The sequence below is a fragment of the Bradyrhizobium sp. SZCCHNR1002 genome (assembly GCF_032381435.1).
Classification (GTDB): Bacteria; Pseudomonadota; Alphaproteobacteria; order Rhizobiales; family Xanthobacteraceae; genus Bradyrhizobium; species Bradyrhizobium aeschynomenes.
The window spans coordinates 1,661,699-1,776,007 of record NZ_JAUHIS010000001.1 but is presented as its reverse complement, the minus strand read 5'-3'; the positions used below and the strand labels follow the sequence as shown (position 1 = coordinate 1,776,007).

104 protein-coding genes and 1 pseudogene (2 of these 105 only partly in view) are annotated in these 114,309 nt (G+C 65.8%); 76 read left to right on the top strand and 29 right to left on the bottom strand.

What is annotated here, in order from left to right:
• A protein-coding gene (locus QX108_RS07910; RefSeq protein ID WP_315779959.1) for a sugar ABC transporter substrate-binding protein crosses the window boundary here: on the bottom strand, window positions 1-383 show its 5' portion. The gene continues 757 nt to the left of window position 1, outside the view; only the first 383 of its 1,140 coding nucleotides appear in the window; the start codon lies at window positions 381-383; its stop codon lies off the left edge, out of view.
• A 484-nt stretch (window positions 384-867) separates the two neighbouring features.
• Between QX108_RS07910 and QX108_RS07905 the strand changes: the two genes are divergently transcribed.
• The 22 genes from QX108_RS07905 (at window position 868) to QX108_RS07800 (ending at window position 28,282) form a co-directional block, all read left to right on the top strand.
• Window positions 868-2,118, top strand: a complete 1,251-nt coding sequence (locus QX108_RS07905; protein WP_172113363.1) for an ABC transporter substrate-binding protein — start codon at window positions 868-870, stop codon at window positions 2,116-2,118.
• 124 nt (window positions 2,119-2,242) lie between these two features.
• Window positions 2,243-3,067 carry an AraC family transcriptional regulator gene (locus QX108_RS07900; protein WP_315779961.1) on the top strand — a complete coding sequence of 275 codons (825 nt, stop codon included), beginning with the start codon at window positions 2,243-2,245 and terminating at the stop codon, window positions 3,065-3,067.
• A gap of 199 nt (window positions 3,068-3,266) precedes the next feature.
• The gene (locus tag QX108_RS07895) at window positions 3,267-4,277 is read left to right on the top strand and encodes a branched-chain amino acid ABC transporter permease (protein WP_172113365.1); all 1,011 of its coding nucleotides are present in this window, start codon (window positions 3,267-3,269) and stop codon (window positions 4,275-4,277) included.
• A gap of 1 nt (window position 4,278) precedes the next feature.
• The gene (locus QX108_RS07890) at window positions 4,279-5,370 is read left to right on the top strand and encodes a branched-chain amino acid ABC transporter permease (protein WP_315779963.1); all 1,092 of its coding nucleotides are present in this window, start codon (window positions 4,279-4,281) and stop codon (window positions 5,368-5,370) included.
• Complete coding sequence (locus QX108_RS07885; protein WP_315779965.1) at window positions 5,363-6,145, top strand: ABC transporter ATP-binding protein; 783 nt, start codon at window positions 5,363-5,365, stop codon at window positions 6,143-6,145. Before QX108_RS07890 ends, QX108_RS07885 begins: the two co-directional genes overlap by 8 nt.
• Window positions 6,138-8,357 (top strand): ABC transporter permease, encoded by a 2,220-nt coding sequence (locus QX108_RS07880; protein ID WP_315779967.1) that lies wholly within the window; start codon window positions 6,138-6,140, stop codon window positions 8,355-8,357. Before QX108_RS07885 ends, QX108_RS07880 begins: the two co-directional genes overlap by 8 nt.
• Before the next feature lie 3 nt (window positions 8,358-8,360).
• Window positions 8,361-9,206, top strand: a complete 846-nt coding sequence (locus tag QX108_RS07875; RefSeq protein ID WP_315779969.1) for a phosphoenolpyruvate hydrolase family protein — start codon at window positions 8,361-8,363, stop codon at window positions 9,204-9,206.
• 75 nt (window positions 9,207-9,281) lie between these two features.
• On the top strand, window positions 9,282-12,179 hold the full coding sequence (locus tag QX108_RS07870) for a flotillin family protein (protein WP_315779971.1): 2,898 nt from the start codon (window positions 9,282-9,284) through the stop codon (window positions 12,177-12,179).
• A 6-nt stretch (window positions 12,180-12,185) separates the two neighbouring features.
• Complete coding sequence (locus QX108_RS07865) at window positions 12,186-12,623, top strand: SRPBCC family protein (protein ID WP_172113371.1); 438 nt, start codon at window positions 12,186-12,188, stop codon at window positions 12,621-12,623.
• Window positions 12,624-12,626: 3 nt separating this feature from the next.
• Entirely contained in the window at window positions 12,627-13,070 is a 444-nt protein-coding gene (locus QX108_RS07860) for an SRPBCC family protein (RefSeq protein WP_315720840.1), read from the top strand.
• Window positions 13,071-13,084: 14 nt separating this feature from the next.
• Window positions 13,085-13,906, top strand: a complete 822-nt coding sequence (locus QX108_RS07855; RefSeq protein ID WP_315780563.1) for an FAD binding domain-containing protein — start codon at window positions 13,085-13,087, stop codon at window positions 13,904-13,906.
• Window positions 13,907-13,909: 3 nt separating this feature from the next.
• Complete coding sequence (locus QX108_RS07850; RefSeq protein ID WP_315779973.1) at window positions 13,910-14,389, top strand: (2Fe-2S)-binding protein; 480 nt, start codon at window positions 13,910-13,912, stop codon at window positions 14,387-14,389.
• 10 nt (window positions 14,390-14,399) lie between these two features.
• Window positions 14,400-15,968, top strand: coding sequence for a xanthine dehydrogenase family protein molybdopterin-binding subunit (locus QX108_RS07845; protein ID WP_315779975.1), 1,569 nt, complete (start codon window positions 14,400-14,402; stop codon window positions 15,966-15,968).
• 1 nt (window position 15,969) lies between these two features.
• Window positions 15,970-16,992: a xanthine dehydrogenase family protein molybdopterin-binding subunit gene (locus tag QX108_RS07840; RefSeq protein WP_315779977.1), complete on the top strand. Its 1,023-nt coding sequence runs from the start codon at window positions 15,970-15,972 to the stop codon at window positions 16,990-16,992.
• A 6-nt stretch (window positions 16,993-16,998) separates the two neighbouring features.
• Window positions 16,999-17,880 (top strand): MoxR family ATPase, encoded by an 882-nt coding sequence (locus QX108_RS07835; protein ID WP_315720835.1) that lies wholly within the window; start codon window positions 16,999-17,001, stop codon window positions 17,878-17,880.
• Window positions 17,877-18,995 carry a VWA domain-containing protein gene (locus QX108_RS07830; protein WP_315779979.1) on the top strand — a complete coding sequence of 373 codons (1,119 nt, stop codon included), beginning with the start codon at window positions 17,877-17,879 and terminating at the stop codon, window positions 18,993-18,995. Before QX108_RS07835 ends, QX108_RS07830 begins: the two co-directional genes overlap by 4 nt.
• Window positions 18,992-19,879 carry an amidohydrolase family protein gene (locus QX108_RS07825; RefSeq protein ID WP_315779982.1) on the top strand — a complete coding sequence of 296 codons (888 nt, stop codon included), beginning with the start codon at window positions 18,992-18,994 and terminating at the stop codon, window positions 19,877-19,879. Before QX108_RS07830 ends, QX108_RS07825 begins: the two co-directional genes overlap by 4 nt.
• A 39-nt stretch (window positions 19,880-19,918) precedes the next feature.
• Entirely contained in the window at window positions 19,919-20,767 is an 849-nt protein-coding gene (locus QX108_RS07820; protein WP_315720832.1) for an MBL fold metallo-hydrolase, read from the top strand.
• A 9-nt stretch (window positions 20,768-20,776) separates the two neighbouring features.
• A complete protein-coding gene (locus tag QX108_RS07815) occupies window positions 20,777-22,348 on the top strand; it encodes an isochorismatase family protein (protein ID WP_315779984.1) in 1,572 nt (523 codons plus the stop codon).
• A 3-nt stretch (window positions 22,349-22,351) separates the two neighbouring features.
• A complete protein-coding gene (locus QX108_RS07810) occupies window positions 22,352-22,978 on the top strand; it encodes an NAD(P)H-dependent oxidoreductase (protein WP_315779986.1) in 627 nt (208 codons plus the stop codon).
• A gap of 300 nt (window positions 22,979-23,278) precedes the next feature.
• Entirely contained in the window at window positions 23,279-26,914 is a 3,636-nt protein-coding gene (gene putA, locus QX108_RS07805; protein WP_409998482.1) for a trifunctional transcriptional regulator/proline dehydrogenase/L-glutamate gamma-semialdehyde dehydrogenase, read from the top strand.
• 120 nt (window positions 26,915-27,034) lie between these two features.
• Entirely contained in the window at window positions 27,035-28,282 is a 1,248-nt protein-coding gene (locus QX108_RS07800) for an amidohydrolase family protein (RefSeq protein WP_315779990.1), read from the top strand.
• Between the two features lie 41 nt (window positions 28,283-28,323).
• Here the strand turns inward: QX108_RS07800 and QX108_RS07795 are convergent, their stop codons facing one another.
• From QX108_RS07795 to QX108_RS07775, 5 genes are all read right to left on the bottom strand, one after another.
• Window positions 28,324-29,196 carry an ABC transporter ATP-binding protein gene (locus QX108_RS07795; protein ID WP_315779992.1) on the bottom strand — a complete coding sequence of 291 codons (873 nt, stop codon included), beginning with the start codon at window positions 29,194-29,196 and terminating at the stop codon, window positions 28,324-28,326.
• On the bottom strand, window positions 29,193-30,080 hold the full coding sequence (locus QX108_RS07790; RefSeq protein WP_315779994.1) for an ABC transporter permease: 888 nt from the start codon (window positions 30,078-30,080) through the stop codon (window positions 29,193-29,195). The genes QX108_RS07795 and QX108_RS07790 overlap by 4 nt, the downstream gene beginning before the upstream one ends.
• Window positions 30,077-31,492, bottom strand: a complete 1,416-nt coding sequence (locus QX108_RS07785) for an ABC transporter substrate-binding protein (protein WP_315779996.1) — start codon at window positions 31,490-31,492, stop codon at window positions 30,077-30,079. Before QX108_RS07785 ends, QX108_RS07790 begins: the two co-directional genes overlap by 4 nt.
• Before the next feature lie 163 nt (window positions 31,493-31,655).
• Window positions 31,656-32,441, bottom strand: coding sequence for a Crp/Fnr family transcriptional regulator (locus QX108_RS07780; RefSeq protein WP_315779998.1), 786 nt, complete (start codon window positions 32,439-32,441; stop codon window positions 31,656-31,658).
• 72 nt (window positions 32,442-32,513) lie between these two features.
• Complete coding sequence (locus QX108_RS07775) at window positions 32,514-32,807, bottom strand: gamma-butyrobetaine hydroxylase-like domain-containing protein (RefSeq protein ID WP_315720823.1); 294 nt, start codon at window positions 32,805-32,807, stop codon at window positions 32,514-32,516.
• A 254-nt stretch (window positions 32,808-33,061) separates the two neighbouring features.
• Here QX108_RS07775 and QX108_RS07770 point away from each other — a divergent pair, with 254 nt between their 5' ends.
• The 4 genes from QX108_RS07770 (at window position 33,062) to QX108_RS07755 (ending at window position 36,925) form a co-directional block, all read left to right on the top strand.
• Window positions 33,062-33,835, top strand: coding sequence for a ferredoxin--NADP reductase (locus tag QX108_RS07770; protein WP_315720822.1), 774 nt, complete (start codon window positions 33,062-33,064; stop codon window positions 33,833-33,835).
• 112 nt (window positions 33,836-33,947) lie between these two features.
• Window positions 33,948-35,690 (top strand): fumarate reductase/succinate dehydrogenase flavoprotein subunit, encoded by a 1,743-nt coding sequence (locus QX108_RS07765; RefSeq protein ID WP_315780000.1) that lies wholly within the window; start codon window positions 33,948-33,950, stop codon window positions 35,688-35,690.
• A gap of 21 nt (window positions 35,691-35,711) precedes the next feature.
• Complete coding sequence (locus QX108_RS07760) at window positions 35,712-35,945, top strand: ferredoxin family protein (RefSeq protein ID WP_006609939.1); 234 nt, start codon at window positions 35,712-35,714, stop codon at window positions 35,943-35,945.
• 2 nt (window positions 35,946-35,947) lie between these two features.
• The gene (locus QX108_RS07755) at window positions 35,948-36,925 is read left to right on the top strand and encodes a HEAT repeat domain-containing protein (protein ID WP_315720820.1); all 978 of its coding nucleotides are present in this window, start codon (window positions 35,948-35,950) and stop codon (window positions 36,923-36,925) included.
• Window positions 36,926-37,135: 210 nt separating this feature from the next.
• On the opposite strand, the gene QX108_RS07750 is transcribed toward QX108_RS07755, so the two are convergent.
• Entirely contained in the window at window positions 37,136-37,960 is an 825-nt protein-coding gene (locus QX108_RS07750) for an SDR family NAD(P)-dependent oxidoreductase (RefSeq protein WP_315780002.1), read from the bottom strand.
• 21 nt (window positions 37,961-37,981) lie between these two features.
• Window positions 37,982-38,815: a MurR/RpiR family transcriptional regulator gene (locus QX108_RS07745; RefSeq protein ID WP_172113393.1), complete on the bottom strand. Its 834-nt coding sequence runs from the start codon at window positions 38,813-38,815 to the stop codon at window positions 37,982-37,984.
• A gap of 180 nt (window positions 38,816-38,995) precedes the next feature.
• Between QX108_RS07745 and QX108_RS07740 the strand changes: the two genes are divergently transcribed.
• The 7 genes from QX108_RS07740 to QX108_RS07710 all read left to right on the top strand — a co-directional run bounded on the left by QX108_RS07740 (window position 38,996) and on the right by QX108_RS07710 (window position 45,866).
• Window positions 38,996-40,240, top strand: coding sequence for an ABC transporter substrate-binding protein (locus tag QX108_RS07740; protein ID WP_315780004.1), 1,245 nt, complete (start codon window positions 38,996-38,998; stop codon window positions 40,238-40,240).
• A 103-nt stretch (window positions 40,241-40,343) separates the two neighbouring features.
• A complete protein-coding gene (locus tag QX108_RS07735) occupies window positions 40,344-41,264 on the top strand; it encodes a branched-chain amino acid ABC transporter permease (protein WP_172134360.1) in 921 nt (306 codons plus the stop codon).
• A 3-nt stretch (window positions 41,265-41,267) separates the two neighbouring features.
• Complete coding sequence (locus QX108_RS07730) at window positions 41,268-42,311, top strand: branched-chain amino acid ABC transporter permease (protein ID WP_315780006.1); 1,044 nt, start codon at window positions 41,268-41,270, stop codon at window positions 42,309-42,311.
• On the top strand, window positions 42,308-43,051 hold the full coding sequence (locus QX108_RS07725) for an ABC transporter ATP-binding protein (RefSeq protein WP_315780008.1): 744 nt from the start codon (window positions 42,308-42,310) through the stop codon (window positions 43,049-43,051). Before QX108_RS07730 ends, QX108_RS07725 begins: the two co-directional genes overlap by 4 nt.
• A complete protein-coding gene (locus QX108_RS07720; RefSeq protein WP_315780010.1) occupies window positions 43,048-43,749 on the top strand; it encodes an ABC transporter ATP-binding protein in 702 nt (233 codons plus the stop codon). The genes QX108_RS07725 and QX108_RS07720 overlap by 4 nt, the downstream gene beginning before the upstream one ends.
• Window positions 43,750-44,397 carry an ATP-binding cassette domain-containing protein gene (locus QX108_RS07715; RefSeq protein ID WP_315780013.1) on the top strand — a complete coding sequence of 216 codons (648 nt, stop codon included), beginning with the start codon at window positions 43,750-43,752 and terminating at the stop codon, window positions 44,395-44,397. It abuts the gene before it with no gap.
• A gap of 32 nt (window positions 44,398-44,429) precedes the next feature.
• Window positions 44,430-45,866, top strand: coding sequence for an NAD-dependent succinate-semialdehyde dehydrogenase (locus tag QX108_RS07710; protein ID WP_315780015.1), 1,437 nt, complete (start codon window positions 44,430-44,432; stop codon window positions 45,864-45,866).
• A gap of 705 nt (window positions 45,867-46,571) precedes the next feature.
• Here the strand turns inward: QX108_RS07710 and QX108_RS07705 are convergent.
• The 3 genes from QX108_RS07705 to QX108_RS07695 form a co-directional block, all read right to left on the bottom strand.
• Entirely contained in the window at window positions 46,572-46,802 is a 231-nt protein-coding gene (locus QX108_RS07705) for a helix-turn-helix domain-containing protein (protein WP_315780018.1), read from the bottom strand.
• Window positions 46,803-47,266: 464 nt separating this feature from the next.
• Window positions 47,267-48,241 carry a hypothetical protein gene (locus QX108_RS07700; protein WP_315799396.1) on the bottom strand — a complete coding sequence of 325 codons (975 nt, stop codon included), beginning with the start codon at window positions 48,239-48,241 and terminating at the stop codon, window positions 47,267-47,269.
• Between the two features lie 376 nt (window positions 48,242-48,617).
• Window positions 48,618-49,331 carry a hypothetical protein gene (locus QX108_RS07695; RefSeq protein WP_315780022.1) on the bottom strand — a complete coding sequence of 238 codons (714 nt, stop codon included), beginning with the start codon at window positions 49,329-49,331 and terminating at the stop codon, window positions 48,618-48,620.
• Window positions 49,332-50,691: 1,360 nt separating this feature from the next.
• On the opposite strand from QX108_RS07695, the gene QX108_RS07690 reads away from it, so the two are divergent.
• The 3 genes from QX108_RS07690 (at window position 50,692) to QX108_RS07680 (ending at window position 53,722) form a co-directional block, all read left to right on the top strand.
• Window positions 50,692-51,738: a hypothetical protein gene (locus QX108_RS07690; RefSeq protein WP_315780024.1), complete on the top strand. Its 1,047-nt coding sequence runs from the start codon at window positions 50,692-50,694 to the stop codon at window positions 51,736-51,738.
• Between the two features lie 913 nt (window positions 51,739-52,651).
• Window positions 52,652-52,864, top strand: a complete 213-nt coding sequence (locus tag QX108_RS07685) for a DUF1858 domain-containing protein (RefSeq protein WP_315780026.1) — start codon at window positions 52,652-52,654, stop codon at window positions 52,862-52,864.
• Window positions 52,865-52,930: 66 nt separating this feature from the next.
• The gene (locus QX108_RS07680) at window positions 52,931-53,722 is read left to right on the top strand and encodes a Crp/Fnr family transcriptional regulator (protein WP_315780028.1); all 792 of its coding nucleotides are present in this window, start codon (window positions 52,931-52,933) and stop codon (window positions 53,720-53,722) included.
• Here the strand turns inward: QX108_RS07680 and QX108_RS07675 are convergent.
• On the bottom strand, window positions 53,712-54,134 hold the full coding sequence (locus QX108_RS07675; protein WP_315799395.1) for a hypothetical protein: 423 nt from the start codon (window positions 54,132-54,134) through the stop codon (window positions 53,712-53,714). The genes QX108_RS07680 and QX108_RS07675 overlap by 11 nt on opposite strands.
• A gap of 137 nt (window positions 54,135-54,271) precedes the next feature.
• On the opposite strand from QX108_RS07675, the gene QX108_RS07670 reads away from it, so the two are divergent.
• Genes QX108_RS07670 through QX108_RS07630 form a run of 9 tightly spaced genes read left to right on the top strand, consistent with a single transcriptional unit; the run spans window position 54,272 to window position 61,480 of the window.
• Window positions 54,272-54,448 (top strand): hypothetical protein, encoded by a 177-nt coding sequence (locus QX108_RS07670; protein ID WP_315780031.1) that lies wholly within the window; start codon window positions 54,272-54,274, stop codon window positions 54,446-54,448.
• A gap of 59 nt (window positions 54,449-54,507) precedes the next feature.
• A complete protein-coding gene (locus QX108_RS07665; RefSeq protein WP_315780033.1) occupies window positions 54,508-55,098 on the top strand; it encodes a hypothetical protein in 591 nt (196 codons plus the stop codon).
• 3 nt (window positions 55,099-55,101) lie between these two features.
• On the top strand, window positions 55,102-56,823 hold the full coding sequence (locus tag QX108_RS07660) for a cbb3-type cytochrome c oxidase subunit I (protein WP_315780035.1): 1,722 nt from the start codon (window positions 55,102-55,104) through the stop codon (window positions 56,821-56,823).
• Window positions 56,824-56,849: 26 nt separating this feature from the next.
• Window positions 56,850-57,719 (top strand): heme o synthase, encoded by an 870-nt coding sequence (cyoE, locus tag QX108_RS07655; RefSeq protein ID WP_315780037.1) that lies wholly within the window; start codon window positions 56,850-56,852, stop codon window positions 57,717-57,719.
• Window positions 57,716-58,549, top strand: coding sequence for an SCO family protein (locus QX108_RS07650; RefSeq protein ID WP_315780039.1), 834 nt, complete (start codon window positions 57,716-57,718; stop codon window positions 58,547-58,549). Before cyoE ends, QX108_RS07650 begins: the two co-directional genes overlap by 4 nt.
• The gene (locus QX108_RS07645) at window positions 58,546-60,135 is read left to right on the top strand and encodes a cytochrome b N-terminal domain-containing protein (protein ID WP_315780041.1); all 1,590 of its coding nucleotides are present in this window, start codon (window positions 58,546-58,548) and stop codon (window positions 60,133-60,135) included. The genes QX108_RS07650 and QX108_RS07645 overlap by 4 nt, the downstream gene beginning before the upstream one ends.
• On the top strand, window positions 60,132-60,635 hold the full coding sequence (locus QX108_RS07640; RefSeq protein ID WP_315780044.1) for a hypothetical protein: 504 nt from the start codon (window positions 60,132-60,134) through the stop codon (window positions 60,633-60,635). The genes QX108_RS07645 and QX108_RS07640 overlap by 4 nt, the downstream gene beginning before the upstream one ends.
• A 10-nt stretch (window positions 60,636-60,645) precedes the next feature.
• On the top strand, window positions 60,646-61,044 hold the full coding sequence (locus QX108_RS07635; protein ID WP_315780046.1) for a hemerythrin family protein: 399 nt from the start codon (window positions 60,646-60,648) through the stop codon (window positions 61,042-61,044).
• A 46-nt stretch (window positions 61,045-61,090) separates the two neighbouring features.
• Window positions 61,091-61,480, top strand: coding sequence for a c-type cytochrome (locus QX108_RS07630; protein WP_409998481.1), 390 nt, complete (start codon window positions 61,091-61,093; stop codon window positions 61,478-61,480).
• Window positions 61,481-61,505: 25 nt separating this feature from the next.
• On the opposite strand, the gene QX108_RS07625 is transcribed toward QX108_RS07630, so the two are convergent.
• Window positions 61,506-62,510, bottom strand: coding sequence for an FAD:protein FMN transferase (locus tag QX108_RS07625; protein WP_315799394.1), 1,005 nt, complete (start codon window positions 62,508-62,510; stop codon window positions 61,506-61,508).
• Window positions 62,507-64,624: a 4Fe-4S binding protein gene (locus tag QX108_RS07620; protein ID WP_315780049.1), complete on the bottom strand. Its 2,118-nt coding sequence runs from the start codon at window positions 64,622-64,624 to the stop codon at window positions 62,507-62,509. The genes QX108_RS07625 and QX108_RS07620 overlap by 4 nt, the downstream gene beginning before the upstream one ends.
• 131 nt (window positions 64,625-64,755) lie before the next feature.
• On the opposite strand from QX108_RS07620, the gene QX108_RS07615 reads away from it, so the two are divergent.
• The 10 genes from QX108_RS07615 (at window position 64,756) to QX108_RS07570 (ending at window position 74,304) form a co-directional block, all read left to right on the top strand.
• Window positions 64,756-66,537 (top strand): cytochrome D1 domain-containing protein, encoded by a 1,782-nt coding sequence (locus QX108_RS07615; RefSeq protein ID WP_315780051.1) that lies wholly within the window; start codon window positions 64,756-64,758, stop codon window positions 66,535-66,537.
• Window positions 66,538-66,624: 87 nt separating this feature from the next.
• Window positions 66,625-67,404: a uroporphyrinogen-III C-methyltransferase gene (gene cobA / locus QX108_RS07610; RefSeq protein ID WP_315780053.1), complete on the top strand. Its 780-nt coding sequence runs from the start codon at window positions 66,625-66,627 to the stop codon at window positions 67,402-67,404.
• Window positions 67,367-67,705, top strand: a complete 339-nt coding sequence (locus tag QX108_RS07605) for a cytochrome c (protein WP_315780055.1) — start codon at window positions 67,367-67,369, stop codon at window positions 67,703-67,705. Before cobA ends, QX108_RS07605 begins: the two co-directional genes overlap by 38 nt.
• Window positions 67,702-68,877: a cytochrome D1 domain-containing protein gene (locus QX108_RS07600; protein ID WP_315799393.1), complete on the top strand. Its 1,176-nt coding sequence runs from the start codon at window positions 67,702-67,704 to the stop codon at window positions 68,875-68,877. Before QX108_RS07605 ends, QX108_RS07600 begins: the two co-directional genes overlap by 4 nt.
• On the top strand, window positions 68,877-69,857 hold the full coding sequence (locus QX108_RS07595) for an Lrp/AsnC family transcriptional regulator (protein ID WP_315780059.1): 981 nt from the start codon (window positions 68,877-68,879) through the stop codon (window positions 69,855-69,857). Before QX108_RS07600 ends, QX108_RS07595 begins: the two co-directional genes overlap by 1 nt.
• A complete protein-coding gene (locus QX108_RS07590) occupies window positions 69,857-70,309 on the top strand; it encodes an Lrp/AsnC family transcriptional regulator (RefSeq protein ID WP_315780061.1) in 453 nt (150 codons plus the stop codon). The genes QX108_RS07595 and QX108_RS07590 overlap by 1 nt, the downstream gene beginning before the upstream one ends.
• 3 nt (window positions 70,310-70,312) lie before the next feature.
• A complete protein-coding gene (locus tag QX108_RS07585; RefSeq protein ID WP_315780063.1) occupies window positions 70,313-70,789 on the top strand; it encodes an AsnC family transcriptional regulator in 477 nt (158 codons plus the stop codon).
• A gap of 12 nt (window positions 70,790-70,801) precedes the next feature.
• The gene (nirJ, locus tag QX108_RS07580; RefSeq protein WP_315780065.1) at window positions 70,802-72,010 is read left to right on the top strand and encodes a heme d1 biosynthesis radical SAM protein NirJ; all 1,209 of its coding nucleotides are present in this window, start codon (window positions 70,802-70,804) and stop codon (window positions 72,008-72,010) included.
• On the top strand, window positions 71,988-73,544 hold the full coding sequence (locus QX108_RS07575) for a cytochrome D1 domain-containing protein (protein WP_315780067.1): 1,557 nt from the start codon (window positions 71,988-71,990) through the stop codon (window positions 73,542-73,544). The genes nirJ and QX108_RS07575 overlap by 23 nt, the downstream gene beginning before the upstream one ends.
• Window positions 73,528-74,304 (top strand): CbiX/SirB N-terminal domain-containing protein, encoded by a 777-nt coding sequence (locus tag QX108_RS07570; RefSeq protein WP_315780070.1) that lies wholly within the window; start codon window positions 73,528-73,530, stop codon window positions 74,302-74,304. The genes QX108_RS07575 and QX108_RS07570 overlap by 17 nt, the downstream gene beginning before the upstream one ends.
• Before the next feature lie 260 nt (window positions 74,305-74,564).
• Here QX108_RS07570 and QX108_RS07565 read toward each other — a convergent pair whose 3' ends face one another.
• Window positions 74,565-75,515 (bottom strand): LysR substrate-binding domain-containing protein, encoded by a 951-nt coding sequence (locus QX108_RS07565; RefSeq protein WP_315780072.1) that lies wholly within the window; start codon window positions 75,513-75,515, stop codon window positions 74,565-74,567.
• A gap of 161 nt (window positions 75,516-75,676) precedes the next feature.
• On the opposite strand from QX108_RS07565, the gene QX108_RS07560 reads away from it, so the two are divergent.
• The 15 genes and pseudogenes from QX108_RS07560 (at window position 75,677) to dusA (ending at window position 91,737) form a co-directional block, all read left to right on the top strand.
• Window positions 75,677-77,131, top strand: coding sequence for an aldehyde dehydrogenase family protein (locus QX108_RS07560; protein ID WP_315780074.1), 1,455 nt, complete (start codon window positions 75,677-75,679; stop codon window positions 77,129-77,131).
• A 30-nt stretch (window positions 77,132-77,161) separates the two neighbouring features.
• Window positions 77,162-78,952, top strand: a complete 1,791-nt coding sequence (locus QX108_RS07555; protein ID WP_315780076.1) for a thiamine pyrophosphate-binding protein — start codon at window positions 77,162-77,164, stop codon at window positions 78,950-78,952.
• Between the two features lie 35 nt (window positions 78,953-78,987).
• Window positions 78,988-80,226 carry an ABC transporter substrate-binding protein gene (locus QX108_RS07550; RefSeq protein WP_315780078.1) on the top strand — a complete coding sequence of 413 codons (1,239 nt, stop codon included), beginning with the start codon at window positions 78,988-78,990 and terminating at the stop codon, window positions 80,224-80,226.
• Between the two features lie 54 nt (window positions 80,227-80,280).
• Window positions 80,281-81,150 (top strand): branched-chain amino acid ABC transporter permease, encoded by an 870-nt coding sequence (locus QX108_RS07545; RefSeq protein ID WP_315780080.1) that lies wholly within the window; start codon window positions 80,281-80,283, stop codon window positions 81,148-81,150.
• Entirely contained in the window at window positions 81,147-83,720 is a 2,574-nt protein-coding gene (locus tag QX108_RS07540; RefSeq protein WP_315780082.1) for a branched-chain amino acid ABC transporter ATP-binding protein/permease, read from the top strand. The genes QX108_RS07545 and QX108_RS07540 overlap by 4 nt, the downstream gene beginning before the upstream one ends.
• Window positions 83,717-84,553, top strand: a complete 837-nt coding sequence (locus tag QX108_RS07535; RefSeq protein ID WP_315780084.1) for a sugar phosphate isomerase/epimerase family protein — start codon at window positions 83,717-83,719, stop codon at window positions 84,551-84,553. Before QX108_RS07540 ends, QX108_RS07535 begins: the two co-directional genes overlap by 4 nt.
• Window positions 84,550-85,455: an NAD-dependent epimerase/dehydratase family protein gene (locus tag QX108_RS07530; RefSeq protein ID WP_315780086.1), complete on the top strand. Its 906-nt coding sequence runs from the start codon at window positions 84,550-84,552 to the stop codon at window positions 85,453-85,455. The genes QX108_RS07535 and QX108_RS07530 overlap by 4 nt, the downstream gene beginning before the upstream one ends.
• Window positions 85,456-85,474: 19 nt before the next feature.
• Entirely contained in the window at window positions 85,475-85,897 is a 423-nt protein-coding gene (locus tag QX108_RS07525) for a cupin domain-containing protein (protein WP_315780088.1), read from the top strand.
• Window positions 85,898-85,907: 10 nt separating this feature from the next.
• The gene (locus tag QX108_RS07520; protein WP_315780090.1) at window positions 85,908-86,873 is read left to right on the top strand and encodes an NAD(P)-dependent oxidoreductase; all 966 of its coding nucleotides are present in this window, start codon (window positions 85,908-85,910) and stop codon (window positions 86,871-86,873) included.
• Between the two features lie 48 nt (window positions 86,874-86,921).
• A complete protein-coding gene (locus tag QX108_RS07515) occupies window positions 86,922-87,632 on the top strand; it encodes an SDR family oxidoreductase (RefSeq protein ID WP_315780092.1) in 711 nt (236 codons plus the stop codon).
• On the top strand, window positions 87,629-89,332 hold the full coding sequence (locus tag QX108_RS07510) for an FAD-dependent oxidoreductase (protein ID WP_315780094.1): 1,704 nt from the start codon (window positions 87,629-87,631) through the stop codon (window positions 89,330-89,332). The genes QX108_RS07515 and QX108_RS07510 overlap by 4 nt, the downstream gene beginning before the upstream one ends.
• Window positions 89,332-89,550: pseudogene (locus QX108_RS07505) on the top strand (FAD-dependent oxidoreductase); the annotation flags it as partial. The gene QX108_RS07510 and the pseudogene QX108_RS07505, both read left to right, overlap by 1 nt.
• A gap of 94 nt (window positions 89,551-89,644) precedes the next feature.
• The gene (locus QX108_RS07500) at window positions 89,645-90,190 is read left to right on the top strand and encodes an FAD-binding protein (RefSeq protein WP_315780096.1); all 546 of its coding nucleotides are present in this window, start codon (window positions 89,645-89,647) and stop codon (window positions 90,188-90,190) included.
• Window positions 90,174-90,560 (top strand): hypothetical protein, encoded by a 387-nt coding sequence (locus QX108_RS07495; RefSeq protein WP_315780098.1) that lies wholly within the window; start codon window positions 90,174-90,176, stop codon window positions 90,558-90,560. Before QX108_RS07500 ends, QX108_RS07495 begins: the two co-directional genes overlap by 17 nt.
• Before the next feature lie 178 nt (window positions 90,561-90,738).
• Complete coding sequence (gene dusA / locus QX108_RS07490) at window positions 90,739-91,737, top strand: tRNA dihydrouridine(20/20a) synthase DusA (protein WP_315780099.1); 999 nt, start codon at window positions 90,739-90,741, stop codon at window positions 91,735-91,737.
• 110 nt (window positions 91,738-91,847) lie between these two features.
• On the opposite strand, the gene QX108_RS07485 is transcribed toward dusA, so the two are convergent.
• From QX108_RS07485 to QX108_RS07460, 6 genes are all read right to left on the bottom strand, one after another.
• Window positions 91,848-92,384 (bottom strand): TIGR02281 family clan AA aspartic protease, encoded by a 537-nt coding sequence (locus QX108_RS07485; RefSeq protein WP_172113402.1) that lies wholly within the window; start codon window positions 92,382-92,384, stop codon window positions 91,848-91,850.
• 28 nt (window positions 92,385-92,412) lie between these two features.
• Entirely contained in the window at window positions 92,413-92,610 is a 198-nt protein-coding gene (locus QX108_RS07480; protein WP_315780101.1) for a DUF1289 domain-containing protein, read from the bottom strand.
• Window positions 92,611-92,657: 47 nt separating this feature from the next.
• Entirely contained in the window at window positions 92,658-94,256 is a 1,599-nt protein-coding gene (locus QX108_RS07475; RefSeq protein ID WP_315780104.1) for a HAMP domain-containing sensor histidine kinase, read from the bottom strand.
• Between the two features lie 119 nt (window positions 94,257-94,375).
• Complete coding sequence (locus QX108_RS07470; protein WP_315780106.1) at window positions 94,376-95,824, bottom strand: PepSY domain-containing protein; 1,449 nt, start codon at window positions 95,822-95,824, stop codon at window positions 94,376-94,378.
• 6 nt (window positions 95,825-95,830) lie between these two features.
• Entirely contained in the window at window positions 95,831-98,233 is a 2,403-nt protein-coding gene (locus QX108_RS07465; RefSeq protein ID WP_315780108.1) for a TonB-dependent receptor, read from the bottom strand.
• A 344-nt stretch (window positions 98,234-98,577) separates the two neighbouring features.
• The gene (locus tag QX108_RS07460) at window positions 98,578-99,447 is read right to left on the bottom strand and encodes an NAD(P)-dependent oxidoreductase (RefSeq protein WP_172113407.1); all 870 of its coding nucleotides are present in this window, start codon (window positions 99,445-99,447) and stop codon (window positions 98,578-98,580) included.
• A 263-nt stretch (window positions 99,448-99,710) separates the two neighbouring features.
• On the opposite strand from QX108_RS07460, the gene QX108_RS07455 reads away from it, so the two are divergent.
• The 4 genes from QX108_RS07455 to QX108_RS07440 all read left to right on the top strand — a co-directional run bounded on the left by QX108_RS07455 (window position 99,711) and on the right by QX108_RS07440 (window position 103,955).
• Window positions 99,711-100,157, top strand: coding sequence for a VOC family protein (locus tag QX108_RS07455; RefSeq protein ID WP_172113408.1), 447 nt, complete (start codon window positions 99,711-99,713; stop codon window positions 100,155-100,157).
• 132 nt (window positions 100,158-100,289) lie between these two features.
• Window positions 100,290-101,420 carry an Mrp/NBP35 family ATP-binding protein gene (locus tag QX108_RS07450; RefSeq protein WP_315780111.1) on the top strand — a complete coding sequence of 377 codons (1,131 nt, stop codon included), beginning with the start codon at window positions 100,290-100,292 and terminating at the stop codon, window positions 101,418-101,420.
• 176 nt (window positions 101,421-101,596) lie between these two features.
• Window positions 101,597-102,691, top strand: a complete 1,095-nt coding sequence (locus tag QX108_RS07445) for a TRAP transporter substrate-binding protein (protein WP_315780113.1) — start codon at window positions 101,597-101,599, stop codon at window positions 102,689-102,691.
• 175 nt (window positions 102,692-102,866) lie between these two features.
• A complete protein-coding gene (locus tag QX108_RS07440) occupies window positions 102,867-103,955 on the top strand; it encodes a TRAP transporter substrate-binding protein (protein WP_315780115.1) in 1,089 nt (362 codons plus the stop codon).
• 96 nt (window positions 103,956-104,051) lie between these two features.
• Here QX108_RS07440 and QX108_RS07435 read toward each other — a convergent pair whose 3' ends face one another.
• From QX108_RS07435 to QX108_RS07420, 4 genes are all read right to left on the bottom strand, one after another.
• Entirely contained in the window at window positions 104,052-105,728 is a 1,677-nt protein-coding gene (locus QX108_RS07435; RefSeq protein WP_315720758.1) for a TRAP transporter large permease subunit, read from the bottom strand.
• Between the two features lie 24 nt (window positions 105,729-105,752).
• Entirely contained in the window at window positions 105,753-106,334 is a 582-nt protein-coding gene (locus QX108_RS07430) for a TRAP transporter small permease subunit (protein ID WP_315720757.1), read from the bottom strand.
• A 319-nt stretch (window positions 106,335-106,653) separates the two neighbouring features.
• Window positions 106,654-107,544 (bottom strand): cation diffusion facilitator family transporter, encoded by an 891-nt coding sequence (locus tag QX108_RS07425; RefSeq protein WP_315780117.1) that lies wholly within the window; start codon window positions 107,542-107,544, stop codon window positions 106,654-106,656.
• Between the two features lie 225 nt (window positions 107,545-107,769).
• Window positions 107,770-108,039, bottom strand: coding sequence for a hypothetical protein (locus QX108_RS07420; protein WP_315780119.1), 270 nt, complete (start codon window positions 108,037-108,039; stop codon window positions 107,770-107,772).
• Between the two features lie 335 nt (window positions 108,040-108,374).
• Here QX108_RS07420 and QX108_RS07415 point away from each other — a divergent pair, with 335 nt between their 5' ends.
• Window positions 108,375-108,857 (top strand): hypothetical protein, encoded by a 483-nt coding sequence (locus QX108_RS07415; protein ID WP_315780121.1) that lies wholly within the window; start codon window positions 108,375-108,377, stop codon window positions 108,855-108,857.
• On the opposite strand, the gene QX108_RS07410 is transcribed toward QX108_RS07415, so the two are convergent.
• Window positions 108,854-109,165, bottom strand: a complete 312-nt coding sequence (locus QX108_RS07410) for a hypothetical protein (RefSeq protein WP_315780123.1) — start codon at window positions 109,163-109,165, stop codon at window positions 108,854-108,856. The genes QX108_RS07415 and QX108_RS07410 overlap by 4 nt on opposite strands.
• Before the next feature lie 137 nt (window positions 109,166-109,302).
• Between QX108_RS07410 and QX108_RS07405 the strand changes: the two genes are divergently transcribed.
• On the top strand, window positions 109,303-111,180 hold the full coding sequence (locus QX108_RS07405; RefSeq protein WP_315780125.1) for a hypothetical protein: 1,878 nt from the start codon (window positions 109,303-109,305) through the stop codon (window positions 111,178-111,180).
• A gap of 141 nt (window positions 111,181-111,321) precedes the next feature.
• On the opposite strand, the gene QX108_RS07400 is transcribed toward QX108_RS07405, so the two are convergent.
• From QX108_RS07400 to moaA, 3 genes are all read right to left on the bottom strand, one after another.
• Window positions 111,322-113,166 carry a metallophosphoesterase gene (locus tag QX108_RS07400; protein ID WP_315780127.1) on the bottom strand — a complete coding sequence of 615 codons (1,845 nt, stop codon included), beginning with the start codon at window positions 113,164-113,166 and terminating at the stop codon, window positions 111,322-111,324.
• A 122-nt stretch (window positions 113,167-113,288) separates the two neighbouring features.
• A complete protein-coding gene (locus tag QX108_RS07395) occupies window positions 113,289-113,969 on the bottom strand; it encodes a spermidine synthase (RefSeq protein ID WP_315780129.1) in 681 nt (226 codons plus the stop codon).
• Window positions 113,970-113,973: 4 nt separating this feature from the next.
• Window positions 113,974-114,309, bottom strand: partial view of a GTP 3',8-cyclase MoaA gene (moaA, locus tag QX108_RS07390; RefSeq protein WP_315720749.1) — the 3' end only. Its footprint extends 696 nt past the window's final position; 336 of the gene's 1,032 nt are visible here — the last part of the coding sequence; its start codon lies beyond the right edge, outside the window; the stop codon is at window positions 113,974-113,976.

The following is a 114,309-nucleotide window of genomic DNA, read 5'->3' as shown; positions in this document are numbered from 1 at the left end:
ACGATGGCGTCATAGCCGGAATCGATGAAGTTGTTGATCGCCGAGATCTGCGCCGGCACGTCCTCGCCCGTCGAGACGACCTTGAATTCCTTCAGCTTCGCCTTGACCTCGGGCTGCGCCGCATAGGCCTTCGCGGTCTGGATCATCTGGATGCGCCAGGTGTTGGCGATGTAGCCATTCGCAAGCGCGATGCGATAGGGGCCTTTCTTGGCCGGGAATTTGAAGAACTTGGTATCCGCGGTCCAGGGCACCATGCATTCGGGCTCGGCCGCCGGACCCTTGACCATCTCCGGCTCTGCCAGCGCCTTGCCGGCGAACGCCGACAGCAGCACCAGTGATGCACACGTGGCAAGGCATCGCGCCCTGATCGACTTGGACGACATTCGTGACCTCCCCTGTTTTGCAGCGCCAATCATCGACGCATTTGCGAGACGCCTCACTTGTGTGCGGAGGTTGTTCGAGCTTCGCTCGTCATCTCGACGAGCGCAGCGTTACTGACCAATGACAGCGCTGTCAATTAGCGCCCGCCGGCTTCTGAAACGCTGCCGGGTTCGGAGCGCACTGCACAATCGCACTATATACAATGTGTCGACTGCGCTGAACGACGGCCGTGTTGCGGCATGACGAATGGCAGCGCTATCAGCAGGACGCCGCGATTTCTGCGTCGCACCAAGGAAAATGAGACTGCCCGTCAAGGTGGCCGCTCGGCACCCCATCCGAGGCCACGCGCCGTCAGCTAGCCTCCGCAGGTGATGGGGGCTCACCGCTTCCTGCCAGAACTTGGTGAGACCTGCTGCCAACACGGCCAGCAACGACTGGCCGGCACATTCGTGTGCTCCAGCAATGGGCAACAAGGGAGGGAGTTCGATGCACATGCGACGCGTAGGGTTCGCCGTGGTCACGGCGCTTTTGCTGTCCAGTACGGCGTACGCTCAGGACAAGATCAAGGTCGGCGTCACTGCGACGCTCGAGGGCACCTATACGGTGCTCGGCGAGGACGGTATGCGCGGCCATGTCACCGCGCTCAACGTGCTCGGCAAGAAGATCGGCGACAAGGAGCTGGAATTCGTCGTCGCATCGACCGATGCCACGCCCGACTCGGCCGTACGCGCCGTGCGCAAGCTGATCGAGCAGGACAAGGTGCAGATCCTGCTGTCGCCGCTCTCGGGTGACGAGGGCATCGCGGTCAAGAACTTCGCCAAGACGCATCCCGAGCTGACCTTCGTCAATGCCGCCTCCGGCGCGCAGGAGACGACCTACGTCGACCCGGCGCCGAACTTCTTCCGCTTCAACATGGATGGCGCGCAGTGGCAGGTCGGCCTTGGCAAATACGCCTACGAGACCAAGGGGTACCGCAAGATCGCAACCGTCGGCGAGGACTACTCCTTCATCTATACCCAGGTGTTCGGCCTGGCCTTGGAGTTCTGCGGCCTCGGCGGCAAGATTTCCAGCCGGCAATGGGTGCCGCTCGGCACCAAGGACTTCGCGTCCGTGATCGCGGCGCTGCCCGATGACGTCGACGCGATCTATCTCGGCCTGGGCGGCGCCGACGCCGTCAATTTCCTCAACCAGTACCAGCAGGCCGGCGGCAAGGCGCATCTGATGGGCGGCTCGATCATGATCGACCAGACCATCCTGTCGTCGAAAGGCAATGCCAAGAACGCGCTCGTCGGCACTATCGCGGCGTCGGGCCAGGCCGATACGTGGGAGGATCCGCGCTGGCAGAAATTCGTCAAGGCCTATCAGGACTCGTTCCCGCCGGAGAAGCGCTTCCCGAGCCCATCGCTGCTCGCCACCAACTACTACGGCTCGACGATGGCCCTGATCCTGGCGCTGCGTGAGGTCAATGGCGATCTGTCGAACAACCAGGCCAAACTGAAGGCGGCGCTGGCCAAGATCGAGATCGATGCGCCCAACGGCAAGATCAAGCTCGACTCCAACCGCCAGGCGATCGGTACCAACTTCGTGACCGAGGTGGTGGATGACGGCAAGGGCGCCCTGTTCAGCAAGGTCGTGAAGGTGATCCCCGACGTCAACCAGACGCTGGGCTATGACGCGGCGACCTTCGCCAAGATCGGCCTGCCGAGCCGGACCGTGCCTGAATGTAAGAAGTACTGACCAATTATGGTCAGCAGCCAACGCGGCCGGAGCCCGCTCCGGCCGCGTCGTCGCGTCTCTTGCATTCTCCGGGGCAATGATCGACGCTGAAGGACAAACAACAAGACATTTCGGTGAGGAAGTGATGAGTAGGGCGCTCGCCGTCTTTCATGCTCGCTTCGGCCGCGCGACGGTCTATCAGCTCAATCGACCGTTCAACGTGCACGCGCACCGCGAGGGGCATCTGATCTTTCACGTCGGTGGAACGCCGGCCCATATCGACGTCTGCGACCAGCGCCATCTCATGGGCGAGGAGTCCATCGTCGCGGTCAATCCGTGGGAGCCGCACAATTTCGTTCCCAATGACATGGAAAATGGCGCAATCTTCTTCGTGCTCTACGTGAACTCGGAGTGGTTCTCGCCGCCGGCCGCGCGCGAGCAGGGCCTGCGGTTCGGCCGAACCTGCTTTCGCCGCACGGCGGCGCTTGATCGCTGCATTCGCCGCACTGCAGCGCTGGTATGTGGCGCGCCATCCCTGGGCTGCCTCGACGGCGAGTTGCGGCAGCTGATCGACAGCTGCTACGAAGAGAGCTGGCGGATCTCGGACGACCTGCCGGACCGGCCGTGTGCCGAAGTGACGGATTTCCGCGTTCGCAAGTGCATCAAGCTGATGTCGGACAGTCCCTGCGCCGAGATCGAGCTCGATCATATCGCGCGCGAGTCCGGGCTGTCGCGGCCGCATTTCTATCGGTTGTTCCGCAGCCAGACGGGCGTGACGCCGAACCTCTATCTCAACACGCTGCTGATGGAGCGGGCGCTCGACGCCATTGTGGCGACGGAATCGCCGATCGCCGATATCGGCTTCGACCTCGGCTTCTCCTCGCAGAGCGGCTTCACCCGCTTCTTCGCCGGCAATGTCGGCATGGCGCCGACCGACTATCGCCGCGCTGCGAAGGTGCTGCGCTCCTGACGTGCTGCTTCGCACCTTGCGAAAAGAGACTGTCGATCAAATACGCGCGCGCGTCCCCCGCTACACTCGACGGAACGTGATCCGGACAAGGATCCGACGAGGGAGGACGAGCGATGGCCGGCACACCCGGCGATCTTCGGCTGGGTTCGCCCGGCCACTGTGACGACGGAGCTGCCCTCCCGGTCGTGAGGGAGGATCGATGAGCCGCTTCATCGAGCGCCACCCGATCTGGTCCCTCATCATTCTTCTCGGGATCGCGCTCGCGGCCTGGCTGATCTTTGCGGTCTGGCCGCCCGGCCTGGAAGAGGCGATTGGGCGCAAGAAGGTCTTCCTGAGCGCAGTCTTCAACGGCATCACATTGGGCGGCCTCTATTTCCTGGTGGCGAGCGGCTTCACGCTGATCTTCGGGCTGATGCGGAACGTCAATCTCGCACACGGCTCACTCTATCTGTTCGGCGGCTATGTCGGCTACGGCATCTCGTCGGCGACCGGCTCCTGGATCCTCGCCTTCATCGCCGCCTTCATCGTCGTTGCCGTCATCGGTGTCCTGCTTCAGCTGCTGGTGTTTCGCCGCATGGAGGGGCAGGACCTGCGCCAGACCATGGTGACGATCGGGCTCTCCATCGTCTTCGCCGACCTGATGCTGTGGGCATTCGGCGGCGACTTCTATCAGATCCAGACACCGGCCTGGCTGATCGGGCCGATCCAGCTGCCCCTGATGACTGCGATGAAATCGTCGGGCGAGGCGGTGTTCCTGCAATATCCGCTGGTTCGGCTGGTGATCTTCTGCGGCTCGGTCGTCATCGGCATCGCGATGTGGCTTGCGCTCAACCGCACCCGCGTCGGCATGATCGTCCGCGCCGGCGTCGACGATCGCGAGATCCTGGCGGCGACCGGCGTCCAGATCCAGCTCGTGTTCGTGCTGGTGTTTGCGCTCGGCGCCGGTCTCGCGGGCATTGCGGGGGTGGTCGGCGGTACGTTCCAGTCGATCTCGCCCGGCGAGGACACACGATTTCTGCTGGCCTCGCTCGTCGTCGTCATCGTCGGAGGCATGGGATCGATCCCTGGCGCGGCGCTCGGCGCGCTGATCATCGGCCTCGCCGAGCAGCTTGGCTCGGTCTACATCCCGACCTATGCGATCGTCGTGACCTTCCTGATCATGGTTCTGGTGCTGGCGCTGCGGCCCCAGGGCCTGCTGGCGAGGCGATGAGATGTCGCTGATCCAGGAGGCGCGGGCGCGGGACGGGGGGCTCACATCAGGGGGAGCAGCAGCGCGGCCGGCGGCATGGTCGGTGACCGAGCAGCCGTGGGCCTGGGCTGTCGCCGTCTTGCTGCTGATCATGCCGATCATCGCCAACGGCTTCTTCCTGATCGAGATCTTCGGCACGACCCTGATCCTCGGGACGATCGCGCTGAGCCTGATGTTCCTCGCTGGCTATGGCGGCATGGTCAGTCTGATGCAGCTGACCATCGCGGGCTTTGCCGGCTACATGGTCGCCGTGTTCGGCGTCAGCGGCAACGCCAACATCAGCCTGGGCTGGCCGTGGTGGCTGGCGACGCCGATGGCGCTGGTGCTCGCGGTGCTGTTCGGCACGCTTGGCGGCGCGCTCGCGGTGCGCACCGAAGGCATCTACACCATCATGATCACGCTCGCGATCGGCGCGGCCTTCTACTATTTCACGAACCAGAACTGGGCGATCTTCAACGGCCATACCGGCATCAACACGATCGCGACGCCGCACTTCCTCGGCATCGATTGGCGCATGGATGTCGCCTTCTATTACCTGACGCTGGCGGTGGCCGCGCTGTGTTATTTCGCGGTGCTCTATCTGTCTCGCGCGCCGTTCGGCCTGGCGCTGCAGGGCGTGCGCGACAATCCCAGGCGCATGGCGGCGCTGGGCTTCAACGTCAACGCCCACCGCATCGCTGCCTATGCCTTCGCCGCGCTGATCGCGGGAATGGGAGGTGTGCTGCAGGTCTGGAACTACCGGCAGATCTCGCCGGGCTCGGTCGCGGTCGAGCGCTGCATCGACATTCTGATCGTCGCGGTCGTCGGTGGCATCACCCGTCCGGTCGGCCCCTATATCGGCGCCTTCATCTTCGTCATCCTGCGCACCTTTGCGCTGGATTTCCTGGTCAAGGTCGGGCTCGACGGCAACCGCTTCCGTCTGCTGATCGGGCTCGGCTTCCTGGCCATCGTCTTCTGGTCGTCCGACGGCGTCATCGGCCTGTATGAGCGCTGGCGCGAGCGCGGCGAAGGTGGGGAGGCGCGAGCGCGTCCGGGAGGGCACGGCCATGGATAGGGTCGCGGACCGTATCTCGGCGCTCGGCTCGGCTGCAGCGCTCGAGCTCCGCGGCGTGACGCGGATGTTCGGCGCCCTGGCTGCGCTCACCGACATCACGATCACCGTGCGGCCCGGCGAGCGGCGCGCGGTGCTCGGCTCGAACGGTGCCGGCAAGACGACGCTGTTCAACTGCGTCACCGGCGACTTCCTGCCGACATCGGGCACGATCCGCTTCTTCGGCGAGGACATCACCGCATTTCCGCCGTATGAGCGCATCCGCCGCGGTCTGCGCCGGACCTACCAGATCTCCGCCCTGTTTCTCGGCCTGACGGTGCGCGACAACGTCTATCTGGCCTGCCGCGGCGTGTCGCGCGCGCGCTTCTCGATGCTACGTCCGAGTGCCAACGACGCGCTGATGCAGGCGGCCGAGCGCCTGATCGAGGCGGTGCATCTCACAGCCGTGCGCGACCAGCTGGTGTCCGAGCTCGCCCATGGCCAGCAGCGTCAGCTCGAGATTGCGCTGGCGCTCGCGGGCGCGCCGCGCTTCATCCTGTTCGACGAGCCGGCGGCGGGCCTGTCGCCGACCGAGCGGCGCGAGCTGGTCGAGATCCTGACATCGCTGCCGCCGCACATCGGCTACATCATCATCGAGCACGACATGGACGTGGCGCTGCGCGTCGTCGAGAGCGTGACGATGATGCACAACGGCCGCATCTTCAAGGAGGGCGCGCCGCACGAGATCGAGTCCGACCCGGAGGTGCAGGAGCTGTATCTGGGAGGCGGTCATGAATGATCGCAGCCGCTCCGCACCAGCGCTCGAGGTCCGCGGGCTCGACGTCTACTACGGCCATTCGCATGCGCTGCAGGGCGTCGATCTCCGGCTCGACAGCGGTGTGTTCTCGCTGGTCGGCCGCAACGGCATGGGCAAGACCACGCTGTGCAAGGCCATCATGGGTCTGCTGCGCCCGTCCGGAGGCTCCGTGCGGCTGCGCGGCAATGATATCACCGGGCTCAACCCGGCGCGCATCGCACGGCTCGGTGTCGGCTATGTGCCGCAGGGACGGCGTCTGTGGCGCTCCCTGAGCGTCGACGAGCATCTGCGGCTGGCGGCGGGCCTGCGCCGCGGTGCCTGGACCGTCGATCGCGTCTACGAGACGTTTCCGCGGCTCGCCGAGCGGCGCAACAATGGCGGCGGTCAGCTGTCGGGCGGCGAGCAGCAGATGCTCGCGATCTCCCGCGCATTGCTGACCAATCCGCAGCTGCTGATCATGGACGAGCCGACGGAGGGGCTGGCGCCGGTGATCGTCGCCCAGGTCGAGGAGATGCTGATCCGTCTCGGCCAGGACGGCGACATGGCGGTGCTCGTGATCGAGCAGAATATCGGCGTCGCCACCGCGATCTCGCCGCGCGTGGCGATCATGGTTAACGGCCGCATCAACCGCATCATCGACTCTGCGCGGCTCGCCGCCGACCGCGAGCTGCAGCAGCGTCTGCTCGGTGTCGGCCAGCATGCCGGCGACGAGACCGATCTCGGAACGGAGCAGGTCAGGGATGAGCCCGTCGCCCGGCCCGCAGTGCCAGCGGCGCCGAGGTCCGCGCCGGTCAGGGTCTACGTCTCCAATCCCGTGCTGCCGACGCGCTGGTCGCAGCCGGCCCCCATCGCGCTGATCGAGGCCAAGGCGCGCACGCTCTCCACCAGCGTGCCGCGGCTCGACGATGCGGCGCGCCCGGGCCGCGAGCGCATCATGCCGGTCGCGTCGGGGCCGCCGGCCGTGATCGTGGTCGGCACGCTCGACACCAAGGGCGACGAGCTGCGCTTCATCCGCGACATCATTGCTGGCCATGGACTCCGCACCCGCCTGGTCGATGTCTCCACCAGCGGCCGCCACACGGGCTGCGATGTCTCGGCGCAGGAGGTTGCGCTCAATCACCCCCGCGGCGGCTCGGCCGTGTTCGGGCCGGACCGCGGCGCGTCCGTCACCGCGATGGCGGAAGCCTTCTCACGCTGGCTGCGACGGCAGGACAATGTCGTCGGCATCATCTCGGCCGGAGGCTCCGGAGGCACATCGCTGGTCGCTCCGGGCATGCGCGAGCTTGCCGTGGGCGTGCCGAAGCTGATCATCTCCTCTGTCGCCTCGGGCGATGTCGGCGGCTATGTCGGGCCGGCCGACATTGCGATGATGTATTCGGTCACCGACGTGCAAGGCCTCAATTCGATCTCGCGCGCGGTGCTGAGCAACGGTGCCAACGCGCTCGCCGGCATGGTGTCGGCCCGCCAGCAGCAATCGACAGCCGTCGACCGCGCCAGGCAGCAGCGCCCCGCCATCGGCATCACCATGTTCGGCGTCACCACGCCGGCCGTGCAGAAGATGACGGCCGCGCTGCGCGACGACTATGAGTGCCTGGTGTTCCACGCCACCGGCGTCGGTGGCCGGTCGATGGAGAAGCTGGTCGATTCCGGCATGCTCGCCGGCGTGGTCGACCTGACCACGACCGAGGTCTGCGACCTCTTGATGGGCGGTGTCTTTCCGGCGACCGAGGATCGCTTCGGCGCCATCATCCGCAGCCGTGTGCCCTATGTCGGCTCGGTCGGCGCGCTCGACATGGTGAATTTCGGCGCGCCGGACACCATTCCCGAGCGCTATCGCGGGCGCAAGTTTCACGTCCACAATCCGCAGGTCACCTTGATGCGCACCACGGCTGCGGAGAATGCGCAGATGGGACGCTGGATCGGCGAGCGTCTCAACCGCATGGACGGGCCGGTTCGCTTCTTCCTGCCGGAGAAGGGCGTCTCCGCGCTCGATGCGCCGGGCCAGCCGTTCTTCGACCGCGAGGCGGACGAGGCCCTGTTCCGCAGCCTCGAACAGACCGTGCGGCAGACGTCGAACCGGCGTCTGATCCGCGTGCCGCATCATATCAACGACAACGAGTTCGTCGCGACCATCGTCGGCGCCATCAGGCCCATGCTGGGGCGACTGCCGGCGCGGCGCAGACAGGCGAGGTGAGTGATGCCGAGATACGAGCGCGCACCGCTGTTGAAGAAGTTCCGCGACATGGTGCGTCGGGGCGTGCCGATCATCGGCGGCGGCGCCGGCACCGGTCTCTCGGCGAAGTGCGAGGAAGCCGGCGGCATCGACCTGATCGTGATCTACAACTCCGGCCGCTATCGCATGGCCGGGCGTGGCTCGCTGGCCGGGCTGATGGCCTATGGCGATGCCAATGCGATCGTGGTCGAGATGGCCAGCGAGGTGCTGCCGGTGGTCAAGAGCACGCCGGTGCTCGCCGGCGTCAACGGCACCGATCCGTTCCGCGACATGGATGTGTTCCTCGATCAGCTCAAGACGCTCGGCTTCTCCGGCGTGCAGAACTTCCCGACGGTCGGCCTGATCGACGGCACCTTCCGTGCGAACCTCGAGGAGACGGGGATTTCCTACGCGTTGGAAATCGACATGATCGGGCGCGCGCATGACAAGGACCTGCTGACGACGCCTTACGTCTTCAATGAAGCCCAGGCCGCGGGCATGGCGATCGCGGGCGCCGACATCATCGTCTGCCATCTCGGCCTCACCACGGGCGGCTCGATCGGCGCGCAGACGGCGCCGAAGCTCGAGGACTGTCCCGGGCTGATCGACAGCTGGGCGTCCGCCGCGCTCAGCGTCAATCCCGAGATTCTCGTGCTGGCGCATGGCGGCCCGATCGCCGAGCCCGCCGATGCCGACTTCATCATGAAGCATGCGAAGAACTGTCACGGCTTCTACGGCGCATCCTCGATGGAGCGGCTGCCGGTGGAGCGGGCGCTGACGGAGCAGGTGAGGCATTTCAAGGCGATCAGCTCGCGGCCGCGCCGCGTCTGAGACGGCAACACGAAGTCCGGCAGCAACGGCGCCTTGCGCCACGTCTGCCGGACGGGAGACTGAGGGAGGAATGGGATGTCCGGGGTTCTGATCGGTGAGCTGATCCTTTGGCTGATCATCGCGATCATCGTCATCGTGGTCGCCGTCTACATCGTCAACTGGCTGTATCATCGCTCCTCGAAGGAGGTCTCCTTCGTCCGGACCGGCTTCCTCGGCGAGCGCGTCGTGATCAATGGCGGCGCCTTCGTGATGCCTTTCATCCACGACTACACCCCGGTCAACATGAACGTGCTGCCGATGGGCATCACGCGCTCCAAGCAGGACGCCGTGATCACGCGCGACCGGATGCGCATCGACATCGAGGCGGATTTCTACGTCCGCGTGCAGCCGACCCGGGAAGCGGTATCGATCGCGGCCGCGACACTCGGCCGGCGCACCCTCGAACCGGAGAAGCTGCATGCGCTGTTGTCGGGCAAGTTCGTCTCCGCCTTGCGCTCCGTCGCAGCCGAGATGACGATGGAGCAGATGCACGAGCAGCGCGGCGATTATGTCGGACGCGTCAAGGCGGCCGCCGCCGAGGCGCTGGCGCAGAACGGCCTGGAGCTGGAATCGGTCGCGATCACCGATCTCGACCAGACCGATCTCGAATTCTTCAACCCGTCGAACCGGTTCGACGCCGAAGGCCTGACCCGGCTGATGGAGGACATCGAGAGCAAGCGCAAGCTGCGCAATGACATCGAGCAGGACTCGATGATCAAGATCCGTACCCGCAATCTGGAGGCCGAGCGCGAGGCGCTCGAGATCGAGCGGGAGAGCGAGACGGCGCGGTTGGATCAGGAGCGCGACATCGAGATGCGCCGCGCCCTGCAGCGAACGGAGGTGGCGCGCGAGCGGGCACTGCGCGAGACCGAGGCCGAGCAGGCACAGATTGCGGCGCGCGAGGCCATCGAGAAGGCGCGCATCGCCAACGAACTTTCGATCGCGGAAGCTCGGATCGCGGCCGAGCGCGACACGCGCCAGCGCGAGATCGAGCGCACCAGGGCAGTCGAGGAGCGCGAACTGCTGGCGCGCGAGGACATCGAGAAGGCCCGCATCGCCAACCAGCGCGCCATCGATGCTGCGCGCATCGAGTCGGAGCGCGAGGTGCGCCAACGCGACATCGAGCGCACCCGGACCATCGAGGAAGCCGAGATCGCCGCGCGCGAGGCGGTGGAGAAGGCCAGGATCCAGCAGGACCGCGCCGTCTCCGATGCGCGCATCGCCAACGACGAGGAGACGCGACGGCGCGAGATCGAGCGCACCCGCGCCATCGAGCAGGCGGAGATCGCGGCGCGCGAGGCGACCGAGAAGGCGCGGATCGCGCAGACCATGATCGTCAACCTCGAGCGTATCAGCTCCGATGAGCGGACGCGTGCGACCGAGATCGCACAGGTGCGCAATATTCAGGAAGCTGAGATCGAGGCGCAGAAGGCGGTCGAAGCCGCGCGCATTGCGCGCGAGCAGGCGCTGTCGGCGGAGCGCATCGCCGCCGAGCATGCCACGCGCAGGCTGGAGATCGAGCGCAATCAGGGCATCGAGATCGCCGGCATCGCCGCGCGCGAGGCGACGGAAGCCAGCCGCATCGCGCAGGAGGAGCGGGTTCGCGCGCTCGAGATCGCGCGGGTCAGGACGATCGAGGAGGCCGACATCGCCTCGCGGGAGGCGATCGAGGCGGCGCGGATCGCCCAGGAGCAGGCGGTGGCCGAGAAGCGAATCCTCTCGGAGAAGGAGACGCGCAGCCTCGAGATCGCGCGCACGGAAGCTGTCGAGGCGGCCGATCTCAAGCGGCGCGAGGCGGTCGAGCGGCGCCGCATCGAGGTCGAGCTGGCGCTGGAGGCCGAGCGCATCGCCTCGTCGCGTACCCGCGAGGTGCTCAACATCGACCAGAAGAAGGCGATCGAGCTTGCCGACGAGCTCAGGGTGATCGAACTCGCCGCCAAGCGCGCCGAGCGCATCGATGCGGATCGCCTGGTCAAGGAAGCCGAGATCGTCGCCCGCAAGCAGGTCGAGACCGCCGACGTCTCGCGCGAGCAGGCGCTGGAGGCGGTCAGGCTGGAACGCCGCCGGTCGATCGAGCAGCTCGAGGTCGCCCGCGTGCAGTCGCTGCAGGAAGCCGAGATCGCTGCGCGCGAGGAGGTGGAGCGCGCGCGCATCGCGTCCGATCGAGGTCTCGACGAGGCGCGTATCGGGCGGGAGCGCGAGCTGCGCAAGCTCGAAGTGAACCGCGAAAAGGATGTCGAGACGGCGCTGATGGAGAAGGCCATCGCGCTGTACCAGAAGTCGCTGGAGGAATCCGCGGCCAAGGTCTCGGCCGAGGAGGCGCGCACGCGCGCGACCGAGGCGGCGGAGAAGGTGATCACCGCGCGCGAGAGCGAGATCGCCCGCCGCCGCAAGACGGTCGAGGTGCTGCTCGCCGAGAAGCAGGCCGAGGAGACGCGGATCGCGGCCGAGGCCGAGCGGGTCCGCGCGGCGGTCGAGGCCGAGGCACAGCGGCTGCTCAACGAGGCCGAGAACGTTCTGACCGACCAGGCGCGCTACTCGCTGTTCCGGCGCAAGCTGCTCGACCGCATCGAGGGCATCGTGCGCGAAAGCGTCAAGCCGATGGAGAAGATCGAGGGCATCCGCATTCTCCAGGTCGACGGCCTGAACGGGAATGGTGGCAACGGCAATGGCGGTCGCAGCGCCACCGACGAGGTGATCGACTCGGCGCTGCGCTACCGCGTGCAGGCGCCGCTGATCGACTCCATTCTGTCGGACATCGGTGTCGAAGGTGGCAGCCTCGCCAAGATGCCCGGCCTGATCCGTGAGGCCAGGGACATGCAGGGCATCCGCAAGGACACCGCGGCGCGCAAGGATGCAGGCGGCGGAGCCGGCGCGGGCGACGGGAGCCCGCCAGAGCCGCCGGCCGACCGCGGTCCGCGCAAGAAGGGCTGAGGCGCCATGGCAAGGGTCTACGTCTCCACAGTGGTGAGTGCCCGCAATGACCGGGTATGGGCACGCGTCCGCGACTTCAATGGCCTGCCGAACTGGCATCCGGCGATCGCCGAGAGCCGCATCGAGGGCGGTGAACCCGCTGACAAGATCGGCTGCGTCAGGGATTTTCGGCTGCGCAATGGCGACCGCATCCGCGAGAAGCTGCTCGGCCTGTCCGACTACGACATGTTCTGCACCTATTCGATCCTGGAATCGCCGATGGGCGTGTCGAACTACGTCGCGACCTTGCGGCTGACGCCCGTCACCGACGGTGACAGGACGTTCCTGGAATGGACCGCCGAGTTCGACTGCGCGCCGGAGCGCGAGGCCGATCTGGTGGCCTCGATCGGCGGTGGCGTGTTCCAGGGCGGCTTCGATGCGCTGAAGCGCGCGTTCGGAGGCTGAACCGTGCCGCACGTCGTCAAGAGCACCATCATCGACGCGCCCACCACGGCGGTGTGGGATGTGCTGCGCGACTTCAACGGCCATGACCGCTGGCATCCGGCGGTCGCGACGTCCGCAATCGAACGCTCGCAGACGTCCGACAAGATCGGATGTATCAGGCGCTTCCGCCTCAAGGACGGCTCCGAGCTGCGTGAGCAGCTGCTGGCGCTGTCCGATCTGGAGCAGAGCTTCAGCTACTGCCTGCTCGACACGCCGATCCAGCTCTTCAATTACGTCGCCCACGTCCGGCTGCTGCCGGTCACCGATGGTGATCGGACATTCTGGCACTGGGAAAGCCGTTTCACGACGCGGCCCGAGCAGTCAGAGGCGCTCACGCGCATGGTCGCCGAGGACATCTATCAGGCCGGCTTCGAGGCGATTCGATCGCATCTGAAGCAGGCGGCATGAGCGAGGGTGAATCGATGCCGGTGACGGTCAAGACGTTCCAGGCGTTGAGCGAGGCGGCATCCGCGCTGTCGTCCGATCGCGCCACCCGCTATCTCGGCGGCGGCACGCTGGTGATGCGCGATCTGAACGAAGGCGACGTCTCGGTCGCGACGGTCATCCGCGCGACCGACCGCGCTCTGCAAAGCATCGATGCAGCGGGTGCACGCATCCGGATCGGCGCCGGTGTCACCTTTTCCCGCGTGCTTGCCGAACGCGATCTCACCTTCCTGCATCCGGCAGCACGTTCGATCGGCGGGCCTGCGGTGCGCAACATGGGGACCGTGGGCGGCAATCTGTTCGCGCCCGCGCCGTTCGGCGACTTCACGGTGGCGCTGCTGGCGCTCGACGGCATGGTCTCGATGCAGGGCGGCTTCGGTCTGCGGGACATGCCGCTCGAGGAGTTCCTGCAGTCCCGCGATCGTCAAGCCGGTGCGCTGGTCGTCGCCGTGTCCTGTCTCCGGCCGGCGTCGGCCGATGCCTTCCGCTACCGCAAGATCGCCCGCATCAAGCCGAAGGGCGGATCGGTCATCACGCTCGCCGCGCATCTTCCGCAGAGCGGCGGCCGCGTCACCGGCGCCCGCATCGCGCTGGGATCGATGGCGCCGACCGCTGTTCGCGCCAAGGCGGCCGAGCGCGCGCTCGAGGGCCGTCCGCTCGATGCGGGCACGATCAACGCGGCGGCCGCCGCCGCGGCCGAAGGCACGGCGCCCACCGACAATTCGCTCGCGAGCGCCTGGTATCGCCGCGAAGTCGTCGGCGTGCATCTGCGGCGTTTGCTGTCGGGACAGGAGAGCTAGGCCATGGCGAAGACACCGTTGCAGTTCCGGCACAATGGTCGCGACGTCGCGCTGTTCGTCGATGGCGGCACCAATCTGCTGGTGGTGCTGCGCGAGATGCTGGGCGATGTGACGCCGAAGTTCGGCTGCGGGCAGGGGGGCTGTGGCGCCTGCACGGTCCTCATCGATGGCGACGCGCATCTCTCCTGCCTGACACTGGCCGAAGCCGTCGAGGGCCGGGCGGTGGAGACGCTCGACGGCATCAAGAGCGGGCCGAACCTGCATCCTTTGCAGCGCGCGTTCGCCGACGGCTTCGCCGCGCAATGCGGCTATTGCACGCCGGGCATGCTGATGGCGGCCAAGGCGCTGCTCGACCGGACCCCGCAGCCGAGCCGTGAGCAGGTGGTGGAAGCGATCTCCGGCAACATCTGCCGTTGCACCGGCTACGAGCCGATCATCAATGCGGTGCTGGCGGCGGCCGCGTCGCTGCGTCCCAGCGCCTGAGGAGAACGCCATGCTGGAATTGCGCAAGGACATCTTCGCCGACGAGCGTGACGACAATCTCAACGAGGTCGGCAAGGGCACCCAGCGCCAGGACATGCTCGGCCACGTCACGGGCACGTCGACCTATTTCAATGATCACAAGCTGCAGGGCATGCTGCATCTGCGCGTCGTGAGATCCACACAGCCACATGCGCGGCTGCGCCGCATCGACACCAGCGAGGCCGAGCGGAGCGAGGGCGTGCGGCGGATCATCAGGGGCAGCGATGTGCCGCGCAACCTGAACACGCTGCTCAGCCTGATCAATTTCGGCAAGGATGATGAGCCGACGCTGGCCGTCGACAAGGTGCGTTATCGCGGTGAGCCGATCGTCGCCGTCGTTGCCGAGACGCCGCGCGCGGCGGCCGAGGCGGCCGCCAAGGTGCGCGTCGACTACGAGACCTTGCCGGCCGTGTTCGACGTCGAGGAGGCGCTGAAGCCCGGGGCGCCCACGGTGAACGAGACCTATCCGAAGAATACGTTCACCTATCACGAGCGCTACGATCATCAGAAGCTGCGCTTCGGCGACGTCGAGCGTGGCCTTGCCCAAGCCGATCACGTCCTCGAACAGCGCTACCAGATGTCGCCGATCGAGCATGCGCCGGTCGAGACCAACGGCTCGATCGCGGCGCCCGACACCAACGGCCGCTATGTCGTCTACACCTCGACCCAGGCGCTGTTCTTCTCGCTCGACACCTGCGCCAAGATCCTCGATCTGCCGTCGAACACGTTCCACTTCATCGGCGGCACGGTGGGTGGCGGCTTCGGCGGCAAGGTCGATACGCTGACCGAGCCGCTCGCCATCCTCGCCGCGATGCTGACCGGTCGCCCGGTGCGATACGTGCTCGGGCGCGAGGAGGAGATGCAGTTCGGACCGCCGCGCGGCGCCGAGCGCATCTACATCAAGGATGGCGTCATGCGCGACGGCCGGATCGTCGCCCGCCAGATTCGCGGCTATTTCGACTCCGGCGCCTATACGCGGCTGTCGAGCTACGCGGTGGTGAAATGTGCGGCGCATCTGCCGGGTCCCTACACGATCCCGAACGTGCATGGCGACATCTACTGCGTCTACACCAACCGCACGCCGGCCACCGCGATGCGCGGTTTCGGCATCACCGGAATGGACTTCGCGCTCGAATGCCAGATGGACAAGCTCGCGCATCTCATCGGCATGGATCCGATGGAGTTCCGCATCCTCAATGCGTATCGCGACGGCGACATGAAGGCGCATCGCCGCGAGGCCAAGAACACCGCGCTGATCGAATGCGTGCAGGTCGCGGCCGAGAAGGCGAAGTGGCCGATCCGTGAGGAGTTCCGGCGGATGTCGTCGCGCAAGGACGGTGGCGGTGCCCGCGCCGCGGTGCCGTCCACGCCACGTGAGCCGGCGAGCGCGCGGCCTGCGCCGGCGCAGCAGCGCACGAGCTATGACCGCGGGCTTCCGATCTCTCCGTCTTCGGAGCCGCCACCACCACAGAGCCCGGCACCGGCTCCCGCACATGGCGCGACGCGGTTCTCGTCGGTGTTCGGAACGAGGAGGCGCTGAGATGACGAGGCACCGCGGCCGCGGCATGGCGGCGATCAACTATCCCATCGGCATGAATCTCGGCGGCGATCCGAGCCAGGCGCTGGTGCATTCCAACCCCAGCGGCAAGTTCACGGTGGCGCTGTCATCGATCGATCTCGGCCAGGGCATGAAGTCGGTGACGCGTCAGATCTGCGCCGAGACGCTCGGCGTGCCGGTCGAGGACGTCTATGTCGACACGGCGGACTCTGACACCGGGCCGCATTGCATGGGCTCGTTCGCTTCGCGTGGCACCCATCGCGTCGGCAATGCGGTGATGGCCGCGGCCAGGGAGGCGCGCGGCGTGATGATGGAGGCGGCGGCGGAGGAGCTGGAAGTCAACGCTGGGGATCTCGAGACCGACGGTCGCGGCAACATCCACGTCAAGGGCGCGCCGCATCGCTCGATCTCAGTGAAGGACGTCGCCATCGCCGCGCAGTTTCGCCAGGGCAAGACGATCTCGGGACGCGGCATCTTCCTGGTGCCGCTGTCGGACGTCGATCCCGAGACCGGCGAGATGTCGCCGGCCACCTGCTATGCGCATGCCTGCCTCGTCGCCGAGGTGGAGGTCGACGACGAGACCGGCGAGGTCGGCGTGATCCGGATGGACTCTGCCTACGAGCTGGGTCGCGCGCTCAATCCGCGTCTGGTCGAGCAGCAACTGGTCGGCGGCGCCTGGATGGGGATGAGCCACGCGCTCTATGAGACGACGGAGCCTTACTATCCTGATCCGAAGCAGGGGCCCCGTGACTTCGTCGAATATCTGATGCCCGGACCCGGCGACATCTGTCCGCACGACATCGCGGTGCTGGAGCGGCCGGCGCCGGACGGCCCGTTCGGCGGCAAGGGGCCGGGCGAGATGTGCGCGAACCCGGTATTGCCGGCCATCGCGAATGCGATCTTCAGCGCAGTCGGGGTTCGCATCGACGAACTGCCGATCACGCCCGAAAGAGTGCTGCGTGCGATCAAGGCCCAGGGCGGCGCCCGGCCGCAGACGCGGCGGTGAGGCGCGATGGTGGTCCGCAGCAACATCGTCGGCATCGACTCGCCGCAGGCGCTGGAGAAGGCGTTGCGCGCAGCCTATTATCTGGCCGACGACGGGCTCTCCACTGCCGCATATCTCGCGCTTGCGCTCGGCAAGCCGCTGCTGCTCGAAGGCGCGCCGGGCGTCGGCAAGACGGAGGCGGCGAAGGCGATCGCCGCCGTGCTCGGCCGCAAGCTGATCCGACTGCAATGCTATGAGGGCATCGACGCTGCGGCTGCGCTCTACGAGTGGAACTATCCGCGCCAGATGCTGGCGATCCGCCAGGCCGGCGAGGAGAGCATCGACATCTATGGCGAGAGCTTCCTGATCGAGCGGCCGATGCTGGCCTGTCTGCGCGCGCCGGACTCGACCGTCCTTCTGATCGACGAGATCGATCGCGCCGACCAGGAGTTCGAGGCGTTCCTGCTCGAATTCCTCTCGGACTTCCAGATCTCGATCCCCGAGCGCGGCACGGTGCGCGCCGCCGAGCGGCCGATCGTCGTGCTGACCTCGAACCGGACCCGCGATCTTCATGAGGCGTTGCGTCGCCGCTGCGTCTACCATTGGATCGACTATCCGGGGGCCGAACGCGAAGCCCGGATCGTGATGATGCGGGCCTCCAGCGTTGCCGAGGCGACTGCGCGCGCCGTGGTGGCGGCGGTCGCGAAGCTCAGGCGCGAGCCCTTGAGCAAGGCGCCGGGAATTGCGGAGGCGGTCGACTGGGCCGAAGCTGCAACGCTCCTGAACCAGACCGGCGCGCGCTGGCCCGATGCCTTCAAGCGCTCGATTGGCGTGGCGCTGAAGGACGAGGAGGATTTGTCCTTCGTCGCTCCCCGGCTCGATGCGCTGCTCGCGGAGGCGATGACATGAGCGAGCCGCGACTGCCACGAGCGACCGAGATTTTCGTCACCTTCGCCGCGCTGCTGCGGCGGAACGGATTCGCGATCGCGCCCGAGCAGACCACGGCGTTTCTCGCTGCGATCGAATTGCTGGGCCCGTCCAGTCTCGACGACATTCGCCGCGCTGGAGCCGCAACCCTGGCGCCGCCGCCCGAGCGGCTCGCGACCTATCATCTGCTGTTCGACATTCATTTTGGGGTCACTGACGCGGCAGCCCTTAGCGACACCGACCAGCAGGACGACGTCGTGCGGCTGCAGGAGGAGGGCGACGAGGGCGTCGATCCCGACAGCGCCCAGGAGCAGAACGAATCCGGGTTGGCCGCCACGCGGACCGAGGCGCTGGTCGCGCGCCGCCTTGCTGCGGCCACCGGCGGCACTGCCCTGCAGCGCCTCGCGCGTCAGGCCCGGGCAAGGTTGCCGAAGCGGCGCGGACACCGCCGCATGCGGGCGCGGCGCGGCGGCTTCGTCGACCTGCGCAGGACCTTGCGGGAGAGCGTGCGGCGTGACGGCGAGGTGTTGTCGCTGCGGCGCTTGAAGCGCCGGCCGCGGCTGCGCCGCCTGCTGCTGCTGATCGACGTCTCCGGCTCGATGAAGGCTCGCACCGAGGACAACATGCGGCTGGCGCATGTGCTGGTGCAGGCGGTGCCCCAGGCCGAGGTGTTCACACTCGGGACGCGGTTGACCCGCGTGACGCGCCCGTTGCGCCTGAAGCGGCGCGAGCAGGCGCTGCTCGCGGCCTCGCATCTCGTCAGCGACTGGGACGGCGGCACGCGCATCGGCGAGGCACTGCAGGCGTTCCTCGCGGTGCCGCGGTTCTCGACCTATGCGCGCGGCGCCGCGGTGCTGGTGATCTCGGACGGGCTGGAGCGCGGCGATCATCAGGCGCTCCGCGATGCCGTCTGGAAGCTGTCGTTGCGCGCCTGGCGGCTGAGCTGGCTGACGCCACTGGCGACCGCGCCGGGATTCAAGCCACAGACGGAAGCGCTGCAGGCGATTGCGCCTTACGTCGACGACATCGTTCCCGGCGGATCGGACGAGGCGATCGTCGCGCACGTGCTGTCGCTGGCGCAGAGGAGGGCGGCATGAGCGGATATGTCGATGCGCATCATCACATCTGGCGCCAGGCCGACCTGCCTTGGCTCGTCGGTCCGATGCAGCCGCGCATCTTCGGCCCCTATGAGCCGATCCGGCGCGACTATCCGATCGAAGAATTTCTCGGCGACATCGCCGCGAGCGGCGTGACGCAGTCGGTCTACGTCCAGACCAATTGGGCCAAGGACGGCTTCGAGGACGAAGCCGCTTGGGTGCAGCGAACGTCCGATGCACACGGCTTCCCGCACGCGATCGTCGCTTACGCGGACCTCTCGGTCGGGGATGCACGACCGCAGTTCGACCGGCTCGCGCGCTACCCGCTGGTGCGCGGCGTGCGGATGCAGCTGCATTGGCATGAGAACCCGCTGTATCGCTTCGCGGCGTCGTCCGATCTCTGCAGCGATCCGAATATCCGTTCCAACATCGCACGGCTCGCCGACTACGACTGGTCGTTCGATCTGCAGGTGTTCGCGCCGCAGATGGCGGGCGCGGCGGCCCTGGCCGAGAGCTGTCCGTCCGTCACCTTCATCCTGCAGCACGCCGGGATGCTGGAGGATCTTTCGCCTGAAGGACGCGAGCAATGGCGCGCGGGCATGCAGCGGCTCGCCGCCTGCCGCAATGTCGTCAGCAAGCTCTCGGGCCTCGGTACCTTCGTCCGCCGCAACGATCCCGCGCACGTCGCCGACGTCGTTCGCGAGACGACCGCCATGTTCGGTGCCGAGCGCTGCCTGTTCGGCTCGAACTTTCCGATCGAAAAGCTCTGGACGGATTATCGCGCGCTCGTTGCGGCCTACGAGGCAGCGATCGAGGATCTCGATGAGCGCGCACGCACGCAAATCATGGGAGAGACCGCGCGGCGCGTCTATCGGCTCGGCTGACGCCGCTCGCAACGACAACAAAAGCAACAGGGAACGCTCATGGCGCTGGAAATCAAGATTCTCGACTATGGTGATATCGAGCTGGAATCCAGCTTCCTCGTGCTCGGCCGCGACTGCGGCCGTACTCGCCGGGTGCTGACGCTCGGATTCCTGATCCTGGGCGGGCCCTATCCGGTCGTGGTCGACACCGGCTACCGCTCGAACCAGATCATGGAGACGCTGGGCATGCGCGGCCTGCAGTACCATGAGAACATGATCGAGAACCAGTTGGCGCGCCACGGCGTGCGCATGGGCGACGTCCGCTATGTCTGCCACACCCATCTGCACATCGATCATGCCGGCAAGGACGATTTGTTTCCGATGAACACGACGGTCGTGCTGAATCGCCGCGAGCTCGAATACTCCGTCTCCGGCCTGATGCATCCGCAATATCCGGCGCCGGACATCAAGCATTTGATCGACAGGCTGCACACCAAGAGCGCGCTGCGTTTCCTCGATCTGGAGCTGACTGGCCCGGTGGAGCTGATGCCCGGCGTCTATTGCGACGCCGCCAACGCCCACACCGAGGGATCGATGAACGTTCATGTCCACACGGCTGACGGCATCGCCACGATCTGCGGCGACGTGATCTACGACTTCAACGACCAGATCGTGACGCCGTTCAACGAGATCCAGGACGCCGAGCCGCGCACCACCGGCAACCATGGCACCAGCAAGCGCGCCGAGAAGGCGGCGATCAAGAAGCTGCTGTCGAGCTCGCGCTACCTGCTGCCGGTGCACGATCGCCCCGCCAAGATCGAGGGCGGGATGGTGGTCGGGCGACTGCACGACCAGGTGCCGGGCCCCGTCGTGCAGTCGCTGCCGCAGCGGCACTGGTTTCCGGCGTGAGGACGCGTCATGACCCACGTCACCTTGCGCCCTGAATTCGAGAGCCTGATCGATCCCTACGCGCCGGTGGCGCAGGTCGCGACCGGATTCGAATTCACCGAGGGACCGATCTGGCACCCGGCCGAGCAGTTCCTGCTGTTCTCGGACATGCCGGCTGACGTGCGGCGCCGCTGGGATGCGAAGCGAGGCGTCGTCGACATGCGGCGGCCCTCGAACAAGTGCAACGGCATGACCTATGATGCCGAGCTCAATCTCATCGTCTGCGAGCACGCGACGTCGTCGCTGGTGCGCGAGCGGCCCGACGGGCGGCGCGAGATCCTGGCGTCGCATTTTCAGAACCAGGAGCTCAACAGCCCGAATGATGTGTGCGTCCACTCCAGCGGCGCGATCTATTTCTCGGACCCCTGGTATGGCCGCATGCCGGTCTATGGCGTCGAGCGGCCGCGGCAGCTCGGCTTCCAGGGCGTCTACCGCGTGCCGCCGGGGGGCGGAGCGCCGCTTCTGCTGGTCGACCGTTACATGTTCGATCAGCCCAACGGGCTGTGCTTCTCGCCGGACGAGAAGCTGCTCTACGTCAACGACACCGTGCAGGCCGTGATCCGCGTGTTCGACGTCGGCAGCGACGGTACGTTGTCGAATGGCCGCGTCTTCGCCAGCGGCATCCGCTCGGAGCTCGAGCCGGGTGTGCCCGACGGCATGAAATGCGATCAGCGCGGCAATGTCTGGGTCACCGCGCCGGGCGGCGTCTGGGTCTATGCGCCCGGTGGCGAATTGCTCGGCAAGGTGCGCGTGCCGGAGCTGGTCGCCAACCTGGCTTGGGGCGGGCCTGAGTTTCGCACGCTCTATCTCACCGCCACCCATTCGGTCTACGCGATCGCGACCAAGGTCGGTCCGCGCCACGAGCCGTACATGAGTGCGCGGCCCGGCGGCGCCACCACGTCGTCCTCTCCGCAGGCGCCGCAACTGGCAACGGGCGACATGCAGCTCGATCCGCGCCGCTGTGCGATGATCATCCAGGACCTCCAGAACGACGTCATCATGGATGGCGGCGCTTTTGCCGAGTCCGGAGCGCCCGGTCATGCCAAGCAGCAGCGCGTGGTCGACAACGTCCGTCGGCTGGCCGAGGCCGCCCGGGCGCGCGGCGTCGTGATCATCCATGTCTGGTTCGTGGTCGAGCCCGGCGCGCCCGGGGTGACGCTCAACGCCCCGCTGTTCGAGGGGCTGGTCGACAGCAAGGCGATGGTCCGCGGCAGCTGGGGCGCGGCGCCCGTTGCGGGGCTCGAGCCGCGCAGCGGCGACTTCGTCGTCGAGAAGATGCGGATGAGCGCGTGGGAAGGCACGCGGCTGGAGACGATCCTCAAAGCCACCGGACGAGACGTCATCATCAACACCGGCGCCTGGACCAACATGTCGGTCGAGCACACCGCGCGCACCGGCGCCGACAAGGGCTATTTCATGGTGGTGCCGGAGGATTGCTGCTCGACCATGAATGCCGACTGGCACAACGCCTCGATCAACTTCGCCCTGCAGAACGTCTCCGTCGTCACCCGGGCCGATGCCGTGATCAAAGCGCTGGGGTAGGGCATGCCCAAGCTGCTTCATCTCGTCGCCTCGCCGCGTACGGACTCCGAATCCGGCGCTGGCGCGCGCGTCTTTCTCGACCGTTTCAGGCAGGCACGGCCGGGTTGGGACGTCGACGAGATGCATTTGTGGCGCGAGAGCCTGCCCGAATTCGATGGCGAAATCCTGCAGGCGAAATATGCGCGCATGGGCGGGCGTGCCTTCACCGTCAGCCAACGCGAGGCTTTCGCGATCGCCGAGCGCATGGCGGTGCGGCTCGATCTGGCCGAACGCGTCGTGATCTCGACGCCGATGTGGAATTTCGGCATCCCCTACAAGCTCAAGCACTGGCTCGACATCATCAACCAGCCCGGTCTCACCTTTCGCTTCGATCCTGCGCGCGGCTATCTGCCGCTGTTGAAGGACCGTCCGACCCTCGTGATCCTCGCGAGCGGCGGCGACTTCACGACGGGCATGAGCCGCGGGCGATCGGATCTTGCCACGCCCTATCTGCGCGAGGCGCTGCGTTTCATGGGCCTCCGCGATGTCAGGTTCGTCGCCCTTGGGCCGACCAGCGGGCCGTCCGAGCACACGGGCGCGGCGCGAGACAGGGCACATCGGCAACTCGTCGAGCTGGCCTCGCGATTCTGAATGGCGGGTTCGTCGGCGCGCGTCGCGTAGCTCCGACCTGACCCAGTCGGCGATGGCGCACACTGCCGATCGCTGTGGCTCGCGCGTCCGCCGTCAGGTCAGCGTCACCACCTTCGCAATGGAACTCCGGCGTGTCGGGCCACCTGGACGAGCCTGCCGCCGCGGCAAGGGTTTCATCAAGAGGACGCTCCGATCGTCCAGAGCAAGGTCGCTATGCTCGAGGGGCGACGGGATTAGAGGAGCACCGACGGGGCAGTATCCGGTAGAATGAAGACGATCGATTCACTGGAGAACGTCCCCATGCCGTTTGCGCAGTTCGGTGCGCAGCTCCGGGTGCAGAGCGGGCTGCGTGCCGCGATCACCTCGGCCTATCGTCGCGCCGAACCGGAGTGCCTCGGGCCGTTGCTTGAGCTAGCGGCCCTTGCCGAGGCCCCATCGCAGCGGGCTGCCGCCCTGGCGCGTGATCTCGTTCAGCGGCTGCGCGGCAGGACGCGGTCGGGTGGGATCGAAGGCCTCATCCAGGAATATTCGTTGTCGAGCCAGGAGGGCGTCGGGCTCATGTGCCTGGCCGAGGCCTTGCTGCGGATCCCCGACGCGGCGACCCGCGACGCGCTGATCCGCGACAAGATCGCCACCGGCGACTGGCGCGCTCACATCGGGCACAGCCCGTCTCTGCTGGTGAACGCGGCGACCTGGGGTCTGATCGTGACCGGCAGGCTGACGGCTGCCGCCAGCGAGGAAAGTCTGGCGTCTGCGGTGACGCGGCTGATCGCCCGCGGTGGCGAGCCGATCATTCGCAAGGGTGTGACGCTCGCCATGCGGCTGATGGGCGAGCAGTTCGTCGCGGGCCAGACGATCGCGGAGGCGCTGTCGAACGGCCAGCGCTGGGAGGGACACGGCTTCCGCTACTCCTACGACATGCTGGGCGAGGCGGCGACCACGGCGGACGACGCTGCGCGCTACTTCGCCGCCTACGAGACCGCGATCCATGCGATCGGACGGCATTCGGCCGGGCGCGGCATCTATGAAGGGCCCGGCATCTCGATCAAGCTGTCGGCGCTGCATCCGCGCTACAGCCGCATCAAGCGCGACCGGGTGATGGCGGAACTGCTGCCGCGCCTGAAGCAACTGGTAGGGCTCGCCAGGCGGTATGACATCGGTCTCAACATCGACGCCGAAGAGGCCGACCGTCTCGATCTGTCCCTCGATCTGCTCGAAGCGCTCTGCCTCGATCGCGACCTTGCCGGCTGGAACGGCATCGGCTTCGTCGTCCAGGCCTATCAGAAGCGCTGCGCCTTCGTCATCGACTGGCTCGTCGATCTTGCCCGCCGCTCGCAACGTCGATTGATGGTGCGGCTGGTCAAGGGCGCCTATTGGGACAGCGAGATCAAGCGTGCGCAGGTCGACGGCCTGGAGGACTTCCCGGTGTTCACGCGGAAGAGCCACACCGACGTGTCCTATCTCGCCTGCGCGCGCAAGCTGCTGGCGGCACCCGACGCGGTGTTTCCGCAGTTTGCCACCCACAATGCACGAACCCTGGCGTCGATCGTCGAAATGGCGGGGCCGAATTTCTATCGTGGCCAATACGAGTTTCAATGTCTCCACGGCATGGGCGAGCCGCTCTACGAAGAGGTTGTCGGTTCTGACCGCCTCGACCGTCCGTGTCGCATCTACGCGCCGGTGGGATCGCATGAAACACTGCTGGCCTATCTGGTGCGCCGGCTGCTGGAGAATGGCGCGAACACCTCCTTCGTCAATCGCATCGCCGATCCGGCGGTGTCCGTCGACGAACTGATCGCGGACCCGGTGGCGCTCGTGCGCTCCTCGCAGGCTCCGGGTGCACCCCATGACAAGATCCGTCATCCGCGACGGCTGTTCGGCGCCAGGCGACTGAACTCGGCTGGCCTCGATCTGTCCGACGAAGGCGAACTCGCGCGGCTCGGCGAAGCGCTCGCCGAGAGCGGGCGCCTCGCATGGCAAGCCCTGCCGTCGATGGCGGAAGAGCACAAATGCCATCGCCTTGTTCGCAATCCTGCCGACCACGAGGACATCGTCGGCGAGGTCAGGGACGCGAGTCCATCCGACATCGCGGCCGCGCTGGCGCGGGCAGCCGACGCGGCCTCTGCCTGGGCGGCGACGCCCGCGCGTGCGCGCGCGGGATCTCTGCGTGCCGCCGCCGACGCCATGGAGGCGCGCAGCGCCGTTCTCATCGGTCTCATCGTGCGCGAAGCCGGCAAGACCTATGCCAACGCGATCGGCGAAGTCCGAGAGGCCGTCGATTTCCTGCGCTACTATGCGAACGAGATCGAGAACGTCGCGGGGGACGACGCTTGCAACGCGCTCGGGCCCATCGTCTGCATCAGCCCGTGGAATTTTCCGCTCGCGATCTTCACCGGCCAGATCGCGGCGGCGCTCGCGGCCGGCAATCCGGTGCCGGCGAAGCCGGCCGAGGAGACGCCGCTGATCGCCGCCGCGGCGGTCCGCATCCTCCATGAGGCCGGTGTGCCCACGGATGTCCTGCAATTGCTGCCGGGCGACGGCCGCGTCGGCGCGGCGCTGGTCGGCGATCACCGCGTGCAGGGCGTGATGTTCACGGGATCGAGCGACGTCGCGCGGCTGATCCAGAAGCAGCTCGCCGAGCGCCTCACCATCCATGGACAGCCGGTGCCGCTGATCGCGGAGACCGGCGGCCAGAACGCGCTGGTCGTGGATTCCTCGGCGCTCGCCGAGCAGGTCGTCGGCGACGTCATCGCCTCGGCGTTCGACTCCGCCGGCCAGCGCTGCTCGGCGCTGCGCATCCTGTGCCTGCAGGAGGATGTCGCCGATCGCATCCTGTCGATGCTGCGCGGCGCGATGCGCGAGCTGGAACTCGGCAATCCCGCGTCGCTGTCGGTCGATGTCGGCCCTGTGATCAGCGGCGAGGCCCGCGACACGCTCGATGCGCATGTCGCGACGATGCAGGCGCGCGGTCATGCCGTGGAGCGGCTGCCGCTGCCGCCGCCGGCGGCGCATGGCACGTTCGTCGCGCCGACAATCATCGAGATCGCCAGCATCTTCGATGTCGAGCGCGAGGTGTTCGGCCCTGTGCTCCACGTTCTGCGCTACCGTCGCGAGCAACTCGCTGATCTCATCGAAGCGATCAACCTCACCGGCTATGGCCTGACCTTCGGCATCCATTCGCGGATCACGGAGACCATCGCGCGTGCGTCGAGCCGCAGCGCGGCCGGCAACATCTACGTCAACCGCAACGTCATCGGCGCCGTCGTCGGCGTGCAGCCGTTCGGCGGCTCCGGCCTGTCCGGAACGGGGCCGAAGGCCGGCGGCCCGCTGTATCTGCGCCGGCTGTTCGCGACGCCGCCGCGCCAGCGGCTCATGACGTCGCAGCCCGACGCAGTCACGCGCTCTTACCTCGACGGGTTGCGCGCCAGCGGACATGCCGAGGCCGCGCTGGCGTGCGAGGCGCATGGGCCCCAGGTGTTGGCCGGCTTCGAGATCGAGCTGCCAGGTCCCGTCGGCGAGCAGAACATCTATCGCATCACCTCGCGCGGCGCCGTCGCTGCACTGGCGCGAAGCGAGCAGGCGCTGCTGATCCAGATCGGCGTCATTCTGATGACCGGCAACGACGCATTCGTCGAACGCACCAACCCTGCTTGTGCCGTGTTGGGACCGCTCAGCAGCCAGTTGCGCGGCCGCCTGCGGATCGTCGACAGCTGGCGGGCTCTCCGCGATCTGCAGGCTGTGCTCGCCGAAGGCGAAACGGATGAATTGATTGCGCTCGGCCGCGACCTCGCCGCGCGCCCCGGGCCGATCATCCCGCTCGTCACGCCGCGCACCAGCGACGGCTGCTACGATCTCGACCGGCTGGTCACCGAGGTCAGTCTCTCCACCAACACCGCAGCTGCCGGCGGCAATGCCAGCCTGATGTCGATCGGCTGAGAAGACAGGTATGCCGTCCCGGGCTGGCTCGAAGCCGCAGGACAGGATAGGGGAGAACACCGTCATCGTTGGCCCGCTTCGCCCGCTGACGCACGCTTCGCTCCGATCGAGGACACCTTGATGTCGACCATCCTGTTCAAGAACGCCGCTCTGCTCGACCCGCTGCAGCCCGACCTGCTCGAAGGGCGGCACGTCCTGGTCGAAGGCAACCTGATCAAGGAGGTCTCGGACAAGCCACTACAGGCGAGCGCCGACCAGACCATCGATCTCCAGGGCAAGACCCTGATGCCCGGCCTGATCGACCTGCACGTCCATGCGATCGCGGTCGAGCTCAACCTCGCCCAGCAGGTGCAGATGCCGAACGTGCTGGTGACCCTGCGCTCGGCGATTTTGCTGAAGGGCATGCTGCGCCGCGGCTTCACCACGGTGCGCGACGCCGGCGGCGCCGGCTATCCGCTGAAGCAGGCGGTCGACACCGGACTCACCGAAGGCCCGCGGCTGTTCGTCTCCGGCCGTGCGCTCAGCCAGACCGGCGGCCATGGCGACATGCGGGCGCGCACCGATTTCCTCTCCGACAACGCGCCCTGTCCCTGCTGCGTGCGCGTCGGCGCGCTGGCGAGGGTGGCCGACGGCGTCGACGGCGTGCGCAAGGCGGTGCGCGAGGAGTTGCAGATGGGCGCCGACCAGATCAAGATCATGGCGTCAGGCGGGGTGGCGTCGCCGACCGATCCGGTCGGCGCGTTCGGCTATTCCGAGGACGAGATCCGCGCCATCGTTGCCGAGGCGAGGGGACGCGGCACCTATGTGCTGGCGCACGCCTACACGGCCGAGGCGATCGCGCGCGCGGTGCGCTGCGGTGTGCGCACCATCGAGCATGGCAACCTCGTCGACCTGCCGACCGCCCGCCTGATGGCCGAGCACGGCGTCTACGTGATTCCGACGCTCGTCACCTATGAGGCGCTTGCCAATGAGGGCGCGCAGTACGGCCTGCCGCCGGAGAGCGTCGCGAAGATCGCGGACGTGCGCGACGCCGGGTTGCGCTCGCTCGAGATCTATCGCGAAGCCGGCGTGAAGATGGGCTTCGGCAGCGACCTGCTGGGCCCGTCGCAGCGGCTGCAGAGCGACGAGTTTCGCATCCGCGCCGAGATTCTCGGTCCCCGCGAGGCGATCGCCAGCGCCACCGTGATCGGCGCCGAGGTGCTGGGCATGGAAGGCAAGCTCGGCCGCATCGCGCCGGGCGCGATTGCGGATCTTCTCGTCGTCGACGGCAATCCGCTGCGCGACGTGTCTTGCCTGCTCGGCCAGGGCGATCACATCCCGCTGGTGATGAAGGCGGGCAAGATTCATATTGATCGGCGCGACTCCTGAACGGGCCGGTCAGGCGCCGCCTCAGAGAATGAGGCGCTGCCTCAGAGAATGTCGGCGATGGAATGGCCCTGCAGCTCGATGCTGAGGCCCTGCATGCCCAGATCGGTGATCTCGCCGCCCATCGCCTTCAGGCTTTCCTCGCGGATCAGCGACATCAGGCCACGGCGCAGCGCCAGGAACTCGGACGACATCATCATGGCCTGCTGTCGCGGCCGCTCCAGCGGAATCTGGATCTCGGCCTTGATCGAGCCGGGGCGCGCGGTCATGCAGTAGACGCGGTCCGACAGGAAAATCGCCTCGTCGATGTCGTGGGTGACGAACAGCACCGAGATCTTCAGCCGCTGCCACATGTTGGTGAGGATCTGCTGCATGATGATGCGCGTCTGCGCATCGAGCGCGCCGAACGGCTCGTCGAGCAGCAGCACCTTGGGGCCGGTGGCGAGGGCGCGCACGATGCCGACACGCTGCTTCATGCCGCCGGAAAGCCGCTCGGGATAGTGGTTCTCGAACGCCTCGAGGCCCGCGAGCCCCAGCAAGGTGCGCGCCGCGCGTGCGCGCTCGAATTTCGGCATGCCGCGCATCTTCAACCCGAACTCGACGTTCTCGCGCACCGTCTTCCACGGAAATAGCGAGTACTGCTGGAACACCATGCCGCGTTCGGCGCTCGGTCCGGTGACGGCGTTGCCGTCCACCGTGACGATGCCGCAGGTCGGCTTCAGGAAGCCCGCCACGGCATTGAGCAGTGTCGACTTGCCGCAGCCCGAGGGACCGACGATCGAGACGAACTCGCCGGGTGCGACATGGATCTGCGTGTCGGTGACGGCCTCGACGGCGCCATCGATGGTCTCATAGCTCAAGGCGAAGTTGCGGACCTCGATATGGCCTTGTCGGGTCTCCAATGCGGCCTGGCTCATCGTGACCTCCAGGGCATCACCAATTGTCCGGCGGCGCGGATCACGAGGCTCGAGCCGAGCCCGAGCACCCCGATCGCGATCATGCCGAGCGCGATGTCGGCATATTGAACCAGCGAGTACGCCTCCCAGGTGAAGTAGCCGATGCCGAACTGTCCCGAGATCATCTCGGCCGCGATCAGCGACACCCATGCGACGCCCATGCCGACGGTGAGGCCGGTGAAGATGTGCGGCAGCGACGCCGGGAAGTAGACCTCGCGAAAGATCGAGGTCTCGCGCGCGCCGAGGCATTTGGCGGCGCGCACGAGCACGGGATCGACGAGCGTCATGCCGTGCAGGGTATTGACCAGGATCGGGAAGAACGAGCCGAGGAAGGTGATGAAGACGATGCTCTGCTCGTTGGTCGGCCACAGCATGATCGCCATCGGCACCCAGGCGATGGCGGGGATCGGGCGCAGCACCTCCGCGACCGGAAAGACGATCTCGTGCACCAGCTTGAAGCGGCCCATGATCAGACCGAGCGGAACGCCGACCAGTGCAGCCAGCGAGAACCCGATGAAGATCCGGCGGCAGCTGAGCAGGATGTGCATCAGGAATTTCGGATCGTGGATCGCCTTGGTGAAGCTCGCATAGACCGCCAGCGGCGCCGGCACGTTGGTGAACTTCACGAAGAAGACGACGCGGTAGGTCGTCAGCAGATGCCAGGCGATCAGGAACGCGATCAGCGAGGCGGTGCCGATCAGCAAGGCCCGCAGCCGGTCCTGATTGAGCCGGAACCAGCGCGCTGCGCGGGCGGAAAACTCCGGCCGGCTCGGCGGGATGGCGGCGCCAGGCGCGGTGACCGCCGCAGCCCGGTCGGGCGAGGTCATAAGGGCGGGGCTGCTCAAGTCTTGCCTCCCGCCACTGCCAGCTTCACGGCCTCGTCCAGTCCCATCACCTTGCCGCCGATCTTCGCGGCGTAGGCCTCGGCGTCCTTCTTCAGCAGGAACGGCGCGATCTCGCCATTGGCGGCGGCGAAGAAGGCCTGGTCGGCGAACAGCTTGATGCCGCGCGCGGTGTCGAACACATAGGCGACGTTGATCTTCTTGCCCTTGGCCTTGAGGTCGGCATAGGCGCCCAGCGTGCAGGCCGCGCTGCTGAAGGCTGTGATGCCCTCGCCGTCGACCCAGACTTCGCCGGACTTGCGCGGCTCGGTGATCGGCTTGTTGCAGAACTTGTCCTCGCCGGAGACCTCATAGTTCGCGGTGCTGGCGAGCTCCTTGTCGTAGTCGAGCTTGAGCTCGGCATAGGCCTTGCGGATGTAGCTGTCGTCGACCCATTTCTTCGGATCGAACTCCTTCATGCGGCCGAGGCTCTGCAGCACCTTGACGTCGGTCGCCGCGGCATCGACCAGCGCCGGCTTGATCGTCGGATCCGTGGTCATGTTGCCGCCGGGGCCGAGGAAGATGTAGACGACCTCCTTGTTGATCCCGGTCCATTCCTGGATTTTTTCAGCCGCCGCCTTCGGATCCTGGCGCAGCCACTGGTTGGCGGCGATCACCGCCTTGATATAGGCGACGACGACCTCGGGGTATTTCTCGGCGAAGTCGGTGCGGACGACGACGCCGTGGAAGGTCGGCAGGTTGGTCTGGACGCCGTCGTAGATCTTCCGGGCGAAACCGCGGAACGGGAGCAGCTCGGCGAACGGCACGAAGTCGGCGTGGGCGTCGATCTTCTTCTCCTGCAGGTTGGTCGATCCGACCTCGGGCGTCTGGCTCACCAGCTGGAAGAAGTCCGCCGGATAGCCGCCGTCCTGAAGCGCCTTGAGGACCATGCCGTGCGCGGCCGAGCCGAAGGGGACACTGACGAGCTTGCCCTTGAGATCGGAGAGCTCGTAGTACGGCGAGTCCTTGTGAACGACGATGCCGTTGCCGGAGCCGGCGAGATTGTACGCGGCGACCGCGATCAGCCGGCTCTTGCTTTCGGGATTGTTCTCGAAGGTGAAGCCGTTCACGATCAGCGGATAGTCGCCCATCATGCCGAACTGCAGCTTGTTTGCCATCATGCCGTTGGTGACGGGCGGACCGGAGGTGAAGTTCTGCCACTCGATCTCGAACTTGATGTTGGCGTATTTGCCGTCCTTGGGGAGATACTTCTCCAGCAGCTTGAGCTGCCGTACGATGGTGCCGGCGGTGACCGTGTTGGTCGTCGTATCCTGGGTCCCGATTCCGATCGTGACGGTCTCTGCTGCGACAGGCTGCGCCGCGATCAGGGACAGACAGGTGACGGACAGTAAGAGCGCGTGATGGCAGCGGACCATTCTCATCCCCGTTCGGTTGGATGGTTGATGGCGCCATGATGAAGGCGGCGTCCGCGAGCGCAAATCCGGACTTCGGCAGCGGGTGGATTAGTTGCCGTCAAATCCCGGTTGCGTACTCCTTGGGCAATTTCGCACATGACAGCCGCTTGCATGAGCAGGCCGGCTAATCGGCGGCCTGACCGCGCATCTCTTCCAGGAGATCGGGCCGGCAGACCACGATCTGCGAGCGCCGGGTCTGGACGATGCGCTTCTCCTGCATCCGCTTGAGGCTGATCGTCACCCACTGCCGCGTCGCGCCGACCATGTGAGCGATGTCGGCATGGGTGAAGGCCGCGGCGATGACCTTGCCTTCGGGATCGTCGACACCGTAGAGGTCGACCAGATGCAGCAGAAGATGCGCGAGCCGCTCGGTGATCGAACGTGTTCCCAGCATTTGCGCCAGCGCGGAGTAGCACTTCCCCTTGAAGCTCAATCCCTCGATCAGCCCGATTGCGAGATTGGGGATCTCGGCGACCAGCGTTCGCAGCTCCTTGCCTGGCAGCTGAATCACGCTGGCATTGCTGGCGGCGACGCCCGACCATTGATGCACGCCGGTGTCGAACACCTCGGGGCCCCCGACGAAGTTCCCGACATGCCAATAGGCGAGCGTGATCTCACGGCCCTGCGGCGAGGTGTAGAACACCCGGATGCGGCCGCTCTCGACCAGGAAGATGCCGTCGTGCTTTGCGCCCTGGCTGAACAGCGTCTGGCCGCGGTTGAGCACCTTGCGGCGGCCCTGTTTGAGCACCTGCTCACGCTCGCGCAGGCTGAGCCTTTCGATCAGCGACGGTGGGCCGCCGATGGATTGCTGGCTCTCGGTGAGCAGAAGCGACGAGCTGGTCACCGCGCGCGCGGGTGGCAGGGGCGTGGGCACGGCGTCCGCAGCTGATTTGGCCGCCTGCAGCAACATGTCTTGCCTCCGCATTGATCACGCTGATCAGAAGCGGAGCAATGTTCGTGCCATCCGGCGCGGCGCTGCCGTTCAGGCCGCGGCCAGCTCCCGGAGGTATGATGTCGGATAGATGCCGCGATTGTGGCCGTCGGAAAACGCGATGTTCAGCCCGTAGCCGAGATCTCCGACCGCCACGATGGCGATGCCGGGGAACTGCGCCGGGAAGCGGCCGTCGAAGCGGGCGCGCTTGCAATGCGCGCACATGCAGGACAGGCGCAGCCGTTCGGCCGATATCACGGCAGGACCAGCGCCGCTCGTGCTCCGCAGCAGCAACGACGAAAGGTCCGCGCTGACCTCGCTGTCCGCGATTTCAACATCCGTCATGTTGCCTCCTGGTTGTGTCGTGGCCGCTGCCGAGAGGCTAGGCAAACGGAGCGAACCCACCCAGCAACTAATTGCCTCGGTGGTTCGATTCCCCGGCCGGATGCGTCGCCGCCGGACGATCGAGCGGTGGGGCGGAGAAAGTTTGCAACTAATCCACCGGCGTCGCGCGTTCGAAATTGCCGGACCGCGCCGTTTCCGCGAGATCGTGCTCAGCAACCGGAGACAAGGCGCGTGTCGCGCCGCAGGAGACGAGGATGAGCGCTTTTCAGAGCGAGACGGTGTTGTCGGTCCGGCATTGGACCGAGTCGCTGTTCAGCTTCACCGCCACGCGGGATCCCGGCTTCCGCTTCCAGAACGGGCAGTTCGCGATGATCGGGCTCGAGGTCGACGGCCGGCCGCTGATGCGCGCCTACAGCATGGCGAGCGCCAATCATGAGGAGGCGCTGGAATTCTTCAGCATCAAGGTGGCGGATGGACCGCTGACATCGCGGCTGCAGAAGATCAAGGAAGGTGACCGTATCCTGGTCGGGCGCAAGGCGACGGGAACCCTGATCGCGGGCAACCTCATTCCCGGCAGGCGGCTGCTGCTGCTGTCGACCGGAACGGGGCTGGCGCCGTTCGCCAGCCTGATCAAGGATCCCGACATCTACGACACCTATGAGACCATCGTGCTCGCTCATGGCTGCCGCCAGGTCTCGGAGCTCGCCTATGGCGAGCAGCTCGTCGAGGGCCTGCGCGGCCATGAATTCTTCGGCCCGCTGGTCCGGGACCGGCTGCTTTATTATCCGACCGTCACGCGTGAGCCGTTCCGCAACCGCGGCCGCATCACCGACCTGATCGCATCGGGGCAGATGTTCGCCGACATCGACGGGCCCGATCTCGATCTCGGGACCGATCGCGTCATGCTGTGCGGCAGCCCGGCGATGCTGGCCGAACTTCAGGCGATGCTGGAGGAGCGCGGCTTCACCGAGGGCAACCACAGCACGCCGGGCCATTTCGTGGTCGAGAAGGCGTTCGTCGAGCGTTGACCGGCCGGCGTGAAGAAACGCGCTCAGGCGACAACTAATTGCTATCGCCGGGTGCCCCCGCTGAACAAGTCTGATCCGGACCGGTGTGACGCCGGCCAAGCAGGAGCTTAGAATGGCAATGGATGAGATCGTCGACGGCCTCTCGGAGGTGTCCTGCGACGTGCTGGTGATCGGCGGCGGCACGGCCGGCCCGATGGCCGCCCTGAAGGCCAAGATGAAGAATCCCAAGGCGAACGTCGTTCTGCTGGAGAAGGCGAACGTCAAGCGCTCCGGCGCGATCTCGATGGGCATGGACGGCCTGAACAACGCCGTCATCCCCGGCTATGCGACCCCGGAGCAGTACACCAAGGAAATCACGATCGCCAATGACGGCATCGTCGACCAGAAGGCCGTCTATAAATACGCCCAGAGCTGCTACGGCATCATCGAGGAGCTGGACAGCTTCGGCATCCGCTTCCTCAAGAACGAGAACGGCGACTATGCCGTCAAGAAGGTGCACCACATCGGCACCTATGTGCTGCCGATGCCGAACGGCGAGACCGTGAAGAAGGCGCTGTACCGTCAGTTGCGCCGGGCGCGCATCCTGATCTCCAACCGCTACATGGCGACGCGCCTGCTGAAATCGAGCGACGGCCGCGTCGCCGGCGTCGTCAGCGTCAACACGCGCACAGCCGAGATCCTGGTGATCAAGGCCAAGGCCGTGATCCTGTGCATGGGCGCGGCCGGCCGGCTCGGGCTGCCGACCTCGGGCTACATGTTCGGCACCTATGAGAACGCCGCCAATTCCGGCGACGGCTACGCGATGGCCTATCACGCGGGTGCGGCGCTCGCCAATCTCGAATGCTTCCAGATCAATCCGCTGATCAAGGACTACAACGGTCCGGCCTGCGCCTATGTCGCCGGTCCGTTCGGCGCCTACACCGCCAACAACGAGGATCGCCGCTTCATCGAATGCGACTATTGGTCGGGCCAGATGATGCTGGAGTTCTACAACGAGCTTCTGTCGGGCAAAGGGCCGGTGTTCCTGCAGCTCAAGCACCTGCACGACAAGACCATCGAGGAGATCGAGCACACCCTGCACAAGGTCGAGCGGCCCACGCGCGGACTGTTCCAGGAGGGACGTGGCGTCGACTACCGCAAGGAGTCGATCGAGATGCACATCTCCGAGATCGGCTTCTGCTCCGGCCATAGCGCGTCGGGCGTGTTCGTCGACGACAATGCCCGCACGACCGTTCCCGGCCTCTACGCGGCCGGCGACATGGCCAGCGTGCCGCACAACTACATGCTCGGTGCGTTCACCAACGGCTCGTTCGCCGGGCTCGATGCGATGGAGTTCGCCGACAATCATGATTTCGGCGCGGTCGATGCCGGCGAGATCACGCTGGAGCGCGAGCGCGTGATGGCGCCGACCAGGCGCGAGGACGGCATTCCGCCGAACCAGATCGAGTACAAGACGCGCAGACTGGTCAACGACTATCTGCAGCCGCCGAAGGTGACGCGGAAGTACGAGCTCGGCATGCGCCGGCTCGCCGAGGTCCGCGAGGACATGCAGGAGCGCATGATCGCGCGCAACGCGCATGAGCTGCTGCGTGCGCTGGAGGTGCAGTCGATCATGGATTGTGCGGACATGGCCGCCCATGCCTCGCTGTTCCGCGAGGAGAGCCGCTGGGGACTCTATCACTGGCGCACCGACTTTCCGGAGAAGGACAACGAGAACTGGTTCTGCCACACGCTGCTGAGCAAGCGGGACGGTCGCATGACCAGCGAGAAGCGCGCGGTGCAGCCCTATGTCGTGCCGATCGCGGACGACGAGAAGGACCTCTACGACAAGCAGCGCATCCGCGCCAGCGCCTGACGATCAGACGGAGAACGAGACATGCCTCTTGCCACCTATCAGACGTCGGTTCCGGTCGTCGTCGACGACGCCAAATGCATCGCCGACAAGGGCTGCACGGTGTGCGTCGACGTCTGCCCGCTCGACGTGCTCAGGATCAGCGACATGACCGGCAAGGCCTTCATGGCCTATGACGAGTGCTGGTACTGCATGCCCTGCGAGGCGGATTGCCCGACCGGCGCCGTCACCGTCAACATTCCCTATCTGCTGAGGTGATCATGTCGAGCCCGTTCGAATCCTATGACGATCTCGACGACGCCGACGAGCGGCTCGGCGCCGCCGATCCGGCGGAGCGGCGGGTTGCGATCATCGCGTTGGGACATTCCGGCGATCCGGCCGCCGTGGCGCATCTGGCGAAGATGGTCGCCGATCCCGACGCCGGCGTGCGCCAGCAGGTCGCGATGGCGCTCGGCGAGTTCGATGGACCGGAGGCGGCGGAGGCGCTGGTTCAACTGCTCGTCGATCCCGAGCGGATCGTCGCCGCGGCCGCTGCCGACAGCCTGGCCGAGTTCAAGGATCCCGCGTCGGCCGATGCCATCCTGCCGCTCGTGAAGCATGCCCATGCCTTCGTTCGCACGGGCGCGCTGCGCGCGCTGAAGGAGCTGCGGCGCAAGGATACGCTCAAGCCGGCGCTGGAGGCATTGCAGGATCCGGATGCCGCGGTCCGCGTGCAGGCGATCGGCGTCATCGGCTTCCTCAAGCTGGAAGAGTCAATTCCGGCGCTGACGGCGCTGATCGGCGATCCCGACGCGCATGTCCGGCGCGCCGCGGTCAGTGCGCTCGCGTTCTCGCACATGAGGATCGCGGCCGAGACCATCACCAGGGCGCTCGCGGATTCCGACTGGATGGTGCGCGAGATGGCGGCCGAGACGCTCGGCCTCAACGCCAATGGCGCGGTCGCGGCCGATCCGTTGATGGCATGCCTGGCGGATGAATTCTGGCAGGTGCGCCTGAAGGCGATCCGCAGCCTCGGGCGCATGAAGATCGCGCAGGCCGTGCGTCCGATCGGTCATTGCATTACCCACGAGCAGGCCAATCTGCGCAAGGAGGCGGCGGCCGCGCTCGGCGAGATCGCCGCGCCCGATGGCGAGCCATTCCTTGCGCTGGTCGCCAACGATCTCGATCCCGACGTGCGCAAGAACGCGCGATGGGCACTGCATCAGATCGCCGCGAGCAAGGCTCGGGCGGGGTCCTAGCCTTTCCGCGGTCCCATTCTGCGTAAGCAGGCAAGGGCCGCCACGGAGTGCCGTGGCGGTTGGCCTCGAGCAACGCCTGGCTCATTCGTTGGCCGGGCTTAAGAAATCCGAGAAGCCTCACGATTTGTCGTAGTCGACATCGACATTGCCCGCGGATGTCGAATCCAACGGGACGCCATCGTAGGTTAGGGTAGGCGTGCCTCGGTCCTATCAGGCCGGCCAGCACTGAGTGCCGCCATCGATGCGCAGCACTTGACCCGAAACGAATGCTCCCATCGGACCGGCGAAAAATTCGACGACGCGCGCGACCTCGTCGACAGTGGCGATGCGGTCGAGCGTGCCGTTCTCGACCAGACGGTTCGCGTCGACGGCGCGGGTGCCGAGGAAGCGGCCGGTGCGGGTATCGCCGGGCGCGATGCAGTTGACCGTGATGTCGTAAGGACGGAGTTGATCGGCGAGGCAGCGCGTGTAGTGCGTCACGCCCGCCTTCGCCACCGCATAGATCGCGCTGTTGGTGCGGCCCTTGAACGCGGCGACCGAGCCCAGCGTGACGATGCGGCCGCGCCGACGCTCCATCATGCCGCGCGCGACGGCCTGGCAGGTCAGGATCGTCGAAAGCAGGTTGCGGTCCAGCACCGCGCGCACGTCGGCCTCCTTGATGTTGGCGGCGTCGTTCGGGTCGGGTTTGCCGCCGCCGGCCGCGATGTCGCCCCCGGCATTGTGGACGAGAATGTCGATCGGACCGAGGGCCGCCTCGGTTTCCGCGACCACTCTTGAAATGTCGGCGGCCTGGGTGAGGTCGCCCAGCGCGCGTACGGTGCGGGTGCCGAAGGTGTTGCCGATCTCCGCGGCGACGGCGGTCAGCGTGGTGCCCTCGCCGTATTCCGCCGGGCCGTTCTCGCGCATGCCATGGATGGCGACGTCGGCGCCGAGTACGGCCAGCTTCTCCGCAAAGGCGCGGCCCAGTCCGCGTCCCGCGCCCGTCACCAGCGCAACCCGGCCAGTCAGAATCTTCGTCGCCTCATGCGATGCCATGATCTTCTCCATTCACGAATGTCAGTCGACCGCGAGATCGAGGCCGATCGCCAGGGCCTGCACCAGGCACATCGGCGCCACCAGCGTGCGCAGCGCAGGTTCGGGCATATCCTGGATCTCGAACACGACGCTCGCGCCTTCGGCGATGGGGCTCAGAAGGCTGTCGGTGATGGAAATGGTCGGCACGCCGCGCCCGACGAGCTCAGCAAACAGCCGGGCCGTATCGGTATAGTAGTTGCGGAAGCTGATCGCGACCAGCGCATCGTCGCGCGTCGCAGCGTGCGACTGCTCGTGAATGCTGCCGCCGGTGCCGTCGAGCAGGACCACGCGCCGTCCCAGCTTGCGCAGCACGTAGGCGAGGTGGGTTGCGACCGGAAACGAGCCGCCGAGGCCGACCAGGTAGATGTCGCGCGCTTTGGCGAGGATCGCGGTCGCGGCGTCGAGCTCGCGCGCGTGCACGGACTGGCTCAGCGCCGCCAGCGCCGATTGCGCTTCCGAGACGAAGCGCGACAGCACCGCGGCCGGCTGTCGGCCGAGCACTGACTTCTCCTCGCTCTTCATCCGCGCAAGCCGCGCCTTGTAGCTTGGCGCCACCCCGGCGACGAGGCGCGAGCGGAACACCTGCTGCATCTCGGTGAAGCCGCCAAAGCCCAGGGCGTGCGCGAAGCGCACGATGGCAGACGGCGGCACGCCCGAGCGCTGGGCCACCTCTGCGACGGTCCCGAGTGCGACGTCCGTCGGGTGGTCGAGCACGAACTCCGCGATCTGCTGGAGGCGGCCGGAGAGAGTTCTATGGCGCTGCGCGATCGCGCCGCGCAACTCGTCATAGTTCGTGGGGCCGGATGCCTTGTTCATCAATCGAATCTCCAGGTCGGTCCGCTCTCTAACGACATTTTGTCGCGTGGATCAAATATTCCACTTTACACATAAAATGAAATGAATATTCTGACCGCCAACAACAAGACACTTCACGGTCGGGAGGGAACGATGAAGAGGCGTCAGATTTCACGTCGAGGCGTTCTGAAGGGCAGCCTGATGACGGCCGTCATTGGCGGCACCGGCAGTTTCTTTGGCCCATGGCAGGCGAACCATGCCTGGGCGCAGGGCGCGAAGCCGATCAAGCTCGGCCTGACCTGCGATGCCAGCGGCCAGTACGGCAACAGCGGGCAGGATGATTTCCGCGGCATCAAGATGGCCATCGACGAGTTCAACGCCAAAGGCGGCGTGCTCGGTCGTCCGGTCACCTACATCACCGCCGATACCGAGACCACCCCGGCGACCGGCAGCCGTGTTGCCGAACGCTTCATCACCCGCGAGGACTGCACGATCCTCATTGGCGCGCTGCATTCCGGTGTCGCCAACGCGATCACCCAGGTCGCCAGCAAATACGGCGTGATCTACCTCAACACCAACTCCTCGGCGCCAAGCGAGGCCGGCGAGAACTGCTCGCGCGTCAAGTTCGTCTGGGACGGCAACGGCACCAATTTCTCCAAGGCGTCGGTCAAGAACGCGGTCGAGTCCATCGGCAAGAACTGGATGCTGCTGACCAACGACTATGTCTGGGGCCATACGACGTCGGCCGCCACCAAGGCGCAGGTCGAGGGGGCCGGCGGAAAGATCATCGACAATCTGCTGGTGCCGCAGAATACGCGTGACTTCACGGCCTATCTGCTGAAGATCCAGCAGGCCAAGCCGGACGTCGTCGCGACCGCGATCGGGGGCGACGACATCAAGGCGCTGCGCGAGCAGGTGGCGCAGCTCAAGCTCGACGGCAAGCCGGCCTGGATCAACAATCAGCAGGACTGGCCGGACGTCTGGGGCGCGCCGGACAGCTTGTTTGGCGTGTTCGGAACGACTTGGTATCACAAGCTTCCGCTACCGGGCGTCGCCGAGTTCGTCAAGAAGTGGCAGGCCGTCAACAAGGACGGCCCGATTCCGGTGCCCGGCAATGTGTCCTACAACGGCTACATGGCGACGCGCGAATTGCTGCGCGCCATCGAACGCGCCGGTTCGACCAACAACGTCAAGATCATCAAGGAGCTGGAGACCCTCAAGGTCTCCGCGACCGACCGCATGCAGCATTTCGACGCCTACATGGACCCGGCGACCCACCAGATGCAGCAGACGATCTATCTCGCACGGCGCAATGCCAAACCTGCCGACGCCACCGATCTGTACGAGATCATCAGCTGGACGGAGCCGAAATCGGCGGCCGACGATGCGGCGCCTGCCAAATGCAAGCTGATGCCCTATGAGCAGGTGCCGACGGTCGACTCCTGACGGCGGTTCGTCAGGTCGCAGAAGGGCGGCGCGCCGCTCGCGCCGCCGGCCCGGGGCCAAGCGCACCGGGCGGGGACCATGCCAAGTTGCGAGACCACAACCCGTGTTCGACCTTCTTCCGCATCTCGTCAACGGGCTGACGCTCGGCCTGTTGTTCGCGCTGATCGCGCTCGGATTCATGCTCATCGTCGGGCTGATGGAGCAGATCAATCTGGCGCACGGCTCGCTGTTTGCTCTGGGAGCGTATGTCGCCATGCAGCTCACCGGGCCGCGTCCGCCGCTGCCGGCTGATGTCGCCAAAGTGTGGCTCGCGCTGCCGCTCGGCTGGCGCTACGCGGCGGCGCTGCTCGTCGCGCCGCTCGTCGTCAGCCTCGTTGGTATGGTCATCGAAGTCTGCATGCGGCGCACCTACGGCAAGGACCCGCTCTATGGCCTGCTGTTGACGTTCGGCGCGGCGATGGTGATCGAGGAGCTCATCCGCCTCGTCTGGGGCACGCGCGACTATGTCCTGCAGGTGCCGTCCGCCGTCAACGGCGGCTTCCTGTTCGGCGACCTGATCTGGTCGAGCTATCGGTTCTACGCGGCCGGCATTGCGGCGGGGATCATCGGTCTGGTCTGGCTGCTGATCGAGAAGACCTCGTTCGGCGCGACCGTGAAGGCCGGCGCCCATGACAGCGAGATCGTGCGCGCGCTCGGCATCAATCTGGCGCGGCTCAGGTTGCTGGTCTTCGTGTTCGGCACCATGCTCGCTGCGGTGGCGGGCATCATCGTCGCGCCGATCTGGGGCATTCGCCCGCATATGGGCGTCGATGCCGTCATCCCGGCGTTCCTCGTGATCGTGCTCGGCGGCGTCGGAAGCTTCTGGGGCGCCGTCGTGGCCGGCCTGCTGGTTGGGCTGTGCGTCGGTCTTGCCGGAGCCTACGCGTCCGAATGGTCGCTGCTGTCAATGTACATTCTGCTCGTTGCCGTCGTGACGTTCCGTGCGCGCGGCCTCTGGGGCAAGAAAAGTGTTCTTGAGGTGTAGGACATGACCGTGGGTTCGACCACCTCGTCCGATGCGGTGCGCCTCGTCACGCCGACGATGCTGCTGCTCTGGCTCGTGCTTGCAACGGTGCCGCTCTGGATTGCGCGGATCGGGTTGTATCCCTATCTCGGGATCGAGATCCTGATCTGGGCGCTCTATGCGCTGGCCTTCAATCTGGTGCTGGGCACCGCCGGATTGCCGTCGTTCGGGCACGGCGCGTATTTCGGCATCGGCGCCTACGCGTTCGGGATGTGCCAGTTCGATATCGTCGCCAATCTCTGGATCTGCCTCGCCGGCGCCGCGCTCGCCGCAGGGGTCGCCGGAGCGATCGTCGCGCTGTTCATCTCCCATCGCCGCGGTATCTACTACGCCTTCATGACGATCGCTTTCGGTCAGATCTTCTGGACGCTGTCGATCAAGTCGCACCGCATCACCGGCGGCGAGGACGGCCTGCTGAAGATCAGGCGGCTGCCGGCCGATTTCGGCGTGGTGTCGTTCGATCTCACCGACAATGTCGCGTTCTACTATTTCGTGCTCGCCGTCTTCGCGGTCGGCATCGTCGTGCTGTGGCGCCTGGTGCACTCGCCCTACGGCCGCGTGATCGCGGCGATCAAGCAGAACGAGGTCCGCGCCGCCCATCTCGGATACAACGTCTGGCTCTACAAGGCCTCGGTCTTCACGCTGTCGGCCGCGCTGTCCGGCTTTGCCGGCGGACTGTTCGCGATGGCGCAGCTTGCCGCATTCCCGGATGTCATGAGCCTTCATCAGTCCGGCTACGTCGTGATGATGACGCTGGTCGGCGGCGGCCTCGTCAGTTTCTGGGGCCCGGTGATCGGCGTGCTGCTGTTTCTCACCGCACGCGACGTGATCGGCGCGTTCACCAATGCCTGGATGCTCTATTTCGGGCTGTTGTTCATGGCGATCGTGCTGTTCCGCCCCGAGGGCATCGCGGGGGCGATCGCAGCCGCCATGCAGCAGCATTCGTTGAATGCGCTGCGCCGACGCGGCAGCTCCGCCATGCGTCTGTTGTTCGGAGGCGGCCGATGAGCATGATCGAGGCCGCTGGCGTGCATGTCCGCTTCGGCGATCGCGTGGTGCTGGAAAGCGTCGACCTTGCCGTTGCCGAAGGCGAATTCCACGGCGTGATGGGACCGAACGGCGCCGGCAAGACCACCTTCTTCAACGTCCTGACGGGACGCGTGAAGCCTGACCGCGGATCGATCCGGCTCGACGGCGAGGACGTCACCGGCCTGAGCCCGCATCGCATCGCCGCCAAGGGCATTGCCCGCTCGTTCCAGATCATGACGCTGTTCGACGAGTTCTCCGCCCGCGACAATGTCATGATGGGCCTGCCCGCGTTTCGCGCGCGCGGCCTCGACATGATCCGCGCGGCGGCGGGCGACCGCAGCCTCCTCGACCAGGCGTCCGGAGCGCTTGCAGCGGTCGGGCTTGCCGACAAAGGGGACGTTCGCGCCAAGGATCTCTCCTATGGCGATCGTCGCGCGCTGGAGATCGCGGTCGCGCTGGCCCAGGCGCCGCGGGTGCTCTGCCTGGACGAGCCGACCTCCGGCCTCGGCTCCGACGGCGTGCAGCGGCTTGCCGCCCTGGTCGCGCAGCTGAAGGGCAAGCTCACGATCGTCGCCATCGAGCATGACATGGAATTCCTGTTCTCGCTCGCCGACCGCATCTCGGTCATCCATTGGGGGCAGGTGGTGGCGCGCGGTACGCCGCAGGAGTTGCAGCGGAACGAATGGGTCCGCCGTTCGAACCTGGGAAAATTCGCATGATCCTCGAGGTGGACGCGATCGATACCTACTATGGCGAGACCCAGGCGCTGTTCGGCGCCTCGCTCGCGATCGCGCACGCAAAGGTCTTTGCGCTGCTCGGGCCGAACGGCGCCGGCAAGACCACTATGCTCCGCTCGATCCTCGGGCTGACGCGACCGCGGCGCGGCGCAGTCCGGTTCGACGGCCGTGAGGTGACGCGCGAGCCGACCCATGAGATCGCTCGCGCGGGCATCGGCTGGGTGCCCGACGACCGGCGGCTATGTCCAACCCTCTCGGTGGCGCGCAACCTCGCGATTGCGCAGAAGCGCACGCGCTTCCGGCGCTGGACCGTGAAGGAAGCGAGCGAGATCTTCTCGCCGCTCGCCTATCTGATGGAGCGCGACTGCGAAAACCTGTCGGGCGGCGAGATGCAGATGGTGGCGATCGCGCGTGCGCTGGTCGGCTCGCCCGGGCTGGTGCTGTTCGACGAGCCGAGCCAGGGGCTTGCGCCAAAGATCGTCGGTGATGTGCTCGCGACCATCACCCGCATGAAGCAGGAAGGCATCGCCTCGCTGGTGGTCGAGCAGAACGCGGAGATCGCGCTGTCGGTCGCCGACCATGCCGCCGTGCTCGACCGCGGCCGGATCGTCTGGACCGGCGAGGCCGCAGCGCTGCGCGAGGACCGCTTGCTTCGTCAGCGCCTGCTGGGAGTGCATTGAATGTCCGCGCCTCTGCTCGTCCTCGATCGCGTCCGCAAGGTCTACACCAGCGGACGCGTTGTCCGTCGCCCGACCTTCACGCTCGACGCCGATCTGTCGCTGAACGAGCCGGGCATCGTCGGTGTCGTCGGCCCGAACGGGGCAGGCAAGACCACCTTATTCGAGATGATGACGGGCTCGAACGCGCCGACCTCGGGCCGCGTGCTGGTCGGGGGCACCGATATCCATGCCGTCAAATATCGCGAGCGCGACCGGCTCGCGATCCACTATCACCAGTCCTATCAAGTCAGGCGCTTTCGCAAGCGGGTTCCGTCGGTGCTCCTGGCGCGGTCGCCCACGGCGACTCCGCTCGTGCATCTGTTCGACGAGCCGCAGTTCAATCTCCAGGACGGCTATATCGGCTTCATGCTCGACTTCTTCCGCAAGCTCGCGGGCGAGGGCCGGCTGGTGATCCTCTGCATGCATCCGACGGCCTCCTGGCATCTCGACATTCTCGCCGAGATCGCCGGCCGTTTTCTGTTCGTGGCCGGCGGTGGTGTCACCCCGGTGGCGGACTTCCGCTCGCTCGTCGCCGAACCGCGCTTCCGCCTCTACCTCGGACCGGAGATGACGCAGGCGGCGGATACGATCTGTCATGGCGCCGCTTGAAGCCGGCAACACGGAACGACAGGGAGAGTCCATTGGCCTATTCGAACACGCAGCTCTTCATCGGCGGCCGATGGCGGCCCGCCCAATCGGGCAACGTCCTCGATGTCAGAAATCCAGCAACCGAAGAGGTTATCGGCACCGTCGCCCACGCTGGCAAGGCCGACCTCGACGAGGCGCTGGCCGCCGCGGCCGCGGGCTTCAAGCTCTGGCGCAGCGTCGCGCCGTTCGAGCGCTGCCGCATCATGCGCAAGGCCGCCGCGATCATGCGCGAGCGCAATGACGAGATCGCGCCGCTGCTGACGATGGAGCAAGGCAAGACGTTAGCCGAGGCCAAGATGGAGGCGATGGCCGCCGCCGATGTCATCGAATGGTTTGCCGAAGAAGCCAAGCGCGCCTATGGCCGCCTGATCCCGGCGCGCGGTCCCGGCATCTACCAGCTTGCGATGAAGGAGCCGGTCGGTCCAGTCGCGGCGTTCACGCCCTGGAATTTCCCGATCAACCAGGTCGTGCGCAAGCTGTCGGCCGCGCTCGCCGCAGGCTGCTCGATCATCGTCAAGGCGCCGGAGGAGACGCCGGCCTCGCCGGCGCAACTCATCCGGGCGTTCGCGGACGCGGGCGTGCCCGATGGCGTCGTCAATCTCGTCTACGGCGTGCCGTCGGAGATCTCCGAATATCTGATCCCGCACCCGGTGATCCGGAAGATCTCCTTCACCGGCTCCACTCATGTCGGCAAGCAGCTCAACGCGCTCGCCGGCCTGCACATGAAGCGTGCCACCATGGAGCTCGGCGGTCACGCGCCGGCAATCGTGTTCAAGGACGCCGATGTCGCCTCGGCTGCAAAGATCCTGGCGGCGGCGAAGTATCGCAATGCCGGCCAGGTCTGCATCTCGCCGACGCGCATGCTGGTGCAGGACGAGGTATTCAGTGAGTTCGTCGACACATTCGTGGACAGCGCCAAGGCGTTCAAGGTCGGCAACGGCCTCGATCCGGAGTCCAAAATGGGTTCGCTCGCCAACCCGCGCCGTGTTGCTGCGATCGAGGGTATGGTGCAGGACGCGGTTGGCAAGGGAGCCAGGCTGGAGACCGGCGGCCACCGGATCGGCAACAAGGGCTATTTCTATGCCCCCACCGTGGTCAGCGACGTGCCGAAGGAGGCGCGCGCCATGAACGAGGAACCGTTCGGACCCCTGGCGCTGATCTCGCGCTTCTCCACCTTCGATGAAGTGGTCGAGGAGGCCAACCGCCTGCCGTTTGGTCTCGCCTCCTATGCCTTCACCGGCTCGACGAAGACCGCAACTGCGATCGGCGCGGCCGTCGAAGCCGGCATGATGTCGATCAACAGCTTCGGTCTCGCGCTGCCTGAAGTCCCGTTCGGCGGGATCAAGGATTCCGGCTACGGCTCGGAAGGCGGCACCGAGGCGATGGAAGGTTACTTCAATACCAAGTTCATCTCGCAGACTGGCGTATGATCGGAAGCCATTGGCGTGAGGGTATTGCAAGGCCGGCCTTGATCGGATCTCCGCGCCGCGCTTGATGAGGGCGGACTGGGCCGGAGGGGCATGGTGCCGACTTTGCGCTTGCGAGCGGAGATCATTCCCACTAGGTGCCTCCAGGGTTGCCGGTTTCCGCTCCAAGCGGTCCCCGCGTCACGACATTGTGGTACAGGCGGGGGATGGAAATCGGCGAACACAGGCGGAGATCGGATGCCTTCGGTGCGGCACCTAAATGATCTGAAATTACAGAAAAAACAGGGATGGCGGCTTGGCGCTTCTCCGTGGCGCCGATGATGGATTGGACAGAGAGATTTTTGAAATCAAATAGTTAAGTGGAGGGCGTGTGCAAATCCTGTGCACGCATGTTCTACTATTCTTTCGCTTTCGTTCTCACGACATTGCCGCCGACGCTCGCCGAAAACTTTCCCGTCCTGCATTGAAGCTTTGTCGGGATGCTGCTCTTGGCCGTCATGGTGTCACGGGAATGCCGAGTGGCTGGCGGTGTGGACGAACGCCTTGTCCGTCTTGCACATCCGTTTGCGACGGCGAGGGTCGCCGGAGGGGTTGTTGTGCATGAGCGTAGCGCCGCAGCTATCTAGTTGATGTAGTGTCGATCTTCGAAAATCGTCGACCTAGTGGGGACGGGGAGTGGGGACGGTAGGGCGTGACGAAACCTGATCATCAGCCTTGATCAGACTCGGTCACGATCAGTCGTCGAGACGCACGACACGCCACCATGTTTCGCTTCTCCCAGGCATCGAGTTGATCAATCGGATAGAGGACCGCTTTTCCGATTTTGACGAAGGCCGGCCCGACACGCATCGCTCGCCAATTCCGCAGCGTCCCTACGCTTACTGCTCCGCGATAGCGTTCCGAGACTTCCTCCGCAGTCAGATACTTTCGATCTCCCATGCTGTCACTCCAGATCACGATGGGCCCGATCGAGCATTTATGATCCCGGTCAGACATAAAACCCGGATGAATTATGGGTAGTGCGAGGGACGGTGAACGGCGGCGAATAGGCGTGCATTAGGTCGGCGCCGCTGACGTCGGCTATGCATCCGACAGTGACACTCGCTCCGGCGAGTCTTGTTGTCTGGGGCCGGGCCGTAAGCTGCCGTCGATGCACCCGACCGAGAAGGTCCGATGCGGGCGAATTACGGACGTGACAGGGCCGCGCGACCGGGCCGTGAATGGCCTGGAGCCTGCCGACGTGCGGCGCTGCATCAAGTCGGTAACTATCCGAGGTACACCGGCCGTGACGCTAGCTCGTTCGGGACGGCAGCTTGTGACCCTGGCTGTGTGACACGGCCAAGACCCGAAGCTGACCTCGACGCCAACTTGGACTCCCCTGACAACCCGCTCGGTTGATCTCGCTACGAGCGGCGGTGAACCTCGAACGACGCCATCAAGTCAAGGATACGCTGCTGCATCCTCTGCCAATTGGGCACGTCCTCGGGCCGATGACGGAAATAGAAGTGTCGGCCCTTGTTGATGAAGCGGTGCTGACAGGACTTCGGAACAGCCTCGGACGGCGTGCCGCAGCCTATTATCGTGGTGTTGACGCCATGACCGTCATCATAAGCAAGATAGCCATTTCCGACGTACTCCTTGCCGTCCTTGCCATGCGTGATGGTTTTGGTCTTCACGAGACCAAACTCGCTACTTTGCTCGACAATTTCTCCGCCGGGCGGATCTTTCATTAGACTTAGCATCCATTCGGGGTCCCACGTGACGAAGACCGAGTTGCTGTCAAATTCCGCCGGCATCAGACGGCGGTTGAGTGGTCGGAAGTCGGGAGCGGTCGTCGCAAGCAGCAAGCTCGGGCGTGACCCGCCGCTCCACTCTGCTTGCCAGACGGTTGGGATGAGATATGTCTCATCTCCAGAATACCTGATGTAATAGCTGTCCGGCGACACGGGGATCAGTGCCAGCCGCTTACCCACGAAGTCACGCACCTGCAGGCATGTAATCGCCGGCCCCCGACCCTCAATCTGCCCGTTTAATACGCCCGGCTCGAAGGTGCGGCGGAGATACGACCAGTGATATAGGCGCGCTTTGGCGGGTTCGCCGACAACGAGGATCGCGTGGTGCTGCATGTAGAGCGGACCATCGTGCTTGGCCCTCATTCTAAAGATCGACAGGTCGAACCATACGCGTGCGGGCCGGTAGTCGGAGGCCCCGTCAGAAATCTGGATGCAATACGGCTCAGATCCAGCGATCTCTTCAGCGCCATTAGCTACAAGGAGCGATGTCGCCGCGCCTGCGGCGACAAAGAGCAAGGTCACAATCAGAGCCAGACCAACAAGCATTAGTAGCGAAATCAACTCAATCCCCGCCGTGCCACACATTCTATTTCGACCGGCGATATTGGAATTTGCGCGTGGGTCGCAGCAAGCGCCGTTTATCGGAAAGTTCGGCAAATGGCCGGTGGTCGCGTACGGTATTGTACTTGTTCGTCCGCCTCCCAGAGTGAGAAACGTCAGCTTCTGGCCCATGGCTGCCGACTTGCGGCGCTGCGGCAAGTCGCCTGTTATCTGGGGTACACCGGCCATAGCGCCACCCCATTTCGGAGGACAGCCCATGGCCCGACAGAGAAAGGCCGTCAAGGCGATGCCATGTCGGTTATTCGAGGTTGTGCAGAAGAGATTTGCTCGGCATGAGAATTTCAGTCTTTGACCCAAGACGGACCTGGCTGTCCCAGCGCGTTTTCCGCAGAATGCGTGATCAATCCAAATTCGGACCCTCGGCAGTCCCGGGTTGGTTCATCAGAATGGCATCGATGGTCGCTTCGTATTTCGACCATTCCCTTCCCGAGTTTTCGATGCTGATCTTCGGGATATCCAGCTCTGCGTAAAGGCGGTCAGTGAGCTTGCGATAGTGACGGTACAACTCGATGAGCCCGTCAAGGCCACCAAGGTCGTGCCTGACGGCATAGGGCGAGGTCAGCTTCCAGTCGACCTGATATGTCAGCCATGCATCTCCACGCTCGGCAGCAACCGTTCTGATCGCCCGGTCAACGTCATCCTGATTAAAGTAGATCAGGAAGGGTCGTAATGGCTTAATGGCAGCCGCCACCTCATGAATGTAGGCACGAATCAGGGCTGTATCGGCATCAAGCAGGAACAGAGACGTCAGATTGCCATGAAAAAGTTGTCCGTCGACAACCGTGATGCGCTCTGACACTTGAGCCGAATTGACGTACGCCCGCCAGCGTGCGGCGGCTGATTTCGCCAGCTGCATCGCCGGCATGTCCGCCCACGGCACATCCCAATCGAAGCGGATCGGATGTGGACTGACGCCCTCGGTAAGGCCGAGGGCGGCGATGCCGGATCGATTCAATCGATCGGCGATTCGCCGTACGCTCGTTGTCTTTCCGGACCCCATGATCCCTTCGACGATCACAAGTCCGGAGCGGATGCTGCAAACAGAGCGGTTCATACCGAGGCGATGATAGCCTGTCTCATGCGCCGCGACCAGCGAAGCCTCTTCTCCTACTGGCCCATGGCTGCCGTGCCAGGATGTCCGCGCTAACGGTCGCGACCGGAGGTAACCCGGACATAGTGATCCAGCCTGGCTCGATCTTGAGTACCAGCAACCTTAGACGTCCGTAATGGGCTGATTGCGGACGTCGGTCACATGATCGCGACGGTTCGCAATGGGGCACTCGCGTTAAGTTCGGTGCCTCAGATCATTTCCGATCATCAACTAGAAGGCTGACTCCAAGGGAGCTCCGCCTCTTCGTCAGTCGAGCGCCTGTGCTCACAAGAATCAATAAGCGCATGGAGGCCAAGAGCCGGGCCACCGAAGCCCAGTCAAAGGCCGTGAGCCGGCTCCGAGGGCCGCGCGCAGCGCGAGCCTGGACGAAGCTCCGTCGGTCCGGCAGCGGCCTTCCGAGCGCTCATGGCTAGGACTGTCCCAATCTGCGAACCAGTTCGCCAGGCTGCGAATGGTGCCGTTCGGGACGTTGATTTTCCTCGCCCTTCATCTTCGAGCAACTCTACGAGGTCTACTTTGGTGCCATGCTGCTCTGAGTGAACGCAAAGACATACGACCGCCGATTCTTCGCCGCGGAGAGGCGCTCTTATCTTGCCGTCGAACCCGCCCTCTGCTCGCTCCTTTCCAATCCCAGCCTGAACTGCGCTCAGACACCGCGCGGTAGCTACACGAGTAGTGAGTCTCAGACAGTATCTTTGCCGCGGCTCCGGTCAGACCATTGGCATCTGAGCGCAGGGTCTTAGCGATCTATCGACAGAAACCAGAGTGATCGAACTGCATCGGCGATGCTATTCGTCTGGAGATCCGAGATGGAAAGTCGGACTGCCCGCCGGCATCAATTCGACACGGACCGGTCCAACGTCGAGGAAGATCGGTGTTAAAGCCGCGCGCAAGTCGCCAATACGGATGGCTCAGATCGGGTGTCGATCGGCGGCAGTTCGGCAGCAACCGCGCATAGTGGCCGTTAAGCGGAGGGCCATAGCGTGCGACGTCGCGCAATTCGGCCGTTCCGCTCTGACTTCGAAAATGCCACCTTTGCGGGACACCTGCACGCAGGGCAGGGCTCGCGAGGCTTGATCCGCTTTCGCCAAGCGGCGGCAGAAAATCGCCCGCCATCCGCACCGCTACGCGCAGGGCCCCTCCGTATTCTCTCCACGGGGCGAGCAGGAGGGGTGACCGATCCCGGTCTGGGCCGGCAGCTCCCCGTTCCGGCCAAGGAGGTCAGCGTCATCGTTCTGGAGCAGCCGGCCTTTCGCGCGCCTCCGATCTCGCGGGGCCGAGACGCAAGGAGCAACATCTGATCATGACCGAGTCCGTTCCGCCCCATCCATTTGATGATAGGGAGGCGCTGGCTTGGCTGCGCTCCCAGCCCGAGGGACACGTGACGGTCAGCGCCGCTGAGCTCGGACGCCAATGGGGCTGGAATAGGATGCGGACCAGTCGTCGCCTGAAAGCCTGGGAGCGCGCGGGCCTGATCAGCCGTAACGCTGAAGCGATCATTGTAACGGGGACCGTAACACCGACCGTTACGGATGGTACCGCCAGCGTTACGGACGCGGCCGGCGTCGCAGGAATGTCCGTAACGGAGAAAGCCCATGGTTCTCCGACACGCGTCAAGCTCGCTGCTTTGATTGTCGCTCTGGCGTTGGCTTGTGTATCGGCTGCCTTTTCCATCGACGGCTTGACCGCGATCTTTGCCGGAGCCTTCTGGCCTGTCATTATCATGGGCGCCGTGCTGGAGGCCGGAAAGCTCGTGGCGGCGGCCTGGCTGACTGAGCATTGGACGTCTGCGCCGTCCTTCCTGAGGTTCGTCCTGGTCCTGATGATTGGCGTGTTGATGGGCCTGAACGCCGTTGGCGTATTCGGCTTTCTCACCCGCGCTCACCCCGACCATATGGCATCCATAGATCTCGCTCTTGCCGACAAAACCGCAGACGTCGAGGCCCGCCTCGGGATGCAGAGCCGAGTGGTCACCGACATTGACCGGCGCATTGCCCAGATCGACGCGGCCATCGACGAGGCGACGCGCCTTGGCCGGCCGGTCGGTGCGATGACGATTGCTGACCAGAGGCGTCGCGAACGCGCCGACATCGCGGCGGAACGCCAACGTGAGTCTCGGGCTCTCGCTAATCTACAGATCGAAAAAGCCAAGATTGACGCGCAACGCAGGCGTGCCGAGGCCGAGGTCGGAGCGATACGATATCTCGCCGAGCTGATTGGCATACCCGCCACGGACTTCGAGAGAGCGGTCCAGCTGCTCACGCTGGTGCTCGTTGCCGTCCTTGATCCGATGGCTGTGGCGCTGCTGCTCGCTGCCGGAGTTCACAGCAGGCGCGCTGGTTCATTCTGACTTTGCCGTTTCGTCTCTAAGCAAGCTCATTGCGCGGTACGGGTCTTGGCCAAATCGGTGACCAGCAAACCTGCTTCCGCGCAAACTGGCAGCCGAAGGCCAGAAGAATGAAGCAAGGGTTTTCTCACACCCTATGCACCTGTGGTGCTGACGCTTCGCGAGCCGGATGCGGCTATCTCATTGGGGTAAAACAAAAAGATCCTGTTAAGCGGGGGGTACGGAAACAGGATCGAGCGAATACAGCGTGGTCGCGGCCAGATTCATGTGCGGTCGGCCCGAGGCCGCCGCAATTGCGATCGACCGCTGCAGCCAGGGCACCGCCGCTCCATGAGCATGTTCGCGTATGCCCCGCCGAGCAGCCATCTCAAGCGCCGCACTTGCGGTGTGTCGAACTGGCCGGTCTGCCGGTCTGCCGGAATGTCGTGAGCGTATCCTCCAAACGGCCGAGGTGAATCTGTCTGAGGTCGATGAGATAGAGAGCGAGGCCATCCGTGGATGGAGTCCGGCTTGATCCGAAGCGTGCGCTCCAATGCCGTACCGGCTCGGCCGCGATTGCCTCGTCCCGGCCGTACTAGGCAGGCCATCTGGATGCCGCGCATCTGCAGCGCCGCCAGCTCGGTGGCGAGGTCGACATCGTCGGGTTCGGCGGCGACCGCGTTCTGCAGCATCTTTTGCGCCATGCTAGTCCCTCGGGGCGTGCCGAGATCCCGACAGCCCAAGGCGTGAAAGCAGGGAAGCTTTGCGGTTGTCCGGATCATCCGACGCGAAGATAGCAACCAAGAGATAGGGACTGGCGCCTCCGCTGCGCTGCAACGTTCGCGGCCGCGTCCGACAAGCGCGCCGAAGTTGCGCTCCGACAAACAAGCGGATGGCCGAGAATGGTAACGTTTGCCCAACTGAGGACGGGCTTGCGATGGCAATCGAATTCGCGGACTTGGTAGACGACGTGATGCGGTCGTCCCCGCAGACGATCGGCGCATTCCTGGCCTTTAACATGCGTTGCGTGGGATGTCCCATCGCCTGCTTCCACAGCGTGGAGGATGCATGCCGCGAGCACGGCGTCGATCCCCACCGGTTCATGGCGGCGCTGAAGGGCGCCGTCGGCGAAGGCCACGTGCCGAGGTGAGTATCGCCGTCGAGACATGCGGCAAGCCCAAAAAGGGGTGGCCGCGATGCGAGGGGGGAACGTAGCATGACGATGCCGTCACAGGCCGATCTGGAGATCGTGGCGAAAATGCCGGTCTTCCGCGCGCTCGCACCGGACATCCTGCGGACGCTGCTCGCGGAGGCGAGCGTCCTGAATTTCCGTCACGGCAAGACGCTGTTCAGGCAGGGCGAACGGGCCATCGCCGTGTTTGCGATCTTGAGTGGCTGGGTGAAGCTGTACCGGGTGACGCCGACCGGCGACGAGGCGGTGCTCAACGTGCTGACTAGCGACGAGTGTCTGGCCGATGCTGTGACCTTCGCCGGCGGCATCCATGCGGCATCGGCCGGCGTCGTCTCGGCGGCGCGCATCCTGTTCGTACCCGCCGACCACGTCTTGCACTGCGTCCGCCAGACGCCGGCATTGGCCGTAGCGATGATGACGGCCTCGGCGCAGCAACTGCAGAGCCTCTCGCAGCGCGTCGAACAGCTCACGGTGTTCAGCGCGACACAGCGTGTCGCCGATTTCCTCGCCACCCTTGCGCCCTGCGTCAATGGCGCCTGCACCATCGCGCTGCCTTATGATAAGTCGCTGATCGCCGGCTATCTCGGGCTCAAGCCGGAGTCGTTGTCGCGGGTGTTCGCCAAGCTGCGCCGCATCGGTGTCGACGTGCAAGCGTCCAAGGTGCGGATCGAGGATATCGCGCGGCTACGGCGGCTGATACTCTGCGATCGTATCGGACCGCGTGACAGCGAGGCGCGATTGCCCGAATCGCCGCTGCGGCAAAGCCTCGAGGCCAAACCGGTGGGCAGTTCGAGCAGCAGGTCGATCAGGGTGTGAGCAGGGCGCGCAGCAGCGGCATGATCTGGGTGCGCCACGCGGTGTCGCCGAAGCCCTGTGCGAGCACTTGGCGGTCGGCGATCACGAGCCACAGCGGCACGCCGTCGCTGCGCTTGAGCCGGTCCCGATAGGGCCGCAGGTCCTCCGACCAGTTGTCGTCGCTCAGAATCTCGGCGAGATGCGCAGGCCGCACCTCTCGGTATGTGAGACCCGTGAATGCCCCGGAGCCGATCGAGGCGGCATCCTTACTGCTGCGCCAAGTGCGGCAGGGGGCACAGTCGTCGGCGCCGACATAGAGCAACGTCACCTGCTGCCGCGGCGTCGGCGGACGCGGCGCCATGGTCACGAAGCCGAACAGCACCGCACCGGCCAGCGCCAGCAGCGCCGCGCGCTGCGGTGCGCGCGACGGCACTGGCGCGTCGCCTGAAGGACCCGTCATCATGACCGCGATTATTTCGCTCGTTGCGGTGCACTGCCTTAACCGTGGTCAAGGATGTGAGCTGAACGACGAGGCATTTTCGCTGAACGCTCACGACAAGGAATCGTCCGATGGCAACAAGCACCGGCGACGGCGCGCAGCATGACGATCAGGGCATGCGCGTGCCGGCAATGCAGCGCATTCTCGACAATCCATTCTTGTTGTTGTTTCTCGGCGTGACGCTGCCTGCCGTCCTCTACGTCATCTGGGGCGTGATGGAAGTCGCCTCGATCCCCCTCGCGAAATGACGCAGCCACCTGCGTCCGGCCCGTCCGGAGGCAGGCGCACGCATGCAAGGAGAACCGCAATGGCTGTGACACCGCCCGAACGACGCATTTGGTGGAACGAGCCGATCGAAAAGGTCGAGCTGGCCTGGATCGTCGTCGCCTTCCTGTGGGGGCTGTTCATGTTCGTATTCATGATCGCCTGGCACTTCATCGGCCAGCAGAACCTCAGCAAGGAGGCCTATCGCATCGCGCCGTCGGCCTACGAGGAAAAAGTCGAGACATTCGCCAGGAAGTACCAGGTGCGCGAGGAGCAGGGCATTCCGGTGGCCAAGCCGCCGCCGGGCGGCGACGTCTATCTGCTCGGGCGGCTCTGGCAATGGTGGCCGGTCCTCGAGCTGGAGCGCGGCGTCAGCTATCGCATCCATCTGTCGTCGCTCGACTGGCAGCACGGCTTCTCGTTGCAGCCGACCAACATCAACATCCAGGTTCATCCCGGATACGAGCACGTCTTGTCGCTGACGCCGACCGACAGCGGCCAGTTCGGCATTGTCTGCAACGAATTCTGCGGCATCGGCCACCATACCATGACCGGCAAGATCTACGTCGTCGATCAGAAGAAGGCGGAAACCGGATCCAAGGATGCGGGATCGCGGCCGGCTCAGGAGAGATGAATCATGACCGCTGAAACCGTCATCGGCGCGGTGCCCGCCAGGGCCGAATTCCGCACCTGCCAGTATACCGGGTTGAAGGTCGATACCGCCGCGCAAGCTCTCATCAAGGCGAACGCCGTGGCGGCCGTGGTGTTTCTGGCCATCGGGGGCATCATGGGCCTCCTGGTGGCGCTGACGCGCTGGCCGGCCGTGCACCTGCTGCCAGCAGACTGGTTCTACCTGATTCTGACCGGACACGGCGCCAACGTGCTGCTGTTCTGGATCATCTTCTTCGAGATGGCCATCCTGTATTTCGCCTCCGCGATCCTGCTCAATTGCCGGCTGGCGACCCCGAAGCTCGCCTGGCTCGGCTTCATCCTGATGGTGGTCGGCGCGCTGGCGACCAATGTCGCTGTGCTACAGGGCGACTCCAGCGTGATGTTCACCTCTTATCCGCCGATGCAGGCCAAGCCGCACTTCTACCTCGGCATCATCCTGTTCGCGGTCGGCGCGCTGATCGGCTGCGGCATCTTCTTTGCGACGCTGGTGATCGCGCGCGAGGAGCGCACCTATGAAGGCTCGATCCCGCTGGTGACCTTCGGGGCGCTCACGGCCGCGATCATCGCCGTGTTCACGATCGCCTCCGGCGCGATCATCCTGATCCCGACCTGGCTGTGGTCGCTCGGGCTGATCTCCGACATCGATCCCCTGATGTACAAGGTGGTGTGGTGGGCGATGGGTCACTCTTCGCAGCAGATCAACGTCTCGGCCCATGTCTCGCTGTGGTACCTGACGGCGGCGCTGCTGGTCGGCGCCAAGCCGCTGAGCGAGAAGGTCAGCCGCACCGCCTTCCTGATGTACATCCTGTTCCTCCAGCTCGCTTCGGCGCACCATCTGCTGGCGGAGCCGGGACTCGATGCGAGCTGGAAGATCGTCAATACCAGCTACATGATGTATCTGGCGGTGATGGGCTCGATGGTGCACGGACTGACCGTGCCCGGTGCGATCGAGGCGGCACAGCGCCGCAACGGCTATGATCATGGCGCGTTCGAGTGGCTGCGCAAGGCGCCGTGGGGCCATCCGGGGTTCTCCGGCATGTTCCTGTCGCTGGTGTTCTTCGGCTTCATCGGCGGCATCTCCGGCGTCGTGCTCGGCACCGAGCAGCTCAACGTGCTCATGCACAATACGATCTATGTCCCGGGCCATTTCCACGGCACGGTCGTTGCCGGTACCACGCTCGCCTTCATGGCCGCGACCTATCTGGTGCTGCCGTTGATCTTCCAGCGCGAGATCATCTGGCCGAAGCTGGCCCGCCTGCAGCCCTATCTGTTCGGCATCGGGGCGGCCGGCATCTCGCTGTTCATGATGGGCGCCGGCACGCTCGGCGTGGCGCGGCGGCACTGGGACATCACCTTCAGCGACGCCAACCTGTCGTTCGCGTATTCCGCAGGCGCGTTCCTGATGATGGGCCTCAACGGCATCTTCGCGGTCATCGCCGCGCTCGGCGGCGCCCTGTTCGTGCTCATCGTCGTCGGGACGGTGCTGCTCGGTGAGAAGATCGTCGGCGGCCACAAGCTGACATTCCCGCTGTTCGCCGGCGGCGGCGCGGTGGCCTCGCACTACGGCAGCGAGCGGGCGCCCAAGCTGACCGGCACCGTGATCCTGGTCGCGATCTTCTTCGTCTCGTTCGTCCTCTACTACTTCATCAACTGGAAATATCTGTCGGAGCTCTGGCTGTTCCGCTGACGGCCACGACGCGGAGGAGAGACGCGATGCGCGCGGTCACCATGGCGATCTCGCTGCTGAAGTTGAGGATCGGTGTCGCGATTGCCGCGAGCGCGATCGCGGGCGCCGCGGTTGCTCATGGTCCTGCGCCTGGCGGGTGGCAGATCGTGGGCCTGATCATAGCCGTCCTGGGCGCATCGGGCGCGGCCGGGGCGTTCAACCATTACTACGAGCGCGATCTCGACCGCCTGATGCAGCGGACCCGGGCGCGGCCGTTCGCCAGCGGCCTCTTCAAGGCCAGTGCCTGGTGGCCGGTCGGATTCCTGGCGCTGCTCGCGGTGTCTCTTGCGCTGGCATCCTTGTCCGCGGGCCATGTCGCCGCCGGCTATGTGTTCCTCGGCGCGTTCACCTACGGCATCATCTATACGGTGTGGCTGAAGCGGCGCTCGACCTGGAACATCGTCGTCGGCGGACTCGCCGGCAGCTTCGCGGTGCTGGCGGGGGCCGCCGCCGTCGATCCCGCGCCGCAGGTGATTCCGACGGTGCTGGCGGTGGTGCTGTTCCTGTGGACGCCACCGCATTTCTGGAGCCTCGCGGCCGCCAAGGGCGACGACTACGCGCGGGCCTCCGTGCCGATGCTGCCGGTCGTGGTTCCGGCCCGCGCATGGACGCGGGCGATCCTGGGCTACGCCGTTCTGCTGGCGGTAGCGTCCCTAATTCCGGCGTGGTTCGGTGCTGGCCTCATCTACAGCGCCGGCGCCGCATCCGGTGGCGGCTATTTCGTTTGGTGCAGTGTCAGGCTCTACCGCGAGCCGTCCAAGGCCAACGCCATCAGGAATTTCCTGGCCTCACTGCTCCAGTTGTCGTTGCTGGTCGGCGGAGCGCTGCTCTCGAGCGTCGCCGGGATGCTGACATGAGGCGATGGTCCGGCACCGCAGCGCTGCTCGCGGTCGCGCTGGCATTCCTGGTGCCGCCGGCGTCGGCGGCGGAGCGTGACGTGCTGGACCCGGCCAGCGTGATGGCGCAGGGCCGGCAGGCGATCGGCCGGACCGTCGGCGACCATGTTCTGATCGATGTCGCCGGCAAGCCGCTCGCCTTGCGCGACTATCGTGGCAAGCCGCTGGTGATCAGCCTCGTCTATACGTCCTGCAGCTCGGTCTGTCCGGCGACGACGCAGCACATGATCGATGCGGTCACTGAAGCAGGGCGGGTGTTCGGACCCGATCGCTTCGCCGTGCTCACGGTCGGCTTCGATGCGCGCAATGACACGCCGGCGCGTCTCGCGCAATTCGCGGCGACACAGGGAATCAAGCTGCCGAACTGGCGGCTGGCCTCCGGCAGCGCCCCGACGATTGCGGCCTTGCTGGACGATCTCGGATTCAGCTTTCGCGCCGCCGCCGGAGGCTTCGATCATCCGGCGCAGGCCACCATCCTCGATCGCGACGGCAAGGTGTACCGTCACGTCTATGGCGACGAGTTTCCGCTACAGATGTTCATGGAGCCGATGAAGGACGTGGTGTTCGGTACGGCGACGTCGTTCTCGTTCGCCGGCATCGCCGACCGGATCAGGTTCATCTGTACGGCCTACGATCCCGGTCTGCGGCGGTACCGGATCGATTACGGGCTCGTGCTGGGCGGCACGATGGGCGCGCTGTCTCTCGTCGTCATGGCGGGACTGATCGCGCGCGAGTGGCTGCGCTCGGCGCGGCTGAGCGACGCCGGAAAGGGACCGCGAGGAGCGTCGTGAACAGTCTGCTCCGCAGAATTCTTCAACGATCCTTTGCGACGGTCGAATTGCCGTTCGAGCGCCTGTTCGGGGCCGCACTCAATCCGCTGGCGCAGCTTGGCGCGCTCGGGTTCTTCTTCTTCTGGATCGTAGCAATCAGCGGCATCTATCTTTTCATCTTCTTCGACACCGGCATCGAGCGCGCGTATCAGTCGGTCGAGGGCATCACCCGGGATCATTGGCTGCACGCCGGGGTGATGCGCAGTTTTCATCGCTACGCGTCCGACCTCATGGTGGTGACGGCGGTCATGCACCTGCTGCGTGAGTTCGCCTATGACCGCTATCGCGGCGTCCGCTGGTTCTCCTGGTTCACCGGGCTGCCGATCATCTGGCTGCTGTATGCGTCGGGGATCACCGGCTACTGGCTGGTGTGGGACCGGCTGGCGCAATATGTCGCGATCGTGTCGTCGGAGCTGTTGGACTGGCTGCCGATCTTCGGCGAGCCGATCGCCCGCAATTTCGTGTCGACGGGAACGCTGACGAGCCGCTTCTTCTCGCTGATGGTGTTCATGCACGTGGCGGTGCCGCTGTTCCTGCTGTTCATCATGTGGGTGCACATCCTGCGCATCTCACGGCCGAAGGTGAACCCGCCGCGGGCGTTGGCCCTGATGTCGCTGATCGCGCTGCTCATCGTCGCCATCGCCAAACCGGCCACGTCGCAGGGCCAGGCCGATCTCGGCACGGTCCCCGACGGAATCGGAATCGACTGGTTGTACCTGCCGCTCTATCCCCTGAGCAATGTCTGGAGCTATGGGGCGGTCTGGGCCCTCCTCGGCGCGTTCTCGCTGATGGTCGCGCTGATGCCCTGGCTGCCGCCGCTGCGCCGGGCACGCGCGGCGCAGGTCGATCTCGCCCATTGCAATGGTTGCGCGCGCTGTGCCGAAGACTGTCCGTATGAGGCGATCAGGATGGTCGGCCGCAGCGACGGTCTGCCGTTCCCGACGGAGGCGCGGGTCGATCCGTCGCTGTGCGTCGCCTGCGGGATCTGCATGGGCGCATGCCCCTCGTCGACGCCGTTCCGCCGCTCCGAGGAGTTGGTGACCGGGATCGATCTGCCGGACTATTCCCTGAAAATGTTGCGCGAGCGCGTGCTCGATGTCGTGCGCAGCCTTCATGGTCCCGCGCGCGTCGTGGTTCTCGCCTGCGAGCATGGCGGTGCAGGCGATCGTGATGGCGCTGTCGTCCTGCCCTGCGTCGCAATGGCCCCGCCCTCGCTGATCGATTTCATCCTGAGCCGGGATCTCGCCGACGGCGTGCTGGTTGCGGGCTGTGCCGAGAGCGCCTGTTACAATCGGCTCGGAGTCCGATGGACCGAGCAGCGGTTCGCTGCACAGCGCGATCCCTATCTGCGCGCCCGCGTTCCGCGTGAGCGCGTCGCGACGATCTGGGCCTCGTCGGCCTCAGTGGCGCAGGTCGCGGTCGACCTCGAGGCCTTCGCAGATCGGCTGCGGGTGCTGCCGCCGAAACCGCTACGGTCGCCGTTGCCGGTGAGTGCGCCGTCGCGCGCCGAGGCTCGGAAGGACGTCGTGCACGGGAGCGGCACATGAGTGCGGCTATGCGCCATGTTGCCCGATTCCTGGTGGTGCTGGCGGTGATGGCTGGGGCGGCGTGGCTGTCCACTGCGCCGGCGTGGCGAACGCTGCCGGCCGGTTCGGCCGTGCTGCTCCTGACCTTCGTGCATGGCGCCGATCGAAGCGGCGAGTGTCGGCGCCTGACCGCGGAGGAGATCGCCAGGCTGCCGCCGAACATGCGCCGGGTACAGGATTGCCCGCGCGGGCGCCGACCGGTTCAGGTCGAACTCGATGTCGATGGCCGCGCCGTCTACCGGGCCGAGCTCGCCCCGACCGGGATTGCCGGGGACGGCCCGTCTCGTGTCTACCAGCGCTTCGTCTTGGCGTCGGGGAGTCATGATGTCGCGGTGCGCATGCGCGATACGGCGCGGTCGGGCGGCTTCGATCATGAGCGTCACGAGACCGTCGCGATGGCCCCGGGACAACTGCTCGTCGTGGACTACCGGCCCGAGGCCGGTGGCTTCGTGTTCCGGTGAGGAGGGGACCATGAGCCTGTTGCACTGGGAAGCGCGCTACAGTGTCGGCATCGACGCGGTCGACCACGAACACCAGGACCTGATCGCGCTGATCAATCGCCTCTACGACGCCGCGGTCGCGCAGGACGACAGGCAGGCGATGATCGGCTTCTTCGGCGATCTGTTCAGGGCGATCTCCAGCCATTTCGCGCTGGAGGAGCGGCTGATGCGCGAGCGCAACTACGATCATCTGGCGCAGCACAAGGCCGACCATGAGCGGCTGCTCGACGAGATCAGGGACATCATGGACGATGTCGAAGGCGGAGATCGCTTCGATGCTGCCGAGTTGGCCAGGCGGCTCGATGCTTGGTTCTCGCGCCATTTCGAGACCCACGACGCGCGACTGCACCACGCGTTCGGTCCGCACTGATACCGAACAAGAAGTTGTTGATTGCATTCACCCTGGAGACGAAAAGATGATGAAGCGAGTGATCATGATCGGTCTGGCCTGCGCCGCGAGCATCGCAGGCCCTGCACATGCGCAGGACCTTGCAGCAGGCGCGACGTCGTTCAAGAAGTGCGGGCCCTGCCACGATGTCGGGCCGACCGGAAAGAACAAGGTCGGTCCGGTGCTCAATGGCCTCGATGGCCGCAAGTCGGGGACCGTGGCGGGCTATAACTATTCCGATGCCAACAAGGCGTCCGGCGTGACCTGGAACGAGGAGAGTTTCCTCGACTACATCAAGGATCCCAAGGCCAAGATGCCGGGCACGAAGATGACCTTCGCCGGCATCAAGAACGAGGTCGAGGCCAAGGCGCTCTGGGCCTATCTTCAGCAGTACGACGCTGACGGCAAGACGAAATAGCGTAGCGCTGCCGAGGGCCGTGCTTCTAGATGCGCGCCGGCGGCCCCGCGCCGCTGGTCGCGCGCGGCCAGTGATGTTCCTGGCCCGGGGCATCCAGCGCCCAGATCGACGCGTCCGGAAATGCTTGCGAGGCGGCCACGAGTTCTTCGTACGACGCCGCAATGAAGAACGCGGTCGAGAGGGCGTCGGCAATCGCGGCCGAGGGATGGTGCACGGTCATGCGTCGCCAACGCGCCGCGCTGCGACCGGTGCGGGGGTCGAACAGGTGGTGCGCGGCGCCGTGCGCGCCGAGCACGCAGCCGATGCCCTCCGATGTCGCCAGAGCGCCGCCGCCGAGCGCGAGCGGCGCGAATGGGCTTCGGCTGACCAGCCACGGCGATCCGTCGCGTTGCGGCCCCAGCGCTCGCTGCTCGCCGAGATCGACGAGCACATGACCGAAGCCGCGCGCCATGAGCAGCTGGGCGATCCGGTCGGTGACGTAGCCCTGGCCGAGCCCGTTCAACGTCAGGCGCTGACCGTCTCCAAGCCGGATGATGCCGTCGTCCTGGCTTACCCGTCTCCAGTCGACCGCGCTGCGGGCCTGAGCGATGATCTCCTCCGGAGGCAGACCGGCGTCGGGGTAGCGCGTGAACCAGTCGACATGGGCCTCCCACAATGGCTGCACGGTCGGATCGAACAGACCGCGCGTCGCGGCGGCGACCTGCAGCGCAAGTCCGATCGCGCGCCGCAGATCGCCGCTCGGCGTAGCTAGAACCCCGGCGCGGTTGAGGACGCTGAGCTCCGAATCCGATCGAAACAGGCTGAGGGCTCCTTCGAGCCGGTCGATCTCGGACTCGACGAGACGGCAGGTGCTGCGCGCCTCGCGCTCGGCGACGTCGCTGAACAGGATCGTCGCGTCGGCGCCCATGGCAACGCCGTGCCATGCAAAATCAGCGCGGGCGGACCGCGCGACCGGTCCCGCGATCGCAACGCAGGCGGAGGCTGCAAGGATCCTGATGGCGCGCCGTCGGGTGGGTCGAGCTTCCGTCACGACGTTGCTCCCTGGCTCGGCTGCGCTGCTGTCGCCGGCTTGGCCTGCGGCAGCAGCTGACGGCGCTGCGCGCGCTTCTTCAGATGCAGGCAGATGTCCTGATCGAAGTAGTTGGCTTGGCATTTGAGGCAGTAGATGCACTCGTTGGGGTTGATCTGCCCCAGCGGATGAATCGCCTGGACCGTGCAGCGCCGGGCGCAGACGTGGCATTCGCCGCCGCATTCGCGGTAGCGCTTCAACCACTCGAACATGCGGATACGCGCAGGAATCGCCAGCGCCGCGCCGAGCGGGCACAAATAGCGGCAGTAGAAGCGTTCGATGAAAAGCCCGGCGCCGAGCAGGCTGAGCGCATAGACCACGAACGGCCATTCGCGCATCAGCTTCATCGTGATCGTGGTCTTGAACGGCTCGATCTCGGCGACCGTGAACGCGGCCAGGATCGACCGGAAGGAAATGGCGAGGATGGCGACGAAGCCGATATATTTGATCATCCACATCCGTTCGTGCAGTCCGAACGGCAGCTCGATCTGCTTGACGCCGATGCGGCGGGCGAGATGGTTCGAGAGCTCCTGCAGCGAGCCGAATGGGCACAGCCAGCCGCAGAACACGCCGCGTCCCCAGAACAGTATGCTGATGGCGACGAAGCTCCACAGCAGGAACACCAGCGGATCGAGCAGGAACAGTTCCCAGCGGAAGCCCGACAGCAGGGCGTGAACGAAAGTGAGTACGTTCACCACCGAGAGCTGCGCGTTGGCGATCAGGCCGAGGAAGACGAAGGTGAGCAGGAGAAAGCCGGCGCGCAGACGATAGTAGAATTGGCCGTGAGCGGTGACCGTATCCTGGAAGACCAGGATTGCGGCCAGTGCGAGCAACATGGCGCTCAGGATGCCGATCTCGTAGCGGCGGCTCCACCAGATGTCTTGCCACACGGCGGTCGACGCGTGCGCCGATGGGGCCGCCGACGTCGCTGGAGGAGGAGAGGGGGGCGCGATCAGGTAGCGCGCTGGGATGCGATAGTCGACCGACACGACCGCGGGGCCGCTCGATGCCGACGCGCCGAGGTCGAGATCGAGGCGGAAGGGCCGCGTCGGATCGAGGCCGCTGCCGTGCGCGATCCGGAACACCGCGATCTCGCGCAGCTCGGGCGCGCCCGCCGCATGCAGCGACTCCACGGCGGAATGATCGGCGGCCCTGAGGGCGAACGTGCGGCTGCCCTGGACCAGCTCGACCCGCTCGAACGTTCCGGTCTGGCGCCATGCCGTGCCCTTGAAGGAATACAGGCCCGATGCACCGAGCAGGATCAGGTCGTCCTCGGCGCCGATCCTGGCCATCTCGCCCTCATAGCCGCGCTGTCCGAGCAGGCTCTCGCCGATCGGGGGCGGCGTGGCCAGCGCGAGCCACAGGTCGATGAACGGCTTGTCCGGCTCGGCGTCCTGGGTGTGGAGCATCGTTGCGGCTTCGCCGCGCGACACGAGCCGTCGCTGCACGGCGCCTTCCGCGAGCAAGCCCTGCCAGGACAGCCGCCGCAGCGTCTCGCGGTCGAGCCGCGGCGCATCGTGGGGCGACGCGGCACGGCTGCGCAGCACGGCGCGCGCCGAACGCAGGATCGCGTCGCGGATCACGGTCGAGGTGATGGTCGCGCCGGCGACGGCATGCGGCCCGCGCGAGAGGTCATCGGCCGGCTTCAGCGCAGCCCCCGGCCGCACGTCGAAGCCGGCAAAGCCGGCGACATAGGCGGCCAGCGCATCCTTCGGAATTCCGATCACCAGGATCGGCTCCTCATGGGCCACGATCCGTGCACCGGTCACGATGCCGTCGGTGGTCACCGCCGCGACGATGTCGAGCGGACGCCCGGCATAGCCGACCGAGCCTGACACATCGAGCGTCGAGAACGCGTAGCCCAGCACGCGGCCGTCCGATGTTCTCACGTCCGCGGCCGGCGGTGTGCCCTGTGCCGGGGCGACGATCGTCGGCGGCGACGCCGGGAAGAACTGTGCCGCGATCTGAAGGTCCGCAGCGCGCGCCGGTCCCATCATCGCGCCGATCGCGACGGCGATGATGGTCAGGACATGTCGCAATGCAGAAGACACGGTGGCGCCGATGAGCTTTGTCATGCGCGGGATCAGGCCGGCATCGCTTGCATGCGCATTGAGGTAGGTCAAGCACGCGGTTGACGACGGTTAAGGCGCCGCATCACGCAACTGGCATAAGGCTATGATTGATCCATGTGCTGGGAGACGATCGAATGCGCTATCGCGCTTTTCTGCATGCAATGCTGACGGGCGGCGCAGCCGTCCTTGGTGGAGCACTTCTGGGAGCGACCGCGGCCAACGCGCAAGCTCAACCGACGGCGCCGAAGCCGGCGGATGTTCAACAACACAAGACGTCGCCGGGCGGACAGTATCAGCCCAGCCTGGATGTGCTTGGGTCGCAGCCGACCGAGCAGCCGGGCACCAAGCCGGGCGACCCGGTGCTGAGCAAGGCGGAGTTCGATCAGGCAAACCGGATCTATTTCGAACGCTGCGCCGGCTGCCATGGCGTGCTGCGCAAGGGCGCGACCGGCAAGGCCCTGACGCCCGACCTGACCAAGAAGCTCGGCTTCGACTATCTCCGCGACTTCATCACCTATGGTTCGCCGGGCGGCATGCCGAATTGGGGCACGTCTGGCCAGCTTTCGGAGACTGAGGTCGCGCTGATGGCGCGCTATCTGCTCAACGACCCGGCGCAGCCGCCGGAATTCGGCCTCAAGGAGATGAAGGACAGCTGGAAGGTCATCGTTCCGGTTGCGCAGCGGCCGACCAAGCAGCTGAACAAGCTCGACATCGACAACCTGTTCGCGGTGACGCTGCGCGATGCGGGCGAGGTCGCGCTGATCGACGGCACGACCAAGAAGATCGAGTTGATCCTGCAGACCGGCTACGCCGTGCACATCTCGCGCATGTCGGCGTCGGGCCGCTATCTCTACACGGTCGGCCGCGACTCCAAGCTCAACCTGGTCGATCTGTGGATGAACCCGCCGCAGACCGTCGCCGAGCTCAAGATCGGCACCGAGGCCCGCTCGGTCGAAACCTCGAAGTTCAAGGGCTACGAGGACAAGTACGCCATCGCCGGTGCCTATTGGCCGCCGCAATATGTGCTGATGGACGGTGCGACGCTCGAGCCGCTCAAGGTGGTCTCGACCCGCGGCATGACCTACGACACGCAGGAATTCCATCCGGAGCCGCGCGTCGCCTCGATCGTGGCCTCGCACTACAATCCGGAGTTCGTGGTCAACATCAAGGAGACCGGGCAGACCCTGCTGGTCAACTACAAGGACATCAAGAACCTGAAGGTGACCGCGATCGAGGCCGAGCGCTTCCTGCATGATGGCGGCTTCGACAAGACCGGGCGCTATTTCTTCGTGGCGGCGAATGCCCGGCATCGGATAGCGATCATCGACACCAAGGAGGACAAGCTGGTCAAGGTGCTGGAGTCGGGCGGGCAGACGCCGCATCCTGGTCGCGGCGCGAATTTCGAGCATCCGAAGTTCGGGCCGGTCTGGGCCACCAGCCATCTCGGCAACGAGACCATCTCCTTCATCGGCTCCGATCCCGAGAAGCACAAGGACAACGCCTGGAAGGTGGTGCAGACGGTCGACGGTCAGGGCGGCGGGTCGCTGTTCATCAAGACACACCCGAAGTCGGAGAACATTTACGTCGATACGCCGCTGAACACCGACGCCGAAATCTCCTCTTCGGTCGCCGTCTTCAAGATCAAGGACCTCGCCAAGGAGAAGCCTGAATACAAGGTGCTGCCCATCGGCCAATGGTCGGGCATCTCCGAAGGCGCCCGTCGCGTGGTCCAGGGCGAGTTCAACAGGGAGGGCAGCGAGATCTGGTTCTCCGTGTGGAACAACAAGGCGCAGGAATCGGCGATCGTCGTCGTCGACGACAAGACGCTGACGATGAAGACCGTGATCCGCGACAAGCGACTGGTCACGCCGACCGGAAAGTTCAACGTCTTCAACACGCGAAACGACGTCTACTGATCGTTGATGCGAAGCCCGATGGCGCGGCGACGACGTCGCTGCGCCATCGACCTCGGCAGGACTTTGGAAATCGCTGGAGCACGCAGGATGTCGATGGGGAAGGTCTATCTGGTCGGAGCGGGCCCTGGTGATCCCGAGCTTCTGACGGTCAAGGCCGTGCGCGCGATCGCCGCGGCTGATGTCGTTGTCTACGACCGTCTGGTGCCCGACGGCATTCTCGCCACCATCGGCGACGGCGTCGCCCGCATCAATGTCGGCAAGCAGGCCGGCTCGCATCCGGTGCCGCAGGGCGAGATCAACGACATTCTCGTCAAGCTCGGTCGCGCCGGGCGCACCGTGGTCCGCCTGAAGGGCGGCGATCCCTTCATCTTCGGCCGCGGTTCGGAAGAAGCCGCCGAACTCGCTGCCGCCGGCATTCCCTATGAAGTGATTCCGGGCATCACGGCAGCGCAGGGCTGCGCAGCCGCGGCGCGCGTTCCCTTGACCCATCGCGGGCTCGCCACCGGCGTCCGCTATGTGACGGGACATCGCAAGGCGGATGAGGCACTCGATCTCGACTGGGACAGCCTCGCTGATCCGGAGACGACGCTGGTCGTCTACATGGGCCTCGCCAATGTCGAGGAGATCATGCGCAACCTGATCGCTCGCGGGCTGCCCGGATCGTTGCCGGTACTCGCGGTGTGTCAAGGAACGACGGCGCAGGAGCGGCGAATAAGCACGCGCCTGGACGCGCTCGTGGCCGTGATGCGGGAGGCGGCTTTCACCGGACCCGTGTTGTTCATCATCGGCCGGGTCGCCGGCATGGCCTTGCAGCGGAGTGAGCAGAATCATGAGACCAATGTCGGCGCCATCTCGGTCGTGGCCTAGCGCCATCGGCCTGTGGGTCGCGGCGGCGACGGTCGCCTGTGCGGGCGAGGCTTCGCCCGACTCCGCCAAGCTCGCCAATCTGGTGCGGCAGGACTGCGGCTCCTGTCATGGGCTCACCTTGAGGGGAGGGCTCGGCAAGCCGCTGACACCGGATCACCTGCGGGCCTGGAGCAGCGATCAGCTCGTCAGCATAGTATTGGACGGCGTGCCGGGCACGCCGATGCCGCCCTGGCGCCCACTGATCAGCGAAGCGGATGCGCGCTGGATCGTCGCGCGGCTGCAGGAGGGCAATCTGCCATGAGGTTCGGGATGAAGCTGTGGCTTGGGCTGCTCTGCATGATGCCGCTGCTGGCGCAGGCGGCCGAGTTGCGCGGCACCGGCGATCTTGGCGTCGTCATCGAGCGCGCCACCGGCTCGGTGCTGGTCGTCGATACCAGCCGGCGCGGGGCGATCGGCCGTGTCGAAGGGCTCGGCGATCTCTCGCATGCCTCGGTCGTCTTCTCGCCGGACCAGCGCTATGCCTTTGTGTTCGGCCGCGACGGCGGGCTGACCAAGGTCGACCTGCTGACAGCGTCGATCGCGAGGCGTGTCGTGCAGGCCGGCAATGCGATCGGCGGCGCCATCTCCGACGATGGTGCGCTGATCGCGGTGTCGAACTACGAGCCGGGCGGGGTACGCGTGTTCGACGCGACGACGCTCGATCCGGTCACCGACATTCCCGCCACCGGCGCTGATGGCAAGTCGTCGAAGGCGCTCGGTCTCGTCGACCTGCCGGGGCGGCGCTTCGCGTGGTCGCTGTATGACGCCGGCGAGATCTGGATCGCCGATCTCACGGATGCCAAGGCGCCACAGATCACGAAGCTCGCCGGAATCGGCAAGCTGCCCTATGACGGCAACGTCACGCCGGACGGCAGGCACTATCTCGCCGGTCTGTTCGGCGAGGACGGCGTCGTCCACGTCGATACCTGGCAGACGCCGCTCAAGGCCGAGCGCATCCTCAATGGTTACGGCAAGGGCGAGGGGCCGCTGCCGGTCTACAAGATGCCGCATCTCGAAGGCTGGGCCGCCGTCGGCGACCGGCTGCTGCTGCCGGCGATCGGCCATCACGAACTGCTCGCGGTGGATCTGCGCGACTTCAAGCAGGTGGGCCGCATCGCCACGCACGGCCAGCCGGTGTTCGCAGTGGCGCGGCCCGACGGCCGCTACGTCTGGGTCAACTTCGCTCATCCGCGCAACGACACCATCGACATCGTCGACACGCAGTCGCTGCAGGTCGTGCATCGCTTCGCGCCGGGACCGGCCGTGCTGCACATGGAATTTACGCCACGCGGCAACGAGGTCTGGGTCTCGGTGCGCGATGCCGACCGGGTCGACGTGTACGACGCCACGACGTTTGCGAAGAGAGCCGAGATCCCGGCGCAGAAGCCGTCAGGGATTTTCTTCACCGTGCGTGCAACGAGGATTGGACAATGATGCCGAACCCGACCGAGCTCGCCCTGATCGATCGCTGGCAGCACAATTTTCCGCTGGTCGAGCGGCCGTTCGAGGTCGTCGGACGCAGCGCGGCGCTGAACCAGACCGAGACGATCGGCATCTTCCGCGCCATGCATGCGCAGGAGGTGATCTCGCGGATCGGCGCCGTGGTGCGGCCGAACACGGTCGGCGCCTCGACGCTGGCGGCGATGCAGGTGCCTGCGGAGCGGCTCGAGGAGGTCGCCGCGCTGGTAAGCCGGCAGCCGCTGGTCACGCACAATTACGAGCGCACGCACGATCTGAACCTGTGGTTCGTGCTGGCGGGAGCCGGTGCGGATGCGGTTCGCTCTGCGATGCGCAGCATCGCCGCGCAGACCGGGATTGCCGTGCTCGATCTGCCGATGCTGCGCGCCTATCATCTCGGGCTCGGCTTTTCGCTGAGCCGCGAAGCGCCGCAATCGCGTCCGGAGTCCGGCGCGATCGGCTACGCTCCCGCTCCCGCCGATAGCAGGATCCTCGCCGCGATCCAGGACGGCTTGCCGCTGGTCGAGACGCCCTATCGGGCCGTCGCCGACGCGCTCGGCCTCGACGAAGCCTGTGTGATCGGCCGGCTGGAGCATCTGATCGCCGCCGGCGTCGTCACCCGGTTCGGCTGCGTCGTGCGTCATGACAAGCTCGGCTACCGCGCCAATGCAATGGCGGTGTGGGATGTGCCGGACGACATGGTCGATGCCGTCGCCGACGTGCTTGCGCGTCATCCGCGCGTGACCCTGTGCTATCAGCGGCCGCGGCGCCTGCCGCTGTGGCGCTACAATCTGTTCTGCATGGTGCATGCGAAGTCTCGCGATGAGGCCTATGCGGTGCTTGACGATCTCGCGCTGCAGGCCGACACCGGGCTGCTGCCGCACGACGTGCTGTTCTCGACCCGCTGCTTCAAGCAGCGCGGCGCTGTTTTCGCCGAGCTGAAGGAGGCGAGCTGATGAGCGTCGTCGACCCGACCGGACGCGTCATCATCAATGGGCTGCAGGGCGGCTTTCCGCTGACGCCGCGGCCATTCCGCGAGGCCGGCGCCGCGCTCGGGCTGACTGAGGACGAACTGATCGCCGGCGTCGGCGATCTGATCGCGGCGGGGCAGTTGAGTCGGTTCGGCCCGCTGTGGAACGCCGAGGAGCTCGGCGGCGCCGTGTGCCTCGCTGCGATCGCGGTGCCGCCGGACCGGTTCGATGCGGTGGCCGAGCAGGTCAACGCCCATCCCGAGGTCGCGCACAACTACGAGCGGGGTCACGCGCTCAACATGTGGTTCGTGGTCTCCTCCGAGAACCCGGCGCGAATCGCGGCCGTCCTGGCGGAAATCGAGCGTGAGACCGGGTTGAAAGTACACCCGATGCCGAAGCGGCAAGAGTTCTTCGTCGGCTTCCGGGTGGAGGTGTAGTCCATGCTGGATGCCGTCGATCGCAAGCTGATTGCCGCTACGCAAGCCGGCCTGCCCCTGGTGCGCGAGCCTTATCGCGTGCTGGCGGAGGGACTCGGTCTCGATGAAGCGGAGGTGATCGCGCGGTTGCAGGGCCTGCTGGCGCGCGGCGCGATCCGGCGTATCGGCGCGATCCCGAACCATTATGCGCTCGGCTTCACCGCCAATGGCATGTCGGTCTGGGACGTCGCCGACGACGAGGTCGCCGAGATCGGCGTCATGGTCGGGGCGATCGAAGCGGTCACCCATTGCTACGAGCGCCCGCGCCATCTGCCGCTGTGGCCGTACAATCTGTTCGCCATGGTGCATGGCCGCACGCGCGACGAGGTGAGGGCCAAGGTTGCCGAAATCGCCCGCCTGATCGGCCCTGCGGCGCGCGCGCACGAGGTGTTGTTCTCGACCCGGATCCTGAAGAAGACCGGACTTCGCATTGCTGCCTGAGGAGAGCGGGTCATGTTCCGCCTGAGCCAATATCTGCGTGACCTGCATGAGCCGCCGCCCACCGGGCCGGTGCGGCAGCCGCCGGGGCCGGTGGTGATCTGGAACCTGATCCGCCGCTGCAATCTCACCTGCAAGCATTGCTATTCGATCTCGGGCGATGTGGATTTCCCCGGCGAGCTGTCGACCGCCGAGGTCTTCGACGTCATGGACGATCTCAAGGCATTTCGCGTTCCCGTGCTGATCCTGTCCGGCGGCGAGCCCCTGATGCGTCGTGACATCTTCGAGATTTCGCGGCGTGCCAAGGCGATGCGCTTCTATGTCGGCCTGTCCAGCAACGGCACGCTGGTCGACGACACGATGGCCGATCGCATCCGTGACATCGGCTACGACTATGTCGGCATCTCGCTCGACGGCATCGGCGCGACCCACGACCGCTTCCGCCGCAAGGAGGGCGCCTATGAGGACGCGCTCGGCGGGCTGCGGCGCCTGCGCGACCGCGGCATCAAGGTCGGCGTCCGCTTCACCATGACGGAGGACAACGCGGCGGAATTGCCGCTGCTGCTCGATCTGGTCGAGCGCGAAGGCTTTCCGAAATTCTATCTGTCGCATCTGGTCTATGCCGGGCGCGGCAACAAGAACCGCGGCGACGATGCGCTGTGGCAGACGACGCGTGACGCCATGGACATGGTGATCGCGCGGTCCTGGCGATGGGCGCAGGCCGGCAGCGAGATGGAGATCGTCACCGGCAACAACGACGCCGACGCGATCTATCTGCTGCAATGGGTCGCGCGCAACGTGCCGTCCGCTGCCGATGCACTGCGCGCCAAGCTCGTGCGCTGGGGCGGCAATTCCTCCGGGGTCAACGTCGCCAATATCGACAATCTCGGCAACGTGCATCCGGACACGATGTGGTGGCACCACGATCTCGGCAACGTCAAGCAGCGGCCGTTCTCGGCGATCTGGACCGACCTGTCGGACCCGATCATGGCCGGCCTGAAGCGCAAGCCGCGCGCGGTCGGCGGCCGCTGCGGCGCCTGTGCCCATTTCGACATCTGCAATGGCAATACGCGCGTGCGCGCGCAACGCATCACCGGCGATGCCTGGGCCGAGGATCCCGGCTGCTATCTCACCGATGCCGAGATCGGCCTGGCCGTGCCGGTCGACCGCATCAGGACCTCGCTCTATCGCGGAATGAGTCATGAAGCTCCGCTGTCTGCTTGAAGCATTGCTGACCGTTGTCGCGCTGACCGGAGCGGCGCGCGCCGAACCCGATGCGGCAAAGCTGTTCGCCGACCATTGCGCGGAGTGTCACGGAGCCGACCGTCTCGGCCGCCTTGGGCCGGCATTGCTGCCGGAAAATCTCGGCCGCATGATGGGCGCGCGGGCCGGGTCCGTCATCGCCGATGGCCGCGCTGCGACGCAGATGCCGGGCTTTGCCGGCAAGCTTGCCAAGGACGAGATCGCCGCGCTCGCCGCCTATATCTCGACGCCGCTCGCGGAGATTCCCGTCTGGGGCCAGCGGGAGATCGAGGCGAGCCGTGTCGTGCACGCACAGGCGGAGAAACGCGACAGGCCGCGCTTCGATGCCGATCCGATGAACCTGTTCGTGGTGGTCGAGGCCGGGGATCATCATGCCACCATCCTCGACGGCGACCGGTTCGAGCCGCTGACGCGGTTCCAGACCCGCTTCGCGCTGCATGGCGGGCCGAAATTCACGCCGGACGGCCGCTTCGTGTTCTTCATGTCGCGCGACGGCTGGGTCAGCAAATACGATCTGTGGACGCTGACCATGCTGGCGGAGGTGCGCGCGGGGATCAATGCGCGCAACATCGCGATCTCGCGCGATGGCAGGCACATCGCGGTCGCCAACTACCTGCCGCATACGCTGGTGATGCTGTCGACCGACGATCTCGCGGTCGAGAAGATCTTCGACGTCAAGGACAAGCACGGCAAGTCCTCGCGCGTCTCGGCCGTCTACCAAGCGCCGCCGCGCGACAGCTTCATCGCGGCGCTCAAGGATGTCGGCGAGATCTGGGAGATCGCGACTGATCCGAACGCGCCGCCGGTCTATCCCGGCCTGGTCCATTCGCATGAGAAGGGCATGATCGAAGCGCTGCCGTCGTCGCAAGGCCTGTTTGCGCTGCGCCGGATCGAGGTGCCGGAGCCGCTCGACGACTTTTTCTTCGATCCTCCCTATCGCAACCTGATCGGCTCGGCGAGAGAAGGCAGGGCGATCGTCGTCAATCTCACCGTCGGCCGCGACATCAAGCAGCTCGATCTGCCGGGTCTCCCGCATCTCGGCTCGGGCATCTCCTGGACCTGGGAGGGCCGGCGGGTGATGGCGACGCCGCTGTTGAAGGAAGGCAAGATCAGCGTGCTCGACATGCAGGACTGGTCGCAGGTGAAGGTGATCGAGACGCCCGGTCCCGGCTTCTTCATGCGCAGCCACGAGAACACGCCTTACGCCTGGACCGACAGCATAATGGGGACCAGGAAGGACACGCTGTCGATCATCGACAAGCGCAGCCTCGAGGTCGTCCGCAGCATCACGCCGGAGCGGGGCAAGACGGCCGCCCATGTCGAATTCGACAAGAGCGGCCGGCATGCATTGGTTTCGATCTGGGAGGACCAGGGAGCGCTCGTTGTGTACGACGCACAAACCTTCACCGAGGTGAAGCGACTGCCGATGTCGCGTCCCTCCGGCAAGTACAACGTCTGGAACAAGATCAAGTTCTCCGATGGAACCAGTCATTAAGGTCCCGCTTGCAGACACCGCGTTGTTGTTGGCTGCCCATGGTGAGCGGAGGGGAGGTGCTGACAATCTTGGCGTTTGGCGGATCGCGAAGGCGCTTTCCTCGCGACGTTTCTGTGCGGAGATTGGTGTCGGATTCATCTCAGGCGAGCCAGGCATCAATGCGGCGCTGCGCCGCCTGACGGCGCGCCGGGTTGCCGTCTATCCGCTCTTCATGTCATCGGGCTATTTCAGTCGTGACCGCTTGGTCCAACTGCTCGACGAAGCCGACGATGATCGCCGGCGTGAGGTCATCTGCCTGCCGCCGCTCGGCCTGGATCCGGGGCTGCCTGCGTTCGTCACGCAATGTGCACTGCGCATTGCGGAGAGCAATGGCTTCTTCCCCAAGCAATCGGCCGTCATTCTGTTGGCACATGGCTCCCGACGAGGGTCTCAATCCCGTGAAGCGACCGAGCGGATAGCAAAGAAGATCGAACGGAGCTCCATATTCGCAGGGGTCTTCTCTGCGTTCTTGGAGGAGCGGCCGCATCTCGACGAGATCGCAAAGCAAGTGCCCGGTTCGGCAGTTGTCATGGGCATGTTCTCGGGCGAAGGGCTGCATGGCGCGCGAGACGCCCCAAGGCTAGTCGCGGAGTTGACACGTGACGATGTCGTATTCGCCGGTGTGCTCGGCTCCGCTCCGGGGATCGAGCAGTTGATCGCAGGAGCCGTCACCAACGCATTTTCCGACAGGATCTCCGCCATTCCCGACTGGCCACTGTAGTCATCATCGACTTCCTCAGATGGCTACTGCAAGCGAATGTCGGTATCGGTCGTTGCGCCTCCCCGCAACCAAGATGATAGCAACTCTCGCGCGCCACATCAGCACGCGGGAGTCTTGTTTTGAGTTCCCTTGTTCACGGGGCCTCGCCGCGCCTCAACGGTAAACGCCGCCGTGGGTCTCGGCGTTAGCGATGGGCTGCGCCTCGCAACTGCACGGAGTGCAATACCCGTCATCCGTCGATATGCGCGATCGGACGAGGCTCAAGCCGCTGAAGGCGCTGCAGACGCATCCTCGGTCAAGGTCACGCCGCGCCATTGTCCGGAGGTCACCAGCAGCCGTGCCGTGTCCTGAAGCTCCTTCGCGACGGCGGAGGCGGCGGGTGCGAGCAACTCGGGCTTGATCGAATAGATGTAGTTGCGGCGGGTGATGCGTGCGTCCGAGATCGTCAACGCCCGCCATGCACCATTGTGATCGCCGCCAACCTGCAGCGCCGACATCGGCTTGATAGTGGCACCAATGCCCTCGTTGACGCAGCTCATCACCAACGACAGCGAATCGATCTCCGCCACCACATTCGGGGTCAGGCTGCGTCGTTCGAATTCTGCCGCAACGCGCCGGCGCAGGCCATGCGTGCCAGTTGGCAAAATCAGTGGTAGCTTCGCGACTTCGGCCATCGTGATGCTGTTGCGCGCGCGGGACACCAGCGGACTGTCGGAGCGGAGCAGCACGAACAATTCTTCGTCGAGCAGCGGGGTGGCGTCGAGCTTCGACGAGACGTCGTTGTTGAAGAGGATGGCGAGGTCGAGCTGGCCGAGCCGCATCATGTGGGCAAGATGGCCGCTCATGCCCTCGACAACGTTAAGCAGGATGCCGGGATATTTGGCGCGGATGGATTTGGTCAATGGCAGGCCGATCGCCAGAACGGTGGTGGCCGGCAGCCCGACCGAGACCATGCCGCGCATCTCGCTGGTGTCCTGCCTCGCGATCGACAGCGCGTGGTCGAGCTGGCGCAGCATGAAGCGGGCATGGTGATAGAGCGCGAGCCCGTTCTCGGTCGGGGTCACGCCGCGCGAAGATCGTTGCAGCAGGGGCTTGCCGACCTCCTCCTCGAGCTTGGCGATCTGCTGGCTCAGCGCCGGCTGCGCCACGAACAGGCAGCGCGACGCTTTTGACAGGCTGCCGCTCTCGACGATCTGGGCAAAATACCGCAACTGACGAAGATCCATGAGCGTGCGCCGGGGCAGGGACGTGACAGGAGGGGCTGGCCATAGTTCCAGCTTATAGCGACCAATCCAAAACAGTATTTTTGCTAATGTCAAATTCCTTCTAATGGGAGGTCAAGAAGCGCGAAATTCATTGGAGGAGCTTGAGGATGGCGGACGCTGCAGCTCAACGACAGGCATCAGCCGATCTGCCGTCCTGCCAGCTCCTCATCAATGGCCTATGGGCAGACGGCGAGCGGACGGCCGCCGTGTTCGACAAATACCGCCTGCAGCCGGCGATGCTTGCGCAGCTGCCGAGCCGGGAGCAGGTCCGCGCCTGCGTCGCCGCCGCCGAGCAGGCGTTTCAGGCCAACACGCTGACACCGTACGAGCGGGGCGTCATTCTCGACCGTGCCGCAGCCGAGCTCGAGAAGCGCGCCCCCGAGCTGGTTGAAGTGCTGCGTCAGGAGGCGGGTTTTCCGCGCCGTGACGCCGTCGGCGAGCTGCAGCGTTGCGTGGCCACGTTCCGGCTGTCGGCCGAGGAGGCGCGGCGGCTGGCCGGCGAGGTGGTGCCGATGGAAGGCGCCGCGGGCCAGAAGGGCCGCATCGGCTTCACCATTCGCGTGCCGCTCGGCGTGGTCGTCGCCATCACGCCGTTCAACGCGCCGCTGAACACGGTGGCGCACAAGGTGGCGCCCGCGCTCGCCGCTGGCAATGCGCTGATCCTGAAGCCGTCGCTGCACACGCCGATGACCTCCTGCATCATGGCCGAGTGCCTGGTCGCTGCAGGCCTGCCCTCGGGTTTGATGTCGGTGCTGCATGGCGACGGCGAGGTCGCCGACTGGCTCTTGAGCGAGCCGAACGTGAAGTTCTTCGCCTTCACCGGCAGCACCGAGATCGGCCGCATCATCCAGAGCAAGGTCGGGCTGCGCCGCACCCAGATGGAACTCGGCTCGATCTCCCATTGCGTGATCTGTGCGGATGCCGATCTCGACGTGGCGCTGCCCAAGGTGGTCAATGCCAGTTTCCGCAAGGCTGGCCAGGTCTGCACCTCCATCCAGGTGCTGCTGGTGCAGCGGGCGCTGGTCGAGCAGGTCGAGCAGCGGTTGACGAGACTGGTTGCCGAGCTGCCTTATGGCGATCCCGGCGATGACAATACAGTGGTCGGCCCGGTGGTCAGCGAGGCCGCCGCGCAGCGCATCGAGTCCTGGATTGCGCAGGCCGAAGCGAAGGGCGCGCGGCGCTTGGTCGGCGGCACGCGCAAGGGCGCCGTGGTGCCTCCGACGCTGCTCACCCATGTCGACAAGGCGACCCCGCTCGGCTGCCAGGAGGTGTTCGGACCGGTGCTGTGCATCGAGCCGTTCGATCAGTTCGATGACGCGCTCGCCCGCGTCAACGGCACGCCCTATGGTCTTGCCACCGGCATCTTCACCAAACGGCTGGACACGGTTTTGCAGGCCGCCCGGCAACTGCAAGTCGGCGGAGTTCACATCAATGAGACGCCGAGCTCGCGCGTCGACATGATGCCCTATGGTGGCTCCAAGGATTCGGGATTCGGTCGCGAGGGGCCGCACTACGCAATCCGAGAAATGAGCGAGGAACGCATGGTGACGATCCTCGCCTGAGGGGTGGACGTCAGCCGACAAGGATCGATCATGACAAAGATGAAGGGCGGCGAGGTGATCGCCGAATATCTCGTCAAGCAGAAAGTGCCGTTCGTGATCGGCATCTGCGGACACGGCAATGTCGGCATTCTCGATGCGCTCTATCAGGTGCGTGACAAGGTCATGCTGGTGTCGCCGCGCCATGAGCAGTGCGCCGGGCACATGGCCGACGCCTATTTCCGCGTCAAGCACAGCCCCGTCGCGACCCTCACCTCGACCGGCCCGGGCTCGGCCAATTTGGTGATGTCGCTGGCGACCGCGTTGTCGGATTCCTCGACCTTTCTCGCCATCACCGCCAACGTGCCGACCTCGCAGGCCAATCGCGCGCCGTTCCAGGAGCTCTACGCGCATAACCAGGCCGATTTCGCCCAGGTGCTGCGCCCGGTGGTAAAACGTTCGTTCCAGCCGAGTCGCGTCGACATGCTGCCCTTGGCGCTGCGCCAGGCGTTCGACACCATGGTCACGGGCCGGCCGGGCCCGGTCAATCTCGACATTCCCTACAACGTGTTCCAGGAGGAGGCCGACGTCGAACTGCCGGCGCCCTCGCATGTTCACGGCGGCCACCGCCCAAGCGCGAGCGAGGCCGACGTAGCCAAGGCGCTCGACCTGCTGGCGGCCGCCAAGCGACCGGTGTTCTTCATCGGGCAGGGCACGACGTTGTCGGAAGCCGGCCCCGAAATCAGCGCATTGCAGAGCCGCTACGGCATTCCGGTCATCACCTCGCCGAACGGCATGGGTTGCGTGCCGTCGGATGATCCGCTGACGCTCGGCTTCATCGGGCGCAACGGGGCCTATCCGGCCAACCAGGCCGGCCGCTTCGCCGATCTCGTGCTGTGCATCGGTACCCGCTTCGACGATCGCTCGTCGTCGAGCTGGCACCAAGGCTATTCGTGGAATTTCCCGTCGACGAAGTTGCTGCAGGTCGACATCGATCCGGCCGAACTCGGCCGCAACTATCCGCCCACGCTCGGCATCATCGCCGACGCCAAGACCTTTGCCGGACAGCTGCTCGCAGGCCTGGAGCGCCGGACGGATATCAAGCGCGACGATTTTGCCACCTGGCGCGACGAGATCGGCAAATGGAAGGCGGAGTGGGAGGCCTTCGTGCGGCCGAACTTCAGTGTCGATGCCACGCCGATCCGGCCCGAATATGTCGTCGGTGCGTTGCAGGACGTGCTGCCGGACGATGTCATCCTGTCGCTCGATTCCGGCGTGCATCACAACTGGTTCATGCAGTTCTGGAACCCGAAACGGGCTCAGAGCATGATGAACAGCTGGGGCTATTCGTCGATGGGGTTCGGCGTCTGCGGCGTGCTCGGCGCGCAGCTCGCTGCGCCCGACCGGCCCTGCGTCGCCGTGGTCGGCGATGGCGGCTTCATGATGGCGCCCTACGTCGTGGCGACCGCGGTCGAATATGATCTGCCCTGTATCTGGATCGTCTGGAACAACTTTGCCTGGGGCGCCATCCGCGACCTGCAATACGGCCTGTTCGAGGGCCGCGAGCTCGGCACCGCCTTTTATCGTAGCAATCAGGGCCCGGGCGGCGATCGCTACAATCCGGACTTCGCCGCCTGGGCGCGCGCCTGCGGCGCTGACGGCGTCACCGTGACGCGTAGTGCCGACCTGCGCGGCGCGGTCGAGACGGCGATCAGAAATCGGCGGCCCTGCGTCATCGACCTGCATGTCGATGCCGAAGTGCGGCCGCCATCGACCGGCACGTGGGAGCTGCCGCCGATTCCATTCAAGGAGCCAGTGTTCGGCAAGCCATTCAAAGCAGACTGACAAACAACGACAACAACACCGCGAGGGAGGACATTATGTTGAAGCGTGATCTGAGCCGGCGATCCTTCATGCGCGCCTCCGCGGGCGTGGCCGCCGCATCGATGATGAGCTTCCGTGGCACGGCGCACGCCCAGGCCGACGGGCCGGTGCGCATCGGCATGATCTATTCCAAACAGGGGCCGGGCGCCTCGATCGGCGAATATCTGCAGCGCGGCAGCGCGCTGGCGGTCGAGCAGGCCGGTAACAAGGTGCTGGGCCGGCCGATCGAGCTGGTCTGGCTCGACGAGCCCAACCCGCAGGTGTCGCAGCAGAACATGCAGCGGCTGGTCGATGAGAGCAAGGTGGTCGCCGTCGTCGGCGGCAACTACTCGTCGTCGGCTCTGGCCATGATGAGCGTCGCCAACCGCGAAAAGGTGCCGCTGATCCTGACCGGCGCGGCGGCGAGTGAAATCACCGGCAAGAACTGCAGCAAATACACCTTCCGCACCCAGGCCACCGTGCCGGTGCAGATGGCCGGCCTGATGCCCTACGTCTCCTCGATCGGCAAGAAGGTCTATTTCATCACCGCGTCCTACGCCTTCGGCCAGGACATCCTGCGCGCTTCGCGTGCGATGTTGAAGCCGGTCGGCGCCACCGAGGTCGGCGTCGACGAGGTGCCGATCAACACCGCCGACTACAGCTCCTACATCCTCAAGATCCGCCAGGCCAAGCCCGACGTCATCGTCGGCGGCCTGGTCGGCGGCGACTTCTCCAACTTCCTCAAGCAGTGGAACGAGATGGGGATGAAGGACAAGATCCCCTACGCGGCGGTCGCCGTCACCGACACAGATTTCTGGGACGTCGGGCCGCAGGCCTCGACCGGCATCTACATCAAGCCGTGGTACTATAACAATCCGAAGAACACCGCGGCCGAGAAGAAGCTGATCGCGGACTTCCAGAAAAAGTACAATCAGCCGCCGTCGGACAAGACCTGGTCGGGCTGGATCGGCATGCGCGCGCTGCTGGAATCGATCGAGGCGGCGAAATCGACCGAATCGGCCAAGATCGTCACGCAGCTGGAGCAGTGGAAGAACACCGAGGGCGAGTTCCCATTCTTCTTCCGCGACTGGGACCACCAGCTGGTGCGTCCGGCCGTGATCGTCCAGGTCAAGAAGCAGATCACCGACAAGTTCGACTATTTCGACGTGCTGAAGAACACTTCGGCGACCGAGGACGAGACCATCAAGGCCTTCGGCACCAAGGAGGAGATCGGCTGCAGCATGCCGTCGCTGTAATGCCGCCGCCATTGTCCTAGGTCTCGCGTTGCCAAGTACCGGCAGGTTCGAACGATGCTTGACATTCTCGTGTCCCAGGCCGCTAACGGCCTTGTGCTCGGCTTCATCTACGTGCTGATCGCCGTGGGTCTGTCGATCACGTTCGGCCTGCTCGGCGTCATCAACTTCGCCCACGGCGCCTTCTTCGCGCTGGGGGCCTATGTCGCCTGGCAGTTGTTCCAGCTGTTCGGCTGGAGCGCTGTGATCCTGGCGCCCCCTCTGGTCGGGCTGATCGGTATGGTCGTGGAGGTGGTGATCATCCGCCGCCTCTACGGCAAAGAGCCGCTGCTCAGCCTGATCGTGACCTTCGCGCTGGCGCTGCTGATCGAGGCGGTGATCCGCTACGTCTGGGGCGCCGACGGCAAGCCGTTCAACCCGCCGCCGGCATTCGCCGGCATCGTCGACCTAGGCCCGCTCCTGATCACCAAATATCGCGTCGCCGTGCTCGGCACCACGATCGCGACCCTGGTCGGCCTGTGGGGCTTCCTGGCGTTCACGCCGTACGGCCGCATCCTGCGCGCCGGCAGCCGCGACCCGGAGATGGTCGAACTGCTCGGCATCAACCTGCCGCGGGTGCTGACCGCCGTGTTCGGCCTCGGCTGCATGCTGGCCGCGATTGCCGGCGTGCTGGCGGCGCCACTGTGGACGGTGTCGCCCTCGATGGCGGCCAATGCCGTGATGCCGGCCTTCGTGATCGTGGCGATCGGCGGCCTCGGCTCATTCCGCGGCGCGGTGGTCGCCGGGCTCGCGGTCGGCATCGTGACCTCGGTGACGATCCAGTTCTGGCCTGAGGCAGCTGCCGCCTCGATGTATGCCTTGATGTTCGCGATCATGCTGCTGCGGCCGCGCGGGCTGTTCGGCGAGCGCTGGGAGCGTTTCGAATGACCACCAACAAAAACCCCCTGCAGCGGCTCGCTGGCCATCCCGTGCTGGTCACCGCGCTCATGCTGCTGCTCGCGTCCGGCGCGGCGCTGGCTGTCGGCATGCCGATCCATCGCGTCACCGAGATCGCGATCTATACGCTGTACGGCGCCGAGGTGAACTTCCTGATCGGCTATCTCGGCCTGGTGCCGTTCGGCGCCTCGTTCTTCTTCGGCTGCGCCAGCTATGCGCTGGCGATCGGCTCCGGCTTCTTGTCGGCGGGCAACGAGATCACGGGCCTTGCGATCGCGACCGTGTTCTCGCTCATACTGGCGCTGATCGTCGGCGCTGTCATCCTGCGTCGGCGCGGGCTGTATTTCTCGCTGCTGACGCTGGCCTGCTCGCAGATCGCATTCGAGATCGCGTTCAAATGGACGTCGGTGACCGGCGGCGAGAATGGGCTGCAGAACGTGGCGCGGCCGCTGTTTCCCTCCGCGCTCGCCTTTCACTGGTTCACGCTGGCCGTGGTCGTCGGTTCGCTGTGGGTGCTGTGGCGGCTGGCGCATGCACCGTTCGGCCGGCTGATGCAGGCGCTGCGCGACAACGAGCAGCGCGTCGCGAGCCTCGGCTTCGACACCTACCGCACCAAGCTGGTCGCGCTGGTCATCGCCGGCGGCGGCATCGGCGTTGCCGGCGGGCTGATGGCGCTGCTGCTGCAGGGCGTCTACGCCAACAACCTCAACTGGGAGCACGCCGGCGATCCCGTGCTGATGGCCGCGCTCGGCGGTGTGCATCATTTCCTCGGCCCGCTGTGGGGCGCCGCGGTGTTCATCGTGCTGGAGGACCGGCTCAGCGCGGTCACAGAGAACTGGTGGCTGATCTTCGCGCCGATCATCATCGGCTTCGCGCTGCTGTCGTCGGAGGGCATTCACGGCATTTTCCAGCGCGTCATCGGCCGCAACCGCTGGACCCTGACGCGCAATGCCATTCTCGCGCGGCCGCCTGCCATCGTCCCCTATGCGCCCGATCACGTGGCCAAGGCGGCCATCTCCGATGCGCCGATTCTGGCGATCCGCAACCTGTCGAAGCATTTCGGCTCGATCGTCACGCAGAAGGACATTTCCTTCGAGATGAGCCGCACCGGGCTGCACAGCCTGATCGGCCCCAACGGCGCCGGCAAGACCACGCTGTTCAACCTGTTGACGGGCGTGCTGCGGCCGGACGGCGGCACCATTCTGTTCGAGGGCGCCCCGATCATGCGACTGCCGCCGCACGAGCGCGCCCGGCTCGGCATCGCCCGCTCGTTCCAGATCCTCAGCGTGTTCCCCAACCTCACCGCGTTCGAGAACGTGCGCATCGCCGTGCAGGCCGCCAACCGGCAATGGACCGGCCTGTGGCGCGACGCCTATCACGACGAGACGTCCAACGCCAAGGTGTGGTCGCTGCTCGACGCCGTCGGCCTCGCCGACCGCGCCGCCGAGCTCTGCTCGGCGCTGGCCCATGGCGAGAAGCGGCTGCTCGAAATCGCGGTCTCGCTTGCTATCGAGGCCAAGCTGCTGCTGCTCGACGAGCCGCTGGCGGGACTCGCCGAGTCGGACCGCAAGGTCGTGGGCGAGTTGATCAAACGGCTGTCGAAATCTCATGCCGTGCTGCTGATCGAGCATGACATCGACCGCGTGCTGGCGATGTCGGACCGCATCACCGTGCTGCATCAGGGCAAACTGATCGCCGACGGCAAGCCGGCGGAGGTGGCGGCCGATCCGGAAGTCGTCGCCGCCTATCTCGGCACGGCCCACGGCCAGGTCGCACCCCCCGCCATGCCCGCCTGCAATGTCACGCCGCTGCCGACCAGCGCGCCGCTTGAGCCGCTGCTCAAGGTCGAGGGTGTGCGCGCCGGCTATGGCGGCGGCACGGTGCTCGACGGACTCGACCTGACGGTGCGGCCGGGCGAGGTGGTGGCGCTGCTGGGCCGCAACGGCGTCGGCAAGACCACCGCGCTGCGCGCCGTCACCGGCACCGTGCCGCCGAGCGGCGGCCGCATCCTGTTCGACGGCACCGAGCTCAACCGCCTGCGCCCCGACGAGATCAACCGATTGGGCATCTCGCTGGTGCCGGAGGGCCGCCGGCTGTTTCCGAACCTCACGGTGCAGGAGAACCTTAAGCTCGCCACCCGCAGCGGCGGCGCCTCGCTCGACGAGGTGTTCGAGCTGTTCCCGAAACTGCGCATCCTGCAGAAGTCGCGAGCCGAGAATCTCTCCGGCGGCGAGCGGCAGATGGTGGCGATCGCCCGCGCGCTGATGGTGCCGAGCCGGCTGATCCTGCTCGACGAGCCGTTCGAGGGCCTGGCGCCGGCGGTGGTGCAGGAGGTGCGCGAGGTCGTCGCCAAGCTGCGCGCGCGCGCCAGCCTCGTCATCGTCGAGCACCACGCCGAGAGCGTGCTGGCGATGGCCGACCGCGCCTATGTGCTGGTCAACGGGCGCGTCGCCTATGTCGGCGATGCCGCCGAGCTCGCCGCCGATCATGACCTGCAGGGCCGGCTGCTCGGCATCACCCAGAGCGCCGACGCGGTGCAGCTCGCGGTGAACGGCCCATGACACGCGCGCTCGCCATCAACACCTATGGCTACATCTGGTCGACGCCGGCCGAGGCCTGCGTGCGCCGGCTCGCTGCGCTCGGCTATGGCCATTTCGAGCTGATGATCCATCCGCCGCATCTGCCTCTGGATAACTTCGGCGCCGCGGAGCGCCGGGTGCTGCGTGCGGCGCTGGCCGAGGTCGGCGCGACCGTCAGCTCGATCAACATGCCGAGCCTCGACCAGAATCTGGCCAGCGCGTTTCCGCGGGTGCGGCGCGCCTCCATTGCCATGTTCCAGGATGCCATCGACCTCGCCGCCGATCTCGGCGCCCCTTGGCTCGTCACCGTGCCCGGCCGCATGAGCCCGCTGTTCCCGGCGCCGGTTGGCGATCGCACCGCGTGGTTGACCGACGCGATCGGCCAGCTGCTACCGCGCGCGCAATCGCGTGGCGTCGGGCTCGCGATCGAAAACGTGCCGTTCGCGGGCTTTCCCGACGCGGCCTCGCTCGGCGCCTTCGTGCGCAGCTTCGACTCGCCGCATGTCGGCGTTTGCTACGACGCCGCCAATGCCCATTTCATCGGCGAGGATCCCGCCGAGGGCTTGTATCAGCTCGGCGATCTCGTGCGCGTTGCCCATCTCTCCGACACGACGCGCGACATCTGGCGCCATGACCGCGTCGGGCTTGGTGATGTGCCCTGTGAAAAATTCCTGCGCGCGCTCGACGAGATCGGCTTCGAAGGTCCGTGCACGCTGGAGATCATCGGCGGCGATGCGGAAGGCGCCATCTTGGAGAGCCATCGCGCGCTCGCGCCGTTCGGCGTGGTCCCCTGCAGCGTCAGGAGCGCCTCATGAGCACCGTGCTGGTCACCGGCGCTGCCGGCCTGCTCGGGCGCCTCGTCGTGCGCGAGCTGCTCGCCCACGGCTACAAGGTGCGCGGCCTCGACCGTCGTGCGGGCGACGCCGACATCGAGTGGCATGTCGGCGATGTCACCTCGCCCGAGCTGGTCAAGCGCGCCATCGCTGGCAGCGACGCCGTGCTACACATCGCCGCCGTGCCCAACATCTGGTCCGGCGACGGCCAGACCATCATGCGCGTCAACGTGCTCGGCAGCTACACCGTGTTCGAGGCGGCGGAGGCGGCGGGCATCCGCCGCGCCGTGTTCTGCTCCTCGGATTCGGTGGCCGGCTATACGGTGCGGGAAGGACGCATGCTGCCGCCGCTCTACGCGCCGCTCGATCTCGACCATCCGCTGCAGGCGACCGATCCCTATGCGGTCAGCAAGATCCTCGGCGAGGATCTGGCGCGCGCCTATGCGCTGCGCGGCATGGCCGTGGTGGCGCTGCGCACGGTGTTCGTTGCCTATCCGGAGATGGCCGGCGAGATCGTGGCCCGCGCCAAGGATCCGGCCAATTATCACGGTCCGGCGGTCGGCGGACCGTCGTCGGCCGGCGGCGGCCCGCTGCACCACCACATCGACCCGCGCGATCTGGCGCGCGCCTTCCGCCTCGCGCTGGAACTGCCGCTCGACGGCGGCGCCTTCGAGCGCTTCTATCTGTCGGCGCAGGTGACGCTGTCGCCGGAGCCGACGCTCGATCGGCTGCGCCGGCTGCATGGCGAGCGAATCCAAATTCGCAACCCTGAGCTCTATGCGCGGCAGCCGTTCGCGCCGCTCTACGATCTCAGTCACGCTGCCGAGCGGCTCGGCTTCACCGCCGATTACGACCAGCGGCATCTGCTCGCGGGCCTGACCTGATCACTTGAGGAGAATCGCAATGACGATCGTCGTTCCCGGACCGGATGCCTACGCCAATGCCGCAAAAGAGAAGAAGGCGGTGACGCGCAATCTCGCCGAGATCTTCTGGACGCAGTATCCCGGCCACTACAATCAGGCGCTGTCGAAGGCGATCGTGACGCCGGACACCACCGGCAGCCGCTTCTTCGATCACCGCATCTCGTCCTACGAGCCCGGCGCCCATGTCGAGAGCCATTCGCACAAGGTGCAGGAACAGATCTATCACGTGCTGTCAGGCGAGGGCATCCTGATCCTCGACGGTGAGCGCCGCCTGGTGCGCGCCAACGACGTCACCTACATCCCGCCCGGCGTCGTCCACGAATTCCACTGCACCGGCAACGATCCGCTGGTGTTTCTGGTCATCACCAGCCCGCCGACCGACGAAGAGCCGGCGCCGCGCTGAGGAGTGGGACATGACCAAGACCGTTCTGGTCACCGGCGCCTGCGGCTGGCTCGGCACGGCGATCGTGCAGGCGCTGCTCGATCGCGGCGACCGCGTCGTCGCGCTCGATCTCATGGTGGCGCCGGCGATGGCCGCGCGCGCCGCGGGCGAGCCGCGGCTGGTCGCCGAGGCCGTCGATCTCGGCGAATGGCACCAAGTGCTGCGCGACCTGCAGACGCATCGGCCGGATGCGGTGATCCATGCCGCCGCGGTGGTCGGCGTGATCCAGGCAGCCGACATCCCGCTCAAGGCGCTACGCGTCAATGTCGAAGGCGCGGTCAACCTGTTCGAGGCGATGCGGCTCTGCGGCATCAAGCGCGTGGTGCACATCTCGACCGAGGAGACCTATGGCGATTTCCAGTCTCCCGCCATCGACGAGGAGCATCCGCAGCGGCCGACCAGCGTCTATGGCCTGACCAAGCTCGCGGCCGAGCACTACGGCCGGGTCTATTCGCGCGACCACGGCCTCGAATGCATCAATGTGCGGACCTGCTGGGTCTACGGCGCGCATCTGCCGCGTCTGCGCATGCCGCGCACCTTCATCGAGGCGGCCTTGCGCGGCGATCCGTTCCACCAGGCCGATGGCGGCAATCTCGCGGTCGACCAAGTCTATATTGACGACACCGTTGCCGGCGTACTGCTCGCGCTCGACAAGCCAAAGCATCGGTTCGACGCCTACAACATCGCGACCGGCGCGGCGCCGACGCTGCGCGACACCGCCGAGGCGGTCAATCGCGCGATTCCGGGGGCGCGGATCACCGTCGGAGACAGCGGGCCCTATCAACACGGCGGCAAGTTGCTGAGCGCGGTCAAGGGAGCGCTCGACATCAGCCGCGCCAAGGCCGAGCTCGGCTATCATCCGCGCTACGACCTGCAGGCCGGCATCGAAGCCACCATCGCCGCCACCCGCGCCGCGATGACAAAGACATCGACCTGACCGGCGCATGTTCGCGCCTAATCGTTTTCGTCTCCCAAGGAATCACCAATGACCAGCTCCTCTCCCATCGCTCTCGTGTTCGGCGGCTCGCGCGGCATCGGCGCCGCTTGCGTGCAGGCATTCGCCGCCGCCGGCTGGCAGGTGGCTTCGACCTACGCCACCAAGTCGTCGGACAACGCTCCCGGCAAGCAGTATCAGGTCGACATCCGCGATGCCGCCTCGGTGGCGCGCGTGTTCGAGCAGGCCGCCGCCGATTTCGGTGGCGCGCCGCAGGCGGTGATCGCCAATGCCGGCATCAACGTGCCGGCAGGGCCCCTTGCCAGCTTCAAGCCGGACGATTTCCGCCTGCTGATGGAGGTCAACGTCATCGGCGCCTTCAACGTGCTGGCGGAAGCGGCGCGGCGGGTGCGCGACGGCGGCGCCATCGTTGCGATCACGACCTCGCTGGTGCGCCATGCCGTGCCGGGCACCGGGCCCTATGCCGCGACCAAGGCGGCGGTCGAGAGCCTGGTGCGGTCGATGGCCAAGGAGCTCTCAGGCCGCGGCGTGCGCGTCAATGCGGTGGCGCCGGGACCGGTCGACACCGACCTGTTCAACGCCGGCAAGACCGAGGAAGCCAAGCAGCGCATGGCCGCGTTCAGCCCGTTCAACCGCATCGGCCGGCCTGACGAGATTGCCGAGGTGGTGCGCTTCCTCGCCTCCGACCAGGCCTCCTGGGTGCAGGGCCAGATCGTGCAGCCCAATGGCGGCATGGTATGAGCGAGGCTGCGCCGGCCGACGCCGGCGGAACGTTTGACGTCGTCGTGGTCGGCGCGGGCGTCGGCGGCCTCACCGCCGCGACCGTCGCCGCTGCGGACGGCTGTTCTGTGCTGCTCGTGGAGCAGGCCGACGTGATCGGCGGTACCACCGCGATCTCCGGCGGCATGGTGTGGATTCCCGCCAATCACAAGGCGGCTGCCGAAGGCCGGCCCGACACGCTGGAGGCGGCACGCGCTTATCTGCAGGAGACGGTGCCCGGCAGCGATCGCGCAAGGCTCGAGACGTTCCTCGCCTTCGGCGGTCACGCCTTGCGTGACCTGGAGGCGCGCACTGCGCTGCGGCTGCAGCCGGTGCCGACCTATCCGGACTATTACCCCGATCTGCCCGGCGCCACCGCCGGCGGTCGCGTGCTGGAGCCGGTGCCGTTCGATGCGCGCGCGCTCGGCCAAGCCTTCGCGCTGCTGCGCGATCCGTTGCCGGAGTTCATGCTGTTCGGCGGCATGATGATCAGCCGGGCGGACATTCCCCATCTGCGCCGGGTCGGGCGTTCGCTGCGCTCGACGCTGCATGCCGCGCGGCTCCTGACACGTTACGGCCTGCAGCGGCTGTCGGCGCGGCGCGGCACCACGCTCTATCTCGGCAATGCGCTGGTGGCGCGGCTGCTGCGCTCGGCGCTCGACCACGGCGTCACCATCCGCACCGGCGCCGCGGTGCGGCAGCTCGCGGCTGACGCGCAGGGCAGGGTGTCGAAGCTCGAAGTCGGCGATCGCGCCGGCAGCCGCTGGATCACGGCGCGGCGCGGCGTGGTGCTGGCGACCGGCGGCCTGTCGCATGATGCCGAGCTGCGCCGCCACTACGTGCCGCAGGCGGCCGGTACGCTGTCCGCCACCGTTGATCCGGGCGCGGCGCCGCGCGGCGCGCGGCTCGCGACGGCGCTCGGCGCGCGCCTGTCGCAGCCGACCAACGACGGCGCGTTCTGGGTGCCCGCTTCGACCTTCACGCGCGCCGACGGCAGCCGCGGTATCTTCCCCCACACGGTCACCGATCGCGCCAAGCCTGGTCTGATCGCGGTGGACGCAAGCGGTCAGCGCTTTGTCAACGAGGCGGTGTCCTATCATGAATTCGTGCGCGCCCAGCTGGCGCATGCCGGCGCGATTCCTGCCTGGCTGATCTGCGACCGGCGCTTTCTGTGGACGTACGGCCTCGGCAAGGTCAAGCCATTTACCCGTTCCGTCGCGGGCGATGTTGCTTCCGGTTATCTCAAGCGCGCTGATAGCCTCGACACGCTCGCGCAGGCGATCGGCGCTTCGCCCGGCGAGCTTGCGCGCACCGTGAGCGAGTTCAACCGCCATGCCGAGCGTGGTGAGGATCCTGCGTTCGGCCGCGGCAGTAACATCTACCAGCGCTCGCTTGGCGATGCTGATCAGCGTCCCAACCCTTGTGTCGCGCCGATTGTCGAGCCGCCGTTCTATGCCGTTGCCGTCTATCCGGCCGATCTCGGCATGTCTGCCGGCATCGTCACCGACGACCGGGCACGGGTGCTGCGTGACGACGGCGCGCCGATCACCGGCCTGTTCGCCTGCGGCAATGACATGGCTTCGATCATGGCGGGCGCCTATCCCGGCCCGGGTATTACGCTGGGGCCGGCGCTGACCTTCGGCTGGCTGGCCGGCCGCATAGCGGCAGGGGCAAACATCTGATGCACTCTCCCGATGTTCTCGTCATCGGCGGCGGCAATGCCGCGCTGTGCGCGGCGCTGATGGCGCGCGAGGCCGACGCCTCGGTGCTGCTGCTGGAAGCGGCGCCCGAAGTGTGGCGCGGCGGCAATTCGATGCATGTGCGCAACCTGCGCTGCATGCACGACGCGCCGCAGGACGTGCTGGTCGAGGCCTATCCGGAAGAAGAGTACTGGCAGGACCTGCTGAAGGTCACGGGCGGGCTGACCAATGAGATGCTGGCGCGCCTCGTGATCCGCCACTCGGCGCTGCCGGCCCTGGATGCGCCGCCATGGCGTGCATTTCCAACCGCCGCTGTCGGGCGCACTGCACGTCGCGCGCACCAACGCCTTCTTCATGGGCGGCGGCAAGGCGCCGGTCAACGCCTACTACCGCAGCGCGGCCGAGCTCGGCGTCGCCATCCGCTACGACACGCCGGTGGCCAGCCTGGAATTGCAGGACGGCCGCTTCGTCGCGGCGATCACCGCAAGCGGCGAGCACATCACGGCCAAGTCGTGCGTGCTCGCCTGCGGCGGCTTCGAGTCCAATCTGGAATGGCAGCGCCAGGCCTGGGGCCAGAACGCGCGCGGCGAATGGCCGGCGGATAACTTCCTGATCCGTGGCACCCGCTTCAATCAGGGTGTGCTGCTGAAGTTCATGCTCGAGGCCGGTGCCGACGCGATCGGCGATCCGACCCAGGCGCATTGCGTCGCCATCGATGCCCGCGCGCCCTTGTATCACGGCGGCATCTGCACCCGCATCGCCGGCGTCAATGCCGCGGCCTCGGCCGGCTTCACCCATCCGGACTTCAAGGAGGAACTGGCCCATGCCGCCGCTCGCTGAGACTGAGGCGGCCTGCGCCACGACATCTGGTTTGACCTCGCTGCTGTCCCCCTCCGAGGAGGAGGTCGCGCGCGTCTTGCAGATCTGCAACGCCTGCCGCTACTGCGCGGTGTTCCCGGCGATGACGCGGCGGCTGGAGTTCTCGGCCGCCGACACGCACTACCTCGCCAATCTCTGCCACAACTGCGGCGCCTGCCTCTGCGCTTGCCAATATGCGCCGCCGCATGCTTTCGCGGTCAACGTTCCCAAGGCGATGGCCAAGGTGCGGATGACAACCTATCAGTCGTTATCGATTCTTGGCGATCGATCCGTCGCTCGATATCGATGCCCCATTCTTCGGCGTCCTTTCGGCGGAGAAACGTCTCGTTGACATATTTCCCCTTTCGTCGGACTTGGGCTCTCCAAGAGCCGGATTTCAGTCTGGTGATAGTTGCCACGCGTGTGCGCTCCGTGTGCACTGAGGCGTCGAAAAGCCGGAAAAAACGTCGCACTATGGCGTAGAATAGAGTGCACACGACGCGACCTAACGGATTGAATTTAATCGAAAAATGCAAATAAATCAATTACATAGATTTGCCGTGGCGCCTATGATGGATTGGACGGACCGGCATTGCCGCGTGTTCCATCGGCTGCTGTCGCGCCGTGCGCTGCTCTATACCGAGATGGTGACCACCGGCGCCGTCATCCACGGCGATCGCGCACGGCTGCTCGGCTTCGATGCGAGCGAGCATCCGGTGGCGCTGCAGCTCGGCGGTTCCGATCCGGCCGATCTCGCGACCTCGGCCGAGATCGGCGAGGAGTTCGGTTACGACGAAATCAATCTCAATGTCGGCTGCCCGTCGGATCGCGTGAAGGACGGCCGCTTCGGCGCGTGCCTGATGGCCGAGCCCGCCTTGGTCGCAGCCTGCGTTGCCGCGATGAAGCGCGTGGTGAGGATTCCGGTCACCGTGAAGTGCCGCATCGGCATCGATGATCAGGATCCCGAAGTCGCGCTCGATGCGCTGGCGGATGCGGTCGTCGATAGCGGCGCCGACGCGCTCATCGTGCATGCGCGCAAGGCGTGGCTGAACGGTCTGTCGCCGAAGGAGAACCGCGACGTCCCGCCGCTCGACTATGACCGGGTGTACCGGCTCAAGGCGCGGCTGCCGCACGTGCCCGTCATCATCAATGGCGGCATCACCAGCATCGCGGCGGCGCGAGGTCATCTCGCGCATGTCGATGGCGTGATGCTCGGGCGCGCCGCCTATCAGGAGCCGTGGCGGCTGCTCGATGTGGACCCCGTGCTGTTCAGCGAGGCCGCGCCACACCAGACGATGAAGGGCGCGCTGGCGGCGCTCGAACCGTACATCGAACGCCAGATCGGGCAGGGTGCGCGGCTGCATGCCATCACGCGGCACCTCGTCGGTGCCTATCACGCGGTGCCCGGCGCGCGCGCCTTCCGCCGCCATCTTGCCGAGCGCGGCGTCAAGCCCGATGCCGGCATCGAGGTGCTGCGCGAGGCGGTGGCGATGGTCGAGGAGCGTGCCCTGGCGGCCGCGCTCGCCTGACCCGGCCGTTGGCGGTCGGCAGCGGCGCTGGGGCAGGGTGTGGCCGTGGCGGAGAGCGTCGGCCGGGGCCTGCCGCTCCCGCAAGGCGACGACGCCCGCCGCGACGCGCGTCAGCTGCGATCGGGATAGCCGTGCAGCATCAACCGGTCGGAGTGCACCTCGATGCGTTCGAGCCGGTCGAGAAAGCTCATGCCGAGCAGGTTGGTCTTCATCTGGCCGTTGCGCACCACCAGCGCCGGCACCGAGCGCTCGACCAGCTTGCCGATCGCCAGCCGGTCCAGCGTCAGCCGCGCCGCCTTGGTGTGGCCGCCGGCCGTCTCGACGTCGACGTCGTAGTCGAGCAGCTCGAGCGGCAGGCCCGCGGCCTTTGCGGTCTCGTAGGTCAGCACCACGGAGGTGGCGCCGGTGTCGACCACCATCGGCGCCGTGACACCGTTGATCTTGGCGCGCAGCGCGAACTCGCCGCCTCGGGTGCGCTCGATCTCGACGGCGTTGGTCTTGGGCGTTGCCTTCGCCCTGAGCGCGCGGCTGCGCAGCACCTCTGACACGGTGTCGCTGGCGAGCGCGGCCTGCTCGGGGTCCTTGTAGACGATGACGGCGCCCGCGGTGAGCACCATGGTGACGAGAACGAGCACGACTTTGTTCATGCCGCGCCTCCGGTGCGGCCGGCCGCGTTCAGCCGCGCCGGGGCGCCATCGCGGGCAGGCCGGCGTCGTGCATGCGTGTGCGCAGCCCGTCCATCAAGGCGAGCCGCTCGTCGCGTGACATGCTGCCCCAGCGCGCGATCTCCGGCAGCGTGCGGCCGCAGCCGAAGCACAGCTTGGTCTTCGGGTCGATCATGCAGACGGCGATGCAGGGCGTGTCCTGGCTCATGAGGCCAGTCAAAAAGGTTCTGGTCCGGCTTTGCAAGTGCCATCATCTCACAGTCCCGTTCCGGCATTCATGATCGGCTTGCGCAGCAGTCGCCGCTTCTCCTGGGCGGGCGCTGTGGCAGGTTCAGGTTGCAGCGGCGGCGCCTCGTCGGACAGCGGCGCCAGCGCCGACATCACCCGCTCCGGCGGGAAGGTGACGATCACCTCGGTGCCGATGCGGACCTTCGATTTCAGCGTGAACGTGCCGCCATGCATCTCGATCAGGTTCTTGGCGATCGGCAAGCCGAGGCCCGCGCCCTGTTCCGCCGACTTGATCGAGTTCGAGCCCTGGCCGAATGAGGCGAGCACGATCGGAATCTCGTTCTCGGGGATGCCGGAGCCGGTGTCCCTGACGCTGAGATACTGGCCGCCGGACGCGGTCCAGCCCGCCTTCAGCCAGATCTCGCCGCCCTGCGGGGTGAACTTGATCGCGTTGGACAGCAGATTGAGCACGACCTGGCGGATCGCACGTTCATCCGCCCACAGCCGCGGCATGCTCTGCTCGAACACTTCGTGGATGGTGATGCCACGGCTCGAGGCGCGCAGCTTCAGGAGATGGTGACAGTCGGCGATGACATGCACCAGCGCGACGGCCTCCTCGTTCAGCTCGTAACGGCCGGCCTCGATCCGCGACAGGTCGAGGATCTCGTTGATCAGGTTGAGCAGGTGGACGCCGGAATTGTGGATGTCGGCGGAATATTCCTTGTAGACCGGCACGGCGTGGCTGCCGAAGATCTCGCTCTTCATCACCTCGGAGAAGCCGAGGATGGCGTTCAGGGGCGTGCGCAGTTCGTGGCTCATCTGCGCGAGGAAGCGCGACTTCGCCACGTTGGCGGCCTCGGCGCGGTAGCGCGCCTCGTCGGAGATCGCCTTGGCCTGTTCGAGCTCGCCGATCAGCGCGTCCTTCTCGGCGCGGGCCTCCAACGTCGCGAGCGTGGTCGAGTGCAGCTGATGCGCCAGCAGCACGAAATAGCCTTCGGCCGCGACGGCAAATCCGGCGAGCAGATAGTTGTCGAACGTGCCTGACAGCGCGAGGCTCAGCGTGATCGCTACGGTGACCGGCGCGGTGACGGCGACGGCCGCGACCGGCAGATTGGCGGCGAGCATGCTGGAGACGGCGATCACCAGCAGCATCAGGAACATCATCAGCGTGCCCGACACCTCGGCGAGCGCGGGGTGGATGAGGATCGCCATCCAGCACACGCCGTAGAGCAGGTCGAGCAGCACGAAGCGCGTGCGCCAGCGCCGCGTCGCCGCCATCGACGGCTGGTCGGCGAGGAAGTTCGTGCAATTGCGGACGATCGCGGCGTGAATGCAGAGCACGCCGAGCGTCCAGGCGCCGGCGGCAACCGCATGCAGCCAGACGCTGAGCATCAGGCCGGTCGCCACCACCAGCAGCATCACGATGTAGGAGGCGGAGATGCGGGTCTGGGCGTATTGGCGCAGCAGCTCGCGATCGAAGGCCGGCCGCGTTCCCGATGTCGACGTTAACCGGTCGCGCGCCTCGCGCACCCGCTGCTGCGCGGCCCGACGCTGGCTTGCCGGTCCGAGCGCCGGCGCATCGGCCGGAAGCTCGACGATCTCGGGCTTTTCCGCGGGTTTACTCATCAACAACACAAATCCTGCCCGGGGCCGCACGGGCTGCTTTCTGCATCGTCTATAACTGGCTCGAAATCCTTAAGACGGATTATAGACAACGAAAAATTTGCGTTAACCGCGCGTTAAAATTAACCAATGTGGCGGGATGCGCCGCCGAGCAGACGCAGCCGCCGCCATCCGATCACCATGCCCGTGATGCTGAAGGCCGCGCCGAGCCCGCACAGGCCGACGATGAGCAGCGTGCGCAGCGTCGCGTGAGCCAGCAAGGTCGGAAAGTCGAGCGTATGCAGCGCCTGATACAGCCAGCGATAGGCACGCCGCGACGGATCGAGCTTTTCGAGGACAGCGCCCGACGCGGAGTCGACATGATACCAGGTGTCGCCGCAGACCACGCGATGGACCGGGGCGCCCGGCACCTCTGACGTGAAGGGATGGTCGTCGCCCGGCTCGACCTCGGTCGAGCGCGCGCACCGGCCGTGCAGATCGGCGGTCACGGCGTTGACGTTTGCAGGCTGGAGGAATCGGCCGACCATGCGCCAGGTGGAGCCATCCAGCACGGACATCTGCTGCTGGCTCAGCGCGCGCCTGATACGCTGATGAAGCTGGCCGCCGAAGGCGAACCACTCGATCTCACGGACCTCGCCATGGACGGTTGCGAGCGTGGTGGCGCTCAGGGCCGTCCAGTCGGGTGCGCCAATGAGGATGGACTCCTCGGGCGGGGTGAGATGGCCGGTCGCAAACAGCCGGCCGTGGTCCATCGACAGCCAGCCGCTGACGATCCAGGTGAGCACGAACTGCATGCAGATGAGGCCGGCCCAATGATGCCACAAGTGCCAGCCGTGGTAACGCGAGGACAGCCGCGCCTTGCGCCGTCGCAGCCTGACGGGGCCGAGCAGGGCGCCCGTCACGGCCGCCATGACCGCCGCGAGCGACAGCCACCAGACTACGATGTTCCAGGCCGCCCAGTCCTTGCGCAGCAATGTCGGATAGATCCAGTGCACGACGCTGCCGACATAGTTCCAGGCACGCTCGAAGTGCGTGGTGTCGAGCACCACCTCGCCGGTCCGCGACGAGACATAGAGCTCGCTGCCCTGCGAATCGTTGAGCGCGATCCGGTACAGCGGGCGATGGGGATCGAAACGGTTCGGTACCGTCCATTGGTCGTAGTCGTCGCGTGCGGCGATGGTAGCGCCGCTGGCGTCAAGTCCGCGCCGTTGCGCGGTGGTGCGGGCAATCGACAGAGCGAGGCTGGGGTCCGTCACATCGGCCGCCGCCAGCGTGTCGGCATGGATGGCCGTGCTGCGACCGTGCGCGGAGATGACATAGACCGCCCCGTCGACGCGCTGCATGAGCCGGACGCGGATGGGACGCTCGATGCCACCAGCGGCGAGCGCCTCCGCGGGGCTGCGCAGGCCGGCGGAGAGGTCAAACGCCGCCAGTCCCGCGAAGCGTTCGCTCTCCGTCTGTGCCGGGAACGGCACGAAGTGCATCACGATGCCGGTGGCGAACCACAGCACGAACAGCGGGCCAAGGGGAATGCTGAGCCAGCGATGCGTGAGGATCAGCGCCCGGATCATGCCGCCTCAGAACTTGAACGAGGCTTCGACCTCGTAGGTGCGGGGCGCGCCTAAGAAGATCTGGTCGGGATAGAACGGATCGCTCCAGGCCGCATAGCGCTTGTCGGTGACGTTGCGGACGCGGAAGGCGAGGCGCGTGCTGGTCGCGGTCGCAAACAGCGGCACCTTCGGCAGATCGACAAACGCAAACAGGTCGGCGGTCGTGTAGGCCAGCAGCTTCACCGTATTGGCGTCCGTGCTCCAGCGGTCGCCGACGTGACGGACCGAGAAGCCGAGCTCGACCGGCCACCAGCCCGGATTGAGGAAGCGATAGGAGGCACCGCCATTGACGATGACGGCGGGAATGTTCGGCGGCGTGTTGCCGGAGAACGAGCCGCTGCCGTCGGCGAGATCGTAGTCGGCATAGCGCGCGCGGACATAGGCGACATTGCCCCAGAGCTTGCTCTCCGGCGTCGGCCGCACCGCGGCTGCGATCTCGATGCCCTGCGACTTCACCTTGCCGGCAAGATTGAGCTGCTGGCCGGCCTGGGCGCTGTAGACGTTGTTGCGTTCAATGTCGAAGGCCGAGAAGGTCCACTCGGCGCGGCCGTTCCAGGCGAGCTGCTTGACGCCGGTCTCGTAGCTGCGGGAGTCCGACAGCGTCAGGTTCTGCGTGGGAGTCAGGATGAAAATGCTGTCGGCCGAGATGTCGGTCGCGGTCGCATATTGGCTGTAGAAGGTGGTGCCCGGCAGCGCCTCCCAGGTATAGCCGATGCGGCCGGTGAGCGGCCGCCAGCTCTTTGAATAAGGAAAACCGGGCCGCTCAGCGCCGTTCCTGATCCAGTTGCGATCGAGCGTGAAAGGATTGTAGCGCAGGCCGCCGATCAGGGCGAAGCTGTCGGTGAGCTTCAGCCGATCCTCGACGTTGAGTGCAACACTGTCGATCGTCGCTGTCTGCAACTGTGTCGTCAAGTTGCCGAAGATGCCTCTATCGAATCCGACCAGCGGGACCGTGTCATGGAAGAAGTTCGCAGCACCCGGCCGCGAGAAGTCGGTATGCGAGCTCTCGACCGAGGTGACCAAGCGGTTGTCCAGGCCGAAGATGCTGCCATTCCAGGTCAAGTCGGTGATGTTGCCGACGATGTTATGGTTGTGATGGACGAAGAAGCGTTCCCGGTCGATGGGCCTGCCGTCCTTCGCATCGGCGTTGAACGCCGACACCTCGTTGTTGTACCAGTCGCGGCTGGCATTGTAGTTGTAGATCTGGCTCCTGAGCTTCACCGCGTTGTTCAGGTCCCATTCGAACCCGCTGCGGATCCAGGATTCCTTGATCGTCTTGTGGCCGTCGACGACGTTATAGTTGGTCGACAACGTGCGGCCGTCGATGGTGACTGCGCCAAGGTTGCTGCCATTGTAGGCGGAGATCTTGGTGCCGGAGACGATTCCGCTGGTCGCATTGGCCCCGCTGAAGCTCAAGGGCACCAGCGGCGTGCCCTCATAGGGCTTGGCCTTGTAGTCCTTGAATTCGGCGGCAACGAAGGTCTTGAAGCTGTCGGACAGGCGATAGTTCAATTGTCCGGACACGTGGACGTTCTTGAACTCGGTGTCGTCGATGAAGCCGACTTCTTTGGTCCGGCTGATGTCGAAGCGGTAGTCGAGCCCAGGGACGGTGGTGCTGCCGCCCGAGCCGAAGCCGCTCCGGAACGTGCCGCGCTGGTCGAAGCCGACGAAAGCCTCGTTCTGCACAGGGCCGGTGTGCGGGGTCTTGGTGACGAAATTGATGGTGCCGCCGACGGCGCCCTGGCCTGAACTCAGCGAGGAGGGACCCTTGAGAAACTCGACGCGGTCGAGATTGAAGGTCTCCATCGTCAGCGCCGTGAAGCCGGTCGGGCCGATGTTGATGCCGTTGTAGAGCACGTTGACCTGGTTGCCCTGGAAGCCGCGCATCGCAAAGCCGACATCGTTCGGCGCATCGCCGGCGCTGACGCCGGTCGCGCCTTTCACCGCGTCGATCGTCGTATGGTAGCCCTGTTCACGCAGCGTCTCGGCGCCGATCACTTCGAGCGCCGCGGGCACCTCGCGCGCCGTCAGGCCGAGGCGGCTGCCGATCGCAGGCGTCGCATTGCCGTTGAGGGGCGTCGCGGCCGAGCCGGCGGAGGAGGGAGTGGCCTGCGCCGCTGCCTGTGCCGGCGCAGCCGCGCGCCGCGCCGCAGGCCGCAGCATCCGCCTGGCGGCTTGCGCCGCCGATGACGCCCGGCCGGCCACCTGCCGCTGGCGCGGCGCATCGACCGTGACGTCCGGCAGCGGCGTATCCGCCGTCGTCCGCCTCCCGCTCGTGGCCTGCTGCGCATGGGCCGCCGGCATGGCGGACCAGCCTGCCAGCATCACTCCCGCCAGCGATATCGAAGCCCAGACGTTTCGCGTGCTCATTCCGAATTCCCCACCGCGGATGCCGGCTGCCCGGCGCTCCGCTTCCAAGCCAAAGTTCGTCGTAGCGGGGACGAGAGTTAGCGTAGGTGGGAGCAAATGTAATGTTATAACATTACATTTGCTTCCTTCTCCTCGTATGTGTCTCGATCGAGCGACATCTGCGAACGATTAGCGATTGCAATCGGTAACAGCGAGTCGCTTGGCGCGCAACGGGCGCTGCTCTGGGCGGGCACGTCGTGCTCCGGTCGCGCCGCGGACAGGGCGGGGAGGAGAAAGCGCCAGCGCGGACGAAGCCTGCCGCCGCGCGGAAGCGGCGGCAGGGGATCAGATGGGACGCGACCGCGTCACTTCTCCAGCCGCGCGAGCAGGCTGCACGTGTCCCAGCGCTTGCCGCCGAGCTTCTCGACCTCGGAGTAGAACTGATCGACCAGCGCGGTCACCGGCAGATGGGCGCCGTTGCGGCGCGCCTCGCTGATGCAGATCGACAGGTCCTTGCGCATCCATTCCACTGCAAAGCCAAAGTCATATTTGCCTTCGTTCATGGCCTTGTAGCGGTTCTCCATCTGCCAGGACTGGGCGGCGCCCTTGGAGATGGTGTCGATGACCGCCGGCACGTCGAGGCCCGACTTCTTCGCGAAATGGATGCCCTCGGCGAGGCCCTGCACGAGACCCGCGATGCAGATCTGGTTGACCATCTTGGTCAGCTGGCCGGAGCCGGCCGGTCCGAGCAGCTTGCACATCCGGGCATAGGCCGCGATCACCGGCTCGGCGCCCGCGAAGGCATCCTGGGTGCCGCCGCACATCACGGTCAGCACGCCATTCTCGGCGCCCGCCTGGCCGCCCGAGACGGGCGCGTCGATGAATTTGAAGCCGGACTTGGTGGCTGCGGCGTCGAGCTCACGTGCCACTTCAGCTGATGCCGTGGTGTGGTCGACGAAGGTCGCGCCCTTGGTCATGCCGGCGAAGGCGCCGTCGGGGCCGATCGTGACCGAGCGCAAATCGTTGTCGTTGCCGACGCAGCACATCACGAAGTCCTGGCCTTCGGCGGCCTGCTTCGGCGTCGCCGCGGTCTTGCCGCCGAACTTGTCGGCCCATTCCTTCGCCTTGGCTGCCGTGCGGTTGTAGACGGTGACCTCGTGACCACCCTTCTTCACGAGATGTCCCGCCATGGGGAACCCCATGACGCCGAGACCGATGAAAGCGACTTTAGCCATATGAGTGACCTTGCCCTTGGGGTTCTGCCGGCGGCCTTGGGATGGCCGGGCGGTTCTTGGAGAGGAAAACATCAGCAGCCGGCCGGGTTCCGGCGGCGCGCTGGACGCCGCACCATAACGGCTTGCGAGGCGGGGGCAACGGCTTCGTGACGGATGCGAAAAGGCGCCGGCGTGCTAAAGAGGCATGGTCAGGACGGCTTGCAAAGCCGTCATTCCACGGACGAAATCCAGACAAGCAACGAACCAACCAGGGAGTGTCTCGCATGGGCGTCAGCGTCGGCGTGCTCGATCATTTCAACATCCGGACCCGCAACCTGCAGGAGACCGTGCGCTTCTATGAGGACGTGCTCGGGCTCGAGAATGGCGACCGGCCGAACTTCGCGTTTCCCGGCGCGTGGATGTACAGCGAGGGCCGTCCCGTCGTGCATCTGGTCGACATCTCGCCGACCTCCGAGGCGCAGAAGCCGGACTCCGGCGTCGTCCACCACGTGGCCTTCGTCAGCCGTGGCTTTGCCGGCATGAAGGCGCGGCTCGCAGCCAAGGGGATGCCGTTCGATGCGCGGCAGGTGCCCGGCGGCGAGCTGTGGCAGATCTTCGTCCGCGACCCCAACGGCGTGATGATCGAGCTCAATTACGAGGCAGCGAAGGAGCAGGCCGAGGATGCGCCTGACGAGAACTCCGGCGACGTCGGAACCATGGTGGCGTTTTGAGCCGGGCTTCATTATGAAGCAGCGCAACAGAGGGCTGACGCGATCCTTTCGGCAACGACGGAAGATCGCGTCCGGCCAACATCATAGGGCGCGACGATGTGGCGCGTTCTGAGCCTATTCAGGAGACGCGCCGTGAGCGTGACGCAGCAGCAGGTCATCGAGGCACTCAAGCAGGTTCGCTCGCCGCGCGGCGTGGCGCTGCCCGAAGCCGGCGTGCTGTCGCCGATCACGGCAAACGACGGCAAGGTGTTCTTCTCGATCAATGTCGAGGCCAGCGAGGCGCGCGCCTGGGAGGATACCCGGGCAAAGGCCGAGGCCGCCGTGCGCGCCATTCCCGGCGTCACCATGGCGATGATCGCGCTGACCGCCGAGCGCAAGGCGGGTGCTGCGGCCCCGCCGCCGCGGCAGGGCGGCGTGCAGCCGGTCGCGGCGCATCGGCCGCATCAGCACCAGCATCCGGCCGATTCGCCGATGTCGAAGCAGGCGGCGATTCCCGGCATCGCTGCGGTCATCGCGGTCGCCTCCGGCAAGGGCGGCGTCGGCAAGTCGACCACCGCGATCAACCTCGCGCTGGGCCTGCGCGATCTCGGTCTCAAGGTCGGGCTGCTCGACGCCGACATTTACGGCCCATCGGTGCCGCGGCTCACCGGGCTGCAGGAGAAGCCGCAGCTGACGCCCGAAAAGAAGATGATCCCGCTGTCCCGCTTCGGCCTTGCGATCATGTCGATCGGCTTCCTGGTCGACGAGGACTCGGCGCTGGTGTGGCGCGGTCCGATGGTGATGTCGGCCATCAACCAGATGCTGCGCGACGTCGCCTGGGGGACGCTCGATGTCCTGGTGGTGGACATGCCGCCCGGCACCGGCGACGCCCAGCTCACGCTGGCGCAGAACGTGCCGCTGAAGGGTGCGGTGATCGTCTCGACGCCGCAGGATCTGTCGCTGATCGACGCCCGCCGGGGGCTTGCGATGTTCCGCAAGGTCAACGTGCCCGTGCTCGGCATCATCGAGAACATGAGCTATTTCCAGTGTCCGCAATGCGGGACGCGTTCGGACATCTTCGGCCATGGCGGTGCGCGCCACGAGGCCGAGCGTCTCGGCGTGCCGTTCCTCGGCGAGATCCCGCTGCACATGGACATCCGCTCGACCTCGGATGCCGGCAACCCGGTGGTGGAGAGCGAGCCGAACGGCCCGCATGCGGCGATCTACCGGACTATCGCGTCCTCGGTGCGGGATCAGCTCAAGGGCGCCATCGCTGCGGCTTGATGCACTGCAGCGAAGTGCGTGCGACCATTGGACTGTTTGTCATCCCAACGTCGCGTTTTCGCTTAACCGGTTCCGTGCTAAAGCCCGGCCCGGATCGCCTTCGACCGTACGCGGCCAATCGTGTCGGCGGATAAAGTTTGCAACGGGAAACGCCCCCAACAAGGAGATGCCTTAATATGAAGCGTCGTGATTTTCTGAAGGTTTCGGCCGCGGGTGCCGCGGCGACGGCTGCGGTGGCCTCGCCGGCGATCGCGCAGTCGATGCCGGAAATCAAGTGGCGGTTGACCTCGAGCTTCCCGAAGTCGCTCGACACGATCTATGGCGGCGCCGAGTACATGGCGAAGCAGGTCGCCGAGATGACCGACAACAAGTTCCAGATCCAGGTCTTCCAGGCCGGTGAGCTGGTTCCGGGTCTGCAGGCGCTCGACGCCACCTCCAAGAACACCGTCGAGATGTGCCATACGGTGTCGTACTATTACGTCGGCAAGGACCCGACCTTCGCGATCTTCGCTTCGGTCCCGTTCGGCCTCAATGCCCGGCAGCAGAACTCCTGGCTGTACCAGGGCGGCGGCAACGAGCTCGCCAACGAATTCTACAAGAAGGCCGCCAACGTCATCGGCTTCCCCTGCGGCAACACCGGCACCCAGATGGGTGGCTGGTTCCGCAAGGAGATCAAGACCGTCACCGACCTCTCGGGCCTGAAATTCCGCATCGGCGGCATCGCCGGTCAGGTGCTGCAGAAGCTCGGCGTCGTGCCGCAGCAGCTCGCGGGCGGCGACATCTATCCGTCGCTGGAGAAGGGCACCATCGACGCCGCCGAGTGGGTCGGTCCCTATGACGACGAGAAGCTCGGCTTCCAGAAGGTTGCCAAGTACTACTACTATCCGGGCTTCTGGGAGGGCGGTCCGACCGTCCACGCCTTCGCCAACCTCGACAAGTACAACGAGCTGCCGAAGCACTATCAGTCGATCCTCGCCAACGCGACGATCAACGCCAACACCTGGATGGCTGCGCGCTACGACCAGGTGAACCCGGCGGCGCTGAAGCGGCTGGTGGCCGGCGGCACGCAGCTGCGTCCGTTCACCAACGAGGTGCTCGAAGCCTGCCTCAAGGCGACCAATGAGCTGTGGGGCGAGATCTCGGCCAAGAATGCCGACTTCAAGAAGGTGATCGACGCGATGCAGGCCTACCGCTCGGATGAATATCTGTGGTGGCAGGTCGCCGAGTATACCTACGACAGCTTCATGATCCGCTCGCGCACCCGCGGCTGATCGCAAGCATCCAAGATCGGCGGATCGACATAAAGCCCGGCCTCGCAAGAGGCCGGGCTTTTGCATTGCGACAACGTTTCGCAATGGCACTCTGCCGCGCTTTGATCCACACTGGAACACAAGCCTCACAAGAAGGCTGCCCAGGAAACGCGCACACACCCAAGGGAGGAAGACTATGAAGCGGAGAGACTTCATCAAGGTCACGGGACTCGGCGTTGCTGGTGCGGCGGCCATTGCGGCGCCGGCCATCGCGCAATCGATGCCCGAGCTGAAATGGCGCATGCCGACGAGCTGGCCGAAATCGCTCGACACGCTGTATGGCGGCGCCGATATCATGGCCAAGGTGGTCGCCGAGGCCACCGACAACAAATTCCAGATCCAGCCGTTCGCAGCCGGTGAGATCGTGCCCGGCCTGCAGGTCCTCGACGCCGTGCAGAACGGCACCGTCGAGATCGGCCACACCGCGTCGTACTACTACTTCGGCAAGGACCCGACCTTCACCTTCGGCTCGTCGGTGCCGTTCGGGCCAAACATGCGCCTCAATCAGGCCTGGTACATGCTCGGCGGAGGACGTGAGATCCTCAACGAGTTCTACGCGAAGTACAATGTCGTCTCGCTGCTGGCCGGCAACACCGGCTGTCAGATGGGCGGCTGGTTCCGCAAGGAGCTGACAGGCGTCAACGATCTCAAGGGACTGAAATTCCGCGTCGGCGGTTTTGCCGGCCGCGTGCTGCAGAAGCTCGGTGCGGTGCCGCAGCAGATCGCCGGAGGCGACATCTATCCGGCGCTGGAGAAGGGCACGATCGATGCGGCCGAGTGGGTCGGACCCTACGACGACGAGAAGCTCGGCTTCGTCAAGGTCGCGCCCCACTACTACTATCCGGGCTGGTGGGAGGGCGGACCGATACTGCTCTCCTTCGTCAATCAGGATCGTTGGAATGCGCTGCCCAAGAACTATCAGAAGATCCTCGAGCACGCCGGCCACTATGCCAACAACTGGATGATGGCCAAGTACGACCAGAGCAATCCGGCGGCGCTGCGCCGGCTGCTCGCCGCCGGCGCCAAGCTGCACGCGTTCTCGCCGGAGATCATGCAGGCTTGCCTGAAGGCCGCCCGCGAGCTGCACAACGAGGTCGCGGCCACCAACCCCGACTTCAAGAAGACCTACGAATCGCTGTCGGCCTTCGCCGGCAACGGCTACTCCTGGTTCCAGGTCGCCGAGATCGGCTACGACGCCTTCATGGCGCGCAATCCGCTCGCCTGAGCTCGCGCCGCCTTTCGTCTCGCGCACACGCAAGACAAAACCCCGGCGCAATGCGCCGGGGTTTTTCGTTGTCTGAGCGATGGAGCGCCGCGGTCATCACTGCTTCGGCGGATCGGTGTCGAATTTCGGCGGACCGAAATCCAGCGGCGGCGCGTCGATCTGCGGGATGTCGATCTTGATCGAGTTTGGATCGACGGTGGAGACGGCGCCCTTGTAGTGCATCACCATCGAGGGGAACAGGATCACCAGCATCACCATGATCAGCTGGATCACCACGAACGGCACCGCGCCCCAATAGATCTGTCCCGTCGTGACCGGCTCCATCCGCTTCCCGGTGACGCGGTCGAGATAGGAATCCTTCGGCGCCACCGAGCGCAAATAGAACAGCGCGAAGCCGAACGGCGGATGCATGAACGAAGTCTGCATGTTGACGCCGAGGATGACGCCGAACCAGATCAGGTCGATGCCGAGCTTTTCGGCAGCGGGCCCGAGCAGCGGGATGATGATGAAGGCCAGCTCGAAGAAGTCGAGGAAGAAGGCCAGCACGAACACGAAGGCGTTGACGAAGATCAGGAAGCCGATCTGGCCGCCGGGCAGGGAGGTCAGCAGGTGCTCGACCCAGACGTGGCCATTGACGCCGTAGAAGGTCAGCGAGAACACGCGGGCGCCAACCAGGATGAAGACCACGAAAGCCGACAACTTCGCCGTGGATTCGACGGCTTGGCGAACCAGGTCGAAGCTGAGCCGGCGCTTGATCGCGCCGAGGATGATCGCGCCGGCCGCACCCATCGCGCCGCCTTCGGTCGGGGTCGCCAAGCCGATGAAGATCGTGCCCAGCACCAGGAAGATCAGGAACAGCGGCGGCACCATCACGAAGGTGGTCTGCTGTGCCATGCGCGACAGGAAGCGGTATCCGGTGGTGCGCTCCAGCAGCCAGTTCACCACCGCGACGGCGAAGGCGAACACGATGCCGGAGAACATGCTGAGCACAACGAAGTCGGCGCCATGATATTCGGAGCCGCGCATCACGTACCAGCCGAACACGCAGCTCGCCAGGAACAGCACGCCGAGCGATCGCAGCCCGCGGTCGCCGGAGTCCTCACGGAAGCCGATCGCCTCGGCCGGCAGGCCGGGCGCCGCCTTCGGGAAGATCATGCTGACGAGGAAGGCGTAGCCGGCATAGAGCGCCGACAGCACGAGGCCGGGGATGAAGGCGCCCTCGTACATGTCGCCGACGGACTTGCCGAGCTGGTCGGCCATCACGATCAGCACCAGCGACGGCGGAATGATCTGCGCCAGCGTGCCGGAGGCGGCGATGACGCCCGAGGCCAGGCGCCGGTCATAGCCGTAGCGCAGCATGATCGGCAGCGAGATCAGGCCCATCGAGATCACGGACGCCGCGACCACGCCGGTGGTGGCCGCAAGCAGCGCGCCGACGAAGATGACCGCATAGGCGAGGCCGCCGCGGATGGTGCCGAACAGCTGCCCGATCGTGTCGAGCAGATCCTCCGCCATACCCGACCGTTCGAGCACCAGGCCCATGAAGGTGAAGAACGGGATCGCCAGCAGCGTGTCGTTGTTCATCACGCCGTAGACACGTTCGGGTAGTGCCTGCAGGAAGTCCGGCCGAAATTCACCGAGCTCGATGCCGATGAGGGCATAGAACAGGCCGACGGCGCCGAGCGAGAACGCTGCCGGATAACCGAGCAGCAGCATGACGACGAGCGAGCCGAACATGATCGGCGCCATATTGGCGATCAGAAACGCTTCCATTGAAATAATCCCCCAGCCCGTCGCTTACTTCTTCTCGATCGCTTCGACGAGGTGCTCGACCTCGGCCTCGATCCCGTGAGGCTTCGAAGCGTGGGGATCGGGAATGAGCCCGCGCATGACCGCGATGCGCTTGATCAGCTCGGAGATGGCCTGCACGAGCAGGAAGACGAACCCGATCATGATCAGCGATTTCGCCGGCCATTGCGGCAGGCCGCCGGCATTGCTGGACTGCTCGTTGATTTCCACCGAGCGCAGGAAGAACGGCACGCTGGTGATGATCATGACGATGCAGAGCGGGATCAGGAAGAGGACGTGACCGACGACGTCGATGGTGTCGCGCAGCCATTTCGGCAGCATGGCGTTCACGATGTCGATGCGGATGTGCTCGTTGTCCAGCAGGGTCCAGGGCGAGCACAGCAGGAAGACCGCCGCGAACAGCACCCATTGCAGCTCCAGCCAGGAGTTCGACGAGGTGTCGAGCGTCTTGCGGATGATGGCGTTGACGGTCGAGATGATGACGGCCAGCAGGATCAGCCAGGCCAGTCGCTTGCCGGTCCAGGTCGTGAACGCATCGATCCCACGGCTCAATTTCAGCAACGCTTGCAACGCAATCCTCCCCCTTGTCCCAAGATTGTCTCACGGCCCGCGTCTGGCTGCGCGTACGCAGCGGCCTTTTGCGGCCCGGCAGGCTCCGAAAACCGGGGCACCATTTCAGCGCCCGTTGTTGCCGTCAATCGGAAAATGGGCAAAAAGGGGCGCTGCCGCAATGTGTTGCACCGGTGACGACGCCGCGCCACAGCTTGTCGCAGCCGGCCGGCGCGACACCGCGCTGGCCATCCCTGGCAGCTACATCCTCCAGCCGGATCTTCGGGCCGGCGAGAGCCGCATCAGCGGCCGCCGGTCCCTGCCGCGGCAAGCTTCGGCTTTACAGCACGACCACGCCGGAGTGCTTGGCCTTGTTTTCCGGCTCGACGTGAATGGTGATCCAGCTGTGCTCGTCGTCCTCGCGCAGCGCGGCTTCGATCCGGTCGCAGATCTCGTGGGCCCGGTTGACCGACATCTCGCCGGGGACCACGAGGTGAAACTCGATGAAGGTCAGCTTGCCGGCATGCCGGGTCCGGACATCATGCGCCTCCAGCGCGCCGTCGGCATGCTGGCTGATGATCTGCCGGATGCGCGCGAGCGTGGCATCGGAGACGGCTTCGTCCATCAGCCCGCCGGTCGATTCCTTCAGGACCTGCCATCCGGACCATAGGATGTTGACGGCGACGAGCAAGGCCAGCGCGGGGTCGAGAATGGGCAGCTTCAGCACAACCGCGAGGCCGAGCCCGATGACCACGCCGCCGGAGGAGACGACGTCGGTGAGGAGATGCCGGCCGTCTGCGACCAGCGCCGGCGAGCGCAGGCGCTTGCCGCGCGTGATCAGCAGCCAGCACCAGGCGGCATTGACGACGCTGGCGAAGCCGTTCACGGCGAGGCCCTCGACCGGCGCCGCGAACGGCTGCGGATCGCGGAAATTGCCATAGGCCTCGTGGATGATCAGCAGCGCCGCGACGACGATCATGACGCCTTCGATCACCGCGCTGAAATACTCGACCTTGTGGTGACCGAAAGGGTGGTTGGCGTCCGGAGGCTTGGCGGCGATGCGCACCGCGAGCAGCGCGACCGCGGCGGTGACGACGTTGACGATGCTCTCGACGGCGTCGGAGTAGAGCGCGACCGAGCCGGTCAGCCAATAGGCGAGAAATTTCAGGCCGAGCACGATCGCTCCGACCACGAGACTGCCGATGGCGAGCTTGAGCGATTGCGAAAGCATGATGTCCTGATCCGGCCGAGAGTTGCGAGGTACTCAAGGCGGCGATGGAACGCAACGTCTGTTGCTGCGACCGGATCGCAGGAGAGTTGATGCTTCGTCGCATGCTCGGCGAGGCACCGGGCCACGATACCGCCTCGACGGAACGATCCCGCGGAAACAGAAAGGACGTGCCCGTCGCGATGGGCACGACCTTTCGCATCGCCAGAGTTCAGGGATCGATGCCGACTACTTCTCCCTGATGATCGTGGTGGTGGTGCTGGTGCCGACGGTGCCCGAGTCCTCGCAGACCTTGGTCTGCCTGATGCGGTCCTCGGCCTCGACGCGGCTGGTGAACGCCATCGGCCCGATCTGCGTCACGATCTCCCGGTCGGCGGGACGGGTGGTGGTGATCGTGCAGCGGTGGCTCGGTCCCTGCACGACGTAGTATTCATCAGCAAGCGCCGGGGCCAGCGATCCGACGATCAGTGCGCCAGCGAGAAGAAGGGGAGCTTTCATTGTCGCCTCTCTGTCCAGTTGTTTGCCGAAGGGAAGCACCGAGGCGATGAACAGACGAGCTGGGCATCGCTCGATCCTCTCCGTGGCTGAGCAACTCGCCGGGCCGTCTGTGGTTCCGACCGGGCATGGCTGAGGACAATCGCCGCGCCGCAGCGTGCTGTGCGGTGAACGCTCGAGCGCGTCAGGGGACGATGACGCCGGCATCGCGCATATACGCACGGCAATATGAACTGCGCGGAGCTTCGTCACATCCTTTGCGGAGATGAATGGATGCAGCCCTCGACTCATCAGGAGCGGCGTGTACGCTCTGTTGTGCTTGTCTGAGGGAGAGACGGATGCCGGATTCCACCAGGATGCTTGGTCTGATCGCCGCCTGCCATGATGAGGAGAAGCTGCGCAGCTGGATTGCCAATGCTCGGAAGGCTGAGCAGAAGGACGTTGAAGATGCTGCCTTTCGTCGCTTGGTGGAAATCCTGCCCAACGAAGCTCCGGGCACCGTGCAACACGATTTCTGGAGAACGATCTATGCATTCGAACATATCCTCACTGCGGAGCGGGGCAGGACAACGCGGCTGGCGCGTACCAGGCAAAAAGTGTCCAGGGTTGGTGAGATCGCGACGCTGAGGGACTGGGCTCTCGCCGGCCAGAGCACGGATGGGTTCGACATGCTGCTCGAGCGCAAAATGCCGGAGCTCACGGGCGAGGCAATCGTCCTGCGGCATGCTGATCAGTTCGACGCGAGCGTCGTCTCTGCGGCTCAGAAGCGACTGGAGGCAGCCGGAGTGGACGTGTCTCGATTGCCGAGAACCGCCTCCTAGCTCCGCTCGCAGTCAGCAGGGAGATTGTTGAAGCGGCCGATGCGCAGCGCGCTGAAGGCATCGTTGCGGTTCATGCGCAGCCAGCGACAGGTGATCAGTATGTTGAGTCCGAAATAGCTGCTGCCGAGCACGACGCCGACCAGGGCCATTTCGAGATCGAGACAGCCGAGCCATGCCAGACGCGGTACCAGGGATGGCCGGCCGGGAAGAGATTCCCGTTGATCTGCCTGGGCGTCGCAATCGGTTGTCGCTTTGATAGCGCAGCCTGAGCAAAAAAGCTCGGCGACAATCTCCCGGCAGACCGGCATTGGGTGTATGTTTGCGACAACTCGCCCTGACGGCGACGTGTCGGTCGGGCTGCAAACCTCCGCTGCTCCTGCACGCGGGTCTTGGTCGGGGGCTGGCCGCCTTGCCGTCTGCGACGTCGTCATCGGGGAGATCGGCCGTGACAGCCACCACAGCTCTGCCGCGATCGTCGGTTCGCGTTGCGCTCGAACTGCCTTATCCGACGGCGGAAGTCGCCGAATATCTGTTCGAGCCTGATGTCGTCGCGTATTGGCTCGGTGACGGATGCGCTCTTCTTCCCGCCCGGGGCGCGATCGTCCTGCTGCCGGATGCGACCGTCCACCGGCGTTCGCAGTGGATCGGTTCTGGCGGGCCCGGAAGTGGACAAGTCACATCATTGACTTGGCCCTCCGCATCAGCGGGCGACGGTGATGCTGCGGGACTGACGGTCGAGCATCGCAGCTACGAGATCGTCGTCGCTTTGGACGATGCGCCTGCCAAAGCGCGCGTGGCCTTTCGGCTGTCTCCACGACCGAACGGCACGTCGCGGCTGCGCATCCAGCACAGTGGGATCGAAAGCGAAGCCGAGCGGCGCGCCAGCCTGAAGGCCTGGTCGGGCGCGTTGACGAGAATAGGACGCATCCTGGTTCAGGCCGAGCGGAGCCGCCGTCGCGATCGGCAAGCGGTGATCGTCGTTCACGGTATCGGCGAGCAGCGCCCCGGCCAGCTGCTGCGCGGGTTCGTCGCGAACATCTTCGACTCCGATGCCGGGGATTTTCACTTCGTGAAGCCCGACTATGTGTCCCCGTTGTTCGAAATGCGGGTCGCCACCGTGCCCCGCAGCGATGCAGCGCGACCGACCACCGACATCTACGAGCTGTACTGGGCGCATCTGATCCGCGACACCACCGTTGCGCAGGTCTACGGATGGATGCTGCGACTGATCTTGTCGCGCGACAACCGGATTCCACCGACGCTGGTCCGGCTCGTTTGGCTAATCCGCGTCGTGCTGGTCGCCGCGATCATCGCATTCGCGTGGCTGATGACGCTGGACGTGTCCGGCTGGCTCAAGGGCATTGCCGGCGGCGCGCTGGTTTCGCTGCCGGCCATCGCCTCCTTCGTGCTCAAAGCGCTGCGCGACGAGTTCGTCGTCGGCTATGCCGGCGACGCCGCGCGCTATCTCGAGCCCCGCGCGGAGAACATCGCGCGCCGGCAGGAAATCCGCGAGGCCGGCACCAAGCTGCTCGAAGCGTTGCACGACGGCGGACGCTATGCCCGCATCATCGTCTATGGTCATAGCCTCGGCAGCGTGATCGCCTACGACATCCTCAGCCATGCATGGGCCAGGCACGCCCGCAGCCGGGGGGCCGTGCCGAAGACCAGCAGCCGCGCGCTGCGGGCGCTGGAGAATCTGCTCAACCCACGCCCCGGTCGCGACAAGGCGGTCGATGTCGATCAGGTGCAGTCGATGCAGCATGCCGCGTGGCTGGAATATCGGCGCAACGGCTTTCTCTGGCGGGTCAGCGATTTCGTTACGGCGGGCTCGCCGCTCGCGCATGCCCGCTGGCTTCTGAACCTGGATGCAGCCACTGAATTCGCGGACCTCGTTCGCGAGCGATCCTTTCCCACCTGTCCTCCGCAAACGGAACAGATTCCCAGCCCGGCGGTCGGGATCTTGCGAAAGGTCTTCACCTTCACCCATGCCTATGAGGACGAGCGAAGTCCACGTCGGACGCGGTCAGTTCAGGTGCCGCACCATGGCGGGCTGTTCGCGCTGACGCGGTGGACGAACCTGTACTTTCCCTACACGGGGCTGATCGCCGGCGACCCCATCGCCGGCCCGCTTCGGCCATGCTTCGGCGAGTGGATCAGGGATGTGAAGCTCCGGGTGACGAAGGGCTTCGCGCATTGCCGCTATACCGACCGATCCCTTGAGCCCGACGCCGTGGCGGAACTGCGCACCGCGCTCCGCCTGCCGCTGCGGCGTCCCATGGCCGACTTTGCCCCGTCGGGGCGCGACCTCGCAGGGCAGAGTTGAGTGCTGCCGGCGCGCCGGTATTCCATGCCGTAGCACGGAACAGATAAGTCGCAACTCGCGGCTACGACCGGCAGCGGCCATAACATAGAGCAGGACCGGCCGGCCGTCACGCCGGATTCAGCCGACGCGCCATCCACGTGATCAGGCCTCAGGTCGACTTGCCGGTCCCGACTGGCCGGAGACCACGAACCTTTCGATCAGGTGCGGCTGCAAGGGCATCGCTGGAATCCATTGCGGCTGTGCCGAATTCCCGGCGTTGGCGGCGGGGTTCGCCTTCCAGTCGCGCCGTCGCGGCACGCGATCGAGGCCGACGGCGTGGACTTGGACGTCGTCGCCTTCGATGCGCAGCCGGAGGAAGTTGTTGTAGTGGCCGATGCGCAGCGCGCTGAAGGCGTCGTTGCGGTTCATGCGCAACCAGCGGCAGGTGATCAGCATGTTGAGGCCGAAATAGCTGCTGCCGAGCACGAAGCCGACGCTGCCCATCTCGAGCGCCAGCCAGCCGAGCCATATCCAGACGCTGTACCACGGATGGCCGGGCGGGAAGAGATCGCCATTATACGCGTTGAAAAAAATGGCGGCTGTGAGAGCCGTGCCGACATGGGCGGCGACGTGGACCAGGCTCGTGCCGGTGACGATCATCGCCTTGCGGAATTGAAGCCAGAGATTTTCATTGGCAAGCTCGTCGAAATCGTCCGGCTTGATGCGCCGGCGCCGCCATTTGTGGAAGATGTCGACAAGCGACACATGTTCCTGCCGCGTCGTGTAGCCGATGATGCCGGCGCCAAGCGCCAGCGTCACCAGGATGTAGATGTCGATCTCGTCGCGCAGCCCGACCAGCACGCCGACGGCGAAATACACCAGCCCCATGAAAATCGAAAAATCCCAGTTCGTGACGGCGAACCACAGATTGCGCCAGAGCAGGCGGCGGCTCGTCGGCATGGAGGGGTAGGCGGCAGGCTCGTTGCTGCCAGCCTTGGTGGCCAGGGTCAGCGGCACCTTCGTGCCGGTCCAGCGCACGCTGACGTTCTTCTCGAGCTGGTGGGTCGGGTGCAGGAAGGCGCCGCCGCCGCCGGATGTGACGAACTGCGTGCCGTCTTCAGCGTGATAGCGGCTGTAGTGATGGGTGTCGCCGGACAGCAGCAGCGGAATCGTCAGTGCCTTGTCCGCCTTCTTCGCGATGCCCAAGGCGTAGTCGACGATCTCCCATGATCGCATGTTGGTGTCGGTGTAGAGCCAGCCCGGCTCCGCCGTGCATAGGATGATCTGCGATCCCGGCTTGAGCTGGTCCGACTGGGCAACCAGCTTGAAGTAGTCCGCCTGCGGCTGGTCCATGTTGTCGGCGAGCTGGATGTCCATGCCCCACAGCCACCAGCTCTCGGTGAGCTGGAGCGCGAAATAGCTGCGCTTCTGCTGGGTGCGCCAGGAGCCGAAATGGGTCGGCGTCGGCCGGGTGAAGTAGGCGAGGAACTGCACCAGCCCATCGTACCAGTCGTGGTTGCCGGGGATGGCGAACAGCGGAACGCCGTCGTCGTCCGTCTTGTCGTGGTCGGGAGAGGCCCATTGATAGGGCTTTCGCAGCTGATTCCTGTAGGTCTGCGCGTTGGCGAGCGGATAGACCTCGTCGCCGCCCATGATCAGCATCTCGCCGCGCGGCAGAGTTTCGCCGCCGAGCTCCAGCTGTTCGCGGGCGAGCAGGCAGGCCACTGCATAGGTGCTGTCGAAGCCGTCGCCGAGATCGGCGACGAAGTCGATCCAGACGGGGCCCTGCGTCGTCGGGCTGAGGCTCCTCGCGAACGCCGTCGCGCGCGCCATGTGCTCGTCGGGCGTTACCGTATCGAGCGCGGCGACCATCAGGCGCCGGTCGGCATACTGGCCGAACATCGCAGATGTGACGACGTTGTTGAGCAGCTTGATGAGAAGCAGTGGATTGAACCAGCGCGTCATCCGCGGATAGGTCTTGGTGTCCTGCAAAAGGTCGACGGTCATGCCAATGAGCCTCGCGGAGAGGGCGTGTCGAAAAAGCAATTCAAAAGGAACTTTGCGAGCTTAACAGGCGGGGGTGAGAACTCAACTGCGACGGGTGCAAGCGCGACGGCGGTGCTGCCTCATCACGCCGGCCGCGTCGCGATCCAGATCACGTGACGCGCGCCGCGACCGCCGCGGCCGGTGGCGCGGATCTTGATCTCCTCGGCGGCAAAGCCGGCCTTGCGCAGCTGCGGGGTGAAGTGGTCGGCCGGATGCGACGACCACACCGCGAGCACGCCGCCGGGACGTAGCGCCGAGAACGCGGCGCGCAAGCCAGAGGAGTCGTAGAGCGCGTCGTTGGACTGCCGGGTCAGGCCCTGCGGGCCATTGTCGACGTCGAGCAGGATCGCATCATAGGTGCCGCGCGCGGCCGCGATCAGCTTCACGACGTCGCCCTCGCGAATGTCGACGCGCGAATCGGTCAGGCTGTCGCCGGACAGTTCGGCCATCGGCCCGCGCGCCCACGTGATCACCGCCGGCACCAATTCGGCCACGGTGACGCGCGCCTGCGGTCCCAGCACCTTCAGCGCGGCGCGCAGGGTGAAGCCCATGCCGAGGCCGCCGATCAGCAGATGCGGGGCAGGGCGGTCCTTGAGCCGCGCGCAGCTCAACGTCGCCAGCGCCTCCTCGGAGCCGTAGAGGCGGCTGCTCATCAGCTCGTTCTGGCCGAGCTTGATCGTGAACTCGCGGCCGCGCTGCATCAGCCGCAGCGGCTCGCCGCCGCCGGGCACGTCAGCGGTGTCGATCAGCTTCCAGGGCAGCACGTCGTCAGCCGCCCGTCACGCTCATGTGCCGGCTGACGCTCGGGCGGTTGTGGCGGCGGTCGATGATGAAGTCGTGGCCCTTCGGCTTCAGGCCGATGGCGCGGTCGATCGCATCGCTCAGCTGCTCGTCGCTGGCCGAGGCGCGCAGCGGCTTGCGCAAATCGGAGGCGTCCTCGTGGCCGAGGCAGGTGTGCAGGGTGCCGGTGCAGGTGACGCGCACGCGGTTGCAGCTCTCGCAGAAATTATGCGTCATCGGCGTGATGAAGCCGATCGTGCCGCCGGTCTCGGCGACGCGGACATAGCGCGCGGGGCCGCCCGTGGTCTCGTCGAGATCGGTCAT

Excerpts from the sequence above, each read along its gene's own strand:
- QX108_RS07905 (WP_172113363.1), top strand. The coding sequence starts at position 868 with ATGCACATGCGACGCGTAGGGTTCGCCGTGGTCACGGCGCTTTTGCTG.
- QX108_RS07900 (WP_315779961.1), top strand. The coding sequence starts at position 2,243 with ATGAGTAGGGCGCTCGCCGTCTTTCATGCTCGCTTCGGCCGCGCGACG.
- QX108_RS07895 (WP_172113365.1), top strand. The coding sequence starts at position 3,267 with ATGAGCCGCTTCATCGAGCGCCACCCGATCTGGTCCCTCATCATTCTT.
- QX108_RS07890 (WP_315779963.1), top strand. The coding sequence starts at position 4,279 with ATGTCGCTGATCCAGGAGGCGCGGGCGCGGGACGGGGGGCTCACATCA.
- QX108_RS07885 (WP_315779965.1), top strand. The coding sequence starts at position 5,363 with ATGGATAGGGTCGCGGACCGTATCTCGGCGCTCGGCTCGGCTGCAGCG.
- QX108_RS07880 (WP_315779967.1), top strand. The coding sequence starts at position 6,138 with ATGAATGATCGCAGCCGCTCCGCACCAGCGCTCGAGGTCCGCGGGCTC.
- QX108_RS07875 (WP_315779969.1), top strand. The coding sequence starts at position 8,361 with ATGCCGAGATACGAGCGCGCACCGCTGTTGAAGAAGTTCCGCGACATG.
- QX108_RS07870 (WP_315779971.1), top strand. The coding sequence starts at position 9,282 with ATGTCCGGGGTTCTGATCGGTGAGCTGATCCTTTGGCTGATCATCGCG.
- QX108_RS07865 (WP_172113371.1), top strand. The coding sequence starts at position 12,186 with ATGGCAAGGGTCTACGTCTCCACAGTGGTGAGTGCCCGCAATGACCGG.
- QX108_RS07855 (WP_315780563.1), top strand. The coding sequence starts at position 13,085 with ATGCCGGTGACGGTCAAGACGTTCCAGGCGTTGAGCGAGGCGGCATCC.
- QX108_RS07850 (WP_315779973.1), top strand. The coding sequence starts at position 13,910 with ATGGCGAAGACACCGTTGCAGTTCCGGCACAATGGTCGCGACGTCGCG.
- QX108_RS07845 (WP_315779975.1), top strand. The coding sequence starts at position 14,400 with ATGCTGGAATTGCGCAAGGACATCTTCGCCGACGAGCGTGACGACAAT.
- QX108_RS07840 (WP_315779977.1), top strand. The coding sequence starts at position 15,970 with ATGACGAGGCACCGCGGCCGCGGCATGGCGGCGATCAACTATCCCATC.
- QX108_RS07835 (WP_315720835.1), top strand. The coding sequence starts at position 16,999 with ATGGTGGTCCGCAGCAACATCGTCGGCATCGACTCGCCGCAGGCGCTG.
- QX108_RS07830 (WP_315779979.1), top strand. The coding sequence starts at position 17,877 with ATGAGCGAGCCGCGACTGCCACGAGCGACCGAGATTTTCGTCACCTTC.
- QX108_RS07825 (WP_315779982.1), top strand. The coding sequence starts at position 18,992 with ATGAGCGGATATGTCGATGCGCATCATCACATCTGGCGCCAGGCCGAC.
- QX108_RS07820 (WP_315720832.1), top strand. The coding sequence starts at position 19,919 with ATGGCGCTGGAAATCAAGATTCTCGACTATGGTGATATCGAGCTGGAA.
- QX108_RS07815 (WP_315779984.1), top strand. The coding sequence starts at position 20,777 with ATGACCCACGTCACCTTGCGCCCTGAATTCGAGAGCCTGATCGATCCC.
- QX108_RS07810 (WP_315779986.1), top strand. The coding sequence starts at position 22,352 with ATGCCCAAGCTGCTTCATCTCGTCGCCTCGCCGCGTACGGACTCCGAA.
- putA (WP_409998482.1), top strand. The coding sequence starts at position 23,279 with ATGCCGTTTGCGCAGTTCGGTGCGCAGCTCCGGGTGCAGAGCGGGCTG.
- QX108_RS07800 (WP_315779990.1), top strand. The coding sequence starts at position 27,035 with ATGTCGACCATCCTGTTCAAGAACGCCGCTCTGCTCGACCCGCTGCAG.
- QX108_RS07795 (WP_315779992.1), bottom strand. The coding sequence starts at position 29,196 with ATGAGCCAGGCCGCATTGGAGACCCGACAAGGCCATATCGAGGTCCGC.
- QX108_RS07785 (WP_315779996.1), bottom strand. The coding sequence starts at position 31,492 with ATGGTCCGCTGCCATCACGCGCTCTTACTGTCCGTCACCTGTCTGTCC.
- QX108_RS07780 (WP_315779998.1), bottom strand. The coding sequence starts at position 32,441 with ATGTTGCTGCAGGCGGCCAAATCAGCTGCGGACGCCGTGCCCACGCCC.
- QX108_RS07775 (WP_315720823.1), bottom strand. The coding sequence starts at position 32,807 with ATGACGGATGTTGAAATCGCGGACAGCGAGGTCAGCGCGGACCTTTCG.
- QX108_RS07770 (WP_315720822.1), top strand. The coding sequence starts at position 33,062 with ATGAGCGCTTTTCAGAGCGAGACGGTGTTGTCGGTCCGGCATTGGACC.
- QX108_RS07765 (WP_315780000.1), top strand. The coding sequence starts at position 33,948 with ATGGCAATGGATGAGATCGTCGACGGCCTCTCGGAGGTGTCCTGCGAC.
- QX108_RS07760 (WP_006609939.1), top strand. The coding sequence starts at position 35,712 with ATGCCTCTTGCCACCTATCAGACGTCGGTTCCGGTCGTCGTCGACGAC.
- QX108_RS07755 (WP_315720820.1), top strand. The coding sequence starts at position 35,948 with ATGTCGAGCCCGTTCGAATCCTATGACGATCTCGACGACGCCGACGAG.
- QX108_RS07750 (WP_315780002.1), bottom strand. The coding sequence starts at position 37,960 with ATGGCATCGCATGAGGCGACGAAGATTCTGACTGGCCGGGTTGCGCTG.
- QX108_RS07745 (WP_172113393.1), bottom strand. The coding sequence starts at position 38,815 with ATGAACAAGGCATCCGGCCCCACGAACTATGACGAGTTGCGCGGCGCG.
- QX108_RS07740 (WP_315780004.1), top strand. The coding sequence starts at position 38,996 with ATGACGGCCGTCATTGGCGGCACCGGCAGTTTCTTTGGCCCATGGCAG.
- QX108_RS07730 (WP_315780006.1), top strand. The coding sequence starts at position 41,268 with ATGACCGTGGGTTCGACCACCTCGTCCGATGCGGTGCGCCTCGTCACG.
- QX108_RS07725 (WP_315780008.1), top strand. The coding sequence starts at position 42,308 with ATGAGCATGATCGAGGCCGCTGGCGTGCATGTCCGCTTCGGCGATCGC.
- QX108_RS07720 (WP_315780010.1), top strand. The coding sequence starts at position 43,048 with ATGATCCTCGAGGTGGACGCGATCGATACCTACTATGGCGAGACCCAG.
- QX108_RS07715 (WP_315780013.1), top strand. The coding sequence starts at position 43,750 with ATGTCCGCGCCTCTGCTCGTCCTCGATCGCGTCCGCAAGGTCTACACC.
- QX108_RS07705 (WP_315780018.1), bottom strand. The coding sequence starts at position 46,802 with ATGGGAGATCGAAAGTATCTGACTGCGGAGGAAGTCTCGGAACGCTAT.
- QX108_RS07700 (WP_315799396.1), bottom strand. The coding sequence starts at position 48,241 with ATGTGTGGCACGGCGGGGATTGAGTTGATTTCGCTACTAATGCTTGTT.
- QX108_RS07695 (WP_315780022.1), bottom strand. The coding sequence starts at position 49,331 with ATGAACCGCTCTGTTTGCAGCATCCGCTCCGGACTTGTGATCGTCGAA.
- QX108_RS07690 (WP_315780024.1), top strand. The coding sequence starts at position 50,692 with ATGACCGAGTCCGTTCCGCCCCATCCATTTGATGATAGGGAGGCGCTG.
- QX108_RS07685 (WP_315780026.1), top strand. The coding sequence starts at position 52,652 with ATGGCAATCGAATTCGCGGACTTGGTAGACGACGTGATGCGGTCGTCC.
- QX108_RS07680 (WP_315780028.1), top strand. The coding sequence starts at position 52,931 with ATGACGATGCCGTCACAGGCCGATCTGGAGATCGTGGCGAAAATGCCG.
- QX108_RS07670 (WP_315780031.1), top strand. The coding sequence starts at position 54,272 with ATGGCAACAAGCACCGGCGACGGCGCGCAGCATGACGATCAGGGCATG.
- QX108_RS07665 (WP_315780033.1), top strand. The coding sequence starts at position 54,508 with ATGGCTGTGACACCGCCCGAACGACGCATTTGGTGGAACGAGCCGATC.
- QX108_RS07660 (WP_315780035.1), top strand. The coding sequence starts at position 55,102 with ATGACCGCTGAAACCGTCATCGGCGCGGTGCCCGCCAGGGCCGAATTC.
- cyoE (WP_315780037.1), top strand. The coding sequence starts at position 56,850 with ATGCGCGCGGTCACCATGGCGATCTCGCTGCTGAAGTTGAGGATCGGT.
- QX108_RS07650 (WP_315780039.1), top strand. The coding sequence starts at position 57,716 with ATGAGGCGATGGTCCGGCACCGCAGCGCTGCTCGCGGTCGCGCTGGCA.
- QX108_RS07640 (WP_315780044.1), top strand. The coding sequence starts at position 60,132 with ATGAGTGCGGCTATGCGCCATGTTGCCCGATTCCTGGTGGTGCTGGCG.
- QX108_RS07635 (WP_315780046.1), top strand. The coding sequence starts at position 60,646 with ATGAGCCTGTTGCACTGGGAAGCGCGCTACAGTGTCGGCATCGACGCG.
- QX108_RS07630 (WP_409998481.1), top strand. The coding sequence starts at position 61,091 with ATGATGAAGCGAGTGATCATGATCGGTCTGGCCTGCGCCGCGAGCATC.
- QX108_RS07620 (WP_315780049.1), bottom strand. The coding sequence starts at position 64,624 with ATGACAAAGCTCATCGGCGCCACCGTGTCTTCTGCATTGCGACATGTC.
- QX108_RS07615 (WP_315780051.1), top strand. The coding sequence starts at position 64,756 with ATGCGCTATCGCGCTTTTCTGCATGCAATGCTGACGGGCGGCGCAGCC.
- cobA (WP_315780053.1), top strand. The coding sequence starts at position 66,625 with ATGTCGATGGGGAAGGTCTATCTGGTCGGAGCGGGCCCTGGTGATCCC.
- QX108_RS07605 (WP_315780055.1), top strand. The coding sequence starts at position 67,367 with ATGAGACCAATGTCGGCGCCATCTCGGTCGTGGCCTAGCGCCATCGGC.
- QX108_RS07600 (WP_315799393.1), top strand. The coding sequence starts at position 67,702 with ATGAGGTTCGGGATGAAGCTGTGGCTTGGGCTGCTCTGCATGATGCCG.
- QX108_RS07595 (WP_315780059.1), top strand. The coding sequence starts at position 68,877 with ATGCCGAACCCGACCGAGCTCGCCCTGATCGATCGCTGGCAGCACAAT.
- QX108_RS07590 (WP_315780061.1), top strand. The coding sequence starts at position 69,857 with ATGAGCGTCGTCGACCCGACCGGACGCGTCATCATCAATGGGCTGCAG.
- QX108_RS07585 (WP_315780063.1), top strand. The coding sequence starts at position 70,313 with ATGCTGGATGCCGTCGATCGCAAGCTGATTGCCGCTACGCAAGCCGGC.
- nirJ (WP_315780065.1), top strand. The coding sequence starts at position 70,802 with ATGTTCCGCCTGAGCCAATATCTGCGTGACCTGCATGAGCCGCCGCCC.
- QX108_RS07575 (WP_315780067.1), top strand. The coding sequence starts at position 71,988 with ATGAAGCTCCGCTGTCTGCTTGAAGCATTGCTGACCGTTGTCGCGCTG.
- QX108_RS07570 (WP_315780070.1), top strand. The coding sequence starts at position 73,528 with ATGGAACCAGTCATTAAGGTCCCGCTTGCAGACACCGCGTTGTTGTTG.
- QX108_RS07560 (WP_315780074.1), top strand. The coding sequence starts at position 75,677 with ATGGCGGACGCTGCAGCTCAACGACAGGCATCAGCCGATCTGCCGTCC.
- QX108_RS07555 (WP_315780076.1), top strand. The coding sequence starts at position 77,162 with ATGACAAAGATGAAGGGCGGCGAGGTGATCGCCGAATATCTCGTCAAG.
- QX108_RS07550 (WP_315780078.1), top strand. The coding sequence starts at position 78,988 with ATGTTGAAGCGTGATCTGAGCCGGCGATCCTTCATGCGCGCCTCCGCG.
- QX108_RS07545 (WP_315780080.1), top strand. The coding sequence starts at position 80,281 with ATGCTTGACATTCTCGTGTCCCAGGCCGCTAACGGCCTTGTGCTCGGC.
- QX108_RS07540 (WP_315780082.1), top strand. The coding sequence starts at position 81,147 with ATGACCACCAACAAAAACCCCCTGCAGCGGCTCGCTGGCCATCCCGTG.
- QX108_RS07535 (WP_315780084.1), top strand. The coding sequence starts at position 83,717 with ATGACACGCGCGCTCGCCATCAACACCTATGGCTACATCTGGTCGACG.
- QX108_RS07530 (WP_315780086.1), top strand. The coding sequence starts at position 84,550 with ATGAGCACCGTGCTGGTCACCGGCGCTGCCGGCCTGCTCGGGCGCCTC.
- QX108_RS07525 (WP_315780088.1), top strand. The coding sequence starts at position 85,475 with ATGACGATCGTCGTTCCCGGACCGGATGCCTACGCCAATGCCGCAAAA.
- QX108_RS07520 (WP_315780090.1), top strand. The coding sequence starts at position 85,908 with ATGACCAAGACCGTTCTGGTCACCGGCGCCTGCGGCTGGCTCGGCACG.
- QX108_RS07515 (WP_315780092.1), top strand. The coding sequence starts at position 86,922 with ATGACCAGCTCCTCTCCCATCGCTCTCGTGTTCGGCGGCTCGCGCGGC.
- QX108_RS07510 (WP_315780094.1), top strand. The coding sequence starts at position 87,629 with ATGAGCGAGGCTGCGCCGGCCGACGCCGGCGGAACGTTTGACGTCGTC.
- QX108_RS07495 (WP_315780098.1), top strand. The coding sequence starts at position 90,174 with ATGCCGCCGCTCGCTGAGACTGAGGCGGCCTGCGCCACGACATCTGGT.
- dusA (WP_315780099.1), top strand. The coding sequence starts at position 90,739 with ATGCAAATAAATCAATTACATAGATTTGCCGTGGCGCCTATGATGGAT.
- QX108_RS07485 (WP_172113402.1), bottom strand. The coding sequence starts at position 92,384 with ATGAACAAAGTCGTGCTCGTTCTCGTCACCATGGTGCTCACCGCGGGC.
- QX108_RS07480 (WP_315780101.1), bottom strand. The coding sequence starts at position 92,610 with ATGAGCCAGGACACGCCCTGCATCGCCGTCTGCATGATCGACCCGAAG.
- QX108_RS07475 (WP_315780104.1), bottom strand. The coding sequence starts at position 94,256 with ATGAGTAAACCCGCGGAAAAGCCCGAGATCGTCGAGCTTCCGGCCGAT.
- QX108_RS07470 (WP_315780106.1), bottom strand. The coding sequence starts at position 95,824 with ATGATCCGGGCGCTGATCCTCACGCATCGCTGGCTCAGCATTCCCCTT.
- QX108_RS07465 (WP_315780108.1), bottom strand. The coding sequence starts at position 98,233 with ATGAGCACGCGAAACGTCTGGGCTTCGATATCGCTGGCGGGAGTGATG.
- QX108_RS07460 (WP_172113407.1), bottom strand. The coding sequence starts at position 99,447 with ATGGCTAAAGTCGCTTTCATCGGTCTCGGCGTCATGGGGTTCCCCATG.
- QX108_RS07455 (WP_172113408.1), top strand. The coding sequence starts at position 99,711 with ATGGGCGTCAGCGTCGGCGTGCTCGATCATTTCAACATCCGGACCCGC.
- QX108_RS07445 (WP_315780113.1), top strand. The coding sequence starts at position 101,597 with ATGAAGCGTCGTGATTTTCTGAAGGTTTCGGCCGCGGGTGCCGCGGCG.
- QX108_RS07440 (WP_315780115.1), top strand. The coding sequence starts at position 102,867 with ATGAAGCGGAGAGACTTCATCAAGGTCACGGGACTCGGCGTTGCTGGT.
- QX108_RS07435 (WP_315720758.1), bottom strand. The coding sequence starts at position 105,728 with ATGGAAGCGTTTCTGATCGCCAATATGGCGCCGATCATGTTCGGCTCG.
- QX108_RS07425 (WP_315780117.1), bottom strand. The coding sequence starts at position 107,544 with ATGCTTTCGCAATCGCTCAAGCTCGCCATCGGCAGTCTCGTGGTCGGA.
- QX108_RS07420 (WP_315780119.1), bottom strand. The coding sequence starts at position 108,039 with ATGAAAGCTCCCCTTCTTCTCGCTGGCGCACTGATCGTCGGATCGCTG.
- QX108_RS07415 (WP_315780121.1), top strand. The coding sequence starts at position 108,375 with ATGCCGGATTCCACCAGGATGCTTGGTCTGATCGCCGCCTGCCATGAT.
- QX108_RS07410 (WP_315780123.1), bottom strand. The coding sequence starts at position 109,165 with ATGCCGGTCTGCCGGGAGATTGTCGCCGAGCTTTTTTGCTCAGGCTGC.
- QX108_RS07400 (WP_315780127.1), bottom strand. The coding sequence starts at position 113,166 with ATGACCGTCGACCTTTTGCAGGACACCAAGACCTATCCGCGGATGACG.